The following is a 115,343-nucleotide window of genomic DNA, read 5'->3' on the forward strand; positions in this document are numbered from 1 at the left end:
ATATCGGAGTCGAACCGATGACCTCCTGCGTGCAAGGCAGGCGCTCTAGCCAGCTGAGCTAATCCCCCATTTCTATGAAATTCCGATGATGACATCAGTGTTTCGAATGACGAAGTAATGATTCTCAACTTCTAAAATTTCCTTCAAAATGTAATACTTATGAACATTGCGATTTATAAGCTTTCGCGAAAGCGGTATTCAATAATCAAACATACTTTTAAAATATGTCTGGTCATTGACCAGTAGTCTCAGGCAGACTCGAACTGCCGACCTCTACATTATCAGTGTAGCGCTCTAACCAGCTGAGCTATGAGACTGTTTATAAGTCTATAGTCAATAAACAATAGTTACTAGTAAAAACTAATTACTAAAGTAAAACTACTATGTACTTATTAAATTAAAATTAAATCGACAGCTATTGAAAACTAAAACCTATTACTGACCTTTCAGTATCGTAAGTCGCTTTGCTGTATACTCTTGATGTTTTACTAATAAATTAGTAAGCACAAGTGCAGGGACAAGCTCTAGAAAGGAGGTGTTCCAGCCGCACCTTCCGGTACGGCTACCTTGTTACGACTTAGCCCCAGTTACCAGTTTTACCCTAGGCCGCTCCTTGCGGTAACGGACTTCAGGTACCCCCAGCTTCCATGGCTTGACGGGCGGTGTGTACAAGGCCCGGGAACGTATTCACCGGATCATGGCTGATATCCGATTACTAGCGATTCCAGCTTCATGGAGTCGAGTTGCAGACTCCAATCCGAACTGAGATAGGGTTTATAGATTCGCTCCTGGTCGCCCAGTGGCTGCTCTCTGTCCCTACCATTGTAGCACGTGTGTGGCCCAGGACGTAAGGGCCGTGATGATTTGACGTCATCCCCACCTTCCTCACGGTTTGCACCGGCAGTCTGGCTAGAGTTCCCGACATTACTCGCTGGCAACTAACCACAGGGGTTGCGCTCGTTATAGGACTTAACCTGACACCTCACGGCACGAGCTGACGACAACCATGCAGCACCTTGTAATCTGTCCGAAGAAAAAGCCATCTCTGGCCCTGTCAGACTACATTTAAGCCCTGGTAAGGTTCCTCGCGTATCATCGAATTAAACCACATGCTCCACCGCTTGTGCGGGCCCCCGTCAATTCCTTTGAGTTTCATTCTTGCGAACGTACTCCCCAGGTGGGATACTTATCACTTTCGCTTAGTCACTCAGCCCGAAAGCCAAACAACTAGTATCCATCGTTTACGGCGTAGACTACCAGGGTATCTAATCCTGTTCGCTACCTACGCTTTCGTCCATCAGCGTCAATATATTGTTAGTGATCTGCCTTCGCAATCGGTATTCTATGTAATCTCTAAGCATTTCACCGCTACACTACATATTCTAACCACTTCACAATAATTCAAGACCTGCAGTATCAATGGCAATTCTATGGTTGAGCCACAGACTTTCACCACTGACTTACAAGCCCGCCTACGGACCCTTTAAACCCAATGATTCCGGATAACGCTTGCACCCTCCGTATTACCGCGGCTGCTGGCACGGAGTTAGCCGGTGCTTATTCTTATGGTACCGTCATCAGTATATACATATACCTTATTCTTCCCATATAAAAGTAGTTTACAACCCATAGGGCAGTCTTCCTACACGCGGCATGGCTGGATCAGAGTTGCCTCCATTGTCCAATATTCCTCACTGCTGCCTCCCGTAGGAGTCTGGTCCGTGTCTCAGTACCAGTGTGGGGGATCTCCCTCTCAGGACCCCTATCTATCGTAGTCTTGGTAAGCCGTTACCTTACCAACAAACTAATAGAACGCATAGTCATCTTATACCGCCGAAACTTTAAAGTATAAATGATGCCATAAATACTTACTATGGGGTATTAATCTTCGTTTCCAAAGGCTATTCCCCAGTATAAGGTAGATTCTATACGCGTTACGCACCCGTGCGCCGGTCGTCATCAAAGTGCAAGCACTTTATGTTACCCCTCGACTTGCATGTGTTAAGCCTGCCGCTAGCGTTCATCCTGAGCCAGGATCAAACTCTTCATCGTGTGTTTTTAATAATATTAAACTACTCACAATACAGAAATATCCGGTCAATAATAAACTTCTAGTTTTCAAATTCTTTGTAATAATACCCGAAAGTATTAATACGCGCTGTCAATTCAATAAATCAATGAACTTTTTTTAATCCTATTTCTATTCAAAACAAAACCAAAAAACTCTTTGTTAAATGCAAAGGAATCGAACCTTTCTTTTATACCATAACATTCTCTAAAAATACTCCTGAACTTCGCCTAGCTAACTACTGTTTTTCTAAGCGGGTGCAAATATACAACTTAAATTTATCCTGACAACTTTTTTAGAAAAAAAATTAAAGAAAATTTAAACCTCAACTCGCAAATCTTTTACTGAACTTATCTCCGAATATCTTACCCCTCAAAGCGGGCGCAAAACTACAACCCTTTTTTATATTCTAAAGCACTTTTTTAAAAAATATTTTAAAATAATTTATTCCAGTAAAAAACTCTCAATGAACTACCCGCTCTCGTTTAAACGGACGGCAAAGATACACACTTCTTTGTCCTAAACAAGAAAAATATTAAGAAAATTTAAGGATTTATTTTAGACGCTCTTAAATACACTTAAAATACAATACCACTACCCTATTATTGAGCAGATTATAGGTGGTGAAAATTTTCGCGGAAGCGGAGGAAAGCTCTCTTATATATAGTAACACATTTTAGAAACGCTGTATCATTGTACACCTACCTTTAACTCCCTATCTTTGCCTGCTATAAAAATAGACTTATGATTAATATCACTTTACCAGATGGTAATGTAAAACAAATGGAAAGCGGCGCAACACCAATGGATGTTGCAAAGAGCATTAGTGAAGGACTTGCGCGCAATGTAATTTCGGCAAAATTTAACGGGGAGATTGTTGAAACCTCTACCCCACTTACCACCGATGGCTCTATCACGCTTTTTACTTGGAATGATGATGAGGGAAAAACGGCTTTTCGCCATTCTTCTTCTCACGTCTTAGCACAAGCTATTCTTAAGCTTTACCCAGAAGCTAAGCTTACCATAGGACCTGCCATAGAGAATGGTTTTTATTATGATGTAGATCTGGGCGATCAGACAATTTCTGATAAAGACTTTAAAAAGATAGAAGATAAAATGCTTGAAATCGCTCGTGGGAAGCATGATTTCTCAATGAGAGCTGTTACAAAGCAAGAAGCACTTGATAAATATAAGACCGAAGGAAATGAGTTTAAAGTAGAACTTATTGAAAACTTAGAAGACGGAACTATTACTTTTTGTGATCACGATGATTTTACAGACTTATGTCGTGGTGGCCACATTCCCAATACCGGGATTATTAAAGCCGTAAAAGTAATGAGTGTTGCTGGTGCATACTGGCGTGGTGACGAAAATAAACCACAACTTACTCGTATTTATGGAACTTCATTTCCAAAGCAAAAAGAACTTAAAGAATATTTAGAGCTTTTAGAAGAGGCAAAGAAACGTGATCATAGAAAATTAGGTAAAGAGCTTGAGCTTTTTACATTCTCACAACGTGTAGGACAAGGTCTTCCTTTATGGCTTCCTAAAGGTGCTGCTTTAAGAGAGCGACTAGAGAATTTCTTGAAAGATGCTCAGAAAAAGCAAGGATACGAGATGGTTGTATCTCCTCATATTGGACAAAAAGAGCTTTATGAAACTTCTGGACATTATGCTAAATATGGTGCAGATAGTTTTCAACCCATACATACCCCGAATGAAGGTGAAGAGTTCTTACTTAAACCTATGAACTGTCCTCACCACTGTGAAATTTACAATAGCAGACCTTGGAGTTACAAAGAGCTTCCTAAACGTTTTGCTGAATTTGGAACCGTTTATCGCTACGAACAATCTGGAGAGTTACATGGTTTAACTCGTGTTCGTGGTTTTACACAAGATGATGCTCATATTTTCTGTACTCCAGATCAGCTGGATGAAGAATTCATGAAGGTGATAGATCTTGTCCTTTATGTTTTTGGGTCTTTAGGATTTGAAAACTTCACCGCACAAGTATCACTTCGCGATCCAGAAAATCCAGATAAATACATAGGTGCAGATGAAAATTGGGTAAAAGCTGAAAATGCAATACTCAATGCCGCAAAGACTAAAGGATTAAATTATGTTGTAGAAACTGGCGAAGCTGCTTTTTACGGACCTAAGTTAGACTTTATGGTAAAAGATGCACTAGGACGCAGCTGGCAACTAGGTACCATTCAAGTAGATTATAACCTACCAGAACGATTTGAATTACAGTACAAAGGAAGTGACAACGAGATGCACCGCCCGGTGATGATACACCGTGCGCCTTTTGGGAGTATGGAACGATTTGTTGCTATTTTATTAGAACATACTGGCGGTAATTTCCCGCTTTGGCTCATGCCACAACAGGCTACAATTCTGACTTTGAGTGAGAAATATGAAAAATATGCTCAGAATGTTTTAAATTTGGTGGAAAATCACGAAATTCGCGCTCTTATAGATAACCGTAGTGAAACTATGGGTAAAAAAATAAGAGAGGCTGAGATGCAAAAGCTTCCGTTCATGATTATTATAGGTGAACAGGAAGAAAAAGACGGCACGATATCTGTAAGAAGACATGGTGGAGAAGACTTAGGTAGCATGACTATAGACGCTTTCGCGAAAATTGTAACGACCGAAATTGATGCCACAATGAAAAAATTTGAATAAAGTTTAATTTAAAATAGAAACGCCATAGCAATACGTAGAAAAAGATCGAGAGGTCCTGCAAGGATCATTAAGGAAGACCAACACAAAATCAACCAAAAAATTCGCGCTAAAGAAGTGCGTCTTGTAGGTGACAACGTGGAAGTAGGAATTTATCCTATCCAAAAAGCACAAGCACTAGCTAATGAACAAGAGCTAGACTTAGTAGAGATATCACCTAACGCTGCCCCGCCAGTTTGTAAAATTATAGACTATAAAAAGTTTGTTTACGAGCAGAAGAAGCGTGAGAAAGTAATGAAGGCAAAAGCCTCCAAGGTGGTAATTAAAGAGATACGTTTTGGTCCTAATACAGACGATCACGATTACGAATTTAAAAAGAAACATGCTGAGAAGTTCTTGAAAGAAGGAGCAAAATTAAAAGCATATGTTTTCTTTAAAGGTCGTTCTATCATCTATAAAGATCAAGGAGAAATTCTTTTACTTAGACTAGCTCAAGAGCTAGAAGAATTAGGTAAAGTAGAACAACTTCCTAGATTAGAAGGAAAGCGAATGACAATGTTTATCGCACCTAAGAAAAAATAGAACTTCAGGATTTAAGAAAATTCTCACTGTCTAAAAATCCAAGTTAAGAATAAAGCCCTTCTACTCTTTTTGAGTTAGAAGGGTTTAATGAGAAAAGCTTTCGCGAAAGCGGAACTTAAAAATAAAGTGAGATTAATTAAAAAATAGGAACAAATGCCTAAAATGAAAACAAAATCCAGTGCTAAGAAGCGTTTCAAGCTTACAGGAACTGGTAAAATCAAAAGAAAGCACGCTTTTAAGAGTCACATTTTGACAAAAAAATCTAAAAAACGTAAGCTTGCTCTAACGCATGACGGTCTTGTACACGAAGCTGATGAGAACAATGTTAAATTGATGCTTAACCTTAAGTAATCACTTTAACCGGTTAAAACAAATTATTTAAACCCTGGAGTGGAGCAACGAGCTAGCCTTAGTGCTGAGTAAGTTAAAAGTCGCGATTTTCGTGCGCACACTACAAAAACACATTAAATTATGCCTAGATCAGTAAATTCAGTTGCTAAAAGAGCCCGAAGAAAAAAGGTGATGAAGCAAGCCAAAGGTTACTTTGGAAGACGTAAAAACGTTTGGACAGTTGCAAAAAATGCGGTAGACAAAGCGATGCAATATGCATACAGAGACCGCCGTCAGAATAAAAGAAATTTCCGCTCATTATGGATTACTCGTATTAATGCGGGTGCTCGTATGCACGGGATGTCTTATTCTCAGTTTATGGGAGGAGTTAAAGCAAATGGAATCGAGCTTAACCGTAAGGTGCTTGCAGACCTTGCTATGAATCACCCAGATGCTTTTGAAGCAATTATCAATAAAGTAAAATAAGGCGTAAGCCTCATTTAATAATACAATCTCACTTTTGAACCCGCTCTATGAGCGGGTTTTTTTATACACAACATCGATATATGTAATTATATCTCTTTCCCGATTATATTCAATTAATCTATGATTTATGAGTATTTTTAAAGCTCTATTGCCTATAAATGAAGGCCTATGCTTTTTAAACAGTACGCTACTCTCTTTATATTTCTACTGCTTTCCTTGTCTACTATGGCACAGTTAGGTAAAACACACTACTTACCTCCTCTACATTCCCGGGTTGGAATTTCTAATGCAACATTATACTTATCAACCCCACAAGGGGATGTCTCAAATCCTATAAGTGTTACGATTAGAACAGGAGATGGAGCATTACTAGCGACTCGCAGCGTATGGAGTGGATCACCAGCAAGTTTTGAAATTAATGTACGTGATAACTCTCCCCTATTAATTAATAGAGATGATCTAAATACTAATTTGCTTGGAAAAGGGTTAATAATTAGCGCTAATGAAGTCATTTATTTGAGCTTGCGTACATATATTACCAATCACGCAGGTTATTTAACGACTAAAGGGGAAGATGCTTTAGGCACGCGATTTCGACTAGGAAGCGCACGACTTTTTGACGATAATCCTTCTCATAGCTTTTTTGCTAGTGTGATGGCTACAGAGGATAGCACAACGATAAATTTTTCTGATTATAATGCTTTGGATATGGTTTTTGAAAATGACTTAAACCCAACTACCATACTTGATGCAGGAGAGACTTTTGTCGTCTCAGGCTACAGCGGCACCTCTCTAAACAGTGAAGGTTTTATAGGCGCACTATTAGAATCAAATAAGCCAATTGTAGTAAATACTGGTAATTTAAATGGAAACTTTTATCAAGGTGAATTTGCAGAAGATTTATCGGATATGCTAATCGATCAAATTGTTGATGAAAGTAAAACAGGTTTTGAATATATGATTATTCGTGGGGGTGGTAACGACTCTTCTGAGGTTCCTGTTGTAATAGCAAACAAAGATAACACGGATATATATGTTAATGGTGAATTCTTTACGAACATTCCAAATGCTGGTGATTTTCTTTATATAGAAGATCCATCTTTATACCTTCCTGTATCAAATGTAAAACATAGAAATATGTACATCAGTACAAATGATCCCTCAAAAACACTCTATGTTTACCAAATGCTTGCAGGGCGGTCTGGAACTAATACTGCTTCAAATTTTCCCAGTGCAACACCGGGAATGAATTTTATCCCACCTTTGAGCTGTTTTTTTCAAAATACAGTAGACTTAATACCTGAAATAACCGAAGTTTATCCAGGTAATCCTCAACGATTCACAGGAGATATTTTAATTACTTCTAAAGTTGGCACAAATGTTTCTATAAATGGAACTGAACTAGATTCTAGCAGTGCACTTGGAAATCCTGGTACTATCGAGTGGGAAACATATTATGTAAGTGGATTATCTGGTAATGCAATTATTGAGGCAGATGGTCCAATTGCAGCCGGTCTTTTTGGTGCATTTGAAAATGCTGGGTTTGCGGTTTGCTGGCTATTATTCTGGATTTGCAGTTAATCCTGAAGATACATCTACAGTAGTTTGTGTAGATGACGGTCCAATAGACCTTTTAGATAGATTTACAGGGAATCCTCCAGAAGGAGGAACTTGGACTCCTCCCCTAGCAAGTGGCACAAATTTATTTGATCCCAATGTTGATACATTTTCAGAATATCTTTACGAAGTATCTGGGATCTGTGCTGACGTAAGTGTTACTATAAATGTCACATTACAAAGTAGTCCTAATGCTTTTGATGCTCACAATATAGAAACCTGTCCTGATCTATTGGAAGCTAACATGAGACCAGATCAAAATGTGGCCACCGTTAACCTCAGCGATAGAGACTTAGAGGTTTCAGGAGGTGCCACTGGTGTTCGTGTTGTATATTACCAATCCTTTGAAGATGCATCTGCTAATGAAAATGCTATTGAAAGCCCCAACGCTTATAGCACTATGAATGGTTCTGAGAACATATATGCACGGGTATTTGATACCACTGCAGGTTGCGGCAGCAATAATATAACAGCTTTTTCTATTGAAATATTTCCATCTCCTTATACGACTCTATCTAAAGAAAATGATCTATTATGTATTGATACTACTACAGGTATCGCAAATACCTCTATAAATATAGATGCAACCGTAGAAAATTCTTACCCTGATACAGTTTACAATTACCATTGGAGTAAAGATGGACTGTTCTTTTCTGAACAACCTATGATTGAAGTAATAAATGGTGGGCTATATGAATTAGAAATTAATGCTCTATATCCAAATGGGGTGATGTGTGAATTTTCTGCTAAAACTATTTTTGTAGAGACCAGCAGCCCTGTATTTGAAATACGTACAATTGAAGAGTCGTTCACACTTGAAGGCACTTATACCTTAGAGGTTTTCAATATAAGCGGTGTCAATCCAGATACTATCTATGAGTGGAGTTTAGATAATGGTCCGTTTCAACTAGATACCTTATTTTATAATATAGCACCAGGGGATCATACCATTGTAGGTCGTGCTATTACACAAGCTTGTGGCGAGTATTCTCAAGTGATAGAAATTATTGATTACCCTAGGTTTTTTACGCCTAACTCTGATGGAATAAATGATACATGGAATATTATCAATCTTGATAACGCACCTAATTTAGATGCTAAAATTTACATATTTGATCGTTATGGGAAGCTTTTAAAGCAAATCAAATCTACAAGTGCAGGTTGGGACGGGACATTTAATAAACAGTCCATGCCATCAAGTGACTACTGGTTTAGGGTTGAATTTACTGAGCCTAATGATCTTGGAATGAAGCGTATTGTAAATGGCCATTTTACATTGAAGAAATAGTAAATATCTATCAAAGAATATTTAGGTTACTTTCCAGTTGATAATTAGTTTGAAAATCTGTAACAAAAACAAGGCTCACGACCACTAATAGGAAAATTATATTCTTGATAAAAACAGAAAAGCTCACTAGACTCTTAGTATGTTACTTCTTACTTTGGGGAGCGTACATACTTTTCCTTATTCTTCATACTGTTCTAAAATACTATTATCCTCAGCTATTTGAAGAAGAGTATGAGCAACATTTCCTGAAAGCTATGTTGACAAAAAATCCATTACGTCTTTTTATTTTAGCTGTCATTTTTGCACCTATAATTGAAGAAATGATGTTCCGAACATTAATAAAACCTTCTCATGACAATCTTATCTTATTAATCTGCTCTTGGCCCGTATTTTTTTTAAATAAAATGATACCTAGTGATGTTAACTGGATTGTACAGCTAGTATTTATAGCTGTTTTAATTTTTGTGTCATTTTATGTATTGCGCCAACTTATACCTCAATCCCGTACACTAAGAATTCGACGCTATTTAGATAAGTATGTAATTGTGGTATTACTTATCAGCTCTTTAATCTTTGGAATTGTTCATATTAACAACTATGTTAAAGATTTTACACTTAATATAGCACTTATCACACTTATATTTCCTCGCATCATGGCAGGTATAATGATGGGATATGTAAAAATTAAAAACGATCACATAGGATGGTCTATGGCGTTACATTCTATAAATAATGGCTTTGTAATTTTAATTTTGATTATTTCAAAATCTTTAATGAATTAGAGGCTTTTATCTAAACATTCATTAAATTTTTCAATTATTGCAGATAAATTCTTGAGAATCTAATTGTTTGATTTCATCCAAATTAATTAATAACAATTACGCTTTCGCGAAAGCATATATTAAATATTGTTTATTGAAGTTTAGGATTACATTTGTGATTTGAAACCCTAGAATTCAGTTCATTTTCATTAGTGAAAAGTAAAATTTACTGACTTACTTCTTTAAAAGCCGTACAATAAAAGAAGGGAATTATTATGACTATATTTTCCTATAATGCACGGTCCATCACGGTTAAAAAAAGTAAATTTGAATCCCTAATAATAAGCGCTTTTGTGACTTAGATATACAATCATATGCAACTAAAATATTTTATAACCCTAAAATAGGTATGACAAAATATATAGAGATTATTTCTATTTTTGATATGCTAAAAATAGGCGTAGGCCCTTCAAGCTCACACACATTAGGACCATGGAGAGCCGCTGGAAGGTTTATAAAAAAATTAAAAGACACAAAAAGATTTGAGCTTATAGACTCTATAACTGTAGACCTTTATGGTTCCCTTTCATTAACAGGTGTAGGTCATGCTACGGATGTAGCAGTAATAATGGGCTTGACAGGTGCAGATCCAGAAACTTGCACCATTGAAAATATCCCAAAAATTATAGAAGATATCACACTTTTCAATAGAATTTCTATCAATGGTGAAAGAACAATTACGTTTTCACCAAAACAAGAAATCATATTTAATAAAAAATTTCTCCCTTTTCACCCCAACGGAATGCGATTTACGGCTACCCTTGAGAATCAAAAAAAAGTAAGAGAAACGTATTATTCTATAGGAGGAGGATTTGTAGTTCAAAAAGAGCGCAAACGTGCAAAGGCAAAAAGAATGCATTTTGAGTGTTTTCCAAGACCTATCGAAAAAGCTACAGATTTGTTGAAATTTTGTAAGCAAGAAAACAAACCCATTTCTCAAATTGTTTTAGAAAACGAGCAATACCTCCATACAGATGAAGAAATTGATAAACGTCTAAAAGAGATCTGGGATGTCATGCTCGATTCTATGTACGTAGGTTGTCACACACAAGGAGTCTTACCTGGCGGCCTCAATGTGCGCAGACGTGCTTATGATACTCATTTAAAATTACAAAAGGGGGAAGATTACACAGATAAGTATGAGTGGATTAAAGCGATTAGAGGAACAGAAGTACGCTTTCGCGAAATATTGAAATGGGTCTCCTGTTTTGCTCTTGCTGTAAATGAAGTAAATGCTTCTCTAGGTCGAGTTGTAACAGCACCTACAAATGGAAGTGCTGGCGTAATCCCTGCAGTATTAATGTATTATTTAGTGATTGAAAATCATGATGCAAATTTTGAGGACATTAAGAAATATCTCCTAGTAGCAGGTGAAATAGGTAGTTTATTTAAAAAAGGTGCTACCATCTCTGCAGCAATGGGTGGCTGTCAGGCAGAAATAGGAGTCTCTAGTGCAATGGCTGCTGGCGCCCTTACAGAACTGATGGGAGGTACTCCAGAACAGGTGCTCATGGCCAGTGAAATTGCGATGGAACATCATCTTGGTCTTACCTGTGATCCTATAGGAGGTCTAGTGCAGATACCATGTATAGAGAGAAACGCAATGGGAGCGATTAAAGCGATAAACGCCTGTGAAATGGCTCTAGACGGTGATGCTGCAAATGCTAAAGTTCCATTAGATAAAGTAATTAATACTATGTGGCAAACTGCTCAAGATATGAATACTAAATATAAAGAAACCTCAGAAGGAGGACTTGCAATTAATGTTGCATTATCTGATTGTTAGTGCTTATTTTTTTTCTAGCGCAACCTAATTGAATTGTATGCATCTTCGTAAAGAACCCAGTTAATATCCTATAATAGATGAAAACTAATTTCCGCTTATTTATTATTTTATTTTTTATTGTTCAAGCATTGCAGGCACAAACTACTCGTGAGGAAAAAAGGGCTTCTCGCCTAGAAGAACGTGCTCATAGGATAGAACGTAGAGATAGTATTTCAAGAATACCTGTAGGATCTTACATGAGCCTTAGTATTGTAAGTCCCATCACGCCATTCCCTAGAATAAATATGGGGTATACACAGGGTATAAATAGTCACTGGTCTGCTGGAGGAAGTATAGGGGTGGGATTTCAAGGTTTACCTTTTACAAACTCAGATATTGAGGATTATAGTCTTTATGAAATACGGCCAGAAGTTCTTTACTTTATAGGAAAGGGTGAAAAATTTACTAATTATATAGGTTTAGAATTATTTTACATAAATAGCAAAGAAACTCACCTTAATAATAGTTTTAAACCAATAAATGATGCAAATGGTACAGTAGAGCTTATACGTTATGATAGTGCTTCATATCAACGCATAAAAAGCGGATTCTTATTTAACTTCGGTGAATATACCAGATTGTCAGACAAGCTCATGTTGCGTTTAAATTTTGGTTTGGGAATGCGTTTTAAAGATAATAGTTATAGCGATGTTGAAAACCCTAGCTTCTCAGAATTTAGATCTGATGCGTGGTCAATAATAGGAAATCCAAATCCACGACGTAATGAAGGTTTAAGTAAAGGTTTTGAGTTTAATATGGACTTTAGACTAGTTTACAAACTAAACTAATAATTCATAAGTAGCAATCTACCCTCTTTGCTCCCCACACCCCTCTATGCTTCGAGTATCTACTATATAAAAAATCTTCCATATACCATTGCGCTTAAACAATTGAAAGCTATTTGTGCCACAATGACTTAAATTACCATTAATTAGAAAGGAGTATGGTGTCCACACATTTGCCATTTTTCCATCCATTTTTATTTCATAACCATGAATTACTTCACTAAAACTTGTCGTGTCAGGTATCGAGCAAATTGATTTTAAAAACTCATTAAAGTTTTGATTACTCAATTCTATATCTCCAGACTTACTTTTACCTATAGATTGCATCATAACACCTTGGTGTACTACTTTTTTAATTAATAGTGAGTCTTGTGAGTGAAAACCTTCAAAGAAAATTTCTACAGCTTTTTGTACTTCGACCTCGTCTACTTGTTCTTGTTCGGAAGTCAAATTATTGTTTCTATTTGCTTTCGCGAAAGCGAATAGAAAGAACACGCAAATCATGGGTATAAAAAGATAAGTAAGCTTCATAGATTGTAAGATAACAAAGGATTCTAAATTTAGTATTTTTGCATCACAAAAACTAGCTAAAATGTCTACAGCCAAAAAAGAATACAAACGTATTACTGTAAAATCTCTTACTGAAATGAAAGCCCGAGGTGAGAAAATATCAATGCTCACAGCATATGATTATACGATGGCTGGAATTGTAGATGGCGCTGGCATAGATGTCATCTTAGTGGGAGATAGTGCGTCAAATGTTATGGCTGGTCACGAGACAACATTGCCTATCACGCTTGATCAGATGATTTATCATGCCTCATCTGTTGTACGTGCAATTACGAGATCTCTGGTTGTTGTTGATTTACCTTTTGGAAGTTATCAAAGTGATCCTAAAGAGGCTTTACGGTCTGCTATACGCATCATGAAAGAGTCTGGAGGTCACTCCATCAAGCTTGAAGGAGGTAAGGAAGTGAAAGAAAGTATCAAGCGCATTCTTAATGCAGGAATACCTGTTATGGGTCATCTTGGGCTTACACCACAAAGTATTTATAAGTTTGGTACTTACACGGTAAGAGCTAAAGAAGAAGAAGAAGCTGCAAAGCTTAAAGAGGACGCTTTGATGCTACAAAAAGCAGGTTGCTTTGCACTAGTATTGGAAAAAGTCCCTGCTCAACTTGCTAAGGAAGTTGCAGAAAGTCTTACGATACCAGTAATAGGGATTGGCGCCGGTGCAGGTGTAGATGGACAGGTATTAGTGACACATGATATGCTAGGTATGACGCACGAGTTTAATCCTAGATTCTTACGCCGTTATCTGGATATGCATACGGAGATGACTAAAGCGTTTGAGAATTATAGTAAGGATGTTAAGTCTCAAGATTTTCCGAACGATAGTGAACAATACTAAGCTCGCTTCAAAAATCTACTAATGAATAACACCTTATCCACGCCTGATAATCTTCAAGTTATTTATGAAGACAATCACATTATTGTAGTGAATAAAAGGAGTGGTGATATAGTTCAAGGCGATAAGACCGGGGACACCCCGTTAAGTGAAGTGGTTAAAAAATATATAGCCGTAAAATATGAAAAGCCTGGCGCTGTATACTTAGGAGTTGTACATAGGCTTGACAGACCTACATCTGGAATTGTTATTTTTGCACGTACCAGCAAAGCTTTACCTCGCTTAAACAAAATGTTCTCTACTAGAGAAACGAGCAAAACATACTGGGCACTCGTAAAAAATCCTCCTCCATTGAATAGTGATACACTCACCCATTATTTAAAACGGAATCCTAAGCAAAACAAAAGTTATGCGCACAAGCATGAGATACCAGACTCAAAGAAAGCGATACTCGATTATAAGATTATAAAGAAGTTAAAGACTTTTTATCTTCTTGAAATCAATTTACATACAGGTAGGCATCATCAGATAAGAGCACAACTTTCGGCTATAGGTTGTCCTATAAAGGGGGATTTAAAATACGGCTTTGACAGAAGTAATAAGGATGGTAGCATTAGTTTGCTTTCGCGAAAGCTTACTCTTACCCACCCTGTAAAAAAAGAGGAAATGACTTTTATTGCAGCTGTTCCAACAGATGACCCAGTATGGAAAGCCTGCGTGAGCTAGTGAGTAGATTTTCCTGCACGTATACTTTCTACCGCCACACTCACTAATATCAAAGCACCACCTACAACAGTTCTCCATCCAGGTACTTCTGATAGGAAAATGATTCCTAAAATAATACCATATATAGGCTGCATACTACTCATCAAACTAGCAGTGGTCACTGAAAAATGTTTTAAACTAAATAAAAACAACGTATGTCCCAGCGCTGTAGTTACTAGTGCCAGTATCCCTATATATGGTAATTGAGAAACAATATTCTCAGTTTCAAAAATAAAATAAGCAGGTATCAGCATTATGGCAATGGTTAGTACTTGATACCACATGATAACAGATCCATTATAGGTTTTAATTTTTTTCTTTACCAACAGATTACGAACTGCAAAAAACAATGCCGATAATAAGCCTATAAGTATAGCGAGGAAGTTATCATTTTCAAGCGTTAATTCTGGGGCTAAAAAATAAATACCAATCAACACAAGTAACCCTAAAAGCATGTGCATTTTTGAAAACCTGGTCTTAAAAAAGATTGGTTCTAATAAACTGGTCATCACTGGATATGTAAATAATGATAACATCCCTATAGCAACATTGGATAGCTGTAATGAGTAAAAATAAGTGATCCAGTGACTACCCATCAAAACTCCTGATAGCAAAATAATTGGTGCATCCTTTCGCGAAAGCGAAAACGATAACTTTTTCCATTTAATAAATACTGCAAGTAAAAGAGCTGCTCCAAAAGCTCTAATACCAATGGTTACCGCAGGTGGTAAATCAATATATCTACCTAGCACACCAGACGTGCTTATTAATAACATTGCTAGATTAATCTCTAGAATGTGTTTTGTATTGTTTTTCATTAACTAGCTGTAGTTCAAATAAGTTGGGTAAAAAATTAGAACTCTTGCTTAATCTCTCATTAAAAAATTCTCAATCGCTAGGTCGTAACCTTTTAACCCAAAACCTATTATGATCCCTTTTACATATTTTGATAGATACGAATGGTGTCGAAATTCTTCTCGTGCAAAAGTATTTGAAATATGTACCTCAATCACTGGTGTATTAATAGACGCTACAGCATCACCTAATCCTACAGATGTGTGAGTATAAGCAGCTCCATTTAAAATAATACCATCAAATCCTTCATCTCCTTCATGTAATTTAGAAATTAGATCTCCTTCTATATTACTTTGGTAGTAACTGAGCTCTGTCTCAGTAAATTTAAATTGTAGTTTACTAAAATAATCTTCAAAAGTTTGACTTCCATAAATTTCTGGTTCACGCTTACCTAGCATGTTGAGATTAGGACCATTTACTATAAGTAGCTTCATAAGTGAATTTCAAAATTTGAAAAAAGCTAAAAGTACTGCTTTTAAAAACATAAAAAAAAGCGCTTTGATAAAGCGCTTTTTAATAGAATCTTTTCTATAGTCTTAAAATTTAAAACCAACTGAAAATTGTAGGTTTGAATTCGTCAAGTCGTCCTCAAATAGACCACCTTCATCACTATCATCTACATTAGATAATCCTATCACATATCTAGCTTGGAAAAATAAGCCTGTGTTAAGTTCATAGCCAGCTCCTATTGCAGCGCCCATATCGAATCCAGCTATAGAATCTTCAATGTTTTCTGTCCCTTCTGATTCTACAGTCACACCACCACTTGTTGTTGATGATTCAAATTCTTGTTCTGCTTTTGCACGAAAACCAAATTGTGGCCCAGCCTCTAAACTTAAACCTTCTGCCACATAATACTTCCCTAAAATAGGTACGTTAATGTAATCTAACTTTAATTTTGATTCAGAAGTAGTATTTCCATCTTCAAATTCAGATTGTAACCCTTGCTGTGAGTACATTACCTCTGGCTGTACTGAGAACTTCTCTGTTACTGGGATCTCAACTATAGCTCCTAAGTGAAAACCTGTTCTTCCATCTGCATCCTCTACATCATCACCTTGTAGTTTTGCAAAATTCACACCTCCTTTTACTCCGAATGAAACCTCATCTTGAGCTTGTACTGTTACCACTCCTAAGAGTGCTACAACTGCTAATACTATTTTTTTCATTTTTTGATATTTTAATTATTAAGTCGCAAATGTATTCTTAGGCTTGTTAAAGTCTCGTTACGTAAGTAATAACTTGTTGTTAATTGTATAATGATAATAAGTTGTAATTTCACTTTCGTGAAATGGGAGCATGCTTTAAAAGACTATAAAAATTATCTACGTATAGAACGTGGACTGTCTGAGAATACCATTGTCAATTATTCTAGGGATTTAAAAAGATTAGTACAGCATCTTGAGCAAATGGACATTAGCCGCAGCCCATTACAAATCAACAAAGAAGATATTCAAGAATTTGTTTATCATATTGCAAAGGAACTGCAACCCAGATCACAAGCTAGAATTATTTCTGGCCTTAAAGGATTTTTTACATACCTAGTTTTTGAAGATTACAGAGATGATAACCCTTTAGATCTCATCGAGTCCCCTAAAACAGGAAGAAAACTACCAGACACTCTTGCAGAAGAAGAAATTGACCAACTTATCAACGCCATTAATTTAGGGTCTCCTCAAGGCGAGCGTAATCGTGCGATACTAGAAACGTTATATTCTTGTGGACTTAGAGTAACAGAGTTAATAACCTTAAAACTATCAGATTTATATTTTGAAGAAGGATTTATTAATGTTTTCGGCAAAGGAGATAAACAGCGCTTTGTACCCATAAGTGAGCATACACAGAATTATATCAATATATATATACATAAAATAAGATCTCATATTGATATCAAGCAAGAAAGTGTAGATATTGTATTTCTTAATAGAAGAGGAAGTGGCTTGACAAGGGCGATGATTTTTACAATTATTAAAAACCTAGCAATAAAAGCAGGTATCAAGAAGACTATCAGTCCACATACCTTTAGACACAGCTTTGCAACTCATTTATTACAAAATGGCGCAGATTTAAGAAGTATACAACAAATGTTAGGTCATGAAAGTATTACCACAACAGAAGTTTACATGCACTTAGATCGCAATGATCTCGCCAAAGCCATGCAGGATTTCCACCCTCGCGGTAAGCAACACCTTTCATAATTATTAAATTAATTATTAAAAAAATAGCATTATAAGTGTAACAAAACGGTTTGCTTTTCTTCTAATAGCAAACTACCTTCATATATGGGCAACCTCATTGAGATTAGAAATATTATACGTGACTTCCCACTAGGACAAGAAGTAGTACACGTGCTTAAAGGCATCGACCTTGATATAGATAAAGGAGAATATGTAGCGTTTATGGGTCCTTCTGGCTCTGGCAAATCTACACTTATGAATCTCCTAGGGTGTCTAGATACTCCTACCGCAGGGTCTTACATACTCAACGGAAGGGATGTGAGTCAAATGTCTGATGACGAGCTTGCAGAAGTACGCAACACAGAGATCGGTTTTGTTTTTCAAACATTTAACCTCTTACCTAGAACCACAGCATTAGACAATGTCGCTTTACCTATGGTATATGCAGGAATGTCAAAGTCAAAACGTAATATGAGGGCAGAAGAAGTGCTTACAGATGTAGGCCTTGCAGACCGCATGGATCACAAACCTAATCAACTTTCTGGTGGACAGCGCCAGCGTGTTGCAGTAGGGCGAGCTTTGGTAAACAAGCCTTCTATAATATTGGCAGATGAGCCTACAGGAAACCTAGACTCCAAAACTGGAGTAGAAATCATGGCTCTTTTTGATGCAATTCATGCCGCTGGAAATACGGTAATCCTAGTTACTCACGAAGAAGACATTGCAGAGCATGCACATAGAGTCATTAGATTACGTGATGGAATCATTGAGAGTGACGAGAGGAGACCAAAGTAATCAAACCCTGTATTTTTTATAAAATCTCCTTTTAAAGAGTTTATCTTTTTAGTACGCTTTCGCGAAAGCGTACCCCTAGCCTTGTAATCGTTTCGTATATTGAATAACGCTTCTTATCTTCACAGAAGTAAAAAATAATTATGGATTTTTTTGAAAACTTATCCCCAACCATGCAAATTATAGTAAGCATATTGGGAGTGGCTATTTTATTTTTTTTGGTATTTGCAAACACCAAAAAAAATAATGCAAAACAACGTGGTAGACGACGGCGTAAATTTGGTGAAGGATTAAAAGATCGAGAAAAGAATGTATAACAAACTTCTTTATCAACTTGCATAATGAATTAAGAAATGAAAGTATATACAAAAACTGGAGATAAAGGGACCACCGCTTTGTTTGGAGGAACACGAGTTCCGAAACATCATATAAGAATTGATAGTTATGGTACCGTAGATGAACTCAACTCATTTATAGGATTAATACGTGATCAACAAATTGACAATCAAAGTAAAAACACACTTATTACTGTACAAAACAAACTATTTACAGTAGGAGCAGTACTTGCAACAGATCCACAAAAAGTGTTATTAAAGAACGGAAAAGAACGGCTTAATATCCCAAAAATAAGTCAAGCTGATATCAATTTACTAGAAACAGAAATTGATAGCATGGAGGAGTCTTTACCGCAGATGACACATTTTATATTACCAGGAGGCCACACTACCGTGTCACATTGTCACGTAGCACGAACAGTTTGTAGACGTGCAGAACGCCTAGCAACAGCTCTTTATGAAATAGAACCTTTTCAAGAGGAAACCCTACAATACCTCAACCGTCTATCTGACTATCTATTTGTGCTGGCACGGAAGTTGTCTAAAGACTTACAAGCAGATGAGGTCCAGTGGATCCCAGATAAGCTAGATTAAAAGTACTGATAACAAAGACAAGGTAAGGTGTTCACTTATTTCGCGAAAGCATAATTAACACTACACAAAGTCTGAAAACCAAGTTCTTACATTTATTTTGAAATAATTGACAATTTACTTGCATTTCTGCTTTAAAAATATATTTTTGCACCAAATTAAAAAACACAAATGCTATGTACTGGACACTTGAACTAGCTTCCTATCTAAGTGATGCGCCTTGGCCAGCCACAAAAGATGAATTGATCGATTATGCGATTAGAACAGGAGCTCCTCTGGAGGTTGTAGAAAATCTACAAGCTATAGAAGATGAAGGAGACTCTTATGATTCTATCGAAGAGATCTGGCCAGATTATCCTTCAGATGAGGATTATCTTTGGAATGAAGACGAATATTAAATATATACCCGTTAAAACACCTAAAAAGTCTCACTATGAGGCTTTTTTTTTGATTAAATTTACGGGTTCAAACTCGACATATAACAACACCATATTATGGGATTTTTAGATAATGTATTAAAGATTTTTGTAGGCGATAAGTCTAAACAAGATGTAGGCAGTATAATGCCTATTGTTGAAGAAATTAAATCACACGAAGCTGCTTTGGAAAAATTATCCTTAGACAGCTTACGCGAAAAAACAGCAGAATTTAAATCCCGTCTCTCAACGTCACTTAAGGACAATACTGACAAGGTGAAAGCTCTTCAAGAAAAAGCAGAGGCTACAGAAGATATTGACGAGCGTGAGGATGTGTACACAGAAATAGATAAGCTCAAAGAAGAAGCTTATGAAATCTCTGAAAAGACACTTAACGAAATTTTACCCGAAGCATTTGCTGTTGTAAAAGAAACAGCAAAACGCTTTGCAAATAACACTTCTTTAGAGGTTACAGCCTCAGAATACGACAGGCTGTTAAGTGGTCAAAAAGATTATGTTACACTATCTGGTGACAAAGCAGTTTGGTCTAATAGCTGGGATGCTGCAGGAAAAGAAGTAACTTGGGATATGGTACACTATGATGTACAGCTCATAGGTGGTGTAGCAATGCACCAAGGTAAAATTGCAGAGATGCAAACTGGAGAAGGTAAAACATTAGTAGCTACGCTTCCTGTTTATCTTAATGCGCTTACTGGGAATGGGGTTCACCTCGTTACTGTAAATGATTACCTAGCAAAGCGTGATAGTGCATGGATGGCACCTATCTTTCAGTTCCATGGTCTAACAATAGACTGTATCGATTATCATAGACCAAATAGTCCTGAAAGACGTGAAGCTTATAAAGCAGATATCACATACGGTACCAATAATGAATTTGGTTTTGATTACTTGAGAGACAATATGTCTCACAAACCAGAAGACCTTGTACAGCGCCCACATAACTATGCAATTGTAGATGAGGTAGATTCTGTCCTGGTAGATGATGCACGTACACCTCTCATTATTTCTGGCCCGGTACCTAAGGGAGATGTACATGAGTTTGATGTATTAAAACCTCAGATTGAAAAAATTGTCAATATTCAGCGTCAGGAATTAGTAAAAGTATTACCTGAAGCAAAAAAATTAATAGCAGAAGGAAATACAAAAGAAGGAGCAATACAATTGCTGCGTGTGTATCGTGGTCTTCCAAAAAATAAAGCACTCATTAAATATCTGAGTGAAGAAGGAATCCGTCAACTATTACAAAAGACAGAAAACTTCTATATGCAGGACAACAATCGTGAAATGCCAAAAATTGATGAGGCATTATATTTCACGATTGATGAAAAAAATAATCAAATTGAGCTTACAGATAAAGGAATTGAAGCTCTATCTGGAAAAGAAAATCCAGATTTCTTTGTAATGCCAGAAATTGGTATGGAAATCGGAAAGATTGAGGCAAAAGGTCTAACTCCTGAGGAAGAGGCGGCAGAGAAGGAAGAACTTTTCCGTGAATTTGGGATCAAGTCTGAACGTATTCATACTATGAACCAATTGTTAAAAGCATACACGCTCTTTGAAAAAGATACAGAGTATGTTGTGATGGACAATAAGGTGATGATTGTAGATGAGCAAACGGGTCGTATTATGGATGGCCGTCGTTATAGTGATGGATTACACCAAGCAATCGAGGCAAAGGAAAATGTTAAGATTGAAGATGCAACACAAACATTTGCTACGGTAACATTACAGAATTACTTCCGTATGTATCGTAAACTCTCTGGTATGACAGGTACAGCGGTAACAGAAGCTGGAGAACTATGGGAAATCTATAAACTCGACGTCGTAGAAATCCCAACAAATCGCCCTATCGCTCGAAAAGATAAAGATGATCTTGTTTATAAAACAAAACGCGAGAAATATAATGCTGTTATTGATGAAGTAACGGCACTTTCTAAAGCTGGTCGTCCAGTTCTAATTGGTACCACTTCAGTAGAAATTTCCGAATTATTAGGTAAAATGCTGACGTTACGTAAAATTCCTCATAATGTACTGAATGCGAAGCTTCATAAAAAAGAAGCAGATATTGTTGCAGAGGCAGGTAATGCAGGTGTGGTAACTATTGCAACAAACATGGCAGGACGTGGTACAGACATTAAACTCTCAGACAAAGTAAAAGCAGCTGGTGGACTTGCGATTGTAGGTACAGAGCGCCACGATTCCCGTCGTGTTGATAGACAGTTACGTGGTCGTTCTGGACGTCAAGGAGATCCAGGAAGCTCTCAGTTTTATGTTTCACTAGAAGATAATCTAATGAGACTCTTTGGTTCTGAGCGTATTGCAAAAATGATGGATAGAATGGGACTTAAAGAAGGAGAGGTTATACAGCATGGGATGATCTCAAAATCTATTGAGCGTGCTCAGAAAAAGGTAGAAGAAAATAACTTTGGTGTAAGAAAGCGCTTATTAGAATATGACGACGTAATGAACGCACAACGTGAAGTTGTTTACAAACGTAGACGCCACGCTTTACACGGAGAGCGTTTAAGAGTAGATCTTGCAAACATGATCTATGATACTTCTGAAGTTATTGTAGAGAGTAATAAACAAGCACAAGATTATAAGAACTTTGAATTTGAGTTGATACGCTACTTCTCAATGGCAAGTCCTGTAGATGAAAATGAGTTTAACTCAATTGCCGTCAAAGAGCTTACAGATAAAATTTATCATGCTGCATTTGAACACTATCGTGAGAAAATGACAAAGAATGCAGATCTTGCCTTCCCTATCATTAAACGTGTTTACGAAGATCCTGCAAGCAAATTTGAACGCATCGTGGTTCCATTTACGGACGGTACTAAAGAATTGCGTGTAGTGACAAACCTGAAAGAGGCGTATGAATCTGATGGGAAACAGCTCGTAAATGATTTTGAAAAAAATATCACGCTTGCCATCATAGATGATGCTTGGAAAACTCATCTGCGTAAGATGGATGAACTAAAGCAATCTGTACAGCTAGCTGTGCACGAGCAGAAAGATCCTCTATTAATTTATAAGTTTGAAGCGTTTGAACTTTTCAAAGTAATGATTGATAAGGTAAATAAAGAAGTAATTTCATTTTTGTTTAAAGGGGAAATTTCTCAAGGTAACCAGCAGCAAGTATCTGACGCTTCGCAAATACGCGAACGCAGAGAAAAACTAGAGACTCAAAAGGAAGAGATTCCTAATATGGATGAGCGCTCAGCACAATCTCGTGCTGCCGGAAACACTCAACCTCAACAGCAGCAGGTTACCGAAACCATAGTAAGATCACAGCCTAAAATAGGTCGTAATGATCGTGTTACTATCAAAAATGTAATAAGTGGTGAAACGAAGGAAGTTAAATATAAACAAGCAGAGCCACTAATGGCAAAAGGTCAGTGGGTACTAATTGAAAATTAGAAACTTCTCAAATTATTTTTAATTTTAAAAAGGCACCTTCTAATAACATAGAAGGTGCCTTTTTTGGGCCTACTCAAATTAAAATATATTTTCGTCTATTAAAAAGGAATATTGAGACCTACGATCGTATTTGTATAATTTCCTTTAAATGTCTTATCACCACCAGGCCCATTTTCATCACTATTAAGAAAACCGTAACCAATACCCACATGAAAAATTTCAAATAACCTCAATGTTACTGCACCTCCATATAATATTCCATCTTCAATAACAACATCTGACCGTTCATCTTCTATTGACTCAGTATTTGCAAAAGCAAACTCTCCCTCTACTCCAAGTGTAAGAAAATACCTCCCAGCCTTATTTCCAGTTGCGAGAACAGATAATACATCAAACCCTAATCCTACTTTAAAAAGAGATCCCTCTCTATAATCTGATTCTGGAGTCCCATATCCGACACTAAAAAAACCACTCCTACCAACGCCTATACCAAGATCATAACTCACCATATCTATAAATGAATATTCTTCATTCCCGTCCTCATCTTTTATATTTTCAGACAATCTGAAATTTGCTGCTAATCTTAAATCTGTAAACACACCTTCACTAAAACCTTCAGCAATCCCAGATATTGATTCTGTAATTTTTTCGGCTGCAATTTCTCGTTCTCTTTCCAAGGCTGCAGCCCTTTTTCTATCTGCTTTAAGACGCTCCTCTATAGCTGTTGCATCGTCCTCGCGTCGCTTTCTCTCCTCTTCAGCTTTTTCAGCTTGACTCTTTTCAGTATCATCAGAATCATTTGTATATACTTCTTCAGTATCCGTACTATCACCTTCGTTATTTCTATTCTCTTCCTCCTCTCGTGCTAACCTCTCCTTTTCTTCCACTTGCTGAGCTTCCTCTGCTGCTTTTTTCTGTGATGCTTCTTCTCTAATGACTCGATCCATATCATTTATAATATCTCTAACTTTAGAAGCTATAATATCTGATAATGATACTGCTGGCATTTCGGGTGTGACATCATTGTAGGTGACGTCTTCTCCAAATATGGAAAAAATCTCGTTTCTATGTGAAGAAGAAAAATCAATGTTATCTAAACCACCCGCTCTTACATCATCTATATTAAAACGAGAGGACCAGGTTGCATTGCCTCTTCTCATAATAATTGTTCCAGAAACATCTGCTTGGGCTTGAGAAACAACAATAGGGTACGAAATATCATTGAGTAAGGTAGCCGCATCTCTTCCTTTATAGGTAATTTTATCAATATAAAAATCTGTAATACCTACTTTCATTGCAGTTGGCTTATCACTATAACCAGCACTTTGAAAACGAAATTTCACATTACAGGAATAATTATAAGAACCATTAATTATTGTTTCAGAACTTGAAATTGAAGTCTGTCTAGTAGGCCCTGCATTTTGCGCATTTGCCATCACTGTAAATAAGAGTATTCCTAATAGTAGTTTATAATTCATATGATTGAGATTTTTAATTTTCTCAAAAATATATCTCCAATACACTCAATAAAATACCTATTAATGGGTATTTTGAAACTGTAAATTGAGGCATTAGGAATCTATAAACATGATTGTCATAAACTTTAATAAATGAGAGAAAGAATAAAACTTATTTGCACAGATATTGATGGAACTTTATTAAATGAAGCGCGTTGGCTTAGTGAACGTACAATTATCGCTTTCGCGAAAGCGAACTTACCAATAATACTAGCTTCTTCTAGACCCCCACAGGCTATGCGTTATTTACAACAAGGATTAGGAATTGAAAGTGAATCTCTCATTGCATTTAATGGAGGTCTTATTATAAACAAGAATGGGAATGTTTTGGAAGACAATTCTTTCTCTTCCAAAATTTTAAAAACTCTTTTAGACCATCATTCCAAGCATACTTATAACTTAAGCATTTATAGCCATGAACACTGGTTTACATGTAAAAATGATAGCTATACAAAACATGAAATATTCACAACAAGAGATACACCTATCATACAACCAGCCAGAAACACACTGGATTTTCTTGAAACCCATAAGCTTGGTATTCATAAATTAATGTGTATGGGGACTAGCGTTGAACTTGACAGCTTAGTACAGTATTTACAACCTTTATATGGTCAAACTATCCATTTATACAGATCAAAAGATACGTATCTAGAGATAACGCTTAAGAACATAGATAAGGCAAAAGCATTACAAAAACTTCTCGCTGCTGAGTATACGTTTGGGATGGAAGCTATAATGTCTTTTGGGGATAATCACAATGATGAGGAGCTACTTCGCTTATCTGGTTATGGAGTTGCTGTCGCAAATGCTACTGAAAGTGTTAAGTGTATTTCAGATTTTGTAAGTGAATTCACTAATAAGGAAGATGCAATTGCTCGCGTTCTTGAACAACATATACCATATTAGTACATAATATTTAACCTTTCTATTGCAATATTACGTCACTATACTTTGCTGTGATCGTTATTAAATTACCTGTGCTTCGTGTTTTATGAAATCCATTTACCATCTCTGTCTTTCCATTTTTAAGAGACTTTGTTTGCAATTTATTTGGTAAAATAAAATCATTATGATCCCCACTATAACTAAAATTGAAAGCCTCTTCAGGCAACTTAAGGGCTAGGTCGCTATTTTCAAGTATGATTGTTAATGAGCCAAACGAATCCGTGACTCTTGGGATAGACAATTTACCGAAAGATCCTGAAATCATACCCGATCCATTAAGAGTGTTTACAGTTACATTACTACTATTAGAGTTAATAGAGATGTTATTTGCCTCTCTAATAGTACATTCTGAAACATGGCTTGTTTTAAGACTTCCTCCTTTCCAGTTTTCGATACGTACGGGACTATAAGAGATATCGAGGGTGGTATTTTCCCCCTCGATATTTATTGCAGCTAAGCTGCCATGTGATATAGTTGCCTTTGCATTATATGCATCTGCTATTTTTACTTTACCGTAACGCACATTAAGATCAAGCTCTGTGTCCTTGGGCATCTTTATTTTTATAATACGTTTGACACTTCTATGAGATTTTTTTGACGCTTCCTGTTTATCAGAGTCCCAACTCATGCTAAAACCAGAACTTTTATTTCCGTGTTCATCTTCAGAGTGGTGTTCTTCCCAGTTTCCTTCATTTTCTTTAGCCCACTTTTCCATAGACTTACCGAAATTTTCTCCCCATGCTTCCATATTTTTTCCAAAACTTTCTCCCCATTTTTCCATAGATTCCCCAAAGTTTTCTCCAAATTCTTCACCCCATTTCTCCATAGATTTTCCAAAATTCTCTCCCCATGCTTCCATCTTATGTTCAAACTCTTCTCCCCATTCCTCTACTTCTTCTAGCCATTGCTCTACCTCTCTTACACTCACGTTTGTGTTATATCTTTTATTGAGTTTACTGACATATGCTTGTTTATTTCTTTCATACTCATCACTATCAAAAGTGATGTTACCGCCACTATTAAAAGGCCATCTAGGAATTCCAGACTTTTCAATGAGACGCTCACTCCAGTCTTCAGACTTCCGCTCTACTTCATTTTCCCATTTCTCCATTTTTTTATCAAACTCAGGGCCAAAGCTTTTATCCATCTCCTTTTCCCAGCGCTTTAAGTAAGCTTTACCTTCCCTTTCATATGCCTCATGATCAAATTTCATTTTACTCATTTCCTCATAGAAATCATCTGGTAGTTTTGTTCCAGATATACCCTCTAAAAGAGGTCCTACTAAGCCACTCATAATAGGCTCCACAATAGTAAGTGATTGCCCTATAATCTCTTCTAAATCTAAATTTATATTTAAATCACCTATATCTTCAAGGTCATAGACCTTTGATTTACTATAGCCATCTTTGCTAGAGATCTGGATTCTGTTTGTGTTTCCAGAAATTCCAAGATCCCAATTATTAACAGCATCATTAGCATTTTCAGCTTCTACAAAAGCTTCAATTTGAATTTTATTTTTATTCCAAGTTTCAAATATTACATCTACATAACGTGTATCTACATCAAGAACTACATCTTTAGTTACGTTATAACTTTTGGTTAATTTTTCTTTTCTATTTTGCGCTAAAGCACTCCCAGATAGCAGACTTACTGCAATCAAGGTAGTCCATATATAAATATATTTTTTCATCATTATACGATTTGTTGAGAAGCCTCTTGTTGTTCGGCATCTCTGATTTCTTTTAATTTTGCCTTAAGTTTTATCATTAATTGCACACGCAATTTTAGATTCTCAATCATTGCATTTACCATTTCCTCACTTACGCCACTCTCTGTAATTTCTTTATTGAGGCGTTTATACTCTGCATCGAGTTCTGAGAGTTGTTGCATAAATGCATCTATAAGCTCTTTATTGTCATCTGTTATTTCAAGTCTAGCCAATTCAAGATTTACGCTTGCTAGGTAAAAATCTTCTATTCTCTTAAACTCTGGCGAGATGGCACTGAGCAAGACTTCTGGCTCATCATTAGACTTCTTTATATCTGAGACTGTGTTTACAAACTCAGTTGAGTTTAAGTTCGCTTTCGCGGAAGCGTTATTAAATACCCATACCGCAGTAAGACCTGCCACGAGTATGACCGCTGCTGCTTTTATCCATAAAACGACACCTTTTTTAGGTGCTCTATCAATAGAGTTTTGTGGTATTTTTTTATCCAACAATTGCTCAAAGCGCGCTTTGTGACCTTTAGGAATTTTGCCTTCTACCAGCTGTTCCCTTTTCATCATTTTTCTAATATCCTGTGCCATAGTTTAAGGGTTTAAGTTGATCTTTAAGTTTCTTCTTTCCGCGGTGCACCAGCGTTCTTGAAGCTACTTCTGTAATCTCTAATATTTTTGAAATTTCTTGATGATCATAACCTTCAATTAAAAAAAGCAATAATGGGTATTCATACTTTGTAGGTAAGTCGTGAATCGCTTTTTTTACTTGATCAATTGTTATTTCATCTGCTACATTCCAATCTGTTTCATCATCTACTTTGTGCATCACTTCTTCATTAATAGGTATTAATGTGGCTTTTTTTGCTTTAATCATATCTAAACTTTTGTTTATAACGATACGTTTAAGCCAAGCGCCAAAGGTGACCTCTCCAGTAAATTGATGCAGCTTTCCAAAAGCACTTATAAAACCTTCTTGCATGGCTTCTTCTGCTTCAAATGTATTTTTCAAAAATCGTAAAGCGACATAATACATACCTTCACAGTATTTATTATAGAGCTGCAGCTGTGCCTTGCGGTCGTTGTTTCTACATTTTTCTATGATATGATTACTTAGCAAAATGATTGGAATTGGTTGATGGTTATTGTTAGTTATCTTAAAGACGACATCTTATTCTTAATGTTGCAAAAAAATAGAAGAAATTCTAAAAAACAGGATATTAACATTGTTTTAAGGAAAAAATCTTAAATCAAATAAACTATTCATAAAACTACAACCTATTAACAAACCCTTGTGAATTTTACACTGTTTGCTGAATTATCTTTACTAATATTATTTTTAAAGATTTTATGAAGCACCTCGACATATCGTACGAAAAACTAAATGACCTGCTAGATGAATGTTTCTGGGCAGAGCGTCGTTATTTTAATGCTGCAGAAGATATTCAAATTACAGAATATAAGCGATTTTTAAGTCACGAGAGTGTCAATAGAAATCGATACTGTCACCATATTGTTGAACGTATGTCCCAAGAAGGACATACACCTAGTAGACTCGACGTTGTAAAAGGACACGCAAATAGAGACTGGCTTGAAGTTAAGGCTGCCCTTGAAAATAGTAAGCCTAAGCTTTTAATTAATGAATGTGTAGTTCAAGATGAAGTTGTTCTTAACCTTTTAAAAGAGATTATCGATGATGGGTGGCTACCTGTAAATATTCTTGAAGTTCTTGTACCAATGGAATTTCAAATGAAGCAATCACATATAGATCTTGCTAGTTTAATGAAGAAAATGAAAAAGAAAAAACGCAAGGAAAAAAAGAAAAAAGAAAAAGAAGAAAAAAAAACTGAAATTATAGAGCTTAAGAAAAGAAGTATCTAAATTGAGTCTGAAAATAACATTAAAACCACCAAAAGGTGGTTTTTTTATGAAATAAAAACAGGAATGTAGTAATTTGGCACCAATTCTTACGCATGGGAAATTCTGAAAATTCTATAAAAAAGAGCATTAACCCTAAAATTCTTAGGGCTCATAAATTATCTATTAAATATGATATTACCCTACTTACTCAAAAGATAATCTCTGGAGATATTACTGCGCTCTCTCAAGGTATCACCTTAATAGAAAGTACTGCCTCAAAAGATAAAACTCTCGCTGATGATCTAATAGTAAAATGTTTACCCCATTCTTCAAGATCAACCCGCATAGGTATTACTGGAGTTCCTGGAGTAGGAAAAAGTACATTTATAGAAGTTTTTGGGTTACATCTTATTGACAAAGGAAAAAAAGTTGCAGTGCTAGCCGTAGATCCCACAAGCTCACTTTCAAAAGGTAGTATCTTAGGAGACAAAACAAGAATGTATCATCTCTCTCAAAACACCAATGCATTTATACGTCCTAGTGCATCTGGTGATTCTCTAGGTGGAGTCGCACGTAAAACAAGAGAGGCAATTATTCTTTGTGAAGCAGCAGGATTTGATACCATTATCGTTGAAACCGTTGGCGTAGGTCAAAGTGAGACAGTTGTACATTCTATGGTAGACTTTTTCTTACTCTTAAAACTATCTGGTGCTGGAGATGAACTCCAAGGTATTAAACGGGGTATTATCGAGATGGCAGATGCTATTGTTATTAATAAAGCAGATGGTGAGAATGAAAAAGCAGCTAGATTGGCAAAGTCCGCTTTCGCGAAAGCGCTACACCTCTTCCCTCCTAAAGAAAGTAATTGGTCTCCAAAGGTTGCTACCTGCAGTGCACTAGAAAACAACGGCATAAAAGAAATATACGACACCATTGATGAGTATCTTTCTATAACGAAGCCATCTGGATATTTCGACAAAAAGAGGGCTAATCAAAATGAGTTTTGGCTGTTGCAAACAATAGAAAACAAGCTGAAAGATGATTTTTATAATCACCCCAACATCGTAGAAAAACTTCCAGAGATTTTAAAAAAAGTCGCAAATAATGAGCTCTCTCCTTTTATCGCCGCACAGCAATTATTAAAGTTTACCACTCACTAAAATAATTCTCACAAAGATTTTAAATCTACTAAGAAACTAGTAGCTATATTTCCTTATAAAATACTGTTGTATAATGTAGAAAGTATAACCTAGTATAGCTCCTACGACCCAACCTGAAAGTACATCTCCTGGGTAATGAACCCCTACATATATACGACTATATCCCACTAATACTGCCCAAAACAGAAGAACAAAAAGTAGATGTTTTTTAGTTGATCTTAAGACCATACCTGTAAATACTGCGACAGCCATGCTGTTTCCAGCATGAGCAGAGTAATAGCCATATCTCCCACAACGTACTGCTACATAACGTATAACTTCTTTAAACTCCTCTACTCTACAAGGACGTGGTCTCATAAACCCGTGTTTAAAAATATTTGCTAGTTGGTCTACACATGTAATTAATAAGGCTACAGAAATCACTGTAATTATAGTTCCTTTAAAACCATATGATTTATAAATAAAAATCAATAGCAATGCATAAAGTGGGATAGAACTAAGCTTATTTGTAACGATAAGCCAGAATTGATCCCAAGTTGAGTTTCCTAAGCCATTGAGGAAAAGAAATAATTCTTGATCATATGAAATAAGTTGATCCATTACTTAATCTACGTCATATTTTTTTATTTCCTCATCATACCATGCAGTTGCCTCTTTGATGGCATTTTCAGTTTCTGTAGCGAGCTCGTCTTCATCCTGACGGTCAAATTCTTCTAGCCATTCTATTTCATCAATAGTAAGGTCTATAATAAATCGTGGAAATTCTGTGTGAACTACAAAAATATGATCTTGAAATTCAGAATTGTCTCCTAGTAAAAACTTTGGTACTTTCATTATCTATTATTTCGATTTGTAATTAGTTAAAGCGGCTAGATATTTTTTTGCCCCATCAGCTGTTTGGTCAATAATAAAACCATCTAGCTCTGGATGATTTTCCTTTATATAGGATGTGAGCATTGTTCTTTTTGCAATCCACAAAGAGTCATTAAAAACTTGATAGTCTTGTAATTCAATACGTGATAATTTTTGATTTTCAAAAGTGTGGATTTCTGTATAAACGACGGGTTCTTCATTTAAAAAACCAATACGCTTATCGTTCTTCTCTATTTTAATCTTTACACGATGATCATCGATATTTACAGAAGATATCACCTTATATGTAGGCTCAAACAAGCGGTCCCAAGCTATCCAATCTTTATAGGTTTCTTGAGTGTATCGTGCGGTATCTGCTCCTTGTATATTGATAAGGGTCGTACTCAGTAAGGATGCTACTTCTTCTTTTGTCTCTCCTTCATTCAACGCCATATAATAGTGCTTTGAAATAGCAGAATGATCAGTCAGTTCAGTTTTGTGTTTACAGCTAAAGCACAGAATGATAAAAGTAATGAATCCAACTAGTTTCATAAATTTTAAATTTTACTTTTATTGATTAACTGATTGCTAAGATAATTAAATCGAAAATACAACATTAGTGCAGATGCTGTGAGTCCAGCTAATAGACCTATCCAAATTCCTTGACTTCCCATTTGAGATGATTTACCCAGATACCAACTAACAGGAAATCCGATAATCCAATAAGCTACAAAGCAGATCACTGTAGGAATATTTACGTCTTGTAAACCTCTTAACGCACCTAAAATTGTTACTTGCACTCCATCACTTAACTGAAATAGAGCTGCTATTACCAGAAGCTGAGATGCCAGAAAAATTACCTCTGGATTATCTATATAAAATGGAGGAAGCCAATCTTTCAATAGGATAAATCCTATAGCAAATACAGCTTCGATAAGAAAAGTTTGTAAAAATATTGAGAATGCAATTCTTCTCAAATTAGGAAAGTCAGATTTCCCTTTTTGATTCCCTACTCGTATCGTAGCCGTTACTCCTAGCCCCACAGCAATCATAAAAGTCATACTAGCCAGATTAAGGGCGATTTGATTTGCCGCTTGTGCATTTGTTCCTAAAATTCCTGAAAGAAAAATGGCAGCCGTAAATATTCCTACCTCAAATAACATTTGTAAAGCTGTTGGAAAGCCTAGTTTAAATAGAATTTTAAATTCTGACCATTGTATATGTTCACTACTACCCCACTCAAAATAAGGTTTGAATTTACGCTTTCGCGAAAGCATAAAAACTAAAAAACCTAGCATAAAGAATCGAGAGATTAATGTTCCCCAAGCAGCACCTACTACTTCCAATCGAGGAAATATCCAAATACCATAAATCAACACGTAATTGAAAACTACATTAATAATATTTGCTATCAATGTAGCATACATAGCATATCGAGTTTCAGATAGCCCATCTGCAAATTGTTTAAAAGCTTGAAATATCATCAAAGGAATCATTGATAGAGCTACAATTTCCATATAAGGAATAGCAAGAGCAACTACCTCTTCTGGTTGATCCAGCATGTATAAAACTGGTTTTGCGACCAATAAGGCAATCCATAAAAGCACTCCATTAATGGTACACATAATGACACCGTGCTGAAAGTGCAAACGACCTTTTTCTAAATTTGCAGCACCATCAGATTCTGCAATTAGAGGGGTTATCGCAAATGAAAAGCCAATCCCAAGTGAAAGCGCAATAAAAACAAGACTATTTCCTAAACTCACTGCAGCAAGTTGTGCTGCAGCAAGTTGACCCACCATTAAGTTATCTGCAAGTGCTACAAGGATATGACCCAGTTGCCCCAACATAATAGGATAAGCTATCTTGAGGTTCACACTAAATTCTTTAGTGAAGCTAGAAAGTTGCATTTGGTTCGTTTGGGTTTGTTTTAAGCTCTGCAAAAATACCGTATCGTTCTCTACTAATATCTTTACCATCAATAATTATTATCTTCATTGCATAATAAGTATGATAAAACATTTTTAGAGATGGAACATGAAACAATCACAAATCCCTTGTATATAGATGTTGCCCTGCGTAGAATGATAAAAAAACACCTACCACATTTACAAATACGGAAAGATGATAGTAGTGGATTTGAAGCAGCAGGTACCATCCCAACACAGCAGGGTAAGCAAAAAGTTGATGGCTTCTATTTTGCTAGCACTGTACCAAAACCTAACGATTGTAGATTGTATTTTTTTCCTATTTATACAGATCCCTCTCTCTTTGAAAATTTAGATCCTGTATTGAGGAAGTGCTTGAAAGGAAAAAGTTGTTTTCATATAAAAAAAATGGATGACTCGTTAAAGTCATCCATTGAAGCTATGATTGATAAAGGTATTTCTCTTTATAAAGAGAAGGGATTGCTTACATCTTAAAAAAGAATATATTGTAGTTTCAAATCAAGAATAGGAATTGTTTCCGAATCGTATCCCTTAGAAAAAAGTTTACCAACCCCAAAAGCCAACTCAAAATTTAGATCTCCTACAATTTTGCGACGGAGGCCGTACTTTACACCGAGGACATAACTATCAACAACGCCTACATTGTCATCTGAAGAAATAGTTCCAATCACAGGACCAAACGAAAAATCTCCAGCCAAATAGTTTCCAACATTATTAGAGATATTTTTTCCCTTTCTCAAGCGGCGATCCCTATTGTAGTAGTATCGTGGCTCTAGAGCGATCGTAGATGCAAAAATATATTCTGTATCACCTCCAAAACGAGCATAAAATCCGCCATTGTACTCTAAAATGGTATTGACACTAAAATCCTTTGCAAGTACTTTCTCATAATTAATTCCGGCATTAATAAGACCTATGTTAATACCAAAATTATCAACCAGAGGAGGTGTTGTGTCTTGTGTAAATCCGTATACTGATGACAATAAAAGATAATAGAATAGTAATTTTTTCATGAAGATTGGTTACTTAAAATTTAATGACACCTCAACATTAATTATACCAATATTTAAATTTTTTTAGTGATAGTCTATTTAGTCTTTTAATTTCGTATTAGAAGAAATTACAGTCTTCTCAATATAGTTATCCATTAAGTACACAAGACTCGTCATGGTGGCCGCTCCTAACTCAAGTTCACGCTTATTAACTGCATCAAAAGTGTCATTTGCAGCATGGTGATGATCAAAATACCGTTGTGAATCTGGTCTTAAGCCAGCCAAAACAATTCCATCATTGGTGTCTTTTAAAGGTCCAATATCTGCTCCACTTCCTCCTTGGGTAAAGTCATGAATTAGATAAGGTTCAAACAGTGATTTCCAACTTTCAACTTGTTTAAAATTAGCCTCATCACTATCAAAAGAAAATCCTCTTGGTGTAAATCCACCAGAATCACTTTCTAATGCAAAAATGTGGTTCTCTTTATTTCGCTTTGCTTCTGCAGCGTATTTTCTACCTCCACGCAAACCATTTTCTTCGTTCATAAAAAGAACTACTCGTATGCTATGCTTAGGCCTATAATCAATGGCTTTCATAAGTCGCAATACCTCCATGCTTTGGACCACACCAGCTCCATCGTCATGAGAACCATCGCCAAGATCCCAAGAATCTAAATGCCCTCCTATCACCATATATTCATTTGGGAATGTAGTACCAGTAATTTCCCCTATTACATTATGAGATTCTACCTCGCCTTTATTTTCGCAAGACATTTTATAAAAAAATCGAGTATTTGGATTTAATTTTAAAGAAGTACTTAATAGCTCGGCTCCCTTAGTACTTATAGCAGCGGCAGGTATTCTTTTAGAAACTGGTAAGTCACCATAAGACATCGATCCTGTATGAGGTAAATCATCAAGGCTATGGGTTACAGATCGTACAATCACTCCTACTGCACCTAATTTTCCAGCTTCCATAGCACCAGCATACCGTTGATCTACACAACCTCCATAAGCTTGAAACGTACGTATCAACTCCTCAGCCATAGGCCGATTAAAGAAAACGATTTTTCCTTTTATAGCTTCTCTACCTAAGTCTTTTAACTCTTCAATACCTTGAACTTCTACAACATTTGCCTTTAGTCCTGTAGTCTTTGTGCGCACAGAACCACCCAATGCACAGATAGGCACCTCTGTGATTTGAGCATTATCACCCTCAATATAAGCTCGCTCTGGTGCACCGCGCACCCATTTGGGTACCATTACAGGTTGCAACCATACGTTGTCTAAACCTACTTTTTCTAATTCTTCTTTAGTCCATCGTACTGCTACTTCGGCACCATGGCTTCCGCTTAACCTAGATCCTATTTGATTAGATAAGTGGTCTAACCATTGATAACTGTTTCCGTCTGATAAGGATGCAGTATATATTTTTCTTAATGTTATGGAATCTGATTGCGTTTGCGCTTTCGCGAAAGCTAAGTTAGCTACTAAAAAAACTAACGTAATTGCTCTAAGAATAGATTTATTCATTTTCTAGTTGTGCTTTATATTCGGAAATATTTTCCTTTGTTTTCTCATCCAATTCTGGCTCTTGAATATCTGAATACATTTTGAGTGTTTCCAAAAGTATGGTGGCAACCGCAAGACGTGCTGCTGGTTTATTATCTGCAGGTATAATGTACCATGGTGCTTTTTCTGTAGATGTGCGATTAATGGCATCTTGGTAATAATCTTGATACTCATCCCACAATTTGCGCTCTTTTAAATCTCCTGCAGAAAATTTCCAGTTTTTTTCTTGCTTATCGAGACGACGTAATAATCTATTTTTTTGTTCTTCTTTTGAAAGGTGTAAAAAGAATTTATAAATGATAGTTCCATTTTGCGCAAGGTGCTTTTCAAAATTCTTGATTTGCTCAAAACGAGCATCCCAAAATTGATCATCAATATCCTGTACGGAAGTTACACCTGGTAAATTCTCATTCAATATATATTCTGGATGAACTCTAGTAACAAGTACGTTCTCGTAATGTGTGCGGTTATGTACTCCAAATTTACCCCTTTGCGGTAATGCTATGTAATGCCTCCAAAGATAATCATGACTCAACTCAAGCTCTGTAGGCACTTTGAAACTAGTGACTTCCACCCCACGAACGTTGAAATCTTTGAAGACTTCACGTATTAAACTATCTTTACCAGAAGTGTCCATTCCTTGTAAACAAATCAGGACACTGTATGAATCGTGCGCATATAAGGTGTCCTGGAGCTTTCCTAATTTTTTACGAACCTTCTTTAATTTTTTTTCTAATTCCTTTTCATTTTGGTCTGCATAAAGTGTCGTCTCTAAATTTGATAAAGTGATCTCACTTTTTACCTCAAATGTTTCTGGTTTTAGATCTTTCATAAATTCTTATTTACTGGCAAAAAGTTTTACATCTGCTTCTGAGACTTCTGGACCACTTAATATAATAAGACGCTCTACAACATTGCGCAATTCACGGATATTACCTGTCCAATCATAAGCTTTAAGTAAATCAATAGCCTTTTCAGAAAATTTCTTTTGAGCTGTTCCTTGCTCCTCAGAAATCTTTTTTGCAAAGTGTTTTATGAGTATAGGTACATCATCTCTTCTATCATTAAGGGCAGGCACTTTTATTAATATGACTGCAAGTCTGTGATATAGGTCCTCTCTAAATCTTCCTTCGGATATTTCTTCTTTAAGATTTTTATTAGTGGCTGCTACTACACGCACATCCACCTTTATGTCCTTATCGCTTCCTACCCTTTGCACTCTACTTTCTTGTAAAGCACGCAACACCTTTGCTTGTGCAGATAGACTCATATCTCCTATTTCATCAAGAAATATGGTTCCCCCATTTGCTGCTTCAAATTTACCAGCTCTATCTTTATTTGCGCTTGTAAAGGCACCCTTTACATGACCAAACAATTCACTTTCAATAAGCTCTGAAGGAATCGCGGCACAGTTTACTTCTATAAGAGCTCCCTTAGACCGTTCACTTTTCTCATGAAGCCAGTGAGCAACTAGCTCTTTACCTGTACCATTAGGACCGGTAATTAATACACGAGCATCTGTAGGAGCTACTTTTTCAATCATCTCCTTAATTTGTCCTATCTCGGGACTGTTACCTACCATCTCGTACTTCTTGCTTACTTTCTTCTTGAGCTGGATGTTTTCAACAACTAGTGTCTTTTTATCCAGTGCATTGCGCACCGTATTTAATAATCTATTTAAATCTGGTGGCTTAGAAATATAATCAAAGGCTCCTAGCCTCATTGTATTTACTGCCGTGTCTAAATCACCATGTCCTGATATCATGACTACTGGTGTTTCTGGTTTAAATTTTCTGGCCGCTTCTAATACTTCCACACCATCCATTTTAGGCATTTTTATATCACAAAGAACAAGATCGTAGTCACCTTCTCTTATTTTATTAATACCCTCAAGTCCATCTGCTGCTTCCTCTACTTCATATTCTTTACTTTCCTCAGATAGGATTTTTGTAAGTACTCTTCGTATTGCCGCTTCGTCTTCTATCAGTAATATTTTTGCCATCCTTATATTTTAAATTTTAGTCCAGTGCGACCGTAAAAGCTATTTTGATCGTTAATTGTAAATACATCATCTTGATCCCTATTTCTTAAACGAATATCATTAAGAATGGTGTGTCCAGCATATATATACAAAACTAAATTATCTGTAAAACAATACTCATATCCCATGCCCCCTAATAAAATAGTCATTGAGATACTTTCGCCTGTGTTTATTTCATCAGTATCTGTTACAACAGCAACATTATTCTGAATGTTTGCATAAAACCCGTCTAATGTCACAAAAGCTTGAAAAATATGCTTTTGCTCTGCTCCAAAATAACGTTTAATATTTGATTTTGGAACTCCAAGTGTAAAAGACCAATCTGGATGAAACTCCCGATAGTAATTTACAAAAGGTAGTGGAAACGGTCTTCCAGACTCTGTATCGTAGCGTCCTCCCAGAATTAATCGCCACGGTTTGCTTAGTCCTTCGTCTGTCTTATCATTTATAAAATAAACTGCTCCAGTATAAATTAAATCATCATTCGTAAAACTATCATTACTAAAATTTGAGGTCAGGATCCCAGCGGCTCTTGCACCAAACCTCCATTTTTCATTAAGCTTAAAGGTATATCCCAAAGACAAAGAAAATGACTGAAAACGTGTTAAATCAGATCTGCTAAAAGGCGTTTCGTCATTAAATTTAAGATTTACATTACGGTATTCAAATCCTGGTACTAAATATGCGTCTTCAGATACTTTGAAAGGTGCATTCACAAATGTTCTAAATCTCCTGAATGAATTATCAGAATCAGATTGTGGAAAATAGGTGTACTCTACTCTTGCTAAATCTGTAAGTTGTGCAGTTGCCCTTGTAAAAGATACAAGGCATATCATAATGATAAAATATTTAGTCATTTGCTAGCTCAGTATTTGGGTTATTACCTTTTTTAGGAATAGAAAAGTGCGTTTGTGTTGGATTAAACACGTGTACATCTCTCTGCGGAAAAGGAATGGTAATTCCGCTTTCGCGAAAGCGGTCGTCTATCGCAAATCGTATGGAACTTTTTATACGAGGATCAACAAAACTATCTCTTACAAAAAAATAAACTCCAAAATCTAACGAAGAGTCTCCAAAATTTTCAAAGAGTACAAACGGTTTTGGATGCTTAAGGATCTCTTTGTGATCATCCACACATTTTAGAAGAATTTTTTCCACCTTTCGAGTATCACTTCCGTAAGCGACGCCCACTTTAACCAACTCTCGAGTCGTTTTGTGATTCTGTGTGTAGTTATAGATGGTATCTGTTATAAATTTATGATTAGGGATAATGATCACTTTATCATCTCTAGTAAGCGCTCTTGTTGTTCTTAATTTGATTTCAAAAACTCGCCCTACTCTTCCATCCATTTCGATAATATCACCTGCTGTGAGAGATTTATCTACCATGATTAATATGCCTCCTATTACATCTTGAAAGATTTCTTGCAAAGCAAGCCCTAAACCTACGAAGAGTGCTGCAGAAGCTGTAAGTAATACTGTAATATTAATACCAGATGCACTCATTGTAGCTAGTATGACAACAATGTAAACGATATACTTTATAAACTTAAATACGCTTACAAATTTGAGTTTGTCATCCCCCTCCATCTTTCTAGTGAGTAGTACACGTACCCACTTTAGAATAACGCTCGTAAGAATAAATGCGACAATGACTAAGATAATATGACCAACGGTAAAACTTATACCATTATCATTATCACCAAAACCTATTTTATAGGCGAGGAATTTTTCAATATTACCCCATATATCCTCTTCGATAACTTCCTTTACTTTGTCTACTGCTTCTTCTTGTAAGAAGAAAAAAAGCGCTAATATTTTAACCATTTAAACAACTCTTTATAGGTTGGTTTTTTTCCATACATTAAAATTCCTACTCTATATATTTTTGCTCCTAACCAAACGGTTCCAACAAAGGATATTACAAGTAAACTCACGGATAAAGCTAGTTGCCATCCGGGGACATCAAAAGGTATGCGCATTAACATAACTATAGGTGATGTAAGTGGAATGATACTAAAAACAGTTGCTACAGTACCATGTGGATTATCTATGACAGCAAAAAATCCTACATAAATTGCTAGCATTAATGGCATTATAATAGGAAGCATAAATTGCTGTGTATCTGTTTCATTGTCTACTGCCGCACCAATGGCTGCATAAATAGAACTATATAAAAAGTACCCTCCAATAAAGTACACAAAAAAGCCTATCACTAATTGTAATAGTGGTAGTTTTTGTACCTCTTGAAGTAATTCTACCATCACACTTGGATCAGTTGTCATTTCTTGAGCTTGTGATGCCATAGGACTTGCTGAAGATGCTGTACTTGGATCTAAACCAAAAAAGGTAGTTAGTACTACTAACAAAACCCCTCCCACTATCACCCATATGGTGAATTGCGTTATTCCTGCTAGTGTAGTTCCTAATATTTTACCTAACATTAATTGAAAAGGCTTTACAGAAGAGATGATCACCTCAATTATACGATTAGTTTTTTCCTCTATCACAGACCTCATAACCATATTTCCATAGATGATAATAAACATCATAAGAAGATAGCCTGCTCCACCTCCAAATCCTGCTTTCACCCAATTACTCATCTTAGAGCTCTTTTCTCCTGAGAAGTTTTCTATATTAAGATCGACAGAGGTTTTTGCACTTTTTAGTACCTCAAGGTCAATCCCCTGAGCTATGAGATTCTGGTCTTCTAATCTTTTTTCTATTTTTTTCTCTATGTCTCCTATAAAGCTAAAAGATGGTGTATCATCACCGTAGAAAATGACAGGTTTTTCAGCCGTTCTAGGATTTTGATGAATGTAAATAAGTCCATAATAAGAATCATTTTCTGCAATTTTTTTTGCAGCCTCTAACCCTTGGTCGCTCAAGTTTAAATAAGAAGTTTGATCGGTATCAGAAAATACAGCATCGAAAAGACCAGATTCATCGACAACTACAATAGTGCGTTTTTCCTCGCTATTGAGCTGAGTGAGGTATGAGATAAGCATTATCATACCCACTAAAATAATAGGACTTAAAAAAGTCATAATAAGAAATGACTTATTGCGCACTCTTGCAATATATTCACGCTTAATTATTAAAGAGAGTATACTCATTTGTTTTGATTGACAGTTTTAATAAATATATCGTTTACAGAAGGAATTACTTCTACAAAATGACTCACTTGTCCTAATTTCTTAAAGCTTGAAAGGAGTTCATTAGGAGATCCCTTATCGCCCATTTCAATACGTAATTTCTTTTCCTCTCCTAAAGTTTTAAAATGCGCAGGAGAGACCTTAAACTTATTAGAAATACTTTGTAAAGTGTCTTGATAAAGCATATCATCTTCTACTTGCACACCAATATCAAAAGTATTGTTTTGATATTGTCTTTTGATCGTATTAATCTCTCCGTCTAGTATTTTATTAGATTTATCTACTAAAGCAATATGATCGCAAAGTTCTTCTACAGACTCCATGCGATGAGTACTGAAGATTACAGTAGCTCCCTCATCTCTCAATTGCAAAATTTCATCTTTGATCAGTGTAGCATTAATTGGATCAAATCCACTAAATGGTTCGTCAAATATGAGTAATTTAGGTTGATGCATTACCGTAACAACAAATTGTATTTTTTGCGCTTGTCCTTTAGATAGCTCTTGTATTTTCTTTCCCCACCAATCTCCTATTTCGAGCTTTTCAAACCAATATTTTGCACGCTTTCTCGCCTCAGATTTATCAAGACCTTTGAGCTGAGCAAGATAAAGGACTTGCTCTCCAACTTTCATAGACTTGTATAATCCACGCTCTTCTGGCATGTATCCAATATCGCTTATATGATGTTGTTGTAAAGGGGCTCCGTCTAGAGTTACCATACCTCGATCAGGCATTGTAATTTGATTTATGATTCGTATTAGCGTTGTTTTTCCAGCGCCATTAGGTCCTAGAAGCCCGAAAATACTTCCTTTAGGTACTGAAATGGATACTCCGTTAAGTGCAGTAAAATCACCAAATTTCTTGACGATGTTCTCTGCTTTCAATAGTGCAGTCATAGTGGTTATTAATCAAGCTAAGATAGACATCTCAAAGGATGTAGGTATAAATGTTATATATATTTTAGGACTTTAAAACAATGCCACAGTTATGTTTCATTTTCTGATAACATTACAACATCGTTAAACAAAACATCCTAAATGCAAAACCCATCCTACGCAAAAGCTTAGGATGGGAAAAAAAATTGCTATGAAAAAGAAAAATAACGCTAAACATTGTTTAACGTTATTCAAATATAACTTTTTTTTATGAACCCTATTAGTAGAGTTCAATAAAATATTGTTTTAACAACTATGAAAACATATCTTTTACTTTTTCAAAAAATGACTTGTCACCAGTTTCTGGACTTGGAACAAAGTTTTCATCTGTAGACATTTTTTCAAAAAATTGCTTTTGTTCTTTATTGAGCGTTTTAGGAGTCCACACATTAACATGTACTAGTAAATCTCCTTTACCATAACCATTTATTGATGGAATTCCTTTTCCGCGTAAGCGTAAAATTTTACCACTCTGTACCCCTTCTTCGATTTTGATACGTACTTTTCCAGTAACAGTGTCTATCTCTTTTGAAGTACCTAATACAGCTTCACTAATACTTACATATAAGTCATAATGTAAATTATCACCTTCTCTTTGTAGATACTCGTGTTCTTTCTCTTCTATGGCTACCAATAAATCTCCAGCAACGCCATTCCCAGGTGCTTCATTTCCTTTACCAGATACTTTGAGTTGCATACCATCTACCACACCTGCTGGTATTTTAATGCTTACAGTTTCTTCATCTACCTTTAATCCTTGTGCATCAGCCCCATCAGGACGTTTATCAATCATTTGGCCCGTACCTCCACAAGTAGTACAAGGGGCACTCGTTTGCATACGTCCAAGAATCGTATTTTGGATACGAGTGACTTGCCCCGCTCCATTACAAGTTGCACATGTTTTGTAGGTAACACCTGGTGCTTGCTTCTTGCGTTTTACTTTTATTTTTTTCTCCACGCCATTTGCGATTTCTTCTAAAGTGAGCTTTACACGTATACGTAGATTACTTCCCTTAGCACGACGCTGACCACCGCCACCGCCAAAACCACCTCCAAAACCAGAGAAGCCTCCGCCACCACCGAAAATATCACCAAACTGACTAAAGATGTCATCCATGTTCATCCCGCCGCCGCCGAAACCGCCGCCACCTTCAAATGCTTGATGTCCATACTGGTCGTAACGTGCACGTTTTTGATCATCGCTTAAAACTTCGTAAGCCTCTGCGGCTTTTTTAAAATTTGCTTCTGCGACACTGTCACCAGGGTTTTTATCTGGATGGTATTGTACTGCTTTTTTTCGGTATGCCTTTTTAATCTCGGCTGCAGTTGCACCCTTTGAAATACCTAAAATATCGTAAAAATCTTCTTTCATAATAATTGCTCAGTATTACTGAACTTTATTTACTCATTACGAGTATAACGTATTCTACATACGCAATACTACTGTACTTTATTTGCCTGTTACCACTTTAGGGAAACGAATAATTTTTTCTCCTAGCTTGTAACCCTTTTCTACTACATCAACAATCTTCCCTACTAATTTCTTATTAGGCGCAGGGATCTGAGTAATTGCCTCATGTTGATCTGCATCAAAAGCGTCTCCCGCCTTTACTTCCACCTCTTCAAGTCCTTTAGACTTAAGCGTTTCTTTAAGCTTATTACTTATTAAAACCATTCCTTTAACATGCACATCGTCTTTATCATCGCTAAAGTCTTTTAATGCACGATCAAAATCATCGACAACGGGAAGCATAGATTGTATGACCTCTTGTCCTGCTGTTTTATATAACTCAATACGCTCCTTTGTTGTACGGCGTTTGTAATTTTCAAACTCGGCAAAAAGACGAAGAAATTTATCCTTCTCCTTTTCCAGCTCATCTTGAGCAATTTCAAGCTCACTACGCTCTTCTTGCACCTCTTTTGTTGTGTCTTCTTGTGTAGTTTTTGAAGTATCTTCTGCTTCGTGAACAAACTGCTCTTGTGCAGCTTCATCTACGGTGTTGTCTTGTGTTTTATCTTCTGTTGCCATATTGGTCTTGTATTCATTTTTCAATCAGTTGGCAAAAGTACTGCCATTTACTGTAAAATGTCAAAATGTCACAGGATTTCTGCCTAATAGATACCTATTATTAGCGTAAAGTAGGATAGCGCAAATAAGGAGTATGTTACTGACTAAGAAGCATTATTTTTGCAGGAGTTACGCTTTCGCGAAAGCGTACATCATTTAACCACTACAGGCAACGCCCCAAACTTAAAGTAATGAATTATCTATCTGTCGAGCAAGTTTCAAAATCATTTGGAGAGCGTGTGCTTTTTAAAAATATTTCCTTTGGGATCAATAAAGATCAAAAAATAGGTTTTGTAGCAAAAAACGGTTCTGGAAAAACCTCGTTACTTAATATTATTGCTGGCCTGGAAGCTCCAGATGATGGTCAAGTGGTAAGCAGAAAAGGAATAACCATTTCATTTTTACCACAAGAACCAGACCTCGATCCTACACTATCTGTAGAGGAAACCATCTTTGCAGGAGACAACCCAATTCTCAAAACGATTGCAAATTATGAGAAGGCATTGCTTCATATGGAAGATGCAGATGCATACCAAAAAGCCTTTGATGCGATGGAGGCTGCTCAAGCTTGGGATTTTGAAACAAAATATAAACAAATCCTTTTCAAGCTTAAGTTAGATGATATGGATCGTAAAGTAGAACTACTAAGTGGAGGGCAAAAAAAACGTCTTGCGCTTGCACAAATGATGCTCACTAATCCAGATCTTGCCATTCTAGATGAGCCCACTAACCACTTAGACCTTGAGATGATTGAGTGGCTGGAAGATTACTTTCGCACGGAGAACATCACACTTTTTATGGTCACTCACGATCGTTATTTTCTAGAAAATGTATGTAACGAAATTGTAGAGCTAGAAGATGGGGTTCTTTATAACTACAAAGGGAATTATGCGTATTACTTAGAAAATAAAGAAGCTCGCATCGCTACGTTTGAGACTGAAACGGGTAAAGCAAAGCAACTTTACAAAAAAGAATTAGAATGGATGCGTCGCCAGCCTAAAGCACGTACCACAAAATCTAAGTCTCGCATAGATGATTTTGCAGAGATTAAAGATAGAGCACATAAACGACGTAATGACAATACAGTTGAGCTTGAGATCAATATGGAACGCATGGGAAGTAAAATTCTAGAGTTCCATAAAATAAGTAAATCTTACGGTGATTTACAGCTTTTAAATCAGTTTGAATATGTATTTAAAACTGGTGAACGCATTGGTATTATAGGTAAAAATGGCACTGGAAAAACCACCTTTTTAAATATAATGACTGGAGCAATAGCTCCAGATGCTGGAAAAGTAGTTGTAGGAGAAACTATAAAGTTTGGCTATTACACTCAGAAAGGGATTACTATAAAGGAAGGCCAGAAAGTCATTGATGTGATTAAAGAATTTGGTGATCATATTCCTTTAAAAAAGGGACGCACTATCTCTGCTGGACAATTATTAGAGCGTTTCCTGTTTGACCGTAAAAAGCAATATGATTATGTAGAAAAACTAAGCGGTGGGGAGCGTAAACGCTTGTATCTCTGCACTATTTTTATACAAAACCCTAACTTTTTAATACTTGATGAACCTACAAATGATCTAGACGTGGTCACTCTTAATGTGCTAGAACAATTTTTATTAGATTTTCCTGGTTGCTTAGTGGTAGTGTCTCACGATCGCTACTTTATGGATAAAATTGTAGACCACCTATTTGTATTTAAGGGAGATGCTGTGGTTGAAGATTTTCCTGGAAATTACAGTGACTTTAGAGCCTATGAAGGAAATCTTGATTTCGCAAAAAGTGGAGAAAATAAAGTTGCTACTGCAATTTTAAATAACACTACAAAAAAAGAAGATCAGCAAGAAGTGACCGTTGCAAAAAATTGGAAAGAAAAACAGCATGCAGGAGCACTTACTTATAATGAACAAAAAGAACACGTAAAACTAGAAAGAGAGATCGCAAAACTAGAACGTGAAAAAGAAGATAAACAAAAAGACTTTTTAAATCCTGATCTCACTCAAGACCAGATCACTGAAAAAAGTATCAAACTTCAAAAAATCATTGATGCCATAGAAGAAAAGGAAGAACGTTGGTTTGAATTGAGCGCAAAAGCAGAAGGTTAAAAATAATTTAGCACACCGTGATAAGAGATTTACATACCGTCATCGCATACTTAAAATGGCTACCTAAGACCTTCCATCTTCATGGCATACACAGCCCATTTATTTTTAATCTTGAAAAAAAGGTGTTACGGGGTATCTCAAAAGATTCTATAAAGAGCGAACTACTATCTTACCAAAAGAGTCTTTTAAATAATAATAAAACTATTACGGTAAGAGACTACGGTTATGGTTCTAGAGTTTTTAATTCTGAGAAGCGTGCTGTTAGAAGGATTGTAAAAGTGGCAGGTGCCACTCAAAAGCGACGACTTCTTTTACAACGCTTAGTTCACCATTTTAGACCTAGTGAAACTTTAGAACTAGGTACCTCACTAGGTCTCGCTACAACGGCCTTAGCTATAGAAAACAAGAGTATCGTAACTAGTATAGAAGGTTGTAGAGAAACCGCTGCAGAGGCTCAAAAAAATATACGTACGGGGCCTTATCAAAATGTTACAATCATTTGTGACACTTTTGAAAACGGAATTAAAAGTTTAAATCACAAGACCTTTGACCTTATTTACTTTGATGGAAATCATTCTAAGAAAGCCACGCTAGCTTATTTTCAAAAATTATTACCTACGGTCAATAAGAAGACTGTGTGGATATTTGACGACATACACTGGTCACCAGGTATGACACAAGCGTGGGAAGAAATAAAAGGAAACAAAAATGTTACTGCTACAGTTGATTGTTTTTGGTTTGGAATGGTGTTTTTTAGACCAGAACAAGCAAAAGAAGACTTTTATATCAGATTGTAACAGAATTTACCAAAGCGTAACTAAGCTTTATGATGAAAAACAACCAAAATACACTACCAGATTAATTCTTTTCTTGGAAATATGCTTTCGCAAAAGCGTACAACACACTATTCTATAATTCTTATTTTTTCTTGTCTACCTGAAACATACCTAAAGCCTTGCTCACCCCAAAAACCAGCTTCTTCCAGCATAATCCGGATGTCTTTTTTCCATTCTGGAATATTAACAGTAGTATTTAATTCTATCGCATAAGCAGTATTCTCAAAGAGTGGATAATCTCCTGTTCCAGGAACACCATCTTGTGAATCCCACATCCCAATAGTGGACCCTGCTGCATGCCCATACAATCCAAGAGGGTGCGTGTAAATAGAAGGTACTAATCCTTCTGAGCGACCTTCTTTAAGAGATTTTAGTAAGATCTCATTCCCTGTGTTCCCTGTCTTAAAATTACTCGTTAAAATATCTTGTACACGATTTCCTTTTTTAAATGCCGCCTCTAAAAAATCTGGAATCTCAGACTCGCCTTCTTTTAATACATACGCGTGTTGCTGGCAATCTGTATTAAGGCGCAAGTAGGTAATTCCAAAATCGCAATGAAGTAAATCACCTTTTTGGATAATCTTACCTTCTGGTCTGTTTGAAAAAGATACTATGTGGCTTTCTAGTTGCTCGTTTGATCTTTGTATATCTACTGTTGGGTGAAACCATGTTTCTAGCCCCATATCTGTTACACGCTGTCGGAGATACCAAACTACATCATCTGTTGTCGTAATACCTGGAGTGACCACTTTACTACTAAAAGCATCTTCTATGATTTGATGAGTAATATCTACTAATTGCTCAAAATATTTAACTTCTAAGGCTGTGCGAGTTTCTAGCCAACCCACAGCCAGTTTCTCTGCAGATACTATTTTTTCCTTTTGCTTATCTGATAGCCTTTCTATAAACTCATTATAATCTGTACGAACAATCCCGTCTGCAAGACCGTAATTTTTAGAAAAGTTAAGGCCAATTTTTTTAGGGTTCCGATTTTCTATAATATTTAAAAGAGCCTGCCATTGGTCTGGCTGCTTCTCTTTATCCCAAGCTGAAAGTATACTTTTACCTACATTGTATCTAGCAACTGCAAGCTTTTCAATAGTGCCAGCTTCTTGATCTCTGTAAAAAACAAGGATGGTTCTTCTACGAGCATTAAGCCAAGTAGATGGTAACATTGTTTTTAATACAGGATCCTCATTATACTCTCTGGAGATCACCACCCACATATCTATATCTGATCTATCCATAAGGATTGGGAGAAGGTTATTAAAACGGTCTTCAAGAATGGAATCTACCACTTGAGCACGTTGTCTTTCTGGTAGGACTTGGCTATTTAGTAGATAAAATGGAATACAGGCAATGACTAAAATGAATTTCATAGTGAAGTTTTAATTCTCTTTAAAAATAAGATAAAAAAAATGAGCATCAGATAAGATGCTCATTTTATATTTTTAGAAACTATTCGTTCTTTTTTTTCTTTTTACGTTTTTTTCGCTTTTCTTTTTCGTATTTTTTTGACTCTTTACCAGATTCCTCTTCAATCATTATACGTTGTACTTGTTCTTCATTGAGAATACTACCAAGTGAACTTTTTAGCTTCTTCTTTTCGGCTTCGACTCCTTTTCTTTTTTCCTCTACAGGCATTTCTTTATCAAAACCTATAGCGATAAGTGACGAATAATAATCCTTAAGGTAATTTTTAAGTACTTCTTTTGTAAAAACATCAACACCTAATAAAGTTGCATACATCTCCCCTTTTTCGGAACTAAGAATATTAGCATCTGGCTTTTCTGGCTCATATGCCGCTTGATTTCCGCCTGCTCTAGGGACCGAACTTCGGCCTCTTCCACTATTTCCATAAGGACTGCCGTACCCTCGTTGTGCTTGAACAGAGAAACAAGTGAATAGTACTAATAAAATAAATATGTGTTTCATAATAAATTCTAATGGATTGCAAAAATATGTATTATAATAGAATTACAATCTTCTCAAGAATAATGCCTTAAATAATTATTTTTTTTTGAAGGTAAATGATTTCAATGATAGTTATGCTAGGCCTACTCTCAAAAGATCAGGCTAATATTGATGCTCAAAGAGCTGTTACAGTTTAGTTTTACTCTTAAAAAGGTATAATACGCTTTCGCGAAAGCGTACGAAAACTACTTTTCTTTTCCTTCTTGATAATTTTTAAGAGTTTGCCCTCGTTGTATTTTACCCGTATTTGTACGCTGAAAAGAAGATAATGAAATAACAAGTTTTGGTAATTCGAAAGGTAAAAATTTTGATTTATCTAAAAGATCCTCATCAAATGTGAAAGATTCTTCTTGTTCTACAAAAAGCACTATACGTTCTCCTAACTTGTCATCAGGTATGCTAGAAATGAAATAAGGAACTGAAATCACAGAAGCAAGTTTATATTCAATTTGTTCAGGGTATAGCTTTACACCACCACTATTTATTACATTATCTATACGACCTAACCAATTAAATTTTTTATAGGAAAGCACTTCGACCAGATCATTAGTAATGACAGGGTCTACACTAACAAAAGGTGCTTTAATAACCAAGCAACCACGAGCATCAGCGTTTACCGTAACTTTAGGTAAGACTTTAAATGGTAAAGGGACTTCTCTATTTTTTTTTGGATTGACACGACGGGCAGCTATGTGCGTCACAGTTTCTGTCATACCATAGGTCTCATACACTTTTACTTTTAACCCTTGAACTCTATGGAATAGAGGTGCAGATATTGCTCCACCGCCCACAATAAGCTTTTTTAATAAATGCAATCTCGATAAAGAATTATCTAATTGTAGCGGTGTCATGGCGCAAAAGTCATAACGCCTGTATACATTATCTATTGGGTTAGACTTGGGTTGTGTCATGTCAATATGCCAACCTAAAACCATCGCTCTCACGAGCATCATCTTTCCTGCTATGTAGTGAACAGGAAGACATAAAAGCGCTTTTGTTTTCTCTGGCAGACCAAAATAGGCACCTGTTGCTTTTGCGCTATGTACCATATGGATTTTAAAAATCTTTATTGATTTTGGAGCACCTGTAGATCCAGACGTCTGTGCAAATACATATTTTTTATCATCAAGCCACTCTAATATAAACTCTCCCACAGATTGCTCGTAGGGTTCACCTTCTTTTATAAACTCATAAGCATGATTTTTAAGAGAGGCAATTGTATAAGAATGACCGTTAAGCTTAAACTTAGGATGTACCCTCACATATTTGTCTGATAATTCAACCATATTTATGAAAGTAGCTTACCCATGTAAATTATGTGTTAGTTTACTATGATGCTTCTATTAAACTTGAGAATCATTTGTAATAGCAAGTGGAGGTGACACTTTTCCTGTAAGTTTTTCTTTCCAGTTACTCCACTTATATTTTTTTGCTAGAATTAATAAGAAGATAGGATATATTATTAATACTGGAAGTACCAGTTCTCCGCCAGTTGTTTCTGAAGCTACAGATTTAAAAAGTGCATCTGTTTGCAAAGCAGAATACTCAAACGTCAATAATGTAGCTGCAAGAAAATTATTTCCAAAGTGAAATCCTAAAGCCAGTTCTAAACCATCGTCCATCAAAGTCATTATACCTAGCAATAAACCCGTCCCAATATAAAACACCATAGTTATTGGACCTAACGCAGCAACCTCAGGGTTTGCAAAGTGAAATATCCCAAATAGAAATGAGGTTAACAATAATGGGAACCACTTGTTTCTTACCATTATTCCAACTTGCTGCATTACGTAACCTCTAAATAACCACTCTTCTAAACCTATTTGAAATGGAAATAGAATTAACCCTATGATCACAAGCGTTATAAATTTCCCAGCATCAAATTGAAGGATGTAATCTTCTGGAGTAAAATAATAGATAACAGCAAAGCTCCCTACCGTATACACGAACACCATCATAAAACTAAAAAATATTCTCCCCCAATCTATTTTTTTTCTAGCTGTAGTAAGTGTTAATATACTTCTTTTATGCAATGCCCAAACTAATAAAAATAATAAACCAAGAATAGGAACGAATACCGCGAGATTGAATGCTAAAAATAAATTCTTAGAAGGAAATAGCTGCATCATATCATCCATAGCCTTCTCAGTATCCATATCTGTAAAAATAAAAAACAATAAATTGAGAATAAAAATTCCCATTGTCATTATAGTAATGAGGATAAACTTCCAAGTTTCATTTTCACCTTTGTACGCTTGTTCTATAAACATCTAATTAAATTTAAAATCCCAATGCATTTTAGGATTGATTTGTAATGTACCATTTTTTACTTCAAGTGGTGAAGTGATATTATTTGTAAATAGACTTCCGGTTCCCAGACCTTGCGGGCCTTTTGCTTTTAGTTTATAAGTCCATTGAGCTATGGCGTTAAGTCCTATATTACTTTCTAAAGCAGAGGTGATCCACCAACCTATGTTTTCTGTCTCTGCAATATCTATCCACTGCTCACTCCCTCTAAAACCACCTATAAAACTTGGTTTAAGTATAATGTATTGGGGATTGATAGTTTGTAGAAGCAAACGCTTTTTTGTTACATCAACAACACCAATAAGTTCTTCATCAAGAGCAATAGGTACTGGTGTCGTAGCACAAAGCTCACCCATTTCTTCCCAGTGATTTACCGCTATGGGTTGTTCAATTGAATGAATATCTAAAGTGGCTAATTGTGAAAGGACTTCTTTTGCTTTCGCGAAAGCAAAACCGCCATTTGCATCTACTCGTAAGGTAATGGCATCTTTATCAAATTGATTTCTAATAGAGGAAAGTAATTTGAATTCTTCATTAAAATCAATCGCTCCAATTTTCATTTTAATACAATTAAAACCAGCCTCTAGTTTTTCATGTATCTGGTCTTTCATAAACTGCTCATCCCCCATCCAAACCAAACCATTTATTTGGATAATACCTTGGGCTTCTGTAAATTGTGATGAAAAAAGCGTAAACGGATCTGAACCTCTTAAGGATAAAAAAGCCATCTCTACGCCTGCTTGGATACTAGGGTATTCTATAAGAGCCTCCCACAGGAATTCTGGTCCTTTGTGGATGTTTGCACACGTCCACTTTAATTTTTCCTCATAATCTGGTCTATCATCATAACTAAGCCCTCTCAAAATCCCGCACTCTCCAACCCCCACACTTTCTGAGTTTTTTATGATTAAGTACCAAGTCTCTTTAGTACGTAATATACCTCGAGAAGTACCGCTAGGAGATTTAAAATTTAGAATATATTTCTTGTATTGAGCCTCTACCATAAAGTGCATATCGTATGGTAAATGTAGGAAAAACACTCATTTTAATAAGGCTACATATATTATAAATACTTCATAATTTTTCTAAAAAAACTTGAGTTACTTGTTTAGAATATGCTTTTTGGGCAGACCATTTTCGAAGTTAAATAGAAGTGACGTTATAATTCTCACTTTTCAGTCAAAATAAGACCCTGTTTTTCAGGTAATTAATGAAAAAATAATTAATCTCCAAGTTTTTAATTTAAAAATTTTTTATTATCAAAAAAAATATTAAGTTTAATAGACTCAAAAATCATTGCTATGATACTAACACCAACCAAAGGTCACTTATTGATAGCAGAACCATCTGTTCTAGGAGATGTTTCATTTAATAGGTCTGTCATATTATTAGCAAATCATAATAAGGAAGGATCTGTAGGCTTTATTCTAAACAAGCCTTTAGATGTAACTTTATGTGATTTAATTGAAGGTGTCGATTCTTGTGATATACCTATTTATAATGGAGGTCCTGTAGAGCAGGATAATATTTATTTTATCCATACGGTTCCAGAATTACTAGAAGGAAGTCAGGAAATTTCTAGCGGTATTTATTGGGGTGGTGATTTTGAAAAAGCTATTGATCTTATTTTAAATAAGAAAATAAGTACTGACTCTATCAAATTTTTCCTAGGCTATAGTGGCTGGGCTAGTCATCAATTAGAGGAGGAGCTCGAAGAGCACACTTGGGTTATACAGAAAAACACCTCTCAGGTTGAGCTACTTAAAGTAAATGATCAAGCTTTCTGGAGAGATAAGATCATAGAATTAGGTGGCTCTTACCCAATTTGGTCTAACGCCCCAGAAAATCCGCAATACAACTAAGCTAACCTTACCTTGACATTAAGCTTTTTAAGCAATTCACTTGCTACTTGATTTGTATAAGATTTCTTTCTATACTTTGTGATAGGCTGTATTCCTATAATCGTATTAGTAATAAAAAGCTCATCTGCTTTTTGAAGCTCAAATGGTGAAATACTTTCTTCTACCAAAGTATAGTCAGGTAAAAGGTTAATGATTGCAATGATCTGTTTTCTAATAATTCCTCGTAGACATCCGTCAGATAGTGGCGGTGTTTTAATTATATTTCCTTTTACCAGAAACAGATTTCCTTGTAATGCCTCTGTTATATTTTTATGATTGTTAACCAATAAGCAATTAGCATAACCATTTTCTTTTGCCCAAATACTTCCTGTAACGTGTATGAGTTTGTTTGTTGTTTTTAATGTTGACAACAGATCTGCGTTTATGTAATGATCTTTATAAAGCTCTACTTCATATGGCTCATCACTAATGGTATAAAATGGGCTTTTATGCGCTTTTGCGAAAGCAAAAAAACCTACACCATTCTCTTCTGGCATATAAGTACCTCCCCCTTTACGATACACAGTAATTCTTAAACGACACGATTTATCTTTAAAGCCCGAAGCCTCAAGCGTTTTTTTTAACTCATCTTCTAAATATTCTGGAGTAAACTCCATAGGAATCTCCATGCGAAGAATGCGCATAGCAGCCATTAATCTAAAATAATGATCCTCCCAAAATAATAGTTTACTATTTACCGCCTTAATGGTTTCAAAAACACCATCACCGTATAAAAATCCTCTATTATAGGGTTCTAAGCTTACATCTGTCTCGTCACTTAATGTTCCGTTATTGTTTACCATAAAAAAACCGCCCTTTTTTTGGGCGGTGCAAAGATATGTATATTAGAATATTTTAGACAGAACCTATGACCTGCTTAAGTTCTGATATTTGATTTTCCCAAAACATTTTTCCTTCATCTACCTCATCTTCTTCTGCAAAGTCTGTAATAATAAGGGATACGTCTTTAGTGATCTCATCTACTTGTATACGCAATTCGAAAAAATAATCCTCTCCCTCATCGTCTAACCATTGGAATCTGATACGTTCTCCACTTCTCTTTGTAAGAAGTTTTGCTTTTTCTTCACTACCATCCCAAATAAATGTATAAAATTCTCCTCTAGAGTTTACATTATCTGCAAACCACTCGCTCATACCTGATGGAGTCGCCATATATTGATATAAAAGAGATGGAGACGCATGTACTACAAACTCTATCTCGTATTTTTGTTTACTACTCATATAATTTTTATTGTTAGGGCAATATATTGAAAGATATGTCTACAGCAAAAGAAATGATTTGTTTTTATTTATTATAATCATTTTGCACAACGGTTTTAATATTTTATATTTGCACCCGCTTAAGGAAATATTTATTCTGTTAAGTGTTTCATGAAAAGTATGGCGAGGTAGCTCAGTTGGTTAGAGCGTCGGATTCATAACCCGGAGGTCGGGGGATCGTGCCCCCCTCTCGCTACAAAAAAAGGTCAATACATATTTGTATTGACCTTTTTATTTTACATCTGCTTCAAAAAAGAGTCCCCTTTTTGAAAAAATAAATCACTTCAATGACTTACCAGCAGCTTCCCAAGCGGTAACACCACCTTCTAAATCAATTATTTGTTTGAACCCTGCGTCTTTGAGTTGCTGAGCACAAAAGGCACTGCGACCTCCCTTTGCACAGTATACATATACGGGCAATTCTTTATCTAATGTTTCAACTTGCTTATCCCAATCAGGGTTTTTCATTTCAAAATGTCTAGCTCCTTCTATGTGCCCACGCTGCCACTCGCTTTCTGTGCGAACATCAATTAACTGTATGTTATCACCCTCTATGGCGCTAGCAAAAGACTGGACGCCCACTAGTTCAACATTAGAGGTTTGAGCCTTTTGCGCACTAGATGCTTCAGCCATTTTTTGAGTTTTTGAAATAGACTCTTGACAAGAGCTCAATGAAAACGCTATGATGGTAGCAACTACTAATTTAAATACTTTCATATTATGCATTTTTTTCCCATTCCATATACCCGCCTAAAAGATTGTAGGTATTTTCAAAGCCCTCTTGCTCCATAAGCATACATGCTTGTACGCTACGTTTACCAGAACGACAATAGACGTAGATATTCTTAGACTTTTCTAGTGACTTTATACCGTCAAGAAACTCTTGCCCTCCATAAATATCTATTTGCTGCGCATTCTCTATCATGCCTTCTTCTATCTCCTCATCTGTGCGCACATCCACAATAATTGCATTTGGATCGTTTGCAACTTTTTCTTTCCACTCGTTTACTGTTAAATCTACCATAATGTGTTTGCTAAGAGAAAAGATATTCAAAATTGATATTACCTCCTCTCATTGATTATTTTAAATATGTACTATGTTAATATTAATTTTGAATCTGCTACTTTTTTAATAGCCCCATACCCACCTAAAACATTCACTACTTTGTGGATTCCGTAAGATTTTGCTATAGAGGCATAAATTAATGATCTATAACCGCCTGCACAATGGATATGATATTCTTTATTACTAGTTAAATCATTTATATTAAAATGTATATTACTAAGGGCAAAATGAGGAACCTTTTCTATATGGCTTGTGTTATACTCACCTAGTTTACGAACATCTACAGGGTGCTTAATATCTTTATTTATCAAACCTTCAACAAATGCCTGCGCTGTAATCTCCTGTATTTGCTCTATAGGTTTACCAGCAGCTTCCCAGGCGGCAAAACCACCTTCTAAATATCCAAGACTATTATCATATCCTACTCTAGCAAGTCGAGTTACGACTTCTTCTTCTTCACCCTCTGCTGCGATAAAAATTATTTTTTGGTGAATGTCTTTTACGAGTGATCCTACCCATGGTGCAAACTGCCCCTTTAATCCAATAAACCAAGATTGAGGAATGTACGCTTTCGCGAAAGCGGATACATCTCTTGTATCTAAAACTAGCACATCTTCTTTCTTAGAAAGCATTTCAAAATCAGTTACTGACAAAGGCGTTGTGCCCTTTTCTATAATAGATTGAAAACTCTTATTTTCTTTTTTATTCATCGCCACATTCAAAGGAAAATATGCTGGTGGCGTGGCAAGTCCATTTGTAAGCTCCTTAATAAATGCTTCTTTAGAAAGCTTAAATGCATAATTTGTAGCTTTTTGGTTTGCCAATGTATCGCTAGTATCGCTACTCATATTTTTACCACAAGCAGAACCAGCCCCATGTGCAGGATAAATTATAAGATCATCTGGTAATGGTGCGATACGATTATGTAGGGAATCATAGAGATGACCTGCAAGATCTTCTGTTGTTAAATCTGATTTTGCAGCAAGATCTGGCCTACCCACGTCCCCTATAAATAATGTGTCTCCTGTAAAAAGAGCCTCTGCTTTCCCGAATGAATCTTTGAGTAAGAAACAAGTAGATTCCATTGTATGGCCTGGAGTATGTATAGTAGTTAATGTCAAATCTCCCACGGGAAACACTTCATTATCTAATGCACTATGAAAATTGTAACCTGCTTGTGCGGTGGGGCCCAAAATCACGGTGGCGCCGGTAGCCTTTGCTAGATCTACTTGACCACTCACAAAATCTGCATGAAAATGAGTTAGAAAAATATACTTTATTTTACTATGATGCTCTCGTGCTAGTTCAATATACGGTTGTATTTCTCTTAAAGGATCTACAATAGCCGCTTCTCCATTTGAACTCAAAAAATAAGCTCCTTGAGCCAAGCATTTTGTATATAATTGTTGTAAAATCATTCTCAAATCTTAGAGAACAAATTTACAAATAATATAGTTTTATGAACACAAAAAAGAGGGCTACTAGCCCTCTATCATACCTATATTATACTATATGTTTATTTAAGCTTTTATAGAACAACCTATAGCTTTTGTTTCTGTAACTTTTATATCTTTTCCTTCAAGCAAAGCATTCACGGCATTTTCAACAAATTTCTCTTCTACGAGATCTTCGTTTCGGCTATTATCATCAATGGCTCCAATGTATTTTACTATTGGATTTCCAGTATTATTCTTTTCTAAAATGTAAACATGAGGTGTTTTTGTAGCTCCATACTTGGGATATACTTTCTGACCATCGTCAAATAAGTAAGGAAACGTAAATCCTTTCTCTTGAGCTCTGAGCTGCATAGACTTATAGCTATCACCTGGTTTTGAAATAGGATTATTGGGGTTTATTGCTATTACAGGATATCCTTTTGATTTATATTTTTTGTCTAGTGCTATAATGCGATCTTCATTTGCAATTGAAAAAGGACATGTATTACAGGTAAATATCAGAATGAAACCTTTTGCACTCTTAAAATCCTTTAAAGAAACCATCTCTCCATCAACATTTCGGAGGTAAAAGTCTGAAGCTTCATCACCTATAGTATAGCCACTGGTTTCAGTGATTTTTACAGCATTGACTCCAAAGGCAGACACCACCACAAGTAATGCTAATAATGTTAATATTTTAAAGGTTCTCATAATATTGTATTCAGATGGGGTTTAATTCTTTTTTCTAAAGCTATATAATCAAATGATCTTTCATAAAAATCTCTTTTCTTATCGCTTACAATTAATGTAGCAGGTATAGCGCCACTCCAATTATCACTCACTCTAGGAATCCAATCATTGGCTTTATCGTCATTCAAAAAAACAACCTCAGATTTTAATTCCCGCTTTCTTATAAACTTTTTAAGATCATCCAACTGTTCTGGAAAATCTAAACTTACAAGTATCACAGAAAGATCTTTGTCATTATAGGTAGCTTGTATTTTCTCAAAAGCAGACAACTCCTTAACACATGGCTTACACCATGTTGCCCAAAAGTTAATTACTAATGTTTTTGAAGAATGAGTATCAATATATCTTTGCAATTCATTGAAATCTAATGTCAATAATTCACCAGACTTTTTAAAAGCACTACCTGTATTTTTTTCTGCTTTTCCTTGGCAAGAAAATAGGATAACACTTATTATTAATACTTTAATAGACTTCATCTAGGTAAAAATATCTTTACAAGACATTATTCTATTTTTAATTAACATACTTTGACAGTTTTATGTTAACGTTATTGCTTCATTTATTTAACACTATTGATAGATTACACATTATGTTTGTGCTTGATAATTCTCAGATTAATTATTCAAATGAGTAAGATTTAAAATATTTAATAGCTTACTTTAACACATATGAATATGCAATTTTTCTGTCAACCTTTTTTTATTAAATCATTGGTACTTATCTTTGGATCATAATTTATGAAAAACAATACAGTACATACTTGGTGGTGGATTACACAACAATCGTTGTCGTAAGCGCGCACCTATGTAATTAATCATATACAGCCTGTCTTACGACAGGCTTTTTTTATGCCTATAACAAACTATCTTTAAGCAGTATAAAATGATCTATAGTTTAAAAACATACTCTAAACGACTCCTCGCAGACACGATAACTCCTGTATCTGTTTACCTACGTCTACGAGATCGCTTTCCCAACAGCTTATTATTAGAAAGTAGCGATTACCATGCAAATGATAATAGTTTTAGCTACGTATGTTGTAATCCCATTGCATCTATAAAAGTTCAACATCAAGAAATCATTCAAGAGTTTCCTGATGGTAAAAAGATAGTGCGCCAGATAAACGATACTACAGATGTGGTAGAGGTTTTAGACGCTTTCGCGAAAGCGTTCTCCACCCATAAAACTGATCTAAAATTTATAAATAATGGACTGTTTGGGTATATGTCTTATGATGCCGTTCAATTTTTTGAAGACATATCTATTTCTAAGAAAGAAGGTGACTTAGATGTACCCGAGATGTACTATGCAGTGTATCAAAATATCATTGCTATAAATCACTTCACAAATGAAGCGCACATATTTTGTCATACCACAACAGATGAAAACAATATTGCAGATATTGAGCAATTACTCAAATCAAAGAATTTTGCAGAGTATAACTTTAATCGTAAAAATGATTTAGAAAGCAACATCTCAGATGAAGATTATAAAGCATTAGTAGATACCTGTAAAAAACATTGCCAGCGAGGAGATGTATTTCAAATTGTTCCGAGTAAGCGATTTTCTCAAGAATTTACGGGTGATGAGTTTAATGTTTACAGAGCCTTACGAAGCGTTAATCCTTCTCCCTATTTATTCTATTTTGATTATGGTAGCTATAAAATTTTTGGCTCATCTCCAGAAGCACAAATTATTGTACAAGATCGTAAAGCTGAGATTCACCCTATTGCCGGAACATTTAAACGTACTGGAAATGATGAACAAGACGCATTACTTGCAAAGCAATTAGCGCTAGACAAAAAAGAAAATGCAGAGCACGTAATGTTAGTAGACCTTGCAAGAAATGACCTTTCTAGAAATGGCCGAGACGTGACAGTAGAAACCTACCGTGAAGTGCAATTTTTCTCCCATGTGATTCATTTAGTGAGTAAAGTAACAGGATTATTGCATCCAGAAAGTAAAACACTACAAGTTGTTGCAGACACGTTTCCTGCAGGTACATTAAGTGGGGCTCCTAAGCACAAAGCCATGCAACTCTTAGAAAAATATGAAAATACCAACCGAACTTTTTATGGAGGTGCCATTGGTTTTATGGACTTTAATGGAAACTTTAATCATGCCATCATTATTCGCTCTTTTTTGAGTAAAAATCATACGTTACACTGGCAAGCTGGGGCAGGAGTAGTTTCAGAAAGTGATCCCGAAAAAGAACTTCAAGAAGTTTATAATAAATTAGGAGCGCTCAATAAAGCACTGGATATCGCAGAAAACATTTAAATAAAAAAAGACGTAGCACTATTAATTACAAAATACGTCGTATCAAAAATAGAAAATGAAAAAAATACTCGTTATAGATAACTATGATAGCTTTGTATATAATCTTGTACATTACCTTGAAGAGTTGGATTGCATTGTGACTGTAAAACGTAACAATAAATTCCACATAGAAGACTGCGAGCACTATGACAAAATATTGCTGTCACCAGGGCCTGGAATTCCAGATGAAGCTGGTCTATTGAAAGATGTCATAAAAACATACGCTGGTAAAAAACCTATTCTTGGAGTATGTCTAGGGCAGCAGGCGATAGGAGAAGTTTTTGGAGGTTCACTTGTTAATCTTGAAAATGTTTTTCATGGAGTGGCAACAAAAGTTAATATATGCCATTCAGACACGGTACTTTTTAAAGATCTTGGCTCACAAATTGAAGTGGGTAGATATCATTCTTGGGTAGTTTCTGCTCAAGATTTTCCTAGCGTTTTAGAAGTGACCGCAGTAGATGAGAATAATCAAATTATGGCATTACGCCATAGAGAATATGATATAAGTGCAGTACAATTTCACCCAGAATCTGTACTCACTCCAGATGGTAAAAAGATGATTAAAAATTGGGTAACTCACTAAAACTTTTATTTATGAAAAAAGTACTCTTTATAGCAACACTAGCAGCAATAGTAAGTAGTTGTGTGAGCAAGCAATCTAGCTCAAATCGAGAATCTTCATCAGAACCTAATGTTATTATAGAGTCACAACCAGAACCCCTTAAAGAAGTTGTAAGTGAAGAGAAACTGGAACCTTATAAAAAACTTATTTTCAACACTAAATTAAGTGTAAGTCCTTCACAGACACATTGGGTTTTATTTTCAAATGGTACATTTATCTCATTTCCATCTGGCACTTCTGTAAAGGATATGGAAAAAAGCGCCCTAGGAATATTACAGCGCTTTAACAATGATAAACTTAGAGTTTCAAAATCTCCTTTAGTAAAAGGTTGGATCGCACGTACATCCAAAGGGATTAACAATTTTATATCCCAAAAACAAATCGGTGATCGGATAATTTCACCTACTGAGTTGGCAGTTCTAGGAAATAGCAACATCAATAAAGACAAAACAGAGTTACTCATTGTTCATGTAAACAATAAGAAACGATAATTAAAAATACGCTTTCGCGAAAGCACAACATCAGACCATATTACAACTATGAAAGAAATACTAAATAGACTCATTAATCACGACCGACTTACTAAGTCAGAAAGTCGGGAGGTATTAGTTAATATTTCTGAAGGAAAATATAACTCAAATCAGATTTCTGCTTTTTTGACAGTTTATATGATGCGTAGTATAACCGTTGAAGAGCTTGAAGGTTTTAGAGACGCACTATTAGGTCTATGTCGTGCCGTTGACTTTTCAGACTATAATGCCATTGACCTCTGTGGGACAGGAGGCGATGGAAAAAACACCTTCAACATCTCTACACTTTCAAGTTTTGTAACCGCAGGTGCAGGGGTAAATGTAACAAAGCATGGTAATTACGGGGTAAGTTCTGTGTCTGGAAGTAGTAATGTGATGGAACATCTGGGTATTAAATTCAGCAATGATAAAAACTTTCTCAAACGTTCAATGGACGAAGTAGGAATGTGTGTATTGCATGCGCCCCTCTTCCACCCTGCTATGAAAAATGTAGCACCCATACGCCGTGAACTAGGAGTAAAGACCTTCTTTAACATGTTAGGACCCATGGTTAATCCTGCATTTCCTAGAAATCAGCTAGTAGGAGTTTTTGATTTGGAGCTTGCTAGAATGTATGGCTATTTATATCAAAAAGGAGGCAAAAACTTTACGATACTTCATGCCTTAGACGGTTATGATGAAATCTCGTTAACAGGTGCTACAAAAGCAATTACAAACCATACAGAGTTAATGCTTACACCAAGTGACTTTGGGGTAGAAGCACACCAGCAAAGCGACATTTATGGAGGAGAAAGTGTAGAATCATCTGCAAAAATTTTTATGAAAGTTATTTCTGGAAAAGGAACAGATGCACAAAATAATGTAGTTTGCGCTAATGCGGGAATGGCAATCGCAACGGTAGAAGGCTTGACTCCAAAACAGGGGTTCGAAAAAGCTAAAGAAACCTTACTTTCTGGAAAAGCTGCTACTAAATTGAGGCAATTACAAAAATTGAGTGCTTAATGGATATACTTGAAAGAATTACAATTGATAAAATAAGAGAGGTAGCTTTGAGAAAAAGTATGATTTCTATTAGTCAACTCGAGGCATCCTCACTATTTGAAAGAGAGACAGTATCTCTTGCCACAGCCATTAAAAACGGTTCTGGAATTATTGCAGAGCACAAAAGAAGATCACCTAGTAAATCGGTAATTAATAATAGTTTGAGCGTACAAGATGTGGCGTTAGGCTATGAAGATGCTGGTGCTAGCGGCATGTCTGTGCTTACAGATGGAAAATACTTTGGTGGATCGCTAGATGATTTGGTTCTAGCCAGAGCGGCGACAAAATTCCCACTCTTACGTAAGGAGTTTATCGTAAATGAATATCAAATTTTAGAAGCTAAAGCTTATGGAGCAGATGCTATTTTGTTGATTGCTGCTACGCTTTCGCGAAAGCAAATAGAACAGTTTTCAACATTTGCCAAAGAGTTAGGACTTGATGTTTTATGTGAATCTCACAATGAAGAAGAGCTACACAACTCCCTCACCGAGACGGTAGACCTCATTGGAATTAACAATAGAAATTTAAAAACTTTTGAAGTAAGTATTGATACTAGTAAGGAGTTAAGCAAACTTATACCAGAAGACTTTATCAAAGTTTCAGAGAGCGGTATCAACTCGGTAGCGGCAATAAAAGAACTGCAGCCTTACGGTTTTAAAGGATTTTTAATAGGAGAAAATTTTATGAAAACTGATAATCCTGGAGCTGCTGCTCAGGATTTTATAAAGCAATTATAATTATGAAACTCAAAGTTTGCGGTATGAAATTTAATACAAAAGAAGTCGCGGTACTGCAGCCAGACTATCTTGGCTTTATATTTTATGAAAAAAGCAAACGTAATTTTGAGGATGCAGAAATACCAAACCTACCTAAGAGTATTCAAAAAGTAGGTGTTTTTGTAGATGCTGAGTACGCTTTCGCGAAAGCGAACATATTAGCACATAATTTAGATATCATTCAGCTTCATGGATCAGAATCACCCTTATACATTGAAGAATTAAAAAATGAGTTAAAACTAGCTGGCAAAGAAAACTTACAGTGGTGGAAGGTTTTTGGAATTGAGGATAGTTTTGATTTTAAGAAATTATTCCCCTACCAAAAGCATGTGGATGCATTTCTCTTTGACACTAAAGGAAAGGAGAAAGGCGGCAATGGGTATACCTTTGATTGGAGCGTACTAGAAGATTATAATTTGCAAACACCCATCGTTTTAAGCGGTGGTATAGGCTTAGACCAAATAGAAGGTCTAAAAAAGATATTGAAAACAGATTTGCCTATTACCGCAATCGACGTGAATAGCAAATTTGAAACAAAACCTGGTTTAAAAGTTATAGACGATCTAAAAGAATTAAAAAAATTGATGGATGTAAATCTGTAAAAGGCAATAAATGGCTATGAATACATTAGAAAAAGAAAAAAATTACCAGGTAGACGAGCAGGGTTATTACGGAGATTTTGGCGGAGCATTCATTCCAGAAATGCTATACCCCAATGTTGAAGAACTACGGTCTCAATATATCCAGATTATGGAAGAGCCCTCTTTCCAAAAGGAGTTTAAAGAGCTTTTAAAAGATTATGTAGGTCGACCTACTCCACTCTATTTTGCTGAACGTTTTAGCAAAAAGTATGGAGCAAAGATCTATTTAAAGAGAGAAGATCTTTGCCATACAGGAGCACATAAGGTAAATAACACAATCGGCCAGATTTTAATGGCAAAACGCCTAGGAAAAAATCGCATTATCGCCGAAACTGGCGCTGGACAGCATGGTGTTGCCACTGCTACCGTTTGTGCATTAATGGGTCTTGAATGTGTGGTCTATATGGGTGCGATAGATATCAAAAGACAAGCGCCTAATGTTGCCCGTATGAAAATGCTGGGTGCTACCGTAAAATCTGCAGAGTCTGGAAGTAAAACACTTAAAGATGCAACAAATGAAGCCATAAGAGACTGGATCAATAATCCTGTTGACACGCATTATATCATCGGTTCGGTAGTGGGACCTCATCCCTATCCAGATATGGTAGCTCGTTTTCAAGCCGTCATCTCTGAAGAGACTAAAAAACAGTTACTAGAGAAAGAAGGCCAAGAAAACCCAGATTATGTGGTAGCTTGTGTAGGTGGCGGGAGTAATGCAGCAGGCTTGTATTATCACTACTTAAACCAACCAGAGGTGGGCATCATCGCTGTAGAAGCAGCTGGAAAAGGCGTCGATTCTGGAGAAAGCGCCGCAACTTCTGCATTAGGAAGAGAGGGGATTATTCATGGGAGTAAAACCTTATTGATGCAAACAGATGACGGGCAAATTACAGAGCCGTATTCTATTTCCGCCGGCTTGGACTATCCAGGCGTGGGTCCAATGCACGCAAACTTGTATCGCTCGGGTCGCGGGGAGTTCATTTCTGTGACAGATGAGGATGCCATGAAGGCTGGAATTGAGCTCAGTAAGTTAGAAGGCATTATTCCTGCTATTGAAACAAGTCATGCGCTAGCAATTTTTGAAACTCGAAAATTCAAAAAAGATGATGTAATAGTGATCAATTTATCTGGCCGTGGGGACAAAGACCTCAACACCTATATCGAATATTTTAATCTTTAAATCTCGCTTTCGCGAAAGCTATGAATCGTATACAATTAAAATTAAAAGAAGATAAGAAATTACTGTCTCTCTATTTTACCGCTGGGTATCCAAAAATTGAAGACACGAGAACTATATTAAGTCAGCTGCAAGATAGCGGTGTAGATATGGTTGAAATTGGACTTCCTTTTTCAGATCCATTGGCAGATGGACCCACCATTCAAGCATCGAGCACTAAAGCGCTGCAAAATGGCATGACTACAGAAAAATTATTTAGTCAATTGGAAGGAGTGAGAGATGAAATCCATATCCCGCTCATTGTAATGGGCTATTTTAATCCTATGTTACAATATGGGGTTGAAAAATTCTGTAAGCGCTGCCAAGAAATTGGAATTGATGGAATTATCATGCCCGACCTCCCACTGGCGGAATATGAAAACAATTACAAAGCCATTTTTGAAAAATATGGTTTACTCAATGTATTTTTAATCACCCCGCAAACAAGTGATGGACGAATTAAGGCTATTGACAATGCAAGTGATGGCTTTATTTACATGGTAAGTAGCGCAAGTACTACCGGAGGAACCGATGGATTTAGCAATGAAACTGCCACTTATTTTGAACGCATTGCAAGCATGAACCTAAAAAACGAGCAAGTTGTAGGTTTTGGAATAAGCGATGCACAATCTTTTCAAGATGCAACACAATATCAAAAAGGAGCTATTATAGGAAGTGCTTTTATTAAACATATAACAGCACATGGAGCAAGTAGTGTGTCAGATTTTGTAAAGCAAATCAGATAATTACTACTTTAACCCAACACTAACAGTGACTTAACACCAATTAACAAGTGAGCTTTCTATCTTTAATCAAAATAAAAAAAGAAAATTATGGAACGCAAATTTGAAAGTAAGATAGATCAGAAAAACCCAACGAATCCAACGGGTAATGTCAATCAAGAAACTAATAAGTTTGACATTGATGAAAAAACGATAAAAGATCAACAGAACAAAAAATAAGTTCTACCGCATAAAAAAACCGCTCTTGAAGCGGTTTTTTTTATTTAAATTCTTACCGAATTGGGCACTAATTCTGTATAGTCGCCATTATTTCGTATTACATCTCGTACAATACTAGACGATATATAACTTTTACCTGAGCTGGTTAGTAAGAATACGGTTTCAATTTTTGATAATTTACGATTGGTATGTGCAATCGCCTTTTCAAATTCAAAATCGCCTGGGTTGCGTAACCCTCGCAATATAAACTCAGCATCTTGTTCCTTACAAAAATCTACTGTAAGTCCAGAATACGTCATTACTTTAATCTTCACTTCATTTTTAAAAGCATCTTCTAAAAACTGAGTACGTTGCTCAAGGGAAAACATATACTTCTTGTCTGCATTTACACCAATAGCCAGTATAATTTCATCAAAGACTGTTAGACCTCTCTCTATAATATCATAGTGACCTAATGTAAGTGGATCAAAAGATCCTGGAAAAACAGCTCTTCTCATAATTTTTCAATATTGATTACCAGACAAGTTAATTTAAATTTTTTTTATAGAAAATTGAATAGCTTTATCAAAAGCATCTGACAATGCTATGCCTGCAGCTTTAAATTGTCTAGGGATGATACTTTCCTTTGATAAACCTGGATTGGTATTAACTTCTACAAAATGAGGTTTTCCTTCATGAAAGATAAAGTCTATTCTGGCAATCCCTTTAAGATTAAGCAAATCATAAATAGCAGATGTTAATTGCTGTACCTCATCGGTTTGAACTTGACTTATTCTAGCTGGAACAATTTCTTGTGATTTACCGGAGTACTTAGCATCTAAACTAAAAAAATCTCCATCAGGCACAATTTCACAAACAGGCAATACCTTAATTCCATCTCCAAAATTGTAAACTCCTACAGAAACTTCTGTTCCACTTAAAAATGATTCTATCAATACTTCAGAGTCTTCTTTAAATGCCAGATCAATAGCTTGTTCTAAATCTCCTTCTTTATAAACCTTACTCACCCCAAAGCTCGACCCAGCTCTATTAGGCTTAACAAAACAAGGGTACCCTATTTGCATAGAAAGACTGTTCTTAAACTCCATAGATATGTTGTCACCTTTATTAACATACACAGATTTTGCCATAGGTACACCGTAGGGCTTTAAAACACTTAGCGTATCTCTCTTATTAAACGTCAATGCACTTTCGTAAAAGGCACAACTTGTTTGTGGTATTCCAATAAGTTCTAAGTATGCTTGTAACTTTCCATCCTCACCAGGTGTGCCGTGTATGGTATTATAACAAGATGAAAAAGAAATTTTTTCAGTATTTATGCCAACGCTAAAGTCGCTCTTATCTATATCATATTTATAACCGTCTACCACACAAAACCAACCCTCTTTCAATATATGAACTTCATAGACATTGTACTTCTTAGAGTCTAGTGCACTCATTACCGTGTCCCCGCTATTTAATGAGATCTCATACTCACTACCATAGCCGCCCATTAAAACTGCTATATTTTTTTTCTGCACTGTTGTAAATATTTAAAAAACAGGAAACAATCCTGCTTTACGAACGTTATGGTAAAAATAGCCTATCTATTTTATATATTTGCCCCCTTAACTACACCCTTTATGAGTTTTTTTAAATTCTTAGTAAGTAAAACATTTTTAGTGCAAGTTGTTCTTGCCATCGTGATTTTTGTAAGTCTCATTTTTTTTACAAAATGGTGGTTGAATAGTACGACTAATCATAATGAGCGTATTGCCGTTCCTAATGTAAAAGGGATGACTTTAGATCTGGTAGAACAAGAGTTGCAAAATGCAAAACTGCGTTATTATATTATTGACAGTGCTAATTATAATCCTGACTATCCTAGATATTCTGTAATTGATCAAGAACCTAATGCAGATAAGTTTGTCAAAGAAAACCGACAGATTTACCTAGTGCTCAATCCTTCAGGTTATCAGAAAATGACAATCCCGTCAGTAATTGGGAAGACTCGTAGACAAGCAGAACCTCAGCTTAAGGCGATGGGCTTCGAGATAGGGGCTATAACATATGTAGATTGGATTGGAAAAGATGAAGTACGTGATTTACGCCATAAGGGACGCAAAGTCAAAGCTGGTGATAGATTAGAGAAAACTTCTGTGATAGATCTTGTGTTAGGTAATGGCAAGGGAGATTATCGTGATGCAATTTCTGGAGATAATTAATCAATGAACGAAGAACAAGTTATAGGACCAGAAGAGCAAGATGACGAGCTCTATGAACATTATAGTTTTACTGCTAGTAAAGGTCAAGAGCCGCTACGAGTGGATAAATTTCTAATGAATTTTGTAGAAAACGCTACTCGTAATAAAATTCAAAAGGCAGCAAAAAACGGCAGTATTCAAGTAAACAATGTTGTTGTCAAACAAAATTACAAAGTAAAAGCGGGTGATGTCGTGCGTGCTATGTTTGAACATCCACCTCATGAGTTCTTATTAACGCCAGAAGATATTCCTCTAGATATCATCTATGAAGACGACGAAGTACTTGTAGTCAACAAGCCTGCTGGAATGGTTGTACATCCTGGGCATGGAAATTATTCTGGTACTCTTATAAACGCTCTGATATATCACTTTGAAAATTTACCTAACAACAGTAGCGATCGTCCAGGGCTTGTGCACCGTATAGATAAAGATACGAGTGGTTTGTTAGTAGTTGCAAAGACAGAGCATGCGATGACTTTTCTCTCAAAGCAGTTTTTTAATAAAACAACAGAAAGAGAATATGTAGCCATAGTTTGGGGTAATGTTACAGAAGATGAAGGAACCATCGAAGGAAACATTGGCCGTCATCCCAAAAACAGACTGCAAAACACAGTTTTTAAAGATGATGAGGAAGAACAAGGGAAACCAGCCGTTACTCATTACAAAGTACTTCAACGTTTAGGCTATGTCACCTTAGTAAGCTGTAAACTTGAGACTGGTCGTACACATCAAATCCGTGTGCACATGAAATATATAGGCCATACGCTTTTTAACGATGAGCGTTATGGTGGAAATGCTATTTTAAAAGGAACTTCTTTCTCAAAGTACAAGCAGTTTGTAGAAAATTGTTTTAAGATATTACCTCGACAAGCGTTACATGCAAAAACATTAGGCTTTATTCATCCTACAACTAAAGAATTAATGCGCTTTGAGGCACCAATCCCAGAGGATATGAATGGATGTATTGAAAAGTGGCAAAACTATTCTCAACATATTAAAGAGTAAAATTGAGTTGTGGAGGAGTTCGCTTTCGCGAAAGCGTAATTCTAAAAATTGTAAATCACTCCATAACTAAAATCAATTGGACTTTTTTCATTCTGGACTTAGATGTATTAACTTTACTCTAAAATTCTAGTCTATGAAAATCGTTGTTTCGCCAGCAAAATCACTTAATCTTGAAGACAAACTACCTACAACTCGAGCTACGCAACCTCAATTTTTAGACGAAGCAGAAAAGTTAAATAGTAAACTATCTAATGCAACTAAGCAGGAGATACAAGATTTGATGAGTATAAGTGAGAAACTTGCAGATTTAAACTACCAGCGATACCAAGACTTCAACACCCCATTTACTAAAAAAAACGCAAGACCAGCCATATATACCTTTGATGGAGATGTGTATTCAGGTCTTGATGCCTACACCATACCGACAGAAAAAATAGATTTTCTTCAAAATACACTGCGCATATTAAGTGGCATGTACGGTTTATTAAGACCTCTTGATTTAATGCAAGCTTACCGACTAGAGATGGGAACAAAGCTTGAATATTATAGCTCAAAAAACTTGTACGAATTTTGGGACGATAAATTAACCAAAGCGCTCAACAAAGAATTAAAACCAGATGAACTTTTTGTGAATCTAGCAAGCCAAGAATATTTTAAAGCCCTTCAACCTAAAAAATTAAAAGTACCTGTTATCACTCCTATTTTTAAGGATTATAAAAATGGGAAATTAAAGATCATTGCATTTTATGCTAAGAAAGCTAGAGGATCAATGGTTCGCTACATCGTCGATAATGAAATTAACACAATTGATGGATTAAAAAACTTTGACTATGATGATTACCGATATAGTCAAGAAGAATCAAATGAGGATAAAAATGAATATGTGTTTACTAGGTAACACTAAACCTTTTGCATTTTTGCCGCTTGCTTGGCCGCCTTTTTTCCCTTACGCTTACGCTTTGCTCCAAAGGTGCCGCGGCTAATTTTACCTTTTCTAGATTTTTTGTCTCCTTTACCCATTATATATTGTTTTTTAATTTCAATAGTATATATTCAATTTACAAAATTTGAATTACAGTTTCAAAAATGTTTCACCACACGCATCCCTATCCTCCATTTAATCTAGAGAACGCAACAAAAATTATTGTTGGCACACTACCTCCACCACGATTTACAACCAAAGAGTTTAAACAGGGTGATGTAGATTTCTGTTACGGAAGTATTGATGGGCAATTGTGGCCAATACTCGACAAAATTTTTAATTTGAATTTAAAATTTGAAACTACAGAAGAAGCTATAGCGCAACGCAAAAAATTTCTAGTAACTAGAAATTTAGGAATTTGTGATATTGTAGGATCTGCAAAAAGGGCAAAAATTGATGCTTCAGATATTGGCATGCAAGAAGTTATTTTACGGGATATTTTACATTACTTAGAAAAATTTCCCAACATAAATACCTTACTGTTTACCGGTGGTAGCAGTAAAAATGGACCAGAATATTTCTTTAGGAAAGCATGTAAAGCTGCTGGTATAAAATTAGAAGTGGAGGATGATACTGTGCCTCGTATTCATTCATTTGAGCTTACAGGCAGAGTAATTAAAACAGTCTCTCTTACCGCTCCATCTGGTGCTGCAAATAGAGCCGTAGGAAGCTCACCTCTTTATAAAGAGCTAAAAAGGAAAAATCCAGATTTTAATACGATTGATTTTAGGGTGATGCAATACAAGCCATTCTTTTGATATCATAAATAGATTCATACTCATGAGTCTACCTGCTATTTTTTAATGCATTTTGTATCTTCACCCTTATAAGCTAGACATATGAGAACGCTATTTATAGTATTGATTTTTGCATCGCTTTTAGGTTGTGGTGAAACTAAAGACAATCCAGAAAATATAGACTTCACTACCCCTTTTGAAAAGAGTGGCGGTACGCAAACTCCCACCTACGAAGAAGTAATTACATTTTATAAAGACCTTGATAACGCTTACCGTTCCATTAAGACCTATGAAGTAGGCATGACAGACGCAGGAAAGCCGCTTACGCTTGTAACGTTCAACCCTGATCGCTCATTTGATAGTGAATTTTCTGATGATAAAGATGTAACGCGTATTCTCATTAATAATGGCATTCATCCTGGAGAATCAGACGGTATTGATGCAACAATGCTTTTAATGAGAGACCTTGCTCAAGGAAAAATTGAAGCTCCTAAAAATACGTGGGTGAGCGCAATTGCCATTTACAATATAGGTGGAGCACTTAACAGAAATAGTGGAACGCGTACAAATCAAAATGGACCTAAGGAATACGGCTTTAGAGGCAATGCTCGTAACTATGATCTTAATCGAGATTTTATTAAAAGGGATACACATAACGCGGCTGCATTTGCAGAAATTTACCATATGATTGATCCAGATATTTTTATTGACAACCACGTAAGCAATGGTGCAGATTACCAATATACATTGACACACCTATTTACACAACATAATAAACTGGGTGGAAATCTTGGCACGTACGTACACAATGAATTTCAGCCCATGCTCGAAAATGCTCTTCATAAAAAGGACTGGGATATCACACCTTATGTAAATGTCTTTAATTCCGTACCGGAAAAAGGTTTTAGTCAATTCATGGATCACCCTAGATATTCGACCGGGTACACTACGTTATGGAACACTATTGGCTTAATGGTAGAAACTCACATGCTCAAACCCTATAAACCGAGAGTAGAAGGAACGTATGAGCTCATGAAAAGTGTCATCAAAATCACTTCTGATAATAGTGATAAAATCAAAGAGATGCGAGAAAATGCGTTTAACGCTTTCGCGAAAGCGGATACTTACCCAATACAGTTTACAATAGATAGTTTAAGAACAACCACACTAGATTTTAAGGGATATGAGGGCAATATGGTTTCTAGTGCTATTACTGGAAAAGATAGACTTCAATATGATACCACTAAACCATTTACAAAAAAGGTAACCTACTACGATTACTTTAAGAGAACAAAAGAAGTCTCTATTCCTAAAGCGTATTTTATACCGAGAGGATATCGAGATATTGCTTTATTACTTAAAGCAAACAATATAGAGTTCAGCCAGCTTAAAAAAGACACGACATTTACAGCCGAAGTTTATCACATAGACTCGTATGACACACGAAATAATGCATATGAAGGACACTATCTACATTACAATACCGCAGTAAAATCATCTAAACAAGAAGTGACCATGCCTAAGGGTTCTTATATGGTACCTACCAATCAAAGAGGAATACGTTACTTATTAGAAACTTTAGAACCAGAAGCAACAGATAGTTTTTTTAATTGGAATTTCTTTGATACCATATTACAGCAAAAAGAGGGTTTCTCCCCATATGTATGGGAGGATAAAGCTGAAATATTTTTAAAGCAAAACCCAAAAATTCAAATTGAATTTAATTTAAAAAAATCATTAGATTCAGATTTTGCAGCTAATTGGTATGCGCAATTAGATTGGATTCATAAAAAATCTCCCGCTTACGAAAAGGCTCACCTACGCTACCCTATCGTTAGGATGCTTAATTAAGTATTCCTTTGGGAAAATCATTTTTATATTTTCATAAGATTTATCTAGGGCCTTTTGTGATTTTTCAAAATTAAGCCATTTTGCTTTTTTGATACCTTCCTTCTTTTGAGGTACGAGCGCTGCTGTAGAGCTTGTATGCATTTCAAACCAAAAAGTCTCCTTAAGACAAAACTTACCGTTACGTTTAAAAACGTGATAAGTTATTTTTAAGGGTTTTTTAATTGTAAGCCCGGCTACACCTGTCTCCTCCTCTACCTCTCGCAAAGCACAATCTTCTATGTCTTCCTTCTTTTCTATTTTGCCCTTTGGTAAATCCCAACGTCCGTTACGATGTATGAAAAGTATTTCCTTATTGTCGTTATAAACAAGGCCGCCGCCTGCAATTACAACTTTTAGTTTTTTTCGTAGTTGCCTAAAAAGTTCTTCTTCATCAGTGTGATACAAATTAATATATAATTGCTCACCCTTATAGAGTTTTTTGATCAATTTTTTGATCTTAACTGTTTCAATAGGTATTGATTTATAACGTTTCCCTATAACCTTTTCTGTAGATAGGATAATCGGGATGTCATTCACAAAAACTTTATACATTTGCACTATGATTTTAGACAAAGAAACGGCAAAAAAAACCGCAGAATTATTATTGCAAATTAACGCAATAAAATTACAACCGCAAGAACCTTTTACGTGGGCTTCTGGCTGGAAATCTCCAATATATTGTGACAACCGTATTGTTTTGTCATATCCTCCCATACGCAACTACCTCCATCAAGAGATGGCAAAACAAGTTGAACAACTTTATGGGAAGCCTGATGCGATAGTAGGCGTCGCTACTGGAGCGATAGGAATAGGTATGCTCGTTGCAGATTATCTTAATGTTCCTTTTGCCTATGTGCGTCCAGAGCCTAAAAAGCATGGGAGGCAAAATCAAATCGAAGGCCATCTTGATCCAAAGAGCAACGTTGTTGTGATAGAAGACCTTATAAGCACGGGTAAGAGCAGTCTTATGGCCGTTGAGGCACTCAAAAAATCACATATGAATGTGAAGGGAATGCTCGCTATATTTACCTACGGGTTTGAGACTGCGATAGAAAATTTTAAAAATGTTAACATCCAACTTCATACTTTAAGTGATTATTCAAACTTGTTATTACAAGCTAGAGACACGAATTTCATCACAGAAGCTCAACATGACACTCTAGAAAACTGGCGTAAATCTCCATCGACTTGGTCAAATTAATTTAAAATATTTCAAAATAATACCTCAATCTTAAATTATAGATTGTTTAAACTAACATATATGAATTTAGAAAGCCCCGTAAAAACAGTAAATAAATCTCAAGAAGAGGTATATAATTTCCTTTTGAATGTTGAGAATTTTGAGCAACTTATGCCCGAAAACACAAAATTTGAAAAATTAAGTGATACCCGATTTCTTTTTGGACTTAAGGGAATGCCAGAAATTGTATTAGATCTTAAAGAAGGTATTCCTTATAATAAGGTAATACTAGGAGCAGCGAGTGATAAAATTCCATTCACGCTCACTGCAGACATTCAAGAAGTTGACCCACAGAAGTCTAATGTACAACTCAATTTTACCGGAGAGTTTAACGCAATGATGGCGATGATGGTTAAGAAACCCATAACAAAATTCATCGGGACGCTTTCTGATAACTTAGAGAACATCTCTTAAGCAGAAAATAATATTTTAAAGTCAATCGCAATTCATCGAGATCGGGCAACAAACCTATATCCCATACTTTTACTATAAAAATTAATACAAAATGGCAGACATTAAAAAGCTAGAAGCATTTGTTACACAAGTACGCAGAGATATAGTGAGGCAAGTACATAAAGTAAATTCTGGACACCCTGGAGGCTCTTTAGGCTGTGCAGAGTTCATCAGTATATTGTATCAAGAAGTCATGAATCACGATAGTGATTTCTCAATGGATGGAATAGGCGAAGATTTATTTTTCTTATCAAATGGTCATATTTCTCCTGTGTTTTACAGTGTATTAGCAAGGTCTGGCTACTTTCCAGTAGAAGAGCTTAATACATTTAGACTACTTAATTCTCGTCTTCAGGGTCACCCTACAACACATGAAGGTCTTCCGGGTGTGCGTGTAGCTTCTGGTTCACTAGGTCAAGGCCTGAGTGTATCTATAGGTGCTGCGCAAGCAAAAAAACTCAATAAAGACTCAAGTACAATCTATACGCTTATGGGTGATGGAGAATTACAAGAAGGTCAAAATTGGGAAGCCATCATGTATGCCGCTGCAAATAAAGTAGATAACCTCATTGCTACAGTAGATCTCAATGGACAGCAAATAGATGGGAGTACAGAGAAAGTATTGGATTTAGGAAATCTACAAGCAAAATTTGAAGCCTTTGGCTGGGCGGTTATTCGTGTTGAAAAAGGTAATGACATTCAATCCATCTTAAACGGAATTAATCAAGCAAAAGAGTTGCTTCATAACGGTAAACCAGTTTGTATTCTCTTACATACAGTTATGGGACACGGGGTTGATTTTATGATGGGTACTCATGCATGGCACGGTAAAGCACCTAATGATGAGCAACTAGAAAGTGCACTCGCACAAAATCCAGAAACACTAGGAGACTACTAATCTCTTTACGCTTTCGCGAAAGCGAACTAAAACAAACTACTATGAAAGTATACGAAAATACAGGAAGTAAGGATACAAGGTCAGGATTTGGTGCAGGTATGACAGAGTTAGGTAGAACAAATCCTAATGTTGTATCATTATGTGCAGATCTTATAGGGTCTTTAAAAATACAAACGTTTATTGATGAAAATCCAGAGCGGTTTTTTCAAATAGGCATCGCCGAGGCAAATATGATGGGTATTGCTGCTGGATTAACTATTGGTGGAAAGATCCCATTTACAGGAACCTTTGCAAACTTTTCAACAGGTCGTGTGTATGACCAAATAAGACAGTCCATTGCCTATTCTGGGAAGAATGTAAAAATATGCGCATCTCACTCCGGTGTTACTCTAGGAGAAGATGGTGCCACACACCAAATACTTGAGGACATAGGTTTAATGAAGATGCTTCCAGGTATGACTGTGATTAATACATGTGATTACAATCAAACCAAAGCTGCAACCTTAGCTATAGCTGAATACGAAGGACCTGTTTATCTGCGCTTTGGTCGCCCTGTAGTACCTAATTTCACCCCTGCCGATCAAAAGTTTGAGATTGGGAAAGCTGTAAAGTTACAAGATGGAAATGACGTTACTATTGTAGCTACAGGCCATCTTGTTTGGGAAGCACTGGAAGCTGCAAAGGAACTGCACGAAAAAGGTATCTCTGCAGAGGTAATTGATATCCACACTATAAAACCTTTGGATACAGAAGCCATTTTAAAATCTGTAAAGAAAACCAAATGTATAGTTACCGCAGAAGAGCATAATTACCTTGGTGGATTAGGAGAAAGTGTGGCACGTGAACTTTCGTTAAGATTGCCAACCCCGCAAGAATTTGTCGCTACTGAAGACACTTTTGGAGAAAGTGGGACACCAAAACAGCTTATGGAAAAATATGGGTTAAATGCCGTTGCTATTGTAAGAGCCTGTCAAAAAGTTGTCGATAGAAAATAATTTAATGTTTTTTTACGTTTTATAGAAACATAGGGGCGGTATGAGAATTTACATACTGCCTTTTTTATTTTAATTCATTCATCAAAAGAGACAATTATGAAAAAAGTATTAATTGCAGTCCTACTCTTATCAAGTATTGCTGCTACGAGTCAAAGCTCTGGGTTTGGTATCAAAGGGGGACTAAACTACGGGTCTGTTGGAGATCTGGAATTTTCATCTATTATAGGTAGTGAAAGTTATAATAAAGAAAGACAAGCAGGGTATCATGCAGGAATTTTTTATAAAGCATCATTTTCAGGAATATTTTTACAACCAGAAGTGCTTTACACAAAAATTAATACTGATTATGAAAGTCGCAATGCGGGATCAGGACAAGATTATAATTTTGAAGTTCAAAAACTAGATATCCCCGTTTTATTAGGTCTAAAAATAGTGGGTCCTCTAAATATCAAGGCGGGCCCTTCCTTCCAGTACATTCTTGATACTGGCTTTGAAAACACCAACATAGATTTTGAAGATCCTGAAAAGCAATTTACCGTGGGTTATCAGTTAGGTATAGGCCTAACGTTAGGGCAAGTAGGTTTAGACCTAAGGTATGAAGGAGCATTTACAGAAAACACCATCATTTCTTCATCAAATATACAAGACAGTGGTTTTACGGTAGATTCTAGACCTTCTCAATTAATTTTGAGTATATCATTTACGCTAGATAAAAATTAATTTTTATTACATTCTGTTTATATAAAAAAGATCCTCTAAATTTTAGAGGATCTTTTTATTTGTTCGTACGCTTTCGCGAAAGCGTGACCTAATTATGAATCAGAATCTAGATAGTCTGGAATACCATCTTCATCACTATCTGGATAGGACACTACGCCAGTAGCACTATTAAATCTCAACTCTTCGATCGTAGGTCTACCGTCTCCATCATCATCATTATCTAAGTGGTTAGATAGTCCATCACTGTCTGTATCTAAAAAGGATACAAAATTACCATCTACATCTGTTTCGATTTCTAGAATAGTGAGAACCCTATCATTATCGTCATCAGGATCAAAAAAAGCAAATGATGAATCATCATCTGGATTATCTGCTTCATCAAAAAGAAAACCGTTATTATTTAAATCTTCATTTATTGACAAAATACCATCGTTATCATGATCTGCCTGTACTGTATTAAAGGTATTAAAAGTAAATATTAAAGGACTATAAGGAGGAATATTCGCTTGAACAGCATTAAAATATGCGAGGCCACTAGGCATAAAAATAGCCCCAGATCCATAACCTTCATAATCGAATGTTCCATCTTGGTTTACAATAGGGCCAGATGCAGCGCCCTTAAAACCTGCTACACCATTAGTAAACCCATCAACAACTGATGTCAAATCAAACCAAACTGGATTAGGAGAGCGGTCAAAGATTAAACCATCTAAACGAAATCCTTTATAATTCATAAAAACAGAATCTGCATACGTCGCAGCAGGCTTATCACTTTCACCTTGTCTTGCTGTTAATATGTAAAGAGTTTGCTCTGCTTCAGCTCGGGTATATACTTTAGTTGTAAGTTCTGGACGATCTAAAATAGGTTCTTTATCAGCATTATCTCCTGATATCGTATCAATTCTTACTTGATAATCAAATTCTGCCGGTGGATTTTCAAACTCCTCATAATTATAGAAATGTGTCTCAAGGTACTCCCTTATACGCTCATCATCAACTATTGATTGTTCTCCTCTATCATTTGGAGGAACAACTATTGGATCATCTGAATCATCATCGTTAGGGCAAGCTACACAAATAAGCATGACAGCAATGAGTGCTAGGTAATTTCTTAATTTCATCAACGTTATTTTTAAAGAGGTGCAAGATACAATTTTGGCTTATTTTTGTCTATATCTTGGACAATAATAACGTAACAATAGTTTAATTTATATGAGAGTTGATAAATATTTATGGTGTATACGCTATTTTAAAACCCGATCTATAGCAACTGCGGCTTGTAAGAAAGGACAGGTAAAAATGAATGGTGCCACTGTAAAACCATCAAGAGAAGTCTATCCTACTGATAAAATTGATGTTAGAAAAAATCAAGTGAACTATATTCTTGAAGTATTGGATATTCCTGAGAGCAGACTAGGTGCCAAACTTGTGGGAATGTATGTGGCAGATAAAACTCCTAAAGAAAATCTTGAGAAGCTAGATTTACTAAAATATTCTAAAGATTATTATCGAAAGAAGGGTACTGGAAGGCCTACTAAAAAAGATAGGCGTAGTATCGATGAAATTTATGAGAATGATGAGTTTTTTACAAACGATCAAGAAGAGTAAGTACAGTAAATACGATAAGACTATGAAAATTAAATTAGAAAAAATACTTGATCATACTGCGATAGAGCATAAAATAAGACGTATTGCTTTTCAAATCTACGAGAGTAATGCAGATGAGAAAGAAGTTGTTCTTGCCGGGATTGCAGATAACGGTTATAAATTTGCCGAACGTCTATCTCAAGTCCTTATAGACATTGCCCCATTTAAAACGATACTATGCAAAGTAACAATGGATAAACAAAAACCCTTAGGAACCGTTAAAACAAGTTTGTTGCCTAAGGAATATACAAACAAATCAATTGTCCTTATCGATGATGTTTTAAATTCAGGCACTACACTTGTTTATGGTGTAAAACATTTCCTAGATGTTCCTTTAAAAAGATTTAAAACCGCCGTACTAGTAAACCGTAATCATAAAAAGTATCCAGTAAAAGCTGACTTTAAAGGTATCTCTTTAAGTACATCCTTAAATGAATCTGTAAAAGTAATTTTTACTAAAGGAAATGATACTGTTGTTTTAGAATAGGGTCTTAATTATTTTACTTGCTAATTGCTCAGGAGTCTCGTCTTGTGCTTTAACAACAATATCTGCTTGATTATAATAGTAACTCCTTTCAAAGAGGTGCTTACGCACATATTCCTCCAGAGCCTCGTAACTTTCTAAAGAATTTAGGAGTGGTCTAGCTTGCTTATTAATCCATAACCTCTTAGTGAGCTCCTTGTAAGAGCTGTTTAGATAAACTGTAGTAGTCATAGCTGTCTTTAGATAATCCATATTTTGACTATAGCATGGAGTACCTCCTCCTAAAGCAATAACTTCAGGACCGTCTTCGCTGGAAGATATAAGCTGTTTTAGATAGTTGTTCTCTGCTTTTCTAAAATAAATTTCTCCTTCATCTTTAAATATTTTAGAGATTGATTTTCCTTCCATTTTTTCAATGTAAGCATCAAAATCCAAAAACTTGTAAGAAAGTTTAGCTGCTAGAAGTGGTCCAATGGTGGATTTTCCAGATCCCATATAACCCAATAAAAATATTTTTTTCATAGAAAGTACTGAAACACAAAGGTATCTGAAACCATTCAAAAAAAAGTATATTTTATTTCAAAAAAGATTTGGTTAAAACAGATTAATCATTGTATATTTGCACCCGCATTCAAGCAATGACCTGGTAGCTCAGTTGGTAGAGCATCTCCCTTTTAAGGAGAGGGTCCTGGGTTCGAGCCCCAGCCAGGTCACTTATTTAGGACACTGAAATTTAATTAAACCCGTTAACTTATAGTTAACGGGTTTTTTAAAATACATTTGTTTTAGCAAGGTTTTTACCATAGACTAAACATACACTAAATCGATGATTTTTGTAACTACTTCTATTAGTCTTAAAATTTTGCTTCACATCAATTCTATATTGAACAAACTGCATTAAAAAATATTTTTTGTAGTTTTTTTCTTACAAATAGAAAATATTAGAACCCCTGAAAAGTGCAAAAGCTTTGTCATAAAGCTATATTTTCTATTCCAGCAAAAAAAAAATAATTTATAATCATCTAAAAATCAACGTATTAAGCGCTCGAATAATAAGACGTTATTTTTGTTTAAAAAAATTTATCAGTAAAGGTCTAGTTTTCTTGCGTTTAACGCTTTTTTTTATTTAATTGCATATGATAAATACTTAAACTTCCAACTTTGTTTAAGTAACGTCAAAAACCCAAAATCATAAATATTATGAAAATAAAACTACTTACTACAGCAATGTTGATATGCACTGCATTGACTACGTATGCTCAATGTTTAAATGGAGGATGTGATGTTGGAATGTCACGATCTGCGATCGAAAACGGAGTTTTTGTAGGACACTACGAAGATGGTGAAAAACTAGGTCTAGGAATTAGTTATTTGTATAATCCAGAAGGCTCATCGATAATTTATGCTAATTACATAAATGATAAACCTAACGGGGTAGTATATCAACAAGATATTCTAACTTCTGATGAAATTACTGTACATACTTTCAAAAATCATCAAAACGGTAGTATAATTTACCCAGCATTTCGGTTCACGAAAGAAAATAAAAAAACTAAGATCGAAGTTGCCTTTAAAGAGAATGATTGGAAGAAATATGAAGGAGATCAAGTTGAGGGGGAACTACAGATTAAAAATGTACTTTTTGACGGGTCACCTGCATTCTTAGCATTAAACGGCAAAGATCAAGTAATGGCATTATCTGCAACGATAAGCCATATAGAATTATTATCATCAGAACCGCAGGAAAAATATTACAATCCTCTTCAACTTAGTTCTAAAGATAATCGCTTAGTAATTAATGTATTTCCTAAAGCAGGAGCTGATGAAACAGAATTTAAAACGAGTTTAGATTGGGATATGGAAAAACCTCAAGAAGCAGTGTGGTATTATAAAAGATATTTCAACAATGAGCTAGTATACAAATTCAATTATGAAGATGTCTTAGAGCTGCCTTCTGCACAAGACATAAAACAACAAAAATTAGAAAAAGCTTTCGAATTTATTGCGGAGCAAGTAGATGATTATGATTTCGAAAAAGGTTACGAAGGGAAAGCTAAAGATTTTATAGATATTCTCAATGACATTAAAGAACGTGCTGCGAGAAAAGGACTTACAGCTTCTAGCACATATGATATTACAATGACTAAACTACATCTCATTAATGGAGATAAAGTTAAATCATTACAGTTTGCTCAAAATGCTTGTGATAAGACACCAAGTAGTTACGACATAATAACAAATCTTATAAAAACTGAATTTACAGAGCATACTGACATTTTACCAATGCTTAAAAAGGAAGAAAGATTGGCTGCAGCCAGTGACGAATAAAACCTGAATTTACAGTAATTAAAAGTCTTTTAAATTCTCTTTAACAATAGAATTTAAAAGACTTTTTTATTTCGCTTTCGCGAAAGCATGACTCGTACAGGAACAGAAAAGTAAAATGCTCCTTATTTTTCATAAAAACGAATACTCACAAAGCTATTGCCTTAGTACCTACTTATATCAATTTTAATGAAAATTAAAATTTTTTGGAGATAAGTCTCCAACCTCGATTTATAATAAATTTAATTACAAAAATCAAATAGGGTTGATTTCATATGATACTAATAATCTTTTTTTTTAAATACAATGGCCTCACAGTTAAGTCTAAGCTTCCTCTATTTACTTTGTATCCTCTTTAAGGAATTTCTTCTATGCTGAGAATACATATAAGCTTGTAAAGCCACAAGCAATTGAGGTTGACATTTATTACGGAAAACGTGAGTGAGATGTTAGAGGTATCTCAAGCTTAATAGAAGCAATTATGATTGGGATATAATAAGCTAATGCGCCTGTTGCAATTCCTCTAAAATAAATTAGAGGAAAAACACAGATAAGTATTACATATCTAAATGATTGGATTTATAGTGTAAGACTAAATAAATAAAATCATTACAATAATCACCTATACTACATGGCAATTATCGTAATGATTTATTGTAAAAGCACTTAAAGTACGTTAGCTTGATCCTTACTTCCTACTACCTTCTAGATTTCGGAATCTTATTTGCTGCGGTACAAGGACAATCACTAATACCTTGCAAGAGATCTAATCCTATAGTGATAGAATGTGTTCCAGAATTGTAAGACATCATATCGTTAAGAGTAACCTGATATGCGTAAGAGGCATAGAATATAGATTTTTTACCGCCTATCATCGGTCCAACGCTCAAAGGTTTCCCAATTTGATCATTGAGGAATCTATAGGTGGCTCCAGCCCATAAGTAATCATTATACCTATTAAATTTTCTGTACTTTATATTTAAATCTGTACTTGAACGGCCGTCACTTGTATACAATTGATAAAAGGCAGAAGGCTCCCACTGCGAATAATTATTTGTTTTTAAAGTATATCCCCCATACAGTTGTAAATTAAACAATAGGTTTGGCTCTAGTCCATCAAAACGTTCGATGTCTTTAGGAAGTATATTATTTGCATTAACACTTAAAAATGCTTCTCCTATTCTGTATAGTACTCCTACATCAAAGTTCAAATTTGTTTCTGATCTATTATCTGTAATAAAAGGGTCTATTGTAGGTTGCTCAAACGTGGGTGAAAAGTTATCAATGTCTAAACTAAAACTGTTTACGTTTCCTGACAAACCAAAAGAGATATACTGTTTTGTATTATAATCAAGCGTAAGATGGTGTGCAAATGAAACTTTAGCTCCCTGTTGTATGGTATTACCATTTCTATCATTATATAATGATAGCCCCAATCCAGATTGTGTTGCAAACCTAAGGTCTGCGTAGAAAGCTTGATTATCTGGAGCATTAGGAATACCTACCCATTGTGTCAGCGCATTGAGGCGAATCCTAAAGTTATCACCTATACCTGCATAGGTAGGTGCCACTACAAAATCGCTATCTGCCAAATATTGGCTAAATACAGGTAAATTTAATTCCTGTGAAGTTCCTTGTATCGCTGTAACAAACAGCGATACATAAAGAACATATTTTACTAAAACTTTCATAGGTTAAGATTTTAGGAGCATTGTATTATCTATATAATGTAAAGTGACCCACAAACTCACGATCATTACCTTCTGGTCCAAGTGTAATAATGTACCAATAATCTCCTGTAGGTAACTCTTTAGAATTGTATTTTCCATTCCAACTTTGTCCAACATTCATTTTAACAATTACACGACCATATCTATCAAATATTTGGGTCTTTAAGTTAGGGTAGTTATCTGCACACCCTGGAGCCCAAGTATCTAAGACACCATCATCATTAGGGGTAAAGTAATTAGGTACACATACATCAATAAATTCTATATAAATATCTGCTGTTGCGGTACAACCCTCAGCATCAGTAACAATTACAGTATAAGTACCTGATTCTGAAATAACATAGGTATTTGTGGTACCTGTAGAAATCCCATTAAAAGTATACTGATTATTACCAAAACCACCAGTAGCTACTGCCACAATTTCATTTAAATTACCTTCTTCTAGTGTTAATGATAAAGGCTGTATGTCCTCTATAATAAAGGGTATTGTGTCTTCAGAACATACTCCATCGTAAATAACTGTAATATAGTGCGTTCCAGGAGAAACATTTATAAATACATTATCAGATTGCTCATTACCACTATCATCAAGACTATACGTTAACAGAGATGGATCTGGTATAAAACCATCAACAGTTACAGTAACGGTATTTCCTGGTGTATTAGTATCACAATTAGGATCTACATCTAAAGTAGGAATAATATTAACTGTTTCTGGGAAGGTGATATTCCATGGAGATTCACATCCTTGCGCATCTCGTACATATACTATATGATCTCCTCCAGAGAGGTTATCAAATACAAATGTTGTTTGGGTAGGACCTCCCACAGTGTAAGTTCCATTAGGATCATCTAATACAACCTCATAAGGTAAAGACCCGCCTGATATTTCAACACTAAAAGAACCATCTGCATCTCCAAAACAAGTTTCTGGTATGATAGAATTAGGTACTATTCCTAGTGCTACAATTTCTGGATCTTCTAATCTAAAATCAAATGTGTCGAAACACCCTAATTGATCTTGAAAGATTACGGTATAATCTCCAGGTTGTAAATCCTCAAAAACATTAGTTGTAAAAAATTGATCAAGGTTAGGTGATATCGCATATATAATATCTCCTGTTCCTCCAGAGGCGTTTATAGTTAACACACCATCATTTGCTCCATTACATGTTATTGGAGTGAGATCATAATCGGCAGTCACTGCTTCTAGAGGCTCTGTAATGATTAACGTACTAGAAGTATCTTGACAATCACCACTTTGAACATATACTTGATATGTCCCAGCAGTTAACCCTGTGAATACACCAGGAGAGCTTTGAGTTGCTGGCACAGTAACCCCAAATTCGTCTTGTAACGTATACACGTAATTTCCTAAACCTCCAATAGCAGTTGCTGTTATAGATCCCGAAGAATCTCCTACACAATTAATGGTAGGATTATCAGAAGTAAGGTTTACTTCTAAATCAACAAGTGGTTCAATCGTGATCTCATTAGACGCACGGCTAACACATCCATTCTCATCCCTGATAAAATATTGATACGTTCCAGGTACCACAGAGAATGTTACATCAGTAACAAAAGTTCCTAACGGTGTAGTAAAGTCATCTGCATCATCATACGTATACAGACCAGTACCACCTGTCGCACTTAACGTAAGTGTAGCATCTGTAAGACACGTTTGTGTTGAATTTACGACTAGACTTGCATCAATCTGATCTGGCTCTGTGATTGTAATATTAGCAGACGTCAACTCACAACTGTATGTGTCTTGAATAGTAACAGAATACACCCCTGCTCCAAGGTTTGAAAATACGTTTGATGACTGAGGACCAAATGTACTTGCATTAGGAGAAATTCTATTAAGTGTATAGTTGTAATCAGCTCCTTGACCTCCTTGAACATTTGTTACAGTAATAGAAACTGTTTGATCACCAAAACACGCTACTTCAGTAGCACTTGGCGTGAAGGTGGCAGTAATTGCATCTGGCACTTCTAATAATACAGTGTCTGTTTCTAAACAATCATTTGCATCTCGTACAGTTACTGTGTATAAACCTGCACTTAGATCACTGAATGTTGCATTAGGTGAAAAGGCAACCGTCACTGGACCTGTTAATTGATATTCATATGGTGGTGTACCACCACTACCCGCAGCCGTGATAATTCCTTGATCATTTGTACAAGTTACATTATAGGTTTCTGTAGCGATAACCGCAACTGGGGTAATAGGAGACTCAATGGCCACACTATTTGATACAGTTGCACAGAAAGGAGTGTCAGTTGCAGAAACATTAACAGTATAATTCCCTCCATTCAATCCTGTTATAATCTGAGGGTTTGAATTAGTATTTCCTGTTCCTGAAATACCCACTGGAGCACCAGAGCTATCTAATACATCATAAGTATAATCACCTGTATAATTGAGTACCGTAAGTGCTATTTCTCCACTTGCATTTCCAAAACAATCTACATCTTCTAATGTACTTAATTGTGCTTCAATCACATCAAAAGGAGCTATTTCAAAATCTGTTAAGAAGTAACAACCCGTTGTCAAATCATTTATTTGGAAGTAATACGTTCCTGGGTCTGTTAAAGCAAATATATTTGAAGGTTGTGGTATTCCATTTGGTAACAATTGGTACTCAAAGTTTCCAGAGCCTCCAGTAACATTGATACTCACTTCACCAGTATTATTACAATCAATAGGTGATGTAATTACAAATGCTGCAGCCGTGATAGTTTCTAGCGGATCAATCGTTACTGTATTTGTAGCATCACAGTTGTTATCATCTCTAACGTATACTGTAATTGTCTGTATAGCACCAGTATCTGCTACCTCAAATGTATTTGAAGTAAAATAACTAGTTCCATCAATACTATATAAATAAGGAGGCGTTCCATCTGCACCCGTAATAGTAATCGTTGAGGTATTTACAGAATTATCTGCCGCACAGTTAAATGATGTCGCTGTCGCGGAAGCTGTTAAAGCATCTGGCTCCTCAATTATTACATCTTCTGTGAGTGTACATCCTCTACCAGACGTGACTTGCACCGTATAAGTATTTGCAGAAAGTCCAGTAAAAATATTTGAACTCTGTGCAGGACGAGTAAATCCTGCTGGCGCAATAATCGCGTAGGTATACAGCGGATTGTCATTTCCAGCACCTAAAGTAACTGTAATAGTTCCATCACTGCCCGCATTACAACTAACATCCTCATGTGATGTCGTAAATGTCACTGGGGTAGGTGCTTCTAAAGTAACTTGAGTTGTAAACGTACAACTTGTTATTCTATCTATGGCTGTTACATCATATACACCGGCAGGTAATCCCACAAATATTGGATTTGTACTTGGGGAAACGCCCAATGGATCTGGATTGATTGTATATTCATAATCACCAGAACCTCCTGCGGCTGTCACTTCTATCTCTCCATCATCATCACTACAGCTAGGTAGATTACTAATAGCTGCAATAGCCTCTAGAGCAGGTAGTATTGTCACAGATTCTGTAACTGTACATTCATTTCCATCTCTAATAGTTACTGTATACATTCCTGGAGCATTCACTGTAAAAGTGGTTCCCGTCTGGTATCCATTACCTATACTATATTCAAGAGGTGCAATACCACTTCCTGGCGTAACTACTAACTCATATTCACCAGAAGCATCTGGACATTGACTGGTTGCGGCAAATGTAAATCCTGAAGGTAGTGGATCTGTATCTATCGTCACGGTAATCATGTCTTGACAGTTGTTATTATCCTGTACATACACATCCCAACTCGTTGAAGTAGGTGGATCTAACGCCGCTGTATTAGAAGATGTAAAGGTTCCTGGACCAGCACCGCTTACCACAAATGAGTATACGTAAGGAGGTGTACCTCCTGTCGCACTCACCGTTACCTGTGCATCATCATTACAGTTTGCATTAATATTAGTGTCCTCAATTAATGTTAACGGTGCTACTTGAGCAACAGTCACAGAAGCTGTTGCAACACAACCTGTAACTTCATCTGTAATATCTATAGTTTGTGTACCTGGGATTGAGATGTTACTAACTAATACTGTCGCATTCGTTTGTCCAGTTACCGTTGCCCCACCATTTATAGAATAACTATACGTTCCTGTAAAGTTAGAGACCGTAAATGAAACTTCACCATTGTTTCCTGGATTACAAGTAATGTCACTCACCAATTGTCCTAGCACCTCAATATTCTCAATCGCTGGTACTGTAAACTGCTCTTGATAAGTACATCCATTAGCATCTATAACTTCAAAAGTATAAGAACCTACAGAAAGTCCTGTATAAATACCTGTAGTATCACCTGTAGTATTTGGATCTCCTGCTGGAATAATAATATCATACGTTAATGGACCTATTCCATCAGTGGCAGTAATTGTCACATCGCTGCTAGGTGTATCACAGGTCGCTACCGTAGCGCTAAAATCCAGGTCTGTAGGTGGATCTAGTGGCTGTACGTCTATAGAACCAGTAAACTCACAATTATTTAAATCTCTTACAATATAATTAATCGTCTGTACCGTTCCATTATCATTTACAACATACGTGTTATCAGTTGAGAAACCATTTCCTTCAAAGCTGTAGTAGTAACCCGTCGCTATTCCCGTAGGTGTTCCTCCGGATGCTGTAACGGTGATGGTTGTCTCCACATCACAAGTCGTATTAGCAGACAAGGATGCAGTAGCTGTTACCGGAGTTGGTTCATCAATTGTCACAGACTGTATAGCTGACCTGCAAGAAGAACCATCAATAACGACAATATCATACGTTCCTTGTGATAAGCCTGTAAAAATGTTAGAATCTGCAGGTGTGTTTAACACACCCTCTATTTCATAGGTAAATGGTCCTACCCCACCCGTAACGTTTACAGTAATACTACCGTCTGATCCTGCATTACAGCTTACATCTGTAGGCACAGGTGTAAATGTGACAGGAACAATAGGGGAGACTTCTATACTATTGATTGCCTGGCATCCAGCTCCATCTGTAACTCTAAAGAAATACTCTATAGGAGTAGCTGCACTGTAAACATTTGATCCCATTGCTGTATACGTAATACCGCCATCTGTAGATACCTCATAGGTATAACTAGCATCTCCTCCCCCAGCAGTAAGTGTAATCTCTGCATCTGGACTTGCTGTACAATCAAGTTCCTTTGTGATAGTAGGTATTAACGTTAGTTGATCGTTTACCACATACGTGGTAGTTGCTGTACAACCGTTATCATCTCTTATAAAAAAGTCATAAGATCCTGGAGCAGTAATCGTAAAGTTTGGGCTGTTTTGATATGGTCCACCCGCACTATATGTGGCATTACCATTAAAAGTAGTTCCACTCACTGTTACCGTAAAAGGTGTTCCCACGTAACACTGTGTTGCAACAGGATCAATAGTAGGTGCTGCATCTGTTGCGACGGTAACTGGTAATGTGAATGGACAACCATTTGCGTCCCTTACATATATATCCCAAGTTGTTCCTAATGAAGCATCTAGATTTAATACATTGTTGGTGGTATAAGCAGAAGTAGGTACCGCTGATGGTGAAAGTGCATACGCATATTCATAAGGACCCGTTCCTCCCGTTGCATTCACTGTTACTTGCGCTCCTGTATTACAATTTGCATTAATATTGTCTACCACCGTTGCAGTAAGCGCTTGGATTGGTTCTGTGATTTGAAAAACCTGCGTTGTAGAGCATAAAGTTCCATCAGTCTCTTCTACGAATAAGGTATAATTGCCGGCTCCTAAGCCTGTTATGACATCACTTGCAGGAGCTCCAGTTAGACCAGTAAAGGTTCCATTAGCTGGTGGAGCGATCGGTTGGTTAGTTAATTGATCACGTACTTCATAATAAAGCATGGTTACTGAAGCGTCATAATCTGAAACGGTAAAACTAACCTCTCCTGTGCTATCTCCATTACAGGAAACATCTGTTGTCGATAAAGCAGAGATATCAATAGGAGATAAAGGTGGTGTAGTTACTTCAATTATTGAGAAGCAACTACCTGCATCCTCCACTTGAAAGAAGTAGGTTGTATTGTGATCGAGTCCTGTAAAAGTATGAGATGTGTTTGCTGTCGGTCCAAAAGCCGTAGCCGGTTGACCAAATATAGAGTAGATAAATGGTTGAGCACCAGTTAGAACTTCTATGGTAACTGTTGCACCTGTTGCACAAGAGCCGGTAGTGGTGTTACTGGTCAAACTAATATTTGGTGGTGTTTCAATACGTTGAGCCGCACTTCTAAAATCACAACCATTTGCATCAACAATTGTTACAAAATAATCACCAAAACTAAGTCCAGAGAACGTATGTGTTGTCAAAGCTGTACTTCCACTCGTATCAATTTGCGTATTTGTATTATCAAATAAAGTGTAGATAAATGGTGCTACTCCACCTGAGTTTATTGTAACATCCAAACTACCAGGTACATTTGAATTACATTGGATAGCGTTTCTTACTATGGTCACATCGATCGGTGCTGGATCATTCAAAGTAATAGACCCAGTATCCTCACACTGTTTACTATCTCTTACAACATAATTATAAGTTCCTGCACTCAAACCACCAAACACATTTGAGGAAACAAAGGTAGTTCCGCCATCAATACTATAGGTAAACGGAGCCTCTCCTGAGGTAGCCGTCAAGGTGATAGACCCGTTGGTATCTCCATTACAAGTAGGGTCTATATGAGTCTCGGTTGCTGTAACTGGAACTAATGGATCAATAGTATGAACAACAGAAGTAACAGAACAACCATTGCTATCTGTTATTCTAAATTGATAGTCTCCAGGATTAGGAGTACTATAAATGAATGGTGAGGTCAAGGCTCCTTGTGGATTAAATCCACCTCCATTAAATTCTACCTCATAGGTATATGGTCCAGAACCTCCATTAAAAGTAAGTGTAATTTGAGCTTCAGATGGTAAAGGTGGTGCACAATCAAACTCTTCAGTGATTTCACTGTTTAATACTAGCTGAGGACTCACAGTAACTGAATTACTTGTAGCAGTACATCCATTAGCATCTCTTACAGTAACGGTGTAGGTTCCTGGTGTTACCGTAAATGTAGCACTTGTTTGGAAATTCGTTCCATCTATACTATATGCATATGGTGAAACTCCTGAACTTGCTGTTGCGGTAATGGTATAGCTATTACCAATCGTACCACATTGGTCGTCTACCGCAAGAGTAACTGTAGGTGTAGGATCTGTAACGATATTGATATCTTGAGATACCGTACAATCATTTGCATCTTTTACCCATACTGTGATATTAGATCCTAAAACACTTGTATCTACCGTAGTCGTATTACTAAAAGCAGATGGCGCTGGTGCTGGATCTCCCTGAATGACATAGGCATACGTATAGCCTGGTGTTCCACCGCTAGGTCCTGTAAAAGTAATAGTTGAAATAGATTCATTACAATTTACACTCGATGCCGTAGCTGTAAATGTAATCTGTGTCGCTGCGTCTATTGTTACGCTCGCAGAGTCGGTACATCCTGTAGCGGTATCAACGACATCAATAGTATATGTCCCTGCGGTAAGACCTGTTACGGTTACTACATTATCTACTTGAGTATCTGTAGTTACAGTAGGACTAATTGTATAGGTATAATTGCCAGTACTGCTCACATCTGTAATGGTAAATACCGCTTCGCCATCACCTGCATTAAAACATTGTTCGTCCGCTTTCGCGAAAGCTACCTGAATAGGTCGAACAGGTGAAATACTATGTGATGCTGTAGCCGAACAACCATTTGCATCTGTCACCTCAAATGTATAATTACCAGGAGTTAGTCCTGTGAAAACACCTGAGTTCACACCCGTAGTATTTGTCGTAGCAGCACCTGGTGCAGTAATTACAAATGTAAACGGAGAAATCCCTCCCGTAGGTGTTACCGTCACATCTGTGGTCGTATCATTACAAGTAATGGCATTTGAATCTGCAAAAGCCACTCCTGTTATAGGATCATATGGTGGAATATCTATAGAATCAGTATCGATACACCCATTAGTATCCCTTACAGCATACGTAATATTTTGTATTACACCAGTATTATTTACCGTATACGTGTTTGAACTCGAATAAGAACTTCCTTCGAAACTGTACTCATAACTCCCTGTACCACCAGTGGCAGTTACCGTTATTACAGTTGTAGCACTACAGCTAGTATTAGCTGGAATAGAAGCAGACGCTACAAGTTCATCTGGGTTATTTAAAGTTACACTTATAGTACCTATACACTCGTTTCCATCACGCACATAGAAAGTGTAAGTTCCAGCAACTAAACCTGTAAATAATGGGTCTGATGTATAGGTAACATTATCATCACTATACATATACGCACCAGAACCCCCTGAGCCCGTAAGAAGCACTTGCCCATTGCTATCATTAAAACATAATGGATCTGTTGGGGTTGCAACTACTGTAGGATTAGTGATAGGTGCAACAGTGGTTACTCCAGATTCCGCGATACAACCTTGATCGTCTGTCACTTGAAATTGGTATGTACCGTCTGTTGTTACCGTGTAGGTAAAAGGAGATCCTGTTGTTCCTAACGAAGTGTATGCTGCACCATTTATAGAAACAGCATAGGTGTATGGAGGATAGCCTCCAGTTATAGTTCCCGTGATTTGACCATCAGGAGACGATGTACAATCTAGTTCTTTATCTAATATCGTAGTTAATGACAATTGTGGAGCAATACTCTGACTTGCCAAAGTAAGTGTACATCCATAAGCGTCTCTTACAGTAATAGTATAACTTCCAGGTATAAGATTTGGAAAACTGTTACTCGCCTGAAATGGACCTCCATTTATACTAAATTCAAACGGCGCTACTCCAGCAGTTACATCTACCACTAAAGTGGCTCCACTAGTTGTATCATAACAAAGGTTAGATGTGCCACTTAATGTAGCTTCTACATCTTCAGGAGTAGTTAAATCAAAAGTAGTGGTCACCTCACAACCATTAACATCAGCCACTAGAGCCGTGTATGTTCCTGGAAGTGATAAACCTGTAAAAGTCGTGCTAGATTGCGGACCTAAAACTGAATTATCAGGTTGGGTAATCGTATAGGTATAACCTCCCCAACCACCTGTAGCAGTAAGCTCAACACTCCCATCATCCTCACAAGTAATAACAGTTTCTGCAGCAGACAGCGTTAATGCGGCACCAGGCTCTTGTACCGTTGCTGTATCCGTTCCTTCACAATTGGTTACGGTATCTATTATGACAATAGCGTACGAACCAGCTCCCAAACCAGAGAGTGTAAAAGGTGAGGTTCCAGCGATTGCTGCTCCACCATTCACGGTATATTCAAAATTAGAAGTTCCTGATACCGTTACAAGAATGGATCCATCTGAATCACCGAAACACGTTACGTCATTTTGTGTTTGGGCGCTCACTGCTATACTAGGTAATCCATCAACCGCATACTGCTCACTGTATAAACATCCATTTGCATCCCTTACCTCAAAAGTATAGGTGTCTGGAGACAGATTAGCAAATACGTTAGAATTTTGATATGCTGTCACTGCCGCGGCTGGAGCAATAATTCTGTACTCTAATGGAGCAATTCCCCCGGTCGTACTTGTGATAGTAATATCTGTTAAGTTAGAAGGACATGTAAGTGCTGTGTTTGAAAATTCAAGATCTGTTGGAGGATCTAGTGCATCTATTACAATTACTGGTAGAGCTAGTGAACATCCACGTGAATCTTGAATAACAACAACATAAGATCCGTTTGTTAAATTTGTAAATACTGTACCTGTTTGAAAAGTAACTCCGTCAATACTATATTCATACCCTGGGGTTCCTCCACTAACATTACTTACCGTAATTTGAGCAGTAGTATCACAAGTGTAATCTACTGTAAGATCTGCCTGACCCACAAGAGGTTCTGGTATAGTAATCGTTACTGTCTCTGGTAATGTTGTACATGAGGAAGGCCCAAAGGTATATTGTATAAGCGTTTCATAATCACCAGCGGGAAGGTTAGTAAAGACATTATTACTAGAGAACGTAACTCCATTATCTATACTATATTCCAAACTACTACCGTAGGTAGTAGTAACATTAAAGGTGATAGTTCCTGAATCACCAGAATCTGCACATTGAATATCAGTTGCTGTAACAGTATACTCTGGAGGTAAAATTTCTTCTACTTCAATAGAATAGGTAGCCTCACAACTATTGGCATCTACAACTCTAATATTATAGGTACCTGCACTTGTAATATTATAAACTGAACTACCCTGAAAAACTGTTGTACTATTAATGTAAAAAACATAAGGAGGAGTACCACCTACAGCGTTCATGTTTATCTCACCTTGAGTTTCCTCAAAGATTGGATTACCAAATTCATCAAATAATAAATTACCATCACCATCAGTTGCTTGAATCAAACAATCGATAAATGGCGCTGCAAGATCTGCAGTTAGGGATAATAAATCTGGTTCCACAATGGTAACCGTATTTGATTCAACACAGCCATCTTCAGTCTGGACATTTGCTGTATACTCACCCGCATTAAGGTTTTCAAAATTATAAGAGCTTTCTACAATTGGACCAACAGTTGTAACTAAGGCACCTGTATCATCAAACAATGTAAAAGTATATTGAGGCTCACCATCATTTGCAGAAACTTGTATGCTTCCTAACTGTCCATTACACAATGGATTAGTTGCTGTAGCCGCAAATGTGAAATCTCTTAAACGAACACGCACATTTTCAACAGTAAAGACACAGGCCGTATCTGGAACATTTTGCTGTCTTACATATACTGTGTACGTACCAGCAGTAGCTACATTGAATATATTACTAGTTTGATAATTTGTTCCATCAAGACTAAATTCATAATCACTAGGCACATTATTTACAGTAATTGTACCAATGCTATCACACAATATATCTGTGGCAACTGCAGTTGGGTTCAATACATTTTGATATACATTAAAAAAGAACTGATTAAAACAACCTCCATCGTAATTAACAGTAAGTCTAAACTGTCCAGCGGTATTTACTGTATAATCGGTACCAGTTGCTACTTGATTCCAAGAACAAGCACCATCTTCATTTGCACAATCATTATTACCCACCGCTGCACAACTAGACTCGTCTAACTGTTCCCAGATTATAGAATTTGAATCTGTAATAGCTGCACTAAGATCTCTACTATCATTTAAACCACATAGGAAAATATTAGGCAATAACCTTCCATCATCTGGACAGGTAACTACTTCATCAGCTTGTGGAAGTATAGGATTTGTTTGGTTTTCACCATAGATGATCACATCAAAAATTTGAATAATAGATCGACAAGGAGCTGGTGCGGAATTATATACATAATAAGTCCCACTTTCAGTAACCGTTAAAGTTTGAGAAGTTCCTAGAACTGGTGATCCTGAGGGGTCGCTAGACCAAGAGTATGAATCATACCCATCGGCAGCTACAATATCAATACTGTCACCACAAAGAATTGCGTTTTCACGAAATTCGCACTCATCAATATCTGCTAAAAAGTTAGTAGCTTGAGGCACTAATAAACAGCCTGTGTTTGAGCTAACACTAGGATCATCTGTAATTATAAAATCTGGATTAACAGTTCCTACGTAACTAGCAAAGGCTTGGTTTTGAACCAGGTTAGAACAAGCACTTGACAAATCATTACAGTTTTCGACAACATTAGCATTGATTCTAAATTCTACTACAGGATCTCCTTCCTCAATGAGATAATCTTCTACAGATAAAACAATCTCACGTGTAGCAGGATCGTAACTTACAACTGTAACTCCTGGTGGCAAATCAAGTCCTGAAGGAAAGTCAAAAACAGTATTAATAGGTAATACGTCCCTTATTATAAGGTTTTGTCCGTCATCATTCCCTATATTTTGAAAACTAATCACGTAGTTAAGTTCTTGACCAAGACCAACCACTTGATCACTTATATCTTGCCCTAATTCATCCTCTACCGTTTTTGTAAATACAATATCTGGTTCTATAATCTCTACGGCAAATGAGAAAAAATATTGAAAGTAGGTATCTTGAACAGTACCTAAAGTAACTACAGCAGAGGTGTCTCCATTGTTAATAACTGAATTTCCAGGATTAGGTACCGCAATAATTCCAGTATCGAATCCTAAAGTGTTTGAGCTATTCGGGTTTCTATTATTAACTGGTAATGCATTCAGTTGTGTAACTGAACTATTAAAAAAGTTGTTAGCTGGGCGATCGGCCGTCGATAAACTAGAACCATTAAGGGCCAAGAAATCTCCTGGTATTGGACTATCACCTTCTAAAGTGGCAAATGCTAAATTAGCTCTTACAGGTCCCGTAGGAATTGTCCTGAATCCATCAACATCCACATCTACTGTTCCTCCAGTGGCTACACTAACTACTTCAAACCCATTGAAACTAGTAATAGATTTGCTAGGCAGTGTAGGATCTTCATACACTACATAAAGAGACCACCCAGCAGATTGACCAGTCCCTCCATTTGAGCCTTGTCTTGAAGAAACGTTTGCTACTGTATAGGTACCTGTGTTAGTAGCTAAACCTTGAACTATACTCGTTACGTCTGCGTAACAAGCATACGGCAAACTGTTAGCAATTTCTGATCCTATTGGCGTTCTATCATAAATAATATTTCCAGCAACATCAACATATCCACCAGAAGGCCCTCTGAATTTTACATTTGTAAAATCTTGATTACTGTCCCGCTCTACTGCCCCCCAATATAAGGCTGCATATCTAATTTCATAACAGTTAGGATTTGGGACTACTAAATCTGCACTAGTGGAGCTAAATGTTGTAGCATCTCCATCAATATCAATATAACGCATATCAATATTAGAATTATATTGATTATCATTATTATATGCATTATTATTCCTTCCTAGTATATTGTTTCCAATTAGAAGAATATCTCCCTTTAGGTCATCATCAAACACAGGAGTAAATTCTACGCTGTCTTGAGCCAATGACTGCAATCCTGTAAATATGAATACTAAAAATAAGGGTATTTTATAAAAAGTAGCTTTCTTCATAATAATAATGATTTGGGGTAAATCTTACAATGATTAACTATTCTAAAATTTGTAAAACTTTAATTATCAATTTGAATAATAGAAACCTTTTCTGCAAAAGGAGCCTCATTCTTTATACTTAATTTATCGTTTGCACCTGCTATTGAATCTACTTTATCAATATAGATGTAGTACTTACTTGTGTCAATATTATAGAAGTAATTCACTTGACTGTAGCCAGATGCAATTACTTTTTTAACAAACTCATCTCTGTCCTTAGCATTGCCATGTGTTGCTAATACTATATAGTATCCGCTATCAATATTTTCCACGTTACTAAAACGACGTGTAATACCGCTTTCTTGATCTCCGAAATCAAAATCTTCACTAGTGTAAGGCGTATTAACAACAGGTGTATTTGCCTTGAGCACTCTGAGAGAGGCTTGATCTTGCTGGAATCTATCCTCCTCATTATTAAAGGCAGCTCTCTTAATTCTTCTTGATCGCTCAAATTGAGTTGCTTCCTTAATTCGTTCTAATGAAGCCACTAGATCTGCTTTTGCTGCCTGAGTTAATTCTCGATCTAATTTAAGATCTGTGATTGCCTTTCTATAATACGCATTTGTTGCATCATCACCAGAAAATTCCTTTGTTCTCTCTCTTAATAAGCGCTCTAGTTCAGAAATTTTACTACTCTGCGAACTAATTGCTTGATCTAATTCTGTTTGTAATGCTGCAATTTCAGCATTTTCTTGAGAAACACTTTTAAATGGTTTTGGGGCCACAAAAATACCTTTCTCACTTAAATCATTTGCTTCCTTAAGGTCTCTTAGATCTTCATCCTTAGAGTCTACCACTTCGGCTAAACGGTTTAATAGATTATCCTGAGACTCTTGTGCTGTTTCTGTTTGTTCTGTTAAGTTCTTTATATTTTGACCTAAATTATCTGTAGGATTTATCTCGGCTTCTTTTGCTTCCTCAGCTAGTCTTGCTTCTTCAGCTAACCTTGCTTCTTCAGCTAACCTTGCTTCTTCAGCTAACCTTGTTTCTTCTGCTAGTCTTGATTCTTCAGCTAGTCTTGCTTCTTCAGCTAACCTCGTCTCCTCTGCTAGTCTCGCTTCTTCAGCTAACCTTGCTTCTTCAGCTAACCTTCTTTCTTCAGCCAACCTTGATTCTTCAGCTAGTCTTGCTTCTTCAGCTAACCTCGTCTCCTCTGCTAGTCTCGCTTCTTCAGCTAACCTTGCTTCTTCAGCTAACCTTGTTTCTTCTGCTAGTCTTGATTCTTCGGCTAGTCTCGCTTCTTCAGCTAACCTTGCTTCTTCTGCTAGTCTTGATTCTTCGGCCAATCTTGCTTCCTCAGCTAGTCGTGCTTCTTCAGCCAATCTAGCCTCCTCTGCTAGTCTTGCCTCTTCTGCTAGTCTTGATTCTTCGGCCAATCTTGTTTCTTCGGCCAATCTTGCTTCCTCAGCTAGTCTTGCCTCTTCGGCTAGTCTTGCTTCTTCAGCTAATCTAGCTTCTTCTGCTAGTCTTGCTTCTTCAGCCAATCTTGCTTCCTCTGATAATTGAGCTTGCTCCGCTAGTCGTGCCTCTTCAGCCAATCTTGCCTCTTCAGCTAATCTAGCTTCTTCTGCTAGTCTTGCTTCCTCTGATAATTGAGCTTGCTCCGCTAGTCGTGCCTCTTCAGCCAATCTTGCCTCTTCAGCTAATCTAGCTTCTTCTGCTAGTCTTGCTTCTTCAGCCAATCTTGCTTCCTCTGATAATTGAGCTTGCTCCGCTAGTCGTGCCTCTTCAGCCAATCTTGCCTCTTCAGCTAGTCTTGCTTCTTCAGCCAATCTTGCTTCCTCTGATAATTGAGCTTGCTCCGCTAGTCGTGCCTCTTCAGCCAATCTTGCTTCCTCTGCTAGTCTTGCTTCTTCAGCCAATCTTGCTTCCTCTGATAATTGAGCTTGCTCCGCTAGTCGTGCTTCTTCAGCCAATCTTGCCTCTTCAGCTAGTCGTGCTTCTTCAGCTAGTCTTTCCTCCTGAGCAATACGTGCTTGTGCATCAAAATCAACAGCTTCTTCAGTTTGAGCAGGCACTCTTGGCTTGCTTGGGGTATTTCGCGCTAAGCGTTTCTTTTTACTAAAAGATCTCCTTCTATTTTTCTCAAAATTTAACAGTCCAGTAATACGCTTCTTTCTAAAATCAAAAGAATTCTGAGTAGGAAGCATGAAAGCAAGTGTAAATTCATGTGTAGAACCTAACCCGACAAAACCTCCCAATGATTTTTCATAATTGTATTCTAATGCAATTTGGGATGTGACATTGAGACCGACACCAGCAGACGCACCAAAAACTGTGTTATAACCACCTTGAACCCAAAAACCTTTTGGAACAGTCAACATCACAGTACCAGAAAAAATGGATGTATCCTCCTGTATTTCTGCTCTACCTAATGCAGAAAACTTACTATTATCTAAAAAACCATAAGTATCTAAAAAACCAGTATACATTACATGTCCCTGAATTCCTCGCCGGGTTTGCTCCTTGAGTAATTCTGAATTACTTACATCATAAGTAACAAGATTATTTATAGTAACCCCAACATCCATGAATCCTCCTCCGTAGTTAACACCTGGACTTATAGTGGTTATAAAACTAGAAGGTATATTATTTATTGATGGATCATCACTTGTAGAGACTACATTACCCGAATTCACACTACTGCTATATGCAGCTAAATTAAGACCAAAAGTCAAATTACTCTCTGAAGCAAGTTGTGCGTTATAAGCAACATTTGCAATTCCTCCAAATGTTGTAAAAACACCAAAATTTCTTTGAAATAGGCCTAAACCTGCACCAATCTTTTCTGTGAATCTACCCGAAAAACTTGCCAAATACGTTTGAGGAGCATCGCCTGCCTGTACTAATTCTCTTTTATTGTTAATAGAGATGTACTTATTCTCCTCTCTTGCAAAACTTAAAGTTGGACTAATAATGTATTTACCAAACATTAATGAATTACGAGCTGGTAAATCTAGAGCAATCGCACTAGACTCTTCTTGACCCTGCATTGTTGCAGCGTAAAGAAAAACTAAAAGTATATGGAGGAGGTTATTTTTCAATTTAATTGATAATTGTAATGGATCCCTTAATAGATTCTTTTTCTTGTGGAGTAATTACGTAATAAAAAACTTGATTCCCAGAACCTATTTGCTCCATATCCTCAGGCCAATTATTTAAATATTCTTTTGTCTCAAGTACTTTCTTTCCAGAACTACTCACTATAAGCACTTCGGCATTTGATCCACTTAAATATTCTGCTGGAATCATCCAAGTGTCATTTATTCCATCGCCATTGGGAGAAATTACATTAGGAATATTGTCTGCATCTACAACAACACGTAGTTCAAAAAATAGCTCTACTATTAAATCACAATCGCCTGTAGCGGTAACGACGACCTTATAGTTACCCACTTGGTTAGCGCTGTAAGTCATTGTTGTAGCACTCGGGATGATTTCATCATTAAAAAACCATTCATATTGAGGATTATCGAGTTCTGTAATCACAGAAACTTGTAAAGATTCACCAGCTTGAATAAAATTAATATCATTAACATCAAGCATAGTACTTCCACTCAAACTTTCTATATCAATACTTCCTACAGCCACACAGCCATTAGAAGTAACAATCACAGCATAACTCCCAGAGTCATTAGTTTGCAACGTATTATCATTTGCTCCCTGTATGAGTTGATCATTTCTGAACCACTCATAACTATCACCATTGACCGTAGTAAGCGTTGTACCTTCCCCATTAGAACAAAAAAGAGTTCCCAAACTAGAACTTATATTAGCGGTCGCAGGTTCTCCATTAGTAGCAAATGTCACCGTAACTCTATTAGAAAATGAATCTGAACTACAGGGTCCATAATCAGTTTCTGCAAAATAGGTTCCTTCTTCATCTACCAAATACGTATCACCTGTTGCTACCCATTGTGAGTTTGTATCATCAATGACGCGAAACCAATTAAATTCTAAACTATTATATGTTAATGGGGATATGGCCCCATCAAGCCCCGGATCATCTATAGTTAACAAATAACCAGATGATGGACAAAAAGTGGCCGTATCTTCTAAGTTATTAATAGTAAAAGGTGTGTCGTGCAACTTAAAGTACGCTGAGAAAGGATCGGATGGAACACTAGATGCGACTGGAGATGTACTTTTCACCCTTAGCCTATATCCGTCACCTCTAGCATCTTCTGGTATTGAAATGGAAACGGTTGCTGGAGAATCAACAATAGCACCAGGGTTTGACCTAAAAGCTTCAAAAGCAGGGTCGTCAAAATTTCCATTACCATCTGATAATTCAACTATGAATTGATTTGAAGCATCTAAACCACTTGAAGGGTTAAAAGAAAAACTTACATCATAGGAGTTAAAAGATGACGTTGCGCAAGCACCTTGAAAAATATTTATACTAGGTTGTCCAATAGCGATTTGAGCACTAACAGAAAAAACTGGTGTGACAATAATGCACACCAGTAAAAGCCCTTGAAGTATACACCGGGTAGATTTTAACATTATGTAGGTTTTTGGGTGGTGGTATGCTATCTCGTAAATATTAGTTAAAAATAACTCTATATTTTTATATTAATTTGAGCTGTTAGAGGCAATAATTTTATTGATACGTAAGCGAAAATCAGGATCTCTTAAATTTTTAGAATCTATAAACGTTTTAGAATCTTCCCCTTTAGAATATACATTTTGGAAACCTGGATTACCGTACCAATTTTCTAAGTCTTCATTATTTTGTGAATTCTCAATAAAGATATTTCCTTCACAGCTATTGAAATACATTTTTGTAAATTTAATACGCTGTAAGTTTTTATCATTTAATGAAATATCACTACTAAAAATCACTGCAGGATTAAAACCAGATATCACACTCTTATCCATTGTAAGTGAAGTATTTGAATCTACATATACAGATTCATGAACCAAACCAACCTCAATAGCACTTTTTAAGTTATCACTCATATTAAGAAGCGTAAGGTTAGAAGCAACAACTGATGTCTGATCTTTAGCAAAATCTGCCTCAGAGTCATTACTTTGAGATGTAGCATGTAAACTTGCAGCTCCTATAGATGCTGAATCGTACGGTGAGCGTACCGCCAAAGAATTGGTGATATTAATTTGAGAACCGAAGTCAAATTTAAAATCTGACCTACTAGCCTTGAAAGAAACAAGATGAGTTAAATCTAAATCACCACCTGCAACATAAAGAGAATTACCTTTACTATAACTCATCATTATGTTAGATATTTTAGTTTTATTACCTACAGCATACAAACTAAGAGCATCAAAAAAACCAAAGTCTTTAGTTCGCTTTCCAGCATACTCTATTCTAACATAGTCCATAACACCAGAATTACTTTCAGCATTAGACCCTCCGTAAACTAGATTATCTGGAGCATACGATTTTAGTCCTTTTCGTAAAATATTTCTCTCACTAATCTTATTTACAGCAGCATCTCCAAGTAAAAATATACCTCCCCAATCACCAGGTCTAGGAACATCTCTATTAGAGGTAAAGACAATAGGATCTGTTTCTGCTCCAATAGCTTCTATAGAAGATCCAGCCGTCACTACAAGTGATGCTTTTGTCTTATGATCAGCAAGAATAATTGTTCCTGGCTCGATAATTAACTTAGTACTATCTGTTACAAAAACATCCCCTAGCAATAGGTAGATCTCACGCTTTTGTAAAGTATACTCTCCACCTTTAATTTCACCCGTTAAAATTTGAGTTGGCTCAAGGTTTACATCTACTTTTGGTTTGAATTCTGTCCAATAACTTAACCAGTTATCTTCTCCTATAATTCCCTTTTCTTGTTGTGCAAAAATATTTCCTGAACAAACAATAAGTGCGATCAAAAACGTGTATATGTTATTTTTCATTACAATAGATATTTTTAAATAATTAACCAACGATTTGAGTATTAACGATTTTCGAAGCTTCGAAACTACGTTATATCCACCAAATCACAAAGCATCGCAGACAAAAAGTTTAAAAAAAACATAAAATAATCATAATTTTTAAACACCTGCAATATATACACCTAATAATAGGTGTTAGTAATTTTAATTAAAATCATTATAAGTATGTAGTGATTTTAATGTTTGCTCATAAAACAAAATTGCAGCGATTAAGCTAGACTTATCTGAATATGGCAATACTTGCTTTTGAAAAGCCGAAGTATTTTCAAAGTAAGATGCTGCTGCTTCAATATTATCTGTCAAAGCTTTTCTATGCTCTTTCGTATCAGGAATACCTAAATCACTCATTGTTACCCCTGGCTTGGTAGTAAATGCGATGTTTGGTAAAATCTTAATAATCACATCCACACGTTGTATGTATAAATCTAAAAGAGGCCCTTTTTTCAATGCAAGTAATTCTTCACGATCATGATATCTATTGATCTTGACTTTTTTGCTGATAATTTCTTGTTCAGCATCTTGAGCAACACTCAATTGAGACATTCCAAAGAATAAAAATGCAAATAACGCAGAGCGTAAAAATAATTTAATAGTCATAGTAATAAGTTTTAAGTTAGGTTTATAATCTTATTTTGGGATAATATTACGAATAAACTCGATAAAAAGCAAAAAAATATCGATGATAAGCGTTTAATTTATAAACAAACACAACGTTGTATTAAAAATTACTTATCAAATTTGCAGATATTTCATCAATAAAATTTTCAAATTTAACTTTATATTTAAAGCATAAAATTAGATTTAATCGGACAAAATCATTTGATTACAAGACACTTAGACATTAAAGAAAATCTAATTCAAATCTATTCTAGTTGTTATATCTCTTCAACAATCCTTACGATTTACAAAGATACTTAAATCATAATTTTTTTATAAAAAAAATACATCTTTTAGAAGTTTTTTTTAGCTAACTACTATTTAGTCTCTATGTTGAAATTTTAACTCTGCTCTTTTTTTTCTTATAACCTGTCTGAAATATATACGTATATATTTTAAAAATAGTTTCATCAAATTCTAAATAGGTAGATTTTATATAATTCAATGTCAAAAGTTTTGCATTTCACAAGAACAACATATATTTGCAATCGCATTACAAAATATGCAATTCTACCCGGGTGCTGAAATTGGTAGACAGGCACGGTTGAGGGCCGTGTGCACTAGTTGCGTGTGGGTTCAAGTCCCATCCCGGGTACTACACAAGGAATTAACTTTTATCGGTTAATTCCTTTTCTAGTTTTAAGTGCTGGTCTTAATAGTTTTAAATCCTTTCCCTTATTATCTATTTTTCATTATTTATACGCTTTCGCGAAAGCGAACTCAATATTTCTATTTTTTGTTTATTTTTTAACTACATTTTGTTAAACAAAAAACAAGATTTGAGTACATTTACGACAAATAAAGGGGTATGAAAAATGTAGTGAAAACCAAATTTAGCATTAAAGATCTCGAAAGTTTGAGTGGGATTAAAGCGCATACCATACGTATATGGGAAAAACGTTATAGCTTATTAGAGCCTCAACGTACAGCTACTAATATTAGAACATACTCTTTAAATGATTTACAAAAGCTGCTCAATGTAGTATTTCTTACAGAGAACGGTTATAAAATCTCTAAGATTGCAAATAAAACTACTTCTGAAATCTCAGCACTTGTTTCTGTCATCGTCTCAGAACTCAGTGCAGCCAGTGAAAATCACGCGATCAATTCATTCAAAATAGCGATGATGAATTTTGATCAAAATCTATTTCACAAGACTTATAATAGTTTAGTAGAAACAAAAGATTTTGAAACTATTTTTTATGAATCCTTTCTGCCTTTACTCCACGAGATTGGTCTTCTCTGGCAAACAGATACAATTAATCCTTCTCACGAGCACTTTATATTTAATCTAATTAAACAAAAGATACTTATAAATATAGAAAAGAAACAACATAGTACCCCTTGTACTCAAGAGCAAACATTTGCGCTATTTCTTCCAGAAAATGAGATACATGAACTAGGCTTATTATTTCTTAACTATGAATTGATATCAAATGGTTACAAAGTCATTTATTTAGGTCAAAGCATCATGTTATCTAACCTTAAATATCTTTACTTAAATCATCCTCGCCTATCATTTGCCGCGTATTTTACTGTAGCCCCAGAAATTGACAAAATAGAGGACTATTTTAATGAATTTAACAATCTCTTTGGTACTCAAAAATTAGACCTATATATATTGGGTGCTCTTACCTCTAAAATTGATGAATCTTCAATTCCTGATAATGTTTACTTAATGATGAGCATCCGGGAATTTGTAAATGTGATTCAAAAGAAACTTCCTATATATGCCTAAAAAAATTGCCGTTATAGGCTCTGGATTCTCTTCCCTATCTGCCGCTTGCTATTTAGCGCATGCTGGTCACGAAGTTCATGTGTTTGAAAAAAATGCCACTCTTGGTGGACGCGCAAGACAGCTACAAAAAGATGGCTTTACTTTCGATATGGGTCCCAGCTGGTACTGGATGCCAGATATCTTTGAAAAATTCTTTAATAATTTTGGGAAAAATGTATCTGACTATTACCAACTAGAAAAATTAGATCCAGCGTATAAAGTATGGTTTGCAGATGATATTGTAACTATAGGTGATACGCTAGATAAAATTGCAGTTGAATTTGAGCGAATTGAACCAGGAAGTTCTGCTGCACTTGAAAAGTTCATTAAAAAAGCGGGGGTAAATTACGATATAGCCATCAATGACATTGTCAATAAGCCTGGAATATCTCCACTAGAGTTAGTTACTCCTCAAACTGCTTTACGGGTAAATCAGTTTTTCAGAACTATAAGTGATGATGTACGTAAAGCATTTAAAAATAAAAAACTGGTTTCTATATTAGAATTTCCAGTATTATTTCTAGGTGCAAAACCAAATAAAACACCTGCATTTTACAGATTTATGAATTATGCAGATTTTGGTTTGGGTACTTGGCACCCAAAAGGGGGAATGCACTCGGTTATCAAAGGTATGATTACTCTAGCCGAAGAACTCGGCGTTCATCTTCATACAAATGCTGATGTTGAACAGATAATTGTAGATAAAGGTATAGCTAAAGGACTACTAATAAGCGGCAAAACTATTCCTGCAGATATTGTTGTAAGTGGTGCAGATTATCACCATAGTGAAACGCTACTATCCAAGGAGTACCGTCAGTACTCAGAAAAATATTGGGATTCACGCGTTTTTGCCCCTTCCTCCCTACTCTTTTATGTAGGTTTTGATAAAAAATTTAAAAATCTTGCCCATCATAATTTATTTTTTGACACTGATTTTGATGAACATGCTCGAACCATTTATGATGATCTTGCTTGGCCAGAAGAACCATTATTTTATGCCAATTTTCCTTCGGTAAATGATTCTTCAATGGCCCCAGATGGGAAGGAAAATGGATTTTTCTTAATTCCTATCGCACCTGGAGTAGAAGACAATCAACAACTTAGGGATAAATACTTTGATATTATCATGAAACGCATCACAAAATTATCAGGTGAAGATTTTAAAAGCCATATCCTTTTTAAAGAGTCATTTTGCGTAAAAGATTTTATATCAGAATATAATTCTTACAAAGGAAATGCCTACGGAATGGCAAACACTTTAAAGCAAACTGCATTTCTTAGACCAAATTTAAAGAGTAAGAAAGTAAAAAATTTGTATTTTACTGGTCAATTAACTGTCCCTGGACCAGGAGTACCACCAGCGCTTATCTCTGGAAAGCTTACGGCACAACTGATAAACAAAATTTTTTAAGTTAATGAAATCATTATTTGACACCGTTTCCAGAAGTTGTGCTAAAGTTGTGACAAAGTCCTATAGTACCTCTTTTGCCAGTGCTACAAAAATGCTAGCACCGTCTATACGACAGGACATTTACAATATCTACGGTTTTGTACGTTTTGCAGATGAAATTGTAGATTCTTTTCATGACTACGATAAAGCCCTACTTTTTGATAGGTTTGAAAATGACTTAGAAAATGCACTTCACGATAAAATTAGTCTCAATCCTATATTGAATGCATTTCAAGAAACGGTACATAAGTATGATATATCACAGGAGCATATTGACTCCTTTATGAAAAGTATGCGATTAGACTTAACTAAGTCTGATTATCTTACAGATGAGGAATATCGAGAGTATATTTACGGTAGTGCAGATGTAGTAGGTCTTATGTGTCTAACCGTTTTTGTTCAAGGCGATAAAAATCATTTTGAAGACCTAAAGGAAAGTGCCATGAGTTTAGGTTCTGCATTTCAAAAAGTAAATTTTTTACGTGATTTAAAAGCTGATTTTGAGGGTCTGAGCCGAACCTATTTTCCAAATACTAATTTAGTTGATCTTGACGAAGCCTCTAAACAACAGATAATACAAGATATAGAGGAAGATTTTGAAAAGGGACTCGCGGGTATTAATAAATTGCCAATAGAAGCAAAGTTCGGAGTTTATACAGCTTTTCGCTATTATAAAAAACTCTTAACCAAACTTAAGAAAGTCCCATCTGCAGAAATTAAAAACACACGCATACGTGTACCAGATTATGTAAAAGCTACACTACTCGCTCGTAGTTATGTAAAATATAGATTAAACCTTATTTAAATATAGAATATCGCAACAATGGACATATTTCTTTGGATCCTCATTTTTGTACTCACCTTTGTAATAATGGAATTTCTAGCTTGGGCGACCCATAAATACGTTATGCACGGTTTTTTGTGGTCTTTACATCAAGATCATCACCACAAGAAACATGATTCTTGGTGGGAAAAAAATGACTTATTTTTCATCTTTTATGCGCTTATCTCTATCGGCTGTTTTTTACTTTGGCGTTATGAAGATGTCTGGATAGGTTTACCTATTGGTTTGGGAATATTTGCTTATGGCTTAGCTTATTTTGGAGTACACGATATTTTTATCCACCAGCGATTCAAAATGTTTCGTAAAGCAAATGGCTGGTACGGCAAAGCTTTACGTCGTGCACATAAAATGCACCATAAACATTTAGGTAAAGATCATGGAGAATCTTTCGGTATGCTCTTTCCGCCTGTTAAATATTTTAAACAAGCAAGACAGACCCGCAAATAGGAGCATATTTGCATTTACTATCATACACTCCGAATTTAAATCTGTTATTTGTTACGCTTTCGCGAAAGCGTATACCTCACTATCCACTCCTATTTCTTAGGTTTGCATTATGCAATACACATCACTCGTCACAGGAGGGGCTGGCTTTATAGGTAGTCACGTCGCATCGTATTTACTACAACATGAGCACAAAGTGGTCGTCCTTGATGATCTCTCTGGTGGATTTGAAGAAAATATTCCAGAAGAATGCCTTTTTATAAAGGGCTCGGTTACAGATTATCAACTAGTAAATGAGCTTTTTAATACCCATGTTTTTGATTATGTCTATCATCTGGCAGCGTATGCCGCCGAGGGTTTGAGTCATTTTATACGACGTTTCAATTACGAGAATAATGTTATAGGTAGTATAAATTTGATCAATGCATCAGTCAATCACGCTGTGAAAAAATTTATTTTCACTAGCTCAATCGCTGTATACGGTTCACAAGAATTGCCACTTCGAGAATCGCAAAATCCGCAGCCAGAAGATCCTTACGGTATTGCAAAATATGCTGTGGAAATGGATCTTAAAAACGCACACGAAATGTTTGGGTTAGATTATATCATTTTTAGACCTCATAATGTGTACGGGCCAGGACAGAATATAGGGGACAAATATCGCAATGTTGTTGGCATATTCATGAATCAGATTCTTAAAAAAGAAGCACTTACCATTTTTGGCGATGGAAAGCAAACTCGTGCGTTTACCTATATAGATGACGTGGCTCCATATATTGCTGCGAGTTACGCTTTCGCGAAAGCGGATAATCAAATTTTCAACATAGGTTCAGATATTCATCATACTGTGCAGCAACTCGCTGAAGAAGTTAACAAAGCAATGAGTAGCTCGACTCAAATTACGCATTTAAAAGAGCGTAATGAGGTGCAGCATGCCTATGCAGATCACTGTAAATTTGAGGACATATTTGAGCCTGCTGTAAAAACTACTCTTGAAGACGGTTTAAAAGTAACAGCGAGATGGGTAATTGATAAAGGATCAAGAGAAAGCCAGCCATTTCAACATATAGAAATTAAAAAAAACCTTCCCCCATCTTGGCAATAGCCAAGTACAGAAATAGCATGTATTAACAGTTATCTTAAATCAGTTTTAATTACCCTTATAGTCTATCTATCCACAACATAAAAATGTCAAGTTCAACAAATATAAATACCACTCCATTAGTATCAATCATCATGGCGGTAAAGGATACGGCACCTTACCTACACGATTGTATCAATTCTATTATCAATCAGACGTATCAAAATTGGGAACTTATTGCCGTAAATGATCACTCTACAGACGAAACTCCTCAAATACTAGCGTCTTTTGCTCAGCAGGATTCACGTATACGAGTATTTCACAGTAATGAGCATAAACTAATCCCTACCCTACAACATGGTTACCGAGAAGTAAAAGGAACGTTGCTTAATCGCATGGATAGTGATGATAAAATGCCAGAATACAAAATACAAGTGCTGGTTGATGAATGGTTGAAATACGGAAAAGGGCATGTGATAGCGGGTGGAACTGAGCATTTTGTAGATGAAGGTGAAGTAGGCGACGGTTTTTTAAGGTATGAGAAATGGCTGAATCAAGTCGCAAGAACAAGCACACATTACCAGCAAATTTATAAAGAGTGTGTAATCCCTTCGCATTGCTGGATGATACACAAAGACGATTTTGATGCCGTTGGTGCATTTGATCCAATTGTTTATCCAGAAGATTATGATTTGTGCTTTAGAATGTATCGTAATAATCTTAAGGTTATAGGCATCGATGTTATTTTACACCACTGGCGTGATCGCTCAAATCGTATTTCACGCACTTGGGAAGAGTATAAAGATAATCGCTATTTTGAATTAAAAATGCGCTTTTTCTATGAGTTAGACCGTGATACTTCAAGACCTTTAGTTTTGTGGGGAGCTGGCAGAAACGGCAAAGACATGGCAAAAATTATTCAATCCTATGAAAAGGAATTCCATTGGGTCTCCAATAATCAAAAGCAAATAGGTAAAGATATTTACGATATACGTATGCAATCCTTTGAGGATATACCTAGGATTAAAAATCCGCAACTCATGATTGTAGTTTCTTCTCCCGATGGTAAAAAAGAAATACAAGAGAAATTAAACGAATGGGGGAAAAATCCCGTAAATGATTATTGGTTTTTTGCTTAAAAGGACACCTATCTTTGCTCAACATATAATTTTCATTTTATGCTTAATATCGTACTCATCAATCCTGAAATTCCTAATAACACGGGTAATATAGGCCGTCTTGCTCTAGGATCTGGTTGTAGGTTACACCTAGTTAAACCTTTTGGGTTTAAAATAGACGACACTCGCCTAAAACGAGCTGGGCTCGATTACTGGCAGCACATGGACGTATCTTATTATGATGATGTACAAGACTTTTTCAATACTAACAGCGAAGCAAAAATGGTTTTTTTATCCAGTCATGGCGATAAAACACATTATGAGATTCCGTATGAAGAAAATATGTTTTTAGTCTTTGGTCAGGAATCTAAAGGGTTGCCTAAAAGCATAACAGATGCTCATTCTGAGCATCTGTATAAAATTCCACTTTATAGTGAGCACATACGCAGTTTAAACCTTGCAAATGCTGTGGGTATAGTGGTGTATGAAGGTAATAGACAACTGAGATAGGTATCTTAGTACGCTTTCGCGAAAGCGTAACAGTTTTACTTCACAAAATTATTGACATTTAGTTTGTCAATCATCTCTTGCGAAATTTGACCATCGTAAACACCGTAAGCATCTACAAGTAATCCTTTTGTCCCATCCTTACTCTCTACAACATAGAGAATGGAATTATCTCCAGGATTAGTCATTCCTTCAAAACGGAAATAGTTTGTTACATTTATCTCTCCTGCATTCCACTGCTTTTTAAGGTTTTTTGACTCAATTCCATCGTCGACTAAATTAAAGTCTTCCGTATAACCTTCTTTCTGCAAATCTTCTATTGCTAGTGATAATGTATCGTATCCTTTTTTCATTGGTTTATGTTTTTCTTAAAGATATAAAGAGTTAAAAGCTACACCAAAATTTTAGAATAAGTTTAGTATTGTTGGACACGTACGTTTGGTCAGAGTTATCAACTTAGAATAGACCTGAGTTTATACAGACTGGAAGCCTATTACAAAGTTATTACTGTAAATTCCCCACTAAGCGGATCGAGAGCTTCCATAAGTTCTGGAATTAGATCTTCTCCAAACTCCAAATAGAACTGAGCAAAATTTGTATTACGTTCTTGTAAGCTCTGCATAGGAAATATATCATTTTGAAGGTCTACCAATCGCTGTACGTGATCACTAAGCTTACGCTTTTGTGCGCGTAATAGTCGGCTTTCTAAATTATCTAATCCTTTTAATTGTTTTACTTCTTGAGCTTTTACCGCTCCTATAAAACTTTTATCAGTTTCCTCTGCAATGAGCTGCATAGCTCTAAATTGTTCTTTCAAAAAACTGCGTTGTGTTGAAAAGTCAATTTCAATATTAGAAATCGAGCGTATTTTTCTATTTATTAGCTCATTCTGTTTGAGAAATAAATTTGGCAAAGAGACGCCAAGATTTTCAGCTTTAGTGCGTTGTTTCTCTGTTCTAATTAATGCAGAGTTACGCAAGAGCAAAACCGGAAAAGGAACTTGCACTTCATCAAAATAGCTTTTAAGCTGAAACCAATAAGCAAGTTCTCCTCCACCTCCAATGTAACAGAGATTGGGTAAAATAACTTCTTGAAATATTGGTCTCAATAATGCATTGGGAGAGAAACGTTCTGGGTAATTTTCGAGTTCCTTTAAAATTTCGCTTTCGCTAAACTGTAAATCGGTGTCATTCACCACATACATACCGTCTAACTTTATAATTCGCTCTCTTAATCCTTTCTTGATATAGAATAGATTAATCTCCCTTGGATGAACTTGCTCAGGATATCCAAAGGAAGTAAGTTCTTTAGTTTGCGTTGTAATTTTATCATGAGAAACATTCTCGACTAGTTCACGTTTTACATAAGGTATAAATAGTCTTTTGAGATGACAATCATTCCCATCAATGATTACTAAACCTTGATTTCCAAACAATTCATTTCCCAAATATCTCGTAGCATCTGCAAGATTATCATGTTTGAGATATGCATTCTCAAAAAGTGACACTAAGGACTCTGCACTGTGTGAAGTACCCAGTTGTTCTTTAAATAGTTCTAAAACTTCCTCAAGACCTTCTGTTGAAAGTTCTCCTACTGGACCTCCGTCCTCACGACTCCATTGCACTTTACGACCTTCAAAGTTGAAGTAATTAATCTCGTCAAAATCATGATCTTCAGTGGCCATCCAATACACAGGTATATAGTGCCTGGCGGTATCCTGCTCTGACAGCTCTTTACACAAATTGATTACTGAAATAATCTTGTATAAAAAATACAAGGGACCAGTAAACAAGTTCAATTGATGACCAGTAGTTATGGTAAAGCTATTAGACTCAGAAAGACGCTCCAAATTAAGTGCTGTAGCATCTGAGATATTGATGTCATAATATTGCTTTTTTAAAGAAGAAACCAAAACATCACGAGACTCTTGTGAATAATGCCTTTCTTTATCTGCTGCTTGACTCTGTAAACTTGCAACCGAAGGAAATCTATGATAAAAGGGGTTCAACTCTTTTTTTTGATCTAAGTAGTCGCAAATTAGTGGTGAAAAGTACCCTGTATCTCGATAAGAAAGACTGTCAGTTGGCATAAAAAATTATTTAACGTAAAGATATAAGGTGCCCAAAAGGAGCTTTCCCAAAAATACGTTAAAACGGCAATCACAACGCGCTACTTTTATGTAGTTTTAGACTTTATCAAAAAAACACCTTTAATGAAACGCCTTCTCATAAATACTGTTTTCTTACTATTCACATCAATATTAGCTGCTCAAGTTCAGTCTCCTTCAGAATTTTTGGGGTATGAAATAGGTACAGAATTTTCTCGTCACGCAGATGTGGTACGGTATTTCCATCATGTTTCAGAAAATAGTGACCTAGTTACCTATCAACAATATGGTAAGACTAATGAACGTAGACCCCTCACATATGCAGTCGTTACCAGTGAGACTAACCATAGTAATTTAGAGGCTATACGTAAAACTAATCTTGTACAAACAGGAATTTTAAAAGATAACGCTTTCGCGAAAGTGGACCCCGAAACAGCCATTGTTTGGCTTTCGTATAATGTACACGGGAATGAAGCCTCATCTACTGAAGCTGCCATGGCAACACTTTATGAATTAGTAACTTCAAAAAAAGAGTATTTAAACAATACCGTTGTCATTATAGACCCATGTGTCAATCCAGATGGAAGAGACCGTTATGCAAATTGGTACAACCAAGTGAAATCAACACCATACGATCCATTGCAAATTGCAGCCGAACATGATGAGCCTTGGCCGGGAGGTCGACCTAATCACTATCTTTTTGACCTCAACCGCGACTGGATGTGGGCAACGCAAGTAGAAACACAACAGCGTCTTAAGATTTATAACAAATGGATGCCGCATATTCACGTAGATTTTCACGAACAGGGAATCAATGAGCCTTATTACTTTGCACCCGCTGCAGAGCCATTTCATGAAGTGATAACAGACTTTCAACGTGATTTCCAAACTACTATTGGGAAAAACCATGCAAAATATTTTGACGAAGAAGGATGGCTATTTTTCACCAAAGAGCGATTTGACTTATTATACCCTAGCTACGGTGACACCTATCCCATATTTATGGGAGCGATTGGGATGACTTATGAGCAAGCGGGTCATGGCCGTGCAGGATTAGGCATTAATACCGATGAAGGATATGAACTTACTCTTATAGATAGAGTAGCACATCACAAGACAACTGGTTTATCTACTGTAGAGGTAGCTTCTCAAAACGCACAAACTCTAAATACCGAGTTTAAAAATTATTTTAAAAATGATAATCTAAAATATAAAAGTTATGTGCTTTCAGGTGATAGTTCGCGCTTAAAATCTCTAGCAGAGCTACTTGACAAACATGAAATTATCTATGGATTTGCGACTGATGGAACAGCTACAGGCTTTAATTATTCCCAAAACAAAAAAGGAAATCTCAAGTATGATAGTGCTATGGTTGTAAGCACAAATCAACCTAAGGGAAAAATGGTCAAAGTGCTTTTTGAACCTAATGCAAAATTAAGTACACCGCTCACATATGACATTACAGCATGGAGCTTACCACATGCATACGGTCTTGAGGCCATTGCTAGTGAAACTTTAGTAAATACCACTGCCGTTAGCCCCTTTGTAGATAATATAGCTACAACTGGTCGCGCAGGTTATATCGCACAGTGGAAAAGCATGCAAGATGCTCGCTTTCTGGCAGATTTAATTAAACAAGGAATTAGAGTACGCTTTACGGAAAAGCCTTTTATAAATAGAAGAAAAAGTTATGACCGCGGCTCACTTATATTAACCAGAAGAGACAATAAATTAAATGATGATTTTGATGCGACGGTCAAAAAAATTGCAGCTAAACACAATGTACAATTAGACGGAACTTCCTCAAGTTTTTCTGATGCTGGACCAGATTTTGGCTCTCCAGAAGTAAAACTTATCAATCCACCTAAAATAGCATTATTAAGAGGTGATAACACCTCATCATTAAGTTATGGCGCTACGTGGTATTTCTTTGAACAAACACTTGAATACCCGGTCACTTCGGTGTATACATCTAGCCTATCTCGTACATCCTTAAATCAGTTTGATATTATTGTAATGCCTAGCGGTTGGTATAATAGTATCTTGACGGAAGACGGGCTTAAAAAAATCAAAGATTTTGTTCAGAACGGAGGTAAAATAATAGCCATTTCAAATGCTGTTAGTAGTTTTGCTGGAAAATCTGGTTTTAGCTTAAAGCGAAAATCTTCAGGAAGCACTACAGATGAAGATGAAACACAAACAGATGATAAGCTTATACCTTACGGTGATCGAGAAAATGCTAGTACAAAGAATTTTATAACCGGAGCTATTTTCAAAGCTAAGGTAGACCCTACGCATCCACTAGCTTTTGGATATCCAGAAAATTATTTTACGCTAAAATTAGGGAGTACCTCGTATGATTATCTGGACAAAGGTTTTAATGTTGCATGGATTCCAGATGAAATCACTAACGTTTCTGGTTTTGCTGGAGAAAGTGCTAAAGAAAAACTACGTAAATCAATGATTTTTGGTGAAGAAAGAATCGGTAGCGGTAGTATTATCTATATGGTAGATGACCCACTATTCAGAGGGTTTTGGGAAAATGGTAAATTATTTTTTGCAAATGCTTTATTCTTTACGAATAATAACAAATTCAGGCTTTAAAAATCTATACGCTTATCTTAATGTAAAGTTGAGTCTACTAAAGAAAAACTAACCATTTCAACTTTAGAAGAGTCATTTTGTAACATTGTAAAAGCAATATAAACTTGGTTGTCTACGACCGCTAGCTGTGGAAATCCACTCTGGCGTTCTGCAGAGATATTTGAGACCGTGATAGGATTGCTAAATATTCTGTTAGTATTCACTTTAGTTATTTTCAATGCTGTTTTATCATCTTGAGGTTCTAGCCAGCTCACTAGTGCATTCCCGTCTTTTAAAAACTGAGCACCTACTCTGCCTATTGCATTACCGCTGTCTAAACGAATTGGGTTTTGGAAACTCTCTCCAGCATCAGTAGAAAAAGCTACCATTACTCTAGGAGTTTCACCTTGTGCCGTAAACCATGAGACCACAACGTTCATACCCTGAGTATCCATTGCAGGTCCATTGACAGGGCATCCGTTTAATTTCCAATCATCATGGGCAATAGGAGTTGGCTTTGTCCACACTCCATCCACATATCTTACAATCGAGATGTCACGTATTTCTTCCTCTGTACTTGTACGATCAC

103 protein-coding genes, 5 tRNA genes and 1 rRNA gene (2 of these 109 only partly in view) are annotated in these 115,343 nt (G+C 36.1%); 57 read left to right on the forward strand and 52 right to left on the reverse strand.

Annotated features, from left to right (window positions below):
* The 3 genes from OD90_RS04855 to OD90_RS04865 all read right to left on the reverse strand — a co-directional run.
* A tRNA-Ala gene (locus tag OD90_RS04855) sits at positions 1-68 on the reverse strand; it reaches 9 nt to the left of the window's first position.
* Positions 69-243: 175 nt separating this feature from the next.
* Positions 244-317: transfer RNA gene (locus OD90_RS04860), tRNA-Ile, on the reverse strand.
* Positions 318-528: 211 nt separating this feature from the next.
* Positions 529-2,052: ribosomal RNA gene (locus tag OD90_RS04865) — 16S ribosomal RNA — on the reverse strand.
* 760 nt (positions 2,053-2,812) lie between these two features.
* Between OD90_RS04865 and thrS the strand changes: the two genes are divergently transcribed.
* The 9 genes from thrS (at position 2,813) to OD90_RS04910 (ending at position 12,490) form a co-directional block, all read left to right on the forward strand.
* Positions 2,813-4,756: a threonine--tRNA ligase gene (gene thrS, locus OD90_RS04870; protein ID WP_144667389.1), complete on the forward strand. Its 1,944-nt coding sequence runs from the start codon at positions 2,813-2,815 to the stop codon at positions 4,754-4,756.
* Positions 4,757-4,822: 66 nt separating this feature from the next.
* Positions 4,823-5,335 carry a translation initiation factor IF-3 gene (gene infC / locus OD90_RS04875; RefSeq protein WP_261374529.1) on the forward strand — a complete coding sequence of 171 codons (513 nt, stop codon included), beginning with the start codon at positions 4,823-4,825 and terminating at the stop codon, positions 5,333-5,335.
* 153 nt (positions 5,336-5,488) lie between these two features.
* Positions 5,489-5,686 (forward strand): 50S ribosomal protein L35, encoded by a 198-nt coding sequence (rpmI, locus tag OD90_RS04880; RefSeq protein WP_021778209.1) that lies wholly within the window; start codon positions 5,489-5,491, stop codon positions 5,684-5,686.
* Positions 5,687-5,806: 120 nt separating this feature from the next.
* On the forward strand, positions 5,807-6,151 hold the full coding sequence (gene rplT, locus OD90_RS04885; protein ID WP_144667395.1) for a 50S ribosomal protein L20: 345 nt from the start codon (positions 5,807-5,809) through the stop codon (positions 6,149-6,151).
* A gap of 168 nt (positions 6,152-6,319) precedes the next feature.
* Positions 6,320-7,732, forward strand: coding sequence for an IgGFc-binding protein (locus tag OD90_RS04890; protein ID WP_144667398.1), 1,413 nt, complete (start codon positions 6,320-6,322; stop codon positions 7,730-7,732).
* Positions 7,695-9,056 (forward strand): T9SS type B sorting domain-containing protein, encoded by a 1,362-nt coding sequence (locus tag OD90_RS04895; protein ID WP_144667401.1) that lies wholly within the window; start codon positions 7,695-7,697, stop codon positions 9,054-9,056. Before OD90_RS04890 ends, OD90_RS04895 begins: the two co-directional genes overlap by 38 nt.
* Positions 9,057-9,160: 104 nt before the next feature.
* Positions 9,161-9,838, forward strand: coding sequence for a CPBP family intramembrane glutamic endopeptidase (locus OD90_RS04900; RefSeq protein ID WP_144667404.1), 678 nt, complete (start codon positions 9,161-9,163; stop codon positions 9,836-9,838).
* Positions 9,839-10,226: 388 nt separating this feature from the next.
* Complete coding sequence (locus OD90_RS04905) at positions 10,227-11,663, forward strand: L-serine ammonia-lyase (RefSeq protein ID WP_144667407.1); 1,437 nt, start codon at positions 10,227-10,229, stop codon at positions 11,661-11,663.
* A gap of 77 nt (positions 11,664-11,740) precedes the next feature.
* A complete protein-coding gene (locus OD90_RS04910) occupies positions 11,741-12,490 on the forward strand; it encodes a hypothetical protein (protein ID WP_144667410.1) in 750 nt (249 codons plus the stop codon).
* Between the two features lie 18 nt (positions 12,491-12,508).
* Here OD90_RS04910 and OD90_RS04915 read toward each other — a convergent pair whose 3' ends face one another.
* On the reverse strand, positions 12,509-13,018 hold the full coding sequence (locus OD90_RS04915) for a nuclear transport factor 2 family protein (protein WP_144667413.1): 510 nt from the start codon (positions 13,016-13,018) through the stop codon (positions 12,509-12,511).
* Positions 13,019-13,079: 61 nt separating this feature from the next.
* Here OD90_RS04915 and panB point away from each other — a divergent pair, with 61 nt between their 5' ends.
* Together panB and OD90_RS04925 are read left to right on the forward strand one after the other, a co-directional pair.
* Positions 13,080-13,898, forward strand: a complete 819-nt coding sequence (panB, locus tag OD90_RS04920; RefSeq protein ID WP_144667416.1) for a 3-methyl-2-oxobutanoate hydroxymethyltransferase — start codon at positions 13,080-13,082, stop codon at positions 13,896-13,898.
* Positions 13,899-13,919: 21 nt separating this feature from the next.
* Positions 13,920-14,621 carry an RluA family pseudouridine synthase gene (locus OD90_RS04925; protein ID WP_144667418.1) on the forward strand — a complete coding sequence of 234 codons (702 nt, stop codon included), beginning with the start codon at positions 13,920-13,922 and terminating at the stop codon, positions 14,619-14,621.
* Here the strand turns inward: OD90_RS04925 and OD90_RS04930 are convergent.
* The 3 genes from OD90_RS04930 to OD90_RS04940 all read right to left on the reverse strand — a co-directional run bounded on the left by OD90_RS04930 (position 14,618) and on the right by OD90_RS04940 (position 16,684).
* Positions 14,618-15,478, reverse strand: coding sequence for a DMT family transporter (locus tag OD90_RS04930; protein ID WP_144667421.1), 861 nt, complete (start codon positions 15,476-15,478; stop codon positions 14,618-14,620). The two genes, OD90_RS04925 and OD90_RS04930, sit on opposite strands and share 4 nt — an antisense overlap.
* Before the next feature lie 48 nt (positions 15,479-15,526).
* Positions 15,527-15,949 carry a type II 3-dehydroquinate dehydratase gene (gene aroQ, locus OD90_RS04935; RefSeq protein ID WP_144667424.1) on the reverse strand — a complete coding sequence of 141 codons (423 nt, stop codon included), beginning with the start codon at positions 15,947-15,949 and terminating at the stop codon, positions 15,527-15,529.
* Between the two features lie 102 nt (positions 15,950-16,051).
* The gene (locus OD90_RS04940; protein ID WP_144667428.1) at positions 16,052-16,684 is read right to left on the reverse strand and encodes a porin family protein; all 633 of its coding nucleotides are present in this window, start codon (positions 16,682-16,684) and stop codon (positions 16,052-16,054) included.
* A 117-nt stretch (positions 16,685-16,801) separates the two neighbouring features.
* Here OD90_RS04940 and xerD point away from each other — a divergent pair, with 117 nt between their 5' ends.
* The 6 genes from xerD (at position 16,802) to secA (ending at position 23,267) form a co-directional block, all read left to right on the forward strand.
* Positions 16,802-17,713, forward strand: coding sequence for a site-specific tyrosine recombinase XerD (xerD, locus tag OD90_RS04945; protein ID WP_144667431.1), 912 nt, complete (start codon positions 16,802-16,804; stop codon positions 17,711-17,713).
* Positions 17,714-17,797: 84 nt separating this feature from the next.
* On the forward strand, positions 17,798-18,487 hold the full coding sequence (locus OD90_RS04950; protein ID WP_144667434.1) for an ABC transporter ATP-binding protein: 690 nt from the start codon (positions 17,798-17,800) through the stop codon (positions 18,485-18,487).
* A gap of 140 nt (positions 18,488-18,627) precedes the next feature.
* The gene (locus tag OD90_RS13135) at positions 18,628-18,801 is read left to right on the forward strand and encodes a hypothetical protein (protein ID WP_186434713.1); all 174 of its coding nucleotides are present in this window, start codon (positions 18,628-18,630) and stop codon (positions 18,799-18,801) included.
* A gap of 36 nt (positions 18,802-18,837) precedes the next feature.
* Positions 18,838-19,413, forward strand: coding sequence for a cob(I)yrinic acid a,c-diamide adenosyltransferase (locus OD90_RS04955; protein WP_144667437.1), 576 nt, complete (start codon positions 18,838-18,840; stop codon positions 19,411-19,413).
* Between the two features lie 173 nt (positions 19,414-19,586).
* Positions 19,587-19,808, forward strand: a complete 222-nt coding sequence (locus OD90_RS04960) for a DUF2795 domain-containing protein (RefSeq protein ID WP_013751528.1) — start codon at positions 19,587-19,589, stop codon at positions 19,806-19,808.
* Between the two features lie 96 nt (positions 19,809-19,904).
* A complete protein-coding gene (secA, locus tag OD90_RS04965; RefSeq protein WP_144667440.1) occupies positions 19,905-23,267 on the forward strand; it encodes a preprotein translocase subunit SecA in 3,363 nt (1,120 codons plus the stop codon).
* A gap of 98 nt (positions 23,268-23,365) precedes the next feature.
* Here secA and OD90_RS04970 read toward each other — a convergent pair whose 3' ends face one another.
* Positions 23,366-24,745: a hypothetical protein gene (locus OD90_RS04970; protein ID WP_144667442.1), complete on the reverse strand. Its 1,380-nt coding sequence runs from the start codon at positions 24,743-24,745 to the stop codon at positions 23,366-23,368.
* A 132-nt stretch (positions 24,746-24,877) separates the two neighbouring features.
* Here OD90_RS04970 and OD90_RS04975 point away from each other — a divergent pair, with 132 nt between their 5' ends.
* Positions 24,878-25,693, forward strand: a complete 816-nt coding sequence (locus tag OD90_RS04975) for a Cof-type HAD-IIB family hydrolase (protein WP_144667444.1) — start codon at positions 24,878-24,880, stop codon at positions 25,691-25,693.
* 19 nt (positions 25,694-25,712) lie between these two features.
* Here the strand turns inward: OD90_RS04975 and OD90_RS04980 are convergent, their stop codons facing one another.
* The 3 genes from OD90_RS04980 to OD90_RS04990 are packed head-to-tail and all read right to left on the reverse strand — an operon-like array spanning position 25,713 to position 28,568.
* Positions 25,713-27,425, reverse strand: a complete 1,713-nt coding sequence (locus tag OD90_RS04980; protein WP_144667447.1) for a hypothetical protein — start codon at positions 27,423-27,425, stop codon at positions 25,713-25,715.
* Positions 27,425-28,039 carry a hypothetical protein gene (locus OD90_RS04985; protein ID WP_144667450.1) on the reverse strand — a complete coding sequence of 205 codons (615 nt, stop codon included), beginning with the start codon at positions 28,037-28,039 and terminating at the stop codon, positions 27,425-27,427. The genes OD90_RS04980 and OD90_RS04985 overlap by 1 nt, the downstream gene beginning before the upstream one ends.
* Positions 28,023-28,568, reverse strand: coding sequence for an RNA polymerase sigma factor (locus OD90_RS04990; protein ID WP_144667453.1), 546 nt, complete (start codon positions 28,566-28,568; stop codon positions 28,023-28,025). The genes OD90_RS04985 and OD90_RS04990 overlap by 17 nt, the downstream gene beginning before the upstream one ends.
* 230 nt (positions 28,569-28,798) lie before the next feature.
* Here OD90_RS04990 and OD90_RS04995 point away from each other — a divergent pair, with 230 nt between their 5' ends.
* A complete protein-coding gene (locus OD90_RS04995) occupies positions 28,799-29,329 on the forward strand; it encodes a DUF2383 domain-containing protein (protein ID WP_144667456.1) in 531 nt (176 codons plus the stop codon).
* 92 nt (positions 29,330-29,421) lie between these two features.
* Complete coding sequence (gene meaB, locus OD90_RS05000) at positions 29,422-30,468, forward strand: methylmalonyl Co-A mutase-associated GTPase MeaB (protein ID WP_144667459.1); 1,047 nt, start codon at positions 29,422-29,424, stop codon at positions 30,466-30,468.
* A gap of 36 nt (positions 30,469-30,504) precedes the next feature.
* On the opposite strand, the gene OD90_RS05005 is transcribed toward meaB, so the two are convergent.
* Genes OD90_RS05005 through OD90_RS05020 form a run of 4 tightly spaced genes read right to left on the reverse strand, consistent with a single transcriptional unit; the run spans position 30,505 to position 33,230 of the window.
* On the reverse strand, positions 30,505-31,068 hold the full coding sequence (locus OD90_RS05005; protein WP_144667463.1) for a phosphatase PAP2 family protein: 564 nt from the start codon (positions 31,066-31,068) through the stop codon (positions 30,505-30,507).
* A 3-nt stretch (positions 31,069-31,071) separates the two neighbouring features.
* A complete protein-coding gene (locus OD90_RS05010) occupies positions 31,072-31,302 on the reverse strand; it encodes a hypothetical protein (RefSeq protein WP_186434714.1) in 231 nt (76 codons plus the stop codon).
* Between the two features lie 6 nt (positions 31,303-31,308).
* A complete protein-coding gene (locus OD90_RS05015) occupies positions 31,309-31,872 on the reverse strand; it encodes a hypothetical protein (protein WP_144667471.1) in 564 nt (187 codons plus the stop codon).
* Positions 31,873-31,877: 5 nt separating this feature from the next.
* Positions 31,878-33,230: an MATE family efflux transporter gene (locus OD90_RS05020; protein ID WP_144669639.1), complete on the reverse strand. Its 1,353-nt coding sequence runs from the start codon at positions 33,228-33,230 to the stop codon at positions 31,878-31,880.
* Between the two features lie 120 nt (positions 33,231-33,350).
* Between OD90_RS05020 and OD90_RS05025 the strand changes: the two genes are divergently transcribed.
* Positions 33,351-33,743: a hypothetical protein gene (locus tag OD90_RS05025; RefSeq protein WP_144667474.1), complete on the forward strand. Its 393-nt coding sequence runs from the start codon at positions 33,351-33,353 to the stop codon at positions 33,741-33,743.
* On the opposite strand, the gene OD90_RS05030 is transcribed toward OD90_RS05025, so the two are convergent.
* The 10 genes from OD90_RS05030 to OD90_RS05075 all read right to left on the reverse strand — a co-directional run bounded on the left by OD90_RS05030 (position 33,740) and on the right by OD90_RS05075 (position 43,993).
* On the reverse strand, positions 33,740-34,282 hold the full coding sequence (locus OD90_RS05030) for a hypothetical protein (protein WP_144667476.1): 543 nt from the start codon (positions 34,280-34,282) through the stop codon (positions 33,740-33,742). The genes OD90_RS05025 and OD90_RS05030 overlap by 4 nt on opposite strands.
* Before the next feature lie 78 nt (positions 34,283-34,360).
* Positions 34,361-35,794, reverse strand: coding sequence for a M20/M25/M40 family metallo-hydrolase (locus OD90_RS05035; protein ID WP_144667480.1), 1,434 nt, complete (start codon positions 35,792-35,794; stop codon positions 34,361-34,363).
* The gene (locus tag OD90_RS05040) at positions 35,787-36,665 is read right to left on the reverse strand and encodes a PPK2 family polyphosphate kinase (RefSeq protein ID WP_144667483.1); all 879 of its coding nucleotides are present in this window, start codon (positions 36,663-36,665) and stop codon (positions 35,787-35,789) included. Before OD90_RS05040 ends, OD90_RS05035 begins: the two co-directional genes overlap by 8 nt.
* Before the next feature lie 6 nt (positions 36,666-36,671).
* Positions 36,672-37,835: a sigma-54-dependent transcriptional regulator gene (locus OD90_RS05045; RefSeq protein WP_144667486.1), complete on the reverse strand. Its 1,164-nt coding sequence runs from the start codon at positions 37,833-37,835 to the stop codon at positions 36,672-36,674.
* A gap of 2 nt (positions 37,836-37,837) precedes the next feature.
* Positions 37,838-38,731 (reverse strand): DUF6268 family outer membrane beta-barrel protein, encoded by an 894-nt coding sequence (locus OD90_RS05050; protein ID WP_144667489.1) that lies wholly within the window; start codon positions 38,729-38,731, stop codon positions 37,838-37,840.
* Positions 38,724-39,701, reverse strand: a complete 978-nt coding sequence (locus OD90_RS05055; protein ID WP_144667492.1) for a mechanosensitive ion channel family protein — start codon at positions 39,699-39,701, stop codon at positions 38,724-38,726. Before OD90_RS05055 ends, OD90_RS05050 begins: the two co-directional genes overlap by 8 nt.
* On the reverse strand, positions 39,686-40,990 hold the full coding sequence (locus OD90_RS05060) for an ABC transporter permease (protein WP_144667495.1): 1,305 nt from the start codon (positions 40,988-40,990) through the stop codon (positions 39,686-39,688). The genes OD90_RS05055 and OD90_RS05060 overlap by 16 nt, the downstream gene beginning before the upstream one ends.
* Entirely contained in the window at positions 40,987-41,925 is a 939-nt protein-coding gene (locus OD90_RS05065) for an ABC transporter ATP-binding protein (protein ID WP_144667498.1), read from the reverse strand. Before OD90_RS05065 ends, OD90_RS05060 begins: the two co-directional genes overlap by 4 nt.
* Before the next feature lie 292 nt (positions 41,926-42,217).
* Positions 42,218-43,336, reverse strand: a complete 1,119-nt coding sequence (dnaJ, locus tag OD90_RS05070; RefSeq protein ID WP_144667501.1) for a molecular chaperone DnaJ — start codon at positions 43,334-43,336, stop codon at positions 42,218-42,220.
* A 78-nt stretch (positions 43,337-43,414) separates the two neighbouring features.
* Positions 43,415-43,993 carry a nucleotide exchange factor GrpE gene (locus tag OD90_RS05075; RefSeq protein WP_144667504.1) on the reverse strand — a complete coding sequence of 193 codons (579 nt, stop codon included), beginning with the start codon at positions 43,991-43,993 and terminating at the stop codon, positions 43,415-43,417.
* Positions 43,994-44,223: 230 nt separating this feature from the next.
* Here OD90_RS05075 and OD90_RS05080 point away from each other — a divergent pair, with 230 nt between their 5' ends.
* Positions 44,224-46,140: an ABC-F family ATP-binding cassette domain-containing protein gene (locus tag OD90_RS05080; protein WP_144667507.1), complete on the forward strand. Its 1,917-nt coding sequence runs from the start codon at positions 44,224-44,226 to the stop codon at positions 46,138-46,140.
* Positions 46,141-46,157: 17 nt separating this feature from the next.
* Entirely contained in the window at positions 46,158-46,937 is a 780-nt protein-coding gene (locus OD90_RS05085; protein ID WP_144667510.1) for an O-methyltransferase, read from the forward strand.
* 107 nt (positions 46,938-47,044) lie between these two features.
* Here the strand turns inward: OD90_RS05085 and OD90_RS05090 are convergent, their stop codons facing one another.
* The 5 genes from OD90_RS05090 to OD90_RS05110 form a co-directional block, all read right to left on the reverse strand.
* Positions 47,045-48,355: a M24 family metallopeptidase gene (locus OD90_RS05090; protein WP_144667513.1), complete on the reverse strand. Its 1,311-nt coding sequence runs from the start codon at positions 48,353-48,355 to the stop codon at positions 47,045-47,047.
* A 79-nt stretch (positions 48,356-48,434) separates the two neighbouring features.
* Positions 48,435-48,911 (reverse strand): hypothetical protein, encoded by a 477-nt coding sequence (locus OD90_RS05095; protein WP_144667516.1) that lies wholly within the window; start codon positions 48,909-48,911, stop codon positions 48,435-48,437.
* 224 nt (positions 48,912-49,135) lie between these two features.
* Positions 49,136-50,236 carry an AMP-binding protein gene (locus tag OD90_RS05100; RefSeq protein ID WP_144667519.1) on the reverse strand — a complete coding sequence of 367 codons (1,101 nt, stop codon included), beginning with the start codon at positions 50,234-50,236 and terminating at the stop codon, positions 49,136-49,138.
* A 57-nt stretch (positions 50,237-50,293) separates the two neighbouring features.
* On the reverse strand, positions 50,294-51,220 hold the full coding sequence (locus OD90_RS05105; protein ID WP_144667523.1) for a CPBP family intramembrane glutamic endopeptidase: 927 nt from the start codon (positions 51,218-51,220) through the stop codon (positions 50,294-50,296).
* On the reverse strand, positions 51,221-52,261 hold the full coding sequence (locus OD90_RS05110; protein ID WP_144669640.1) for an o-succinylbenzoate synthase: 1,041 nt from the start codon (positions 52,259-52,261) through the stop codon (positions 51,221-51,223).
* Between the two features lie 297 nt (positions 52,262-52,558).
* Here OD90_RS05110 and OD90_RS05115 point away from each other — a divergent pair, with 297 nt between their 5' ends.
* Positions 52,559-53,119, forward strand: a complete 561-nt coding sequence (locus tag OD90_RS05115; RefSeq protein WP_144667526.1) for a YqgE/AlgH family protein — start codon at positions 52,559-52,561, stop codon at positions 53,117-53,119.
* On the opposite strand, the gene OD90_RS05120 is transcribed toward OD90_RS05115, so the two are convergent.
* Together OD90_RS05120 and OD90_RS05125 are read right to left on the reverse strand one after the other, a co-directional pair.
* Positions 53,116-53,961, reverse strand: a complete 846-nt coding sequence (locus tag OD90_RS05120) for an aminotransferase class IV (RefSeq protein WP_144667529.1) — start codon at positions 53,959-53,961, stop codon at positions 53,116-53,118. The genes OD90_RS05115 and OD90_RS05120 overlap by 4 nt on opposite strands.
* Before the next feature lie 52 nt (positions 53,962-54,013).
* On the reverse strand, positions 54,014-54,400 hold the full coding sequence (locus tag OD90_RS05125; protein ID WP_144667532.1) for an START-like domain-containing protein: 387 nt from the start codon (positions 54,398-54,400) through the stop codon (positions 54,014-54,016).
* 161 nt (positions 54,401-54,561) lie between these two features.
* On the opposite strand from OD90_RS05125, the gene OD90_RS05130 reads away from it, so the two are divergent.
* Positions 54,562-54,635: transfer RNA gene (locus OD90_RS05130), tRNA-Met, on the forward strand.
* An 83-nt stretch (positions 54,636-54,718) separates the two neighbouring features.
* On the opposite strand, the gene OD90_RS05135 is transcribed toward OD90_RS05130, so the two are convergent.
* From OD90_RS05135 to OD90_RS05155, 5 genes are all read right to left on the reverse strand, one after another.
* Positions 54,719-55,156 (reverse strand): rhodanese-like domain-containing protein, encoded by a 438-nt coding sequence (locus OD90_RS05135; RefSeq protein ID WP_186434715.1) that lies wholly within the window; start codon positions 55,154-55,156, stop codon positions 54,719-54,721.
* Position 55,157: 1 nt separating this feature from the next.
* Complete coding sequence (locus OD90_RS05140) at positions 55,158-55,463, reverse strand: rhodanese-like domain-containing protein (RefSeq protein WP_144667537.1); 306 nt, start codon at positions 55,461-55,463, stop codon at positions 55,158-55,160.
* 71 nt (positions 55,464-55,534) lie between these two features.
* Positions 55,535-56,923: an MBL fold metallo-hydrolase gene (locus tag OD90_RS05145; RefSeq protein ID WP_144667540.1), complete on the reverse strand. Its 1,389-nt coding sequence runs from the start codon at positions 56,921-56,923 to the stop codon at positions 55,535-55,537.
* Positions 56,924-57,025: 102 nt separating this feature from the next.
* Positions 57,026-57,652 (reverse strand): thioredoxin family protein, encoded by a 627-nt coding sequence (locus tag OD90_RS05150; protein WP_144667543.1) that lies wholly within the window; start codon positions 57,650-57,652, stop codon positions 57,026-57,028.
* A complete protein-coding gene (locus OD90_RS05155) occupies positions 57,649-58,167 on the reverse strand; it encodes a TlpA family protein disulfide reductase (protein WP_144667546.1) in 519 nt (172 codons plus the stop codon). Before OD90_RS05155 ends, OD90_RS05150 begins: the two co-directional genes overlap by 4 nt.
* Positions 58,168-58,573: 406 nt before the next feature.
* On the opposite strand from OD90_RS05155, the gene OD90_RS05160 reads away from it, so the two are divergent.
* The 9 genes from OD90_RS05160 (at position 58,574) to OD90_RS13255 (ending at position 65,801) form a co-directional block, all read left to right on the forward strand.
* Entirely contained in the window at positions 58,574-59,971 is a 1,398-nt protein-coding gene (locus OD90_RS05160; RefSeq protein WP_144667549.1) for an anthranilate synthase component I family protein, read from the forward strand.
* 55 nt (positions 59,972-60,026) lie between these two features.
* Complete coding sequence (locus tag OD90_RS05165) at positions 60,027-60,596, forward strand: anthranilate synthase component II (protein WP_144667551.1); 570 nt, start codon at positions 60,027-60,029, stop codon at positions 60,594-60,596.
* An 11-nt stretch (positions 60,597-60,607) separates the two neighbouring features.
* Positions 60,608-61,126 (forward strand): hypothetical protein, encoded by a 519-nt coding sequence (locus OD90_RS05170; protein WP_144667554.1) that lies wholly within the window; start codon positions 60,608-60,610, stop codon positions 61,124-61,126.
* Between the two features lie 48 nt (positions 61,127-61,174).
* Positions 61,175-62,167, forward strand: a complete 993-nt coding sequence (gene trpD / locus OD90_RS05175; RefSeq protein WP_144667557.1) for an anthranilate phosphoribosyltransferase — start codon at positions 61,175-61,177, stop codon at positions 62,165-62,167.
* On the forward strand, positions 62,167-62,943 hold the full coding sequence (trpC, locus tag OD90_RS05180) for an indole-3-glycerol phosphate synthase TrpC (RefSeq protein ID WP_144667559.1): 777 nt from the start codon (positions 62,167-62,169) through the stop codon (positions 62,941-62,943). The genes trpD and trpC overlap by 1 nt, the downstream gene beginning before the upstream one ends.
* Positions 62,944-62,966: 23 nt before the next feature.
* Positions 62,967-63,584: a phosphoribosylanthranilate isomerase gene (locus OD90_RS05185; protein ID WP_261374461.1), complete on the forward strand. Its 618-nt coding sequence runs from the start codon at positions 62,967-62,969 to the stop codon at positions 63,582-63,584.
* A 16-nt stretch (positions 63,585-63,600) separates the two neighbouring features.
* A complete protein-coding gene (gene trpB / locus OD90_RS05190) occupies positions 63,601-64,803 on the forward strand; it encodes a tryptophan synthase subunit beta (protein WP_144667564.1) in 1,203 nt (400 codons plus the stop codon).
* 20 nt (positions 64,804-64,823) lie between these two features.
* The gene (trpA, locus tag OD90_RS05195) at positions 64,824-65,585 is read left to right on the forward strand and encodes a tryptophan synthase subunit alpha (protein ID WP_144667567.1); all 762 of its coding nucleotides are present in this window, start codon (positions 64,824-64,826) and stop codon (positions 65,583-65,585) included.
* 87 nt (positions 65,586-65,672) lie between these two features.
* A complete protein-coding gene (locus tag OD90_RS13255) occupies positions 65,673-65,801 on the forward strand; it encodes a hypothetical protein (RefSeq protein WP_261374462.1) in 129 nt (42 codons plus the stop codon).
* A 44-nt stretch (positions 65,802-65,845) separates the two neighbouring features.
* Here the strand turns inward: OD90_RS13255 and coaD are convergent, their stop codons facing one another.
* Both coaD and OD90_RS05205 read right to left on the reverse strand, forming a co-directional pair.
* On the reverse strand, positions 65,846-66,298 hold the full coding sequence (gene coaD, locus OD90_RS05200) for a pantetheine-phosphate adenylyltransferase (protein WP_144667569.1): 453 nt from the start codon (positions 66,296-66,298) through the stop codon (positions 65,846-65,848).
* A 33-nt stretch (positions 66,299-66,331) separates the two neighbouring features.
* A complete protein-coding gene (locus OD90_RS05205) occupies positions 66,332-67,321 on the reverse strand; it encodes a D-alanine--D-alanine ligase (protein ID WP_144667572.1) in 990 nt (329 codons plus the stop codon).
* Positions 67,322-67,423: 102 nt separating this feature from the next.
* Here OD90_RS05205 and OD90_RS05210 point away from each other — a divergent pair, with 102 nt between their 5' ends.
* The 3 genes from OD90_RS05210 (at position 67,424) to yaaA (ending at position 69,947) form a co-directional block, all read left to right on the forward strand.
* Complete coding sequence (locus OD90_RS05210; RefSeq protein WP_144667574.1) at positions 67,424-68,005, forward strand: PASTA domain-containing protein; 582 nt, start codon at positions 67,424-67,426, stop codon at positions 68,003-68,005.
* Between the two features lie 3 nt (positions 68,006-68,008).
* A complete protein-coding gene (locus OD90_RS05215; protein ID WP_144667577.1) occupies positions 68,009-69,049 on the forward strand; it encodes an RluA family pseudouridine synthase in 1,041 nt (346 codons plus the stop codon).
* A gap of 133 nt (positions 69,050-69,182) precedes the next feature.
* Entirely contained in the window at positions 69,183-69,947 is a 765-nt protein-coding gene (gene yaaA / locus OD90_RS05220) for a peroxide stress protein YaaA (protein WP_144667580.1), read from the forward strand.
* A 2-nt stretch (positions 69,948-69,949) separates the two neighbouring features.
* Here the strand turns inward: yaaA and OD90_RS05225 are convergent, their stop codons facing one another.
* Positions 69,950-70,069, reverse strand: coding sequence for a 30S ribosomal protein THX (locus OD90_RS05225; protein ID WP_144667582.1), 120 nt, complete (start codon positions 70,067-70,069; stop codon positions 69,950-69,952).
* Positions 70,070-70,135: 66 nt separating this feature from the next.
* Between OD90_RS05225 and OD90_RS05230 the strand changes: the two genes are divergently transcribed.
* Both OD90_RS05230 and OD90_RS05235 read left to right on the forward strand, forming a co-directional pair.
* Complete coding sequence (locus tag OD90_RS05230) at positions 70,136-70,789, forward strand: uracil-DNA glycosylase family protein (RefSeq protein WP_144667585.1); 654 nt, start codon at positions 70,136-70,138, stop codon at positions 70,787-70,789.
* 81 nt (positions 70,790-70,870) lie between these two features.
* Positions 70,871-72,619 (forward strand): M14 family metallopeptidase, encoded by a 1,749-nt coding sequence (locus OD90_RS05235; protein WP_144667588.1) that lies wholly within the window; start codon positions 70,871-70,873, stop codon positions 72,617-72,619.
* Here the strand turns inward: OD90_RS05235 and OD90_RS05240 are convergent.
* Positions 72,587-73,210, reverse strand: a complete 624-nt coding sequence (locus OD90_RS05240) for an NUDIX hydrolase (RefSeq protein ID WP_144667591.1) — start codon at positions 73,208-73,210, stop codon at positions 72,587-72,589. The two genes, OD90_RS05235 and OD90_RS05240, sit on opposite strands and share 33 nt — an antisense overlap.
* Positions 73,211-73,217: 7 nt before the next feature.
* Between OD90_RS05240 and pyrE the strand changes: the two genes are divergently transcribed.
* The 5 genes from pyrE to OD90_RS05265 all read left to right on the forward strand — a co-directional run bounded on the left by pyrE (position 73,218) and on the right by OD90_RS05265 (position 76,964).
* Positions 73,218-73,859, forward strand: coding sequence for an orotate phosphoribosyltransferase (gene pyrE, locus OD90_RS05245; RefSeq protein WP_144667594.1), 642 nt, complete (start codon positions 73,218-73,220; stop codon positions 73,857-73,859).
* A 60-nt stretch (positions 73,860-73,919) separates the two neighbouring features.
* Positions 73,920-74,312: an SRPBCC family protein gene (locus OD90_RS05250; protein WP_144667597.1), complete on the forward strand. Its 393-nt coding sequence runs from the start codon at positions 73,920-73,922 to the stop codon at positions 74,310-74,312.
* Between the two features lie 91 nt (positions 74,313-74,403).
* Positions 74,404-75,249, forward strand: coding sequence for a transketolase (locus OD90_RS05255; protein WP_144667601.1), 846 nt, complete (start codon positions 74,404-74,406; stop codon positions 75,247-75,249).
* A gap of 41 nt (positions 75,250-75,290) precedes the next feature.
* Positions 75,291-76,244 carry a transketolase family protein gene (locus tag OD90_RS05260; protein ID WP_144667604.1) on the forward strand — a complete coding sequence of 318 codons (954 nt, stop codon included), beginning with the start codon at positions 75,291-75,293 and terminating at the stop codon, positions 76,242-76,244.
* Between the two features lie 96 nt (positions 76,245-76,340).
* Complete coding sequence (locus OD90_RS05265; protein WP_144667606.1) at positions 76,341-76,964, forward strand: outer membrane beta-barrel protein; 624 nt, start codon at positions 76,341-76,343, stop codon at positions 76,962-76,964.
* A 92-nt stretch (positions 76,965-77,056) separates the two neighbouring features.
* Here OD90_RS05265 and OD90_RS05270 read toward each other — a convergent pair whose 3' ends face one another.
* The gene (locus tag OD90_RS05270; RefSeq protein WP_144667609.1) at positions 77,057-78,085 is read right to left on the reverse strand and encodes an FKBP-type peptidyl-prolyl cis-trans isomerase; all 1,029 of its coding nucleotides are present in this window, start codon (positions 78,083-78,085) and stop codon (positions 77,057-77,059) included.
* A gap of 91 nt (positions 78,086-78,176) precedes the next feature.
* Between OD90_RS05270 and OD90_RS05275 the strand changes: the two genes are divergently transcribed.
* Both OD90_RS05275 and OD90_RS05280 read left to right on the forward strand, forming a co-directional pair.
* The gene (locus OD90_RS05275) at positions 78,177-78,572 is read left to right on the forward strand and encodes an RNA-binding S4 domain-containing protein (protein WP_144667612.1); all 396 of its coding nucleotides are present in this window, start codon (positions 78,177-78,179) and stop codon (positions 78,570-78,572) included.
* Between the two features lie 22 nt (positions 78,573-78,594).
* Positions 78,595-79,098: a phosphoribosyltransferase family protein gene (locus OD90_RS05280; RefSeq protein WP_186434716.1), complete on the forward strand. Its 504-nt coding sequence runs from the start codon at positions 78,595-78,597 to the stop codon at positions 79,096-79,098.
* Here the strand turns inward: OD90_RS05280 and OD90_RS05285 are convergent.
* Positions 79,090-79,617 carry a shikimate kinase gene (locus OD90_RS05285; RefSeq protein WP_144667615.1) on the reverse strand — a complete coding sequence of 176 codons (528 nt, stop codon included), beginning with the start codon at positions 79,615-79,617 and terminating at the stop codon, positions 79,090-79,092. The two genes, OD90_RS05280 and OD90_RS05285, sit on opposite strands and share 9 nt — an antisense overlap.
* Positions 79,618-79,735: 118 nt before the next feature.
* Between OD90_RS05285 and OD90_RS05290 the strand changes: the two genes are divergently transcribed.
* Positions 79,736-79,808 (forward strand) — tRNA-Lys (locus OD90_RS05290).
* A gap of 487 nt (positions 79,809-80,295) precedes the next feature.
* Positions 80,296-81,423, forward strand: a complete 1,128-nt coding sequence (locus OD90_RS05295) for a hypothetical protein (protein WP_144667618.1) — start codon at positions 80,296-80,298, stop codon at positions 81,421-81,423.
* A gap of 695 nt (positions 81,424-82,118) precedes the next feature.
* Here OD90_RS05295 and OD90_RS05300 read toward each other — a convergent pair.
* The 6 genes from OD90_RS05300 to OD90_RS05325 form a co-directional block, all read right to left on the reverse strand.
* Positions 82,119-83,111: a type IX secretion system membrane protein PorP/SprF gene (locus OD90_RS05300; protein ID WP_144667621.1), complete on the reverse strand. Its 993-nt coding sequence runs from the start codon at positions 83,109-83,111 to the stop codon at positions 82,119-82,121.
* 25 nt (positions 83,112-83,136) lie between these two features.
* Positions 83,137-96,225 (reverse strand): T9SS type B sorting domain-containing protein, encoded by a 13,089-nt coding sequence (locus OD90_RS05305; RefSeq protein WP_144667624.1) that lies wholly within the window; start codon positions 96,223-96,225, stop codon positions 83,137-83,139.
* Positions 96,226-96,284: 59 nt separating this feature from the next.
* Positions 96,285-99,308 carry a PorP/SprF family type IX secretion system membrane protein gene (locus OD90_RS05310; RefSeq protein ID WP_261374463.1) on the reverse strand — a complete coding sequence of 1,008 codons (3,024 nt, stop codon included), beginning with the start codon at positions 99,306-99,308 and terminating at the stop codon, positions 96,285-96,287.
* 1 nt (position 99,309) lies between these two features.
* Entirely contained in the window at positions 99,310-100,770 is a 1,461-nt protein-coding gene (locus OD90_RS05315; RefSeq protein ID WP_144667629.1) for a gliding motility-associated C-terminal domain-containing protein, read from the reverse strand.
* A gap of 69 nt (positions 100,771-100,839) precedes the next feature.
* Positions 100,840-102,147, reverse strand: a complete 1,308-nt coding sequence (locus OD90_RS05320; protein ID WP_144667632.1) for a hypothetical protein — start codon at positions 102,145-102,147, stop codon at positions 100,840-100,842.
* A gap of 183 nt (positions 102,148-102,330) precedes the next feature.
* Positions 102,331-102,783: a hypothetical protein gene (locus OD90_RS05325; protein WP_144667635.1), complete on the reverse strand. Its 453-nt coding sequence runs from the start codon at positions 102,781-102,783 to the stop codon at positions 102,331-102,333.
* A 572-nt stretch (positions 102,784-103,355) separates the two neighbouring features.
* Here OD90_RS05325 and OD90_RS05330 point away from each other — a divergent pair.
* The 8 genes from OD90_RS05330 (at position 103,356) to OD90_RS05365 (ending at position 110,067) form a co-directional block, all read left to right on the forward strand.
* Positions 103,356-103,438: transfer RNA gene (locus OD90_RS05330), tRNA-Leu, on the forward strand.
* Positions 103,439-103,651: 213 nt separating this feature from the next.
* Positions 103,652-104,581, forward strand: a complete 930-nt coding sequence (locus OD90_RS05335; RefSeq protein ID WP_144667638.1) for a MerR family transcriptional regulator — start codon at positions 103,652-103,654, stop codon at positions 104,579-104,581.
* The gene (locus tag OD90_RS05340; protein ID WP_144667641.1) at positions 104,574-106,031 is read left to right on the forward strand and encodes a phytoene desaturase family protein; all 1,458 of its coding nucleotides are present in this window, start codon (positions 104,574-104,576) and stop codon (positions 106,029-106,031) included. Before OD90_RS05335 ends, OD90_RS05340 begins: the two co-directional genes overlap by 8 nt.
* A gap of 4 nt (positions 106,032-106,035) precedes the next feature.
* A complete protein-coding gene (locus OD90_RS05345; protein WP_144667644.1) occupies positions 106,036-106,875 on the forward strand; it encodes a phytoene/squalene synthase family protein in 840 nt (279 codons plus the stop codon).
* Positions 106,876-106,893: 18 nt separating this feature from the next.
* Positions 106,894-107,361 (forward strand): sterol desaturase family protein, encoded by a 468-nt coding sequence (locus OD90_RS05350; protein ID WP_144667647.1) that lies wholly within the window; start codon positions 106,894-106,896, stop codon positions 107,359-107,361.
* Positions 107,362-107,470: 109 nt separating this feature from the next.
* Positions 107,471-108,463, forward strand: a complete 993-nt coding sequence (locus tag OD90_RS05355) for an NAD-dependent epimerase/dehydratase family protein (RefSeq protein ID WP_144667650.1) — start codon at positions 107,471-107,473, stop codon at positions 108,461-108,463.
* 83 nt (positions 108,464-108,546) lie between these two features.
* Positions 108,547-109,578 (forward strand): glycosyltransferase family 2 protein, encoded by a 1,032-nt coding sequence (locus OD90_RS05360; protein WP_144667653.1) that lies wholly within the window; start codon positions 108,547-108,549, stop codon positions 109,576-109,578.
* Positions 109,579-109,617: 39 nt separating this feature from the next.
* The gene (locus OD90_RS05365) at positions 109,618-110,067 is read left to right on the forward strand and encodes a tRNA (cytidine(34)-2'-O)-methyltransferase (protein ID WP_144667656.1); all 450 of its coding nucleotides are present in this window, start codon (positions 109,618-109,620) and stop codon (positions 110,065-110,067) included.
* A gap of 35 nt (positions 110,068-110,102) precedes the next feature.
* Here OD90_RS05365 and OD90_RS05370 read toward each other — a convergent pair whose 3' ends face one another.
* Together OD90_RS05370 and bshC are read right to left on the reverse strand one after the other, a co-directional pair.
* Positions 110,103-110,417 (reverse strand): phosphoribosylpyrophosphate synthetase, encoded by a 315-nt coding sequence (locus OD90_RS05370; protein ID WP_144667659.1) that lies wholly within the window; start codon positions 110,415-110,417, stop codon positions 110,103-110,105.
* A gap of 140 nt (positions 110,418-110,557) precedes the next feature.
* The gene (gene bshC, locus OD90_RS05375; RefSeq protein WP_144667662.1) at positions 110,558-112,153 is read right to left on the reverse strand and encodes a bacillithiol biosynthesis cysteine-adding enzyme BshC; all 1,596 of its coding nucleotides are present in this window, start codon (positions 112,151-112,153) and stop codon (positions 110,558-110,560) included.
* A gap of 123 nt (positions 112,154-112,276) precedes the next feature.
* Here bshC and OD90_RS05380 point away from each other — a divergent pair, with 123 nt between their 5' ends.
* Complete coding sequence (locus OD90_RS05380) at positions 112,277-114,775, forward strand: M14 family metallopeptidase (protein WP_144667665.1); 2,499 nt, start codon at positions 112,277-112,279, stop codon at positions 114,773-114,775.
* 17 nt (positions 114,776-114,792) lie between these two features.
* Here the strand turns inward: OD90_RS05380 and OD90_RS05385 are convergent, their stop codons facing one another.
* Positions 114,793-115,343, reverse strand: the end of a protein-coding gene (locus tag OD90_RS05385) for a sialidase (RefSeq protein ID WP_144667668.1). Its footprint extends 622 nt past the window's final position; the window shows 551 of its 1,173 coding nt (coding positions 623-1,173); its start codon lies off the right edge, out of view; its stop codon occupies positions 114,793-114,795.

The sequence above is a fragment of the Dokdonia sp. Hel_I_53 genome (assembly GCF_007827465.1).
GTDB lineage: Bacteria > Bacteroidota > Bacteroidia > Flavobacteriales > Flavobacteriaceae > Dokdonia.

Excerpts from the sequence above, each read along its gene's own strand:
- thrS (WP_144667389.1), top strand. The coding sequence starts at position 2,813 with ATGATTAATATCACTTTACCAGATGGTAATGTAAAACAAATGGAAAGC.
- rpmI (WP_021778209.1), top strand. The coding sequence starts at position 5,489 with ATGCCTAAAATGAAAACAAAATCCAGTGCTAAGAAGCGTTTCAAGCTT.
- rplT (WP_144667395.1), top strand. The coding sequence starts at position 5,807 with ATGCCTAGATCAGTAAATTCAGTTGCTAAAAGAGCCCGAAGAAAAAAG.
- OD90_RS04890 (WP_144667398.1), top strand. The coding sequence starts at position 6,320 with ATGCTTTTTAAACAGTACGCTACTCTCTTTATATTTCTACTGCTTTCC.
- OD90_RS04905 (WP_144667407.1), top strand. The coding sequence starts at position 10,227 with ATGACAAAATATATAGAGATTATTTCTATTTTTGATATGCTAAAAATA.
- OD90_RS04910 (WP_144667410.1), top strand. The coding sequence starts at position 11,741 with ATGAAAACTAATTTCCGCTTATTTATTATTTTATTTTTTATTGTTCAA.
- OD90_RS04915 (WP_144667413.1), bottom strand. The coding sequence starts at position 13,018 with ATGAAGCTTACTTATCTTTTTATACCCATGATTTGCGTGTTCTTTCTA.
- panB (WP_144667416.1), top strand. The coding sequence starts at position 13,080 with ATGTCTACAGCCAAAAAAGAATACAAACGTATTACTGTAAAATCTCTT.
- OD90_RS04925 (WP_144667418.1), top strand. The coding sequence starts at position 13,920 with ATGAATAACACCTTATCCACGCCTGATAATCTTCAAGTTATTTATGAA.
- OD90_RS04930 (WP_144667421.1), bottom strand. The coding sequence starts at position 15,478 with ATGAAAAACAATACAAAACACATTCTAGAGATTAATCTAGCAATGTTA.
- aroQ (WP_144667424.1), bottom strand. The coding sequence starts at position 15,949 with ATGAAGCTACTTATAGTAAATGGTCCTAATCTCAACATGCTAGGTAAG.
- OD90_RS04940 (WP_144667428.1), bottom strand. The coding sequence starts at position 16,684 with ATGAAAAAAATAGTATTAGCAGTTGTAGCACTCTTAGGAGTGGTAACA.
- OD90_RS04950 (WP_144667434.1), top strand. The coding sequence starts at position 17,798 with ATGGGCAACCTCATTGAGATTAGAAATATTATACGTGACTTCCCACTA.
- OD90_RS13135 (WP_186434713.1), top strand. The coding sequence starts at position 18,628 with ATGGATTTTTTTGAAAACTTATCCCCAACCATGCAAATTATAGTAAGC.
- OD90_RS04955 (WP_144667437.1), top strand. The coding sequence starts at position 18,838 with ATGAAAGTATATACAAAAACTGGAGATAAAGGGACCACCGCTTTGTTT.
- OD90_RS04960 (WP_013751528.1), top strand. The coding sequence starts at position 19,587 with ATGTACTGGACACTTGAACTAGCTTCCTATCTAAGTGATGCGCCTTGG.
- secA (WP_144667440.1), top strand. The coding sequence starts at position 19,905 with ATGGGATTTTTAGATAATGTATTAAAGATTTTTGTAGGCGATAAGTCT.
- OD90_RS04970 (WP_144667442.1), bottom strand. The coding sequence starts at position 24,745 with ATGAATTATAAACTACTATTAGGAATACTCTTATTTACAGTGATGGCA.
- OD90_RS04975 (WP_144667444.1), top strand. The coding sequence starts at position 24,878 with ATGAGAGAAAGAATAAAACTTATTTGCACAGATATTGATGGAACTTTA.
- OD90_RS04980 (WP_144667447.1), bottom strand. The coding sequence starts at position 27,425 with ATGATGAAAAAATATATTTATATATGGACTACCTTGATTGCAGTAAGT.
- OD90_RS04985 (WP_144667450.1), bottom strand. The coding sequence starts at position 28,039 with ATGGCACAGGATATTAGAAAAATGATGAAAAGGGAACAGCTGGTAGAA.
- OD90_RS04995 (WP_144667456.1), top strand. The coding sequence starts at position 28,799 with ATGAAGCACCTCGACATATCGTACGAAAAACTAAATGACCTGCTAGAT.
- meaB (WP_144667459.1), top strand. The coding sequence starts at position 29,422 with ATGGGAAATTCTGAAAATTCTATAAAAAAGAGCATTAACCCTAAAATT.
- OD90_RS05005 (WP_144667463.1), bottom strand. The coding sequence starts at position 31,068 with ATGGATCAACTTATTTCATATGATCAAGAATTATTTCTTTTCCTCAAT.
- OD90_RS05010 (WP_186434714.1), bottom strand. The coding sequence starts at position 31,302 with ATGAAAGTACCAAAGTTTTTACTAGGAGACAATTCTGAATTTCAAGAT.
- OD90_RS05015 (WP_144667471.1), bottom strand. The coding sequence starts at position 31,872 with ATGAAACTAGTTGGATTCATTACTTTTATCATTCTGTGCTTTAGCTGT.
- OD90_RS05020 (WP_144669639.1), bottom strand. The coding sequence starts at position 33,230 with ATGCAACTTTCTAGCTTCACTAAAGAATTTAGTGTGAACCTCAAGATA.
- OD90_RS05025 (WP_144667474.1), top strand. The coding sequence starts at position 33,351 with ATGGAACATGAAACAATCACAAATCCCTTGTATATAGATGTTGCCCTG.
- OD90_RS05030 (WP_144667476.1), bottom strand. The coding sequence starts at position 34,282 with ATGAAAAAATTACTATTCTATTATCTTTTATTGTCATCAGTATACGGA.
- OD90_RS05035 (WP_144667480.1), bottom strand. The coding sequence starts at position 35,794 with ATGAATAAATCTATTCTTAGAGCAATTACGTTAGTTTTTTTAGTAGCT.
- OD90_RS05040 (WP_144667483.1), bottom strand. The coding sequence starts at position 36,665 with ATGAAAGATCTAAAACCAGAAACATTTGAGGTAAAAAGTGAGATCACT.
- OD90_RS05045 (WP_144667486.1), bottom strand. The coding sequence starts at position 37,835 with ATGGCAAAAATATTACTGATAGAAGACGAAGCGGCAATACGAAGAGTA.
- OD90_RS05050 (WP_144667489.1), bottom strand. The coding sequence starts at position 38,731 with ATGACTAAATATTTTATCATTATGATATGCCTTGTATCTTTTACAAGG.
- OD90_RS05055 (WP_144667492.1), bottom strand. The coding sequence starts at position 39,701 with ATGGTTAAAATATTAGCGCTTTTTTTCTTCTTACAAGAAGAAGCAGTA.
- OD90_RS05060 (WP_144667495.1), bottom strand. The coding sequence starts at position 40,990 with ATGAGTATACTCTCTTTAATAATTAAGCGTGAATATATTGCAAGAGTG.
- OD90_RS05065 (WP_144667498.1), bottom strand. The coding sequence starts at position 41,925 with ATGACTGCACTATTGAAAGCAGAGAACATCGTCAAGAAATTTGGTGAT.
- dnaJ (WP_144667501.1), bottom strand. The coding sequence starts at position 43,336 with ATGAAAGAAGATTTTTACGATATTTTAGGTATTTCAAAGGGTGCAACT.
- OD90_RS05075 (WP_144667504.1), bottom strand. The coding sequence starts at position 43,993 with ATGGCAACAGAAGATAAAACACAAGACAACACCGTAGATGAAGCTGCA.
- OD90_RS05080 (WP_144667507.1), top strand. The coding sequence starts at position 44,224 with ATGAATTATCTATCTGTCGAGCAAGTTTCAAAATCATTTGGAGAGCGT.
- OD90_RS05090 (WP_144667513.1), bottom strand. The coding sequence starts at position 48,355 with ATGAAATTCATTTTAGTCATTGCCTGTATTCCATTTTATCTACTAAAT.
- OD90_RS05095 (WP_144667516.1), bottom strand. The coding sequence starts at position 48,911 with ATGAAACACATATTTATTTTATTAGTACTATTCACTTGTTTCTCTGTT.
- OD90_RS05100 (WP_144667519.1), bottom strand. The coding sequence starts at position 50,236 with ATGGTTGAATTATCAGACAAATATGTGAGGGTACATCCTAAGTTTAAG.
- OD90_RS05105 (WP_144667523.1), bottom strand. The coding sequence starts at position 51,220 with ATGTTTATAGAACAAGCGTACAAAGGTGAAAATGAAACTTGGAAGTTT.
- OD90_RS05110 (WP_144669640.1), bottom strand. The coding sequence starts at position 52,261 with ATGGTAGAGGCTCAATACAAGAAATATATTCTAAATTTTAAATCTCCT.
- OD90_RS05115 (WP_144667526.1), top strand. The coding sequence starts at position 52,559 with ATGATACTAACACCAACCAAAGGTCACTTATTGATAGCAGAACCATCT.
- OD90_RS05120 (WP_144667529.1), bottom strand. The coding sequence starts at position 53,961 with ATGGTAAACAATAACGGAACATTAAGTGACGAGACAGATGTAAGCTTA.
- OD90_RS05125 (WP_144667532.1), bottom strand. The coding sequence starts at position 54,400 with ATGAGTAGTAAACAAAAATACGAGATAGAGTTTGTAGTACATGCGTCT.
- OD90_RS05135 (WP_186434715.1), bottom strand. The coding sequence starts at position 55,156 with ATGAAAGTATTTAAATTAGTAGTTGCTACCATCATAGCGTTTTCATTG.
- OD90_RS05140 (WP_144667537.1), bottom strand. The coding sequence starts at position 55,463 with ATGGTAGATTTAACAGTAAACGAGTGGAAAGAAAAAGTTGCAAACGAT.
- OD90_RS05145 (WP_144667540.1), bottom strand. The coding sequence starts at position 56,923 with ATGATTTTACAACAATTATATACAAAATGCTTGGCTCAAGGAGCTTAT.
- OD90_RS05150 (WP_144667543.1), bottom strand. The coding sequence starts at position 57,652 with ATGAGAACCTTTAAAATATTAACATTATTAGCATTACTTGTGGTGGTG.
- OD90_RS05155 (WP_144667546.1), bottom strand. The coding sequence starts at position 58,167 with ATGAAGTCTATTAAAGTATTAATAATAAGTGTTATCCTATTTTCTTGC.
- OD90_RS05160 (WP_144667549.1), top strand. The coding sequence starts at position 58,574 with ATGATCTATAGTTTAAAAACATACTCTAAACGACTCCTCGCAGACACG.
- OD90_RS05165 (WP_144667551.1), top strand. The coding sequence starts at position 60,027 with ATGAAAAAAATACTCGTTATAGATAACTATGATAGCTTTGTATATAAT.
- OD90_RS05170 (WP_144667554.1), top strand. The coding sequence starts at position 60,608 with ATGAAAAAAGTACTCTTTATAGCAACACTAGCAGCAATAGTAAGTAGT.
- trpD (WP_144667557.1), top strand. The coding sequence starts at position 61,175 with ATGAAAGAAATACTAAATAGACTCATTAATCACGACCGACTTACTAAG.
- trpC (WP_144667559.1), top strand. The coding sequence starts at position 62,167 with ATGGATATACTTGAAAGAATTACAATTGATAAAATAAGAGAGGTAGCT.
- OD90_RS05185 (WP_261374461.1), top strand. The coding sequence starts at position 62,967 with ATGAAATTTAATACAAAAGAAGTCGCGGTACTGCAGCCAGACTATCTT.
- trpB (WP_144667564.1), top strand. The coding sequence starts at position 63,601 with ATGAATACATTAGAAAAAGAAAAAAATTACCAGGTAGACGAGCAGGGT.
- trpA (WP_144667567.1), top strand. The coding sequence starts at position 64,824 with ATGAATCGTATACAATTAAAATTAAAAGAAGATAAGAAATTACTGTCT.
- OD90_RS13255 (WP_261374462.1), top strand. The coding sequence starts at position 65,673 with ATGGAACGCAAATTTGAAAGTAAGATAGATCAGAAAAACCCAACGAAT.
- coaD (WP_144667569.1), bottom strand. The coding sequence starts at position 66,298 with ATGAGAAGAGCTGTTTTTCCAGGATCTTTTGATCCACTTACATTAGGT.
- OD90_RS05210 (WP_144667574.1), top strand. The coding sequence starts at position 67,424 with ATGAGTTTTTTTAAATTCTTAGTAAGTAAAACATTTTTAGTGCAAGTT.
- OD90_RS05215 (WP_144667577.1), top strand. The coding sequence starts at position 68,009 with ATGAACGAAGAACAAGTTATAGGACCAGAAGAGCAAGATGACGAGCTC.
- yaaA (WP_144667580.1), top strand. The coding sequence starts at position 69,183 with ATGAAAATCGTTGTTTCGCCAGCAAAATCACTTAATCTTGAAGACAAA.
- OD90_RS05225 (WP_144667582.1), bottom strand. The coding sequence starts at position 70,069 with ATGGGTAAAGGAGACAAAAAATCTAGAAAAGGTAAAATTAGCCGCGGC.
- OD90_RS05230 (WP_144667585.1), top strand. The coding sequence starts at position 70,136 with ATGTTTCACCACACGCATCCCTATCCTCCATTTAATCTAGAGAACGCA.
- OD90_RS05235 (WP_144667588.1), top strand. The coding sequence starts at position 70,871 with ATGAGAACGCTATTTATAGTATTGATTTTTGCATCGCTTTTAGGTTGT.
- OD90_RS05240 (WP_144667591.1), bottom strand. The coding sequence starts at position 73,210 with ATGTATAAAGTTTTTGTGAATGACATCCCGATTATCCTATCTACAGAA.
- pyrE (WP_144667594.1), top strand. The coding sequence starts at position 73,218 with ATGATTTTAGACAAAGAAACGGCAAAAAAAACCGCAGAATTATTATTG.
- OD90_RS05250 (WP_144667597.1), top strand. The coding sequence starts at position 73,920 with ATGAATTTAGAAAGCCCCGTAAAAACAGTAAATAAATCTCAAGAAGAG.
- OD90_RS05255 (WP_144667601.1), top strand. The coding sequence starts at position 74,404 with ATGGCAGACATTAAAAAGCTAGAAGCATTTGTTACACAAGTACGCAGA.
- OD90_RS05260 (WP_144667604.1), top strand. The coding sequence starts at position 75,291 with ATGAAAGTATACGAAAATACAGGAAGTAAGGATACAAGGTCAGGATTT.
- OD90_RS05265 (WP_144667606.1), top strand. The coding sequence starts at position 76,341 with ATGAAAAAAGTATTAATTGCAGTCCTACTCTTATCAAGTATTGCTGCT.
- OD90_RS05270 (WP_144667609.1), bottom strand. The coding sequence starts at position 78,085 with ATGAAATTAAGAAATTACCTAGCACTCATTGCTGTCATGCTTATTTGT.
- OD90_RS05275 (WP_144667612.1), top strand. The coding sequence starts at position 78,177 with ATGAGAGTTGATAAATATTTATGGTGTATACGCTATTTTAAAACCCGA.
- OD90_RS05280 (WP_186434716.1), top strand. The coding sequence starts at position 78,595 with ATGAAAATTAAATTAGAAAAAATACTTGATCATACTGCGATAGAGCAT.
- OD90_RS05285 (WP_144667615.1), bottom strand. The coding sequence starts at position 79,617 with ATGAAAAAAATATTTTTATTGGGTTATATGGGATCTGGAAAATCCACC.
- OD90_RS05295 (WP_144667618.1), top strand. The coding sequence starts at position 80,296 with ATGAAAATAAAACTACTTACTACAGCAATGTTGATATGCACTGCATTG.
- OD90_RS05300 (WP_144667621.1), bottom strand. The coding sequence starts at position 83,111 with ATGAAAGTTTTAGTAAAATATGTTCTTTATGTATCGCTGTTTGTTACA.
- OD90_RS05305 (WP_144667624.1), bottom strand. The coding sequence starts at position 96,225 with ATGAAGAAAGCTACTTTTTATAAAATACCCTTATTTTTAGTATTCATA.
- OD90_RS05315 (WP_144667629.1), bottom strand. The coding sequence starts at position 100,770 with ATGTTAAAATCTACCCGGTGTATACTTCAAGGGCTTTTACTGGTGTGC.
- OD90_RS05320 (WP_144667632.1), bottom strand. The coding sequence starts at position 102,147 with ATGAAAAATAACATATACACGTTTTTGATCGCACTTATTGTTTGTTCA.
- OD90_RS05325 (WP_144667635.1), bottom strand. The coding sequence starts at position 102,783 with ATGACTATTAAATTATTTTTACGCTCTGCGTTATTTGCATTTTTATTC.
- OD90_RS05335 (WP_144667638.1), top strand. The coding sequence starts at position 103,652 with ATGAAAAATGTAGTGAAAACCAAATTTAGCATTAAAGATCTCGAAAGT.
- OD90_RS05340 (WP_144667641.1), top strand. The coding sequence starts at position 104,574 with ATGCCTAAAAAAATTGCCGTTATAGGCTCTGGATTCTCTTCCCTATCT.
- OD90_RS05345 (WP_144667644.1), top strand. The coding sequence starts at position 106,036 with ATGAAATCATTATTTGACACCGTTTCCAGAAGTTGTGCTAAAGTTGTG.
- OD90_RS05350 (WP_144667647.1), top strand. The coding sequence starts at position 106,894 with ATGGACATATTTCTTTGGATCCTCATTTTTGTACTCACCTTTGTAATA.
- OD90_RS05355 (WP_144667650.1), top strand. The coding sequence starts at position 107,471 with ATGCAATACACATCACTCGTCACAGGAGGGGCTGGCTTTATAGGTAGT.
- OD90_RS05360 (WP_144667653.1), top strand. The coding sequence starts at position 108,547 with ATGTCAAGTTCAACAAATATAAATACCACTCCATTAGTATCAATCATC.
- OD90_RS05365 (WP_144667656.1), top strand. The coding sequence starts at position 109,618 with ATGCTTAATATCGTACTCATCAATCCTGAAATTCCTAATAACACGGGT.
- OD90_RS05370 (WP_144667659.1), bottom strand. The coding sequence starts at position 110,417 with ATGAAAAAAGGATACGATACATTATCACTAGCAATAGAAGATTTGCAG.
- bshC (WP_144667662.1), bottom strand. The coding sequence starts at position 112,153 with ATGCCAACTGACAGTCTTTCTTATCGAGATACAGGGTACTTTTCACCA.
- OD90_RS05380 (WP_144667665.1), top strand. The coding sequence starts at position 112,277 with ATGAAACGCCTTCTCATAAATACTGTTTTCTTACTATTCACATCAATA.